The 115,343-nt window shown below is 52.1% G+C and carries 97 protein-coding genes (1 of these 97 running past the window's edge); 66 read left to right on the forward strand and 31 right to left on the reverse strand.

The genetic code is table 11. From position 1 onward, the window contains the following. The 3 genes from ELY25_RS00010 to ELY25_RS00020 all read right to left on the reverse strand — a co-directional run. Positions 1–1,520 (reverse strand): methyl-accepting chemotaxis protein (locus ELY25_RS00010; protein WP_126949263.1); only part of this gene is annotated, 1,520 nt, incomplete at its 3' end. A 174-nt stretch (positions 1,521–1,694) separates the two neighbouring features. After that, entirely contained in the window at positions 1,695–2,477 is a 783-nt protein-coding gene (dsbG, locus tag ELY25_RS00015; protein WP_126949264.1) for a thiol:disulfide interchange protein DsbG, read from the reverse strand. 131 nt (positions 2,478–2,608) lie between these two features. Further along, the gene (locus tag ELY25_RS00020; protein WP_126949265.1) at positions 2,609–4,372 is read right to left on the reverse strand and encodes a sugar phosphorylase; all 1,764 of its coding nucleotides are present in this window, start codon (positions 4,370–4,372) and stop codon (positions 2,609–2,611) included. Between the two features lie 228 nt (positions 4,373–4,600). Here ELY25_RS00020 and nrdR point away from each other — a divergent pair, with 228 nt between their 5' ends. From nrdR to ELY25_RS00080, 12 genes are all read left to right on the forward strand, one after another. Further along, on the forward strand, positions 4,601–5,101 hold the full coding sequence (nrdR, locus tag ELY25_RS00025) for a transcriptional regulator NrdR (protein WP_126949266.1): 501 nt from the start codon (positions 4,601–4,603) through the stop codon (positions 5,099–5,101). Continuing rightward, on the forward strand, positions 5,091–6,251 hold the full coding sequence (ribD, locus tag ELY25_RS00030; RefSeq protein WP_126949267.1) for a bifunctional diaminohydroxyphosphoribosylaminopyrimidine deaminase/5-amino-6-(5-phosphoribosylamino)uracil reductase RibD: 1,161 nt from the start codon (positions 5,091–5,093) through the stop codon (positions 6,249–6,251). Before nrdR ends, ribD begins: the two co-directional genes overlap by 11 nt. A 167-nt stretch (positions 6,252–6,418) precedes the next feature. Continuing rightward, entirely contained in the window at positions 6,419–7,585 is a 1,167-nt protein-coding gene (gene ribBA, locus ELY25_RS00035) for a bifunctional 3,4-dihydroxy-2-butanone-4-phosphate synthase/GTP cyclohydrolase II (RefSeq protein ID WP_126949268.1), read from the forward strand. A gap of 4 nt (positions 7,586–7,589) precedes the next feature. Beyond that, complete coding sequence (ribH, locus tag ELY25_RS00040) at positions 7,590–8,078, forward strand: 6,7-dimethyl-8-ribityllumazine synthase (protein ID WP_126949269.1); 489 nt, start codon at positions 7,590–7,592, stop codon at positions 8,076–8,078. Next, on the forward strand, positions 8,075–8,578 hold the full coding sequence (gene nusB / locus ELY25_RS00045; RefSeq protein WP_126949270.1) for a transcription antitermination factor NusB: 504 nt from the start codon (positions 8,075–8,077) through the stop codon (positions 8,576–8,578). The genes ribH and nusB overlap by 4 nt, the downstream gene beginning before the upstream one ends. Before the next feature lie 34 nt (positions 8,579–8,612). Continuing rightward, positions 8,613–9,590, forward strand: a complete 978-nt coding sequence (gene thiL, locus ELY25_RS00050; protein WP_126949271.1) for a thiamine-phosphate kinase — start codon at positions 8,613–8,615, stop codon at positions 9,588–9,590. Next, positions 9,587–10,060: a phosphatidylglycerophosphatase A family protein gene (locus tag ELY25_RS00055; protein WP_126949272.1), complete on the forward strand. Its 474-nt coding sequence runs from the start codon at positions 9,587–9,589 to the stop codon at positions 10,058–10,060. The genes thiL and ELY25_RS00055 overlap by 4 nt, the downstream gene beginning before the upstream one ends. A gap of 164 nt (positions 10,061–10,224) precedes the next feature. Continuing rightward, on the forward strand, positions 10,225–11,481 hold the full coding sequence (locus ELY25_RS00060) for a DUF945 family protein (protein WP_126949273.1): 1,257 nt from the start codon (positions 10,225–10,227) through the stop codon (positions 11,479–11,481). Positions 11,482–11,574: 93 nt separating this feature from the next. Then, positions 11,575–14,037, forward strand: a complete 2,463-nt coding sequence (lon, locus tag ELY25_RS00065; RefSeq protein WP_126949274.1) for an endopeptidase La — start codon at positions 11,575–11,577, stop codon at positions 14,035–14,037. A 152-nt stretch (positions 14,038–14,189) separates the two neighbouring features. Beyond that, the gene (locus tag ELY25_RS00070) at positions 14,190–16,352 is read left to right on the forward strand and encodes a methyl-accepting chemotaxis protein (RefSeq protein ID WP_126949275.1); all 2,163 of its coding nucleotides are present in this window, start codon (positions 14,190–14,192) and stop codon (positions 16,350–16,352) included. Between the two features lie 141 nt (positions 16,353–16,493). Continuing rightward, positions 16,494–18,338 carry a dihydroxy-acid dehydratase gene (gene ilvD / locus ELY25_RS00075; RefSeq protein ID WP_126949558.1) on the forward strand — a complete coding sequence of 615 codons (1,845 nt, stop codon included), beginning with the start codon at positions 16,494–16,496 and terminating at the stop codon, positions 18,336–18,338. Positions 18,339–18,356: 18 nt separating this feature from the next. Continuing rightward, on the forward strand, positions 18,357–19,412 hold the full coding sequence (locus ELY25_RS00080; protein WP_126949276.1) for an oxidoreductase: 1,056 nt from the start codon (positions 18,357–18,359) through the stop codon (positions 19,410–19,412). A 463-nt stretch (positions 19,413–19,875) separates the two neighbouring features. On the opposite strand, the gene nudE is transcribed toward ELY25_RS00080, so the two are convergent. Further along, positions 19,876–20,475: an ADP compounds hydrolase NudE gene (gene nudE, locus ELY25_RS00085; RefSeq protein ID WP_126949277.1), complete on the reverse strand. Its 600-nt coding sequence runs from the start codon at positions 20,473–20,475 to the stop codon at positions 19,876–19,878. 72 nt (positions 20,476–20,547) lie between these two features. Between nudE and yrfG the strand changes: the two genes are divergently transcribed. The 8 genes from yrfG (at position 20,548) to ELY25_RS00125 (ending at position 30,182) form a co-directional block, all read left to right on the forward strand. Further along, positions 20,548–21,225, forward strand: a complete 678-nt coding sequence (gene yrfG / locus ELY25_RS00090) for a GMP/IMP nucleotidase (RefSeq protein WP_126949278.1) — start codon at positions 20,548–20,550, stop codon at positions 21,223–21,225. Next, the gene (gene hslR / locus ELY25_RS00095; protein ID WP_126949279.1) at positions 21,225–21,614 is read left to right on the forward strand and encodes a ribosome-associated heat shock protein Hsp15; all 390 of its coding nucleotides are present in this window, start codon (positions 21,225–21,227) and stop codon (positions 21,612–21,614) included. Before yrfG ends, hslR begins: the two co-directional genes overlap by 1 nt. Before the next feature lie 85 nt (positions 21,615–21,699). After that, entirely contained in the window at positions 21,700–22,575 is an 876-nt protein-coding gene (gene hslO / locus ELY25_RS00100; RefSeq protein ID WP_126949280.1) for an Hsp33 family molecular chaperone HslO, read from the forward strand. A gap of 311 nt (positions 22,576–22,886) precedes the next feature. Further along, positions 22,887–24,443 (forward strand): phosphoenolpyruvate carboxykinase, encoded by a 1,557-nt coding sequence (locus tag ELY25_RS00105; RefSeq protein ID WP_126949281.1) that lies wholly within the window; start codon positions 22,887–22,889, stop codon positions 24,441–24,443. Between the two features lie 166 nt (positions 24,444–24,609). Further along, positions 24,610–26,949 (forward strand): Tex family protein, encoded by a 2,340-nt coding sequence (locus ELY25_RS00110; protein ID WP_126949282.1) that lies wholly within the window; start codon positions 24,610–24,612, stop codon positions 26,947–26,949. Between the two features lie 197 nt (positions 26,950–27,146). Continuing rightward, the gene (gene gshA / locus ELY25_RS00115; protein WP_126949283.1) at positions 27,147–28,787 is read left to right on the forward strand and encodes a glutamate--cysteine ligase; all 1,641 of its coding nucleotides are present in this window, start codon (positions 27,147–27,149) and stop codon (positions 28,785–28,787) included. Further along, positions 28,784–29,284 carry a disulfide bond formation protein B gene (locus ELY25_RS00120; protein ID WP_126949284.1) on the forward strand — a complete coding sequence of 167 codons (501 nt, stop codon included), beginning with the start codon at positions 28,784–28,786 and terminating at the stop codon, positions 29,282–29,284. The genes gshA and ELY25_RS00120 overlap by 4 nt, the downstream gene beginning before the upstream one ends. A gap of 46 nt (positions 29,285–29,330) precedes the next feature. Then, complete coding sequence (locus ELY25_RS00125) at positions 29,331–30,182, forward strand: alpha/beta hydrolase (protein ID WP_126949285.1); 852 nt, start codon at positions 29,331–29,333, stop codon at positions 30,180–30,182. Positions 30,183–30,222: 40 nt separating this feature from the next. Here the strand turns inward: ELY25_RS00125 and ELY25_RS00130 are convergent, their stop codons facing one another. The 13 genes from ELY25_RS00130 to ELY25_RS00190 all read right to left on the reverse strand — a co-directional run bounded on the left by ELY25_RS00130 (position 30,223) and on the right by ELY25_RS00190 (position 43,008). Next, positions 30,223–30,636, reverse strand: a complete 414-nt coding sequence (locus ELY25_RS00130) for a RidA family protein (RefSeq protein ID WP_126949286.1) — start codon at positions 30,634–30,636, stop codon at positions 30,223–30,225. Between the two features lie 11 nt (positions 30,637–30,647). Continuing rightward, on the reverse strand, positions 30,648–31,055 hold the full coding sequence (locus ELY25_RS00135) for an acyl-CoA thioesterase (protein ID WP_126949287.1): 408 nt from the start codon (positions 31,053–31,055) through the stop codon (positions 30,648–30,650). Between the two features lie 9 nt (positions 31,056–31,064). Beyond that, positions 31,065–31,745: an ABC transporter ATP-binding protein gene (locus tag ELY25_RS00140; protein ID WP_126949288.1), complete on the reverse strand. Its 681-nt coding sequence runs from the start codon at positions 31,743–31,745 to the stop codon at positions 31,065–31,067. Next, positions 31,738–32,490: an ABC transporter ATP-binding protein gene (locus ELY25_RS00145; RefSeq protein ID WP_126949289.1), complete on the reverse strand. Its 753-nt coding sequence runs from the start codon at positions 32,488–32,490 to the stop codon at positions 31,738–31,740. Before ELY25_RS00145 ends, ELY25_RS00140 begins: the two co-directional genes overlap by 8 nt. Next, a complete protein-coding gene (locus ELY25_RS00150; RefSeq protein WP_185856208.1) occupies positions 32,483–33,526 on the reverse strand; it encodes a branched-chain amino acid ABC transporter permease in 1,044 nt (347 codons plus the stop codon). The genes ELY25_RS00145 and ELY25_RS00150 overlap by 8 nt, the downstream gene beginning before the upstream one ends. Next, positions 33,519–34,439 carry a branched-chain amino acid ABC transporter permease gene (locus ELY25_RS00155; protein WP_126949290.1) on the reverse strand — a complete coding sequence of 307 codons (921 nt, stop codon included), beginning with the start codon at positions 34,437–34,439 and terminating at the stop codon, positions 33,519–33,521. The genes ELY25_RS00150 and ELY25_RS00155 overlap by 8 nt, the downstream gene beginning before the upstream one ends. Positions 34,440–34,499: 60 nt before the next feature. After that, positions 34,500–35,642: an ABC transporter substrate-binding protein gene (locus ELY25_RS00160; RefSeq protein ID WP_126949291.1), complete on the reverse strand. Its 1,143-nt coding sequence runs from the start codon at positions 35,640–35,642 to the stop codon at positions 34,500–34,502. Between the two features lie 33 nt (positions 35,643–35,675). After that, positions 35,676–37,355 (reverse strand): benzoate-CoA ligase family protein, encoded by a 1,680-nt coding sequence (locus ELY25_RS00165; RefSeq protein ID WP_126949292.1) that lies wholly within the window; start codon positions 37,353–37,355, stop codon positions 35,676–35,678. Between the two features lie 170 nt (positions 37,356–37,525). After that, entirely contained in the window at positions 37,526–38,662 is a 1,137-nt protein-coding gene (locus ELY25_RS00170) for an acyl-CoA dehydrogenase family protein (protein ID WP_126949293.1), read from the reverse strand. Beyond that, positions 38,662–39,465, reverse strand: a complete 804-nt coding sequence (locus tag ELY25_RS00175) for an enoyl-CoA hydratase family protein (protein WP_422822359.1) — start codon at positions 39,463–39,465, stop codon at positions 38,662–38,664. The genes ELY25_RS00170 and ELY25_RS00175 overlap by 1 nt, the downstream gene beginning before the upstream one ends. Positions 39,466–39,521: 56 nt before the next feature. Beyond that, positions 39,522–39,974 (reverse strand): MarR family winged helix-turn-helix transcriptional regulator, encoded by a 453-nt coding sequence (locus ELY25_RS00180; protein ID WP_126949295.1) that lies wholly within the window; start codon positions 39,972–39,974, stop codon positions 39,522–39,524. Further along, positions 39,971–40,726 (reverse strand): SDR family NAD(P)-dependent oxidoreductase, encoded by a 756-nt coding sequence (locus ELY25_RS00185; RefSeq protein ID WP_126949296.1) that lies wholly within the window; start codon positions 40,724–40,726, stop codon positions 39,971–39,973. Before ELY25_RS00185 ends, ELY25_RS00180 begins: the two co-directional genes overlap by 4 nt. Next, positions 40,723–43,008, reverse strand: a complete 2,286-nt coding sequence (locus ELY25_RS00190; protein WP_126949297.1) for a bifunctional salicylyl-CoA 5-hydroxylase/oxidoreductase — start codon at positions 43,006–43,008, stop codon at positions 40,723–40,725. The genes ELY25_RS00185 and ELY25_RS00190 overlap by 4 nt, the downstream gene beginning before the upstream one ends. 328 nt (positions 43,009–43,336) lie before the next feature. On the opposite strand from ELY25_RS00190, the gene rsd reads away from it, so the two are divergent. Next, positions 43,337–43,825 carry a sigma D regulator gene (gene rsd, locus ELY25_RS00195; protein ID WP_126949298.1) on the forward strand — a complete coding sequence of 163 codons (489 nt, stop codon included), beginning with the start codon at positions 43,337–43,339 and terminating at the stop codon, positions 43,823–43,825. Between the two features lie 401 nt (positions 43,826–44,226). Here rsd and ELY25_RS00200 read toward each other — a convergent pair whose 3' ends face one another. Next, positions 44,227–47,304 (reverse strand): efflux RND transporter permease subunit, encoded by a 3,078-nt coding sequence (locus tag ELY25_RS00200; RefSeq protein ID WP_126949299.1) that lies wholly within the window; start codon positions 47,302–47,304, stop codon positions 44,227–44,229. Continuing rightward, positions 47,304–48,389: an efflux RND transporter periplasmic adaptor subunit gene (locus ELY25_RS00205; RefSeq protein WP_126949300.1), complete on the reverse strand. Its 1,086-nt coding sequence runs from the start codon at positions 48,387–48,389 to the stop codon at positions 47,304–47,306. The genes ELY25_RS00200 and ELY25_RS00205 overlap by 1 nt, the downstream gene beginning before the upstream one ends. A 223-nt stretch (positions 48,390–48,612) precedes the next feature. On the opposite strand from ELY25_RS00205, the gene ELY25_RS00210 reads away from it, so the two are divergent. Beyond that, a complete protein-coding gene (locus tag ELY25_RS00210) occupies positions 48,613–49,587 on the forward strand; it encodes a malate dehydrogenase (RefSeq protein WP_126949301.1) in 975 nt (324 codons plus the stop codon). Between the two features lie 57 nt (positions 49,588–49,644). Here the strand turns inward: ELY25_RS00210 and ELY25_RS17740 are convergent, their stop codons facing one another. From ELY25_RS17740 to ELY25_RS00220, 3 genes are all read right to left on the reverse strand, one after another. Continuing rightward, a complete protein-coding gene (locus tag ELY25_RS17740) occupies positions 49,645–49,818 on the reverse strand; it encodes a hypothetical protein (protein ID WP_185856204.1) in 174 nt (57 codons plus the stop codon). A 296-nt stretch (positions 49,819–50,114) separates the two neighbouring features. After that, positions 50,115–51,263: a GGDEF domain-containing protein gene (locus ELY25_RS00215; protein WP_126949302.1), complete on the reverse strand. Its 1,149-nt coding sequence runs from the start codon at positions 51,261–51,263 to the stop codon at positions 50,115–50,117. Positions 51,264–51,315: 52 nt separating this feature from the next. Then, entirely contained in the window at positions 51,316–51,975 is a 660-nt protein-coding gene (locus ELY25_RS00220; RefSeq protein WP_126949303.1) for a histidinol-phosphatase, read from the reverse strand. A gap of 223 nt (positions 51,976–52,198) precedes the next feature. On the opposite strand from ELY25_RS00220, the gene ELY25_RS00225 reads away from it, so the two are divergent. Next, positions 52,199–52,693, forward strand: a complete 495-nt coding sequence (locus ELY25_RS00225; RefSeq protein ID WP_126949304.1) for an RNA pyrophosphohydrolase — start codon at positions 52,199–52,201, stop codon at positions 52,691–52,693. Between the two features lie 86 nt (positions 52,694–52,779). Further along, positions 52,780–55,041, forward strand: coding sequence for a phosphoenolpyruvate--protein phosphotransferase (gene ptsP, locus ELY25_RS00230; RefSeq protein WP_126949560.1), 2,262 nt, complete (start codon positions 52,780–52,782; stop codon positions 55,039–55,041). Positions 55,042–55,059: 18 nt separating this feature from the next. Here the strand turns inward: ptsP and ELY25_RS00235 are convergent, their stop codons facing one another. Continuing rightward, on the reverse strand, positions 55,060–55,818 hold the full coding sequence (locus ELY25_RS00235; protein ID WP_126949305.1) for an NRDE family protein: 759 nt from the start codon (positions 55,816–55,818) through the stop codon (positions 55,060–55,062). 160 nt (positions 55,819–55,978) lie between these two features. Here ELY25_RS00235 and ELY25_RS00240 point away from each other — a divergent pair, with 160 nt between their 5' ends. From ELY25_RS00240 to lgt, 3 genes are read left to right on the forward strand one after another with little or no spacing between them, the layout of a single operon-like run. After that, positions 55,979–57,157, forward strand: coding sequence for a response regulator (locus tag ELY25_RS00240; RefSeq protein ID WP_126949306.1), 1,179 nt, complete (start codon positions 55,979–55,981; stop codon positions 57,155–57,157). After that, positions 57,154–57,951 (forward strand): sulfite exporter TauE/SafE family protein, encoded by a 798-nt coding sequence (locus tag ELY25_RS00245; protein ID WP_126949307.1) that lies wholly within the window; start codon positions 57,154–57,156, stop codon positions 57,949–57,951. Before ELY25_RS00240 ends, ELY25_RS00245 begins: the two co-directional genes overlap by 4 nt. A gap of 43 nt (positions 57,952–57,994) precedes the next feature. Beyond that, on the forward strand, positions 57,995–58,783 hold the full coding sequence (gene lgt / locus ELY25_RS00250; protein WP_126949308.1) for a prolipoprotein diacylglyceryl transferase: 789 nt from the start codon (positions 57,995–57,997) through the stop codon (positions 58,781–58,783). Positions 58,784–58,807: 24 nt separating this feature from the next. Here the strand turns inward: lgt and ELY25_RS17745 are convergent, their stop codons facing one another. Next, complete coding sequence (locus ELY25_RS17745) at positions 58,808–58,945, reverse strand: hypothetical protein (protein WP_185859137.1); 138 nt, start codon at positions 58,943–58,945, stop codon at positions 58,808–58,810. Between the two features lie 198 nt (positions 58,946–59,143). On the opposite strand from ELY25_RS17745, the gene ELY25_RS00255 reads away from it, so the two are divergent. The 7 genes from ELY25_RS00255 to ELY25_RS00285 all read left to right on the forward strand — a co-directional run bounded on the left by ELY25_RS00255 (position 59,144) and on the right by ELY25_RS00285 (position 67,323). After that, complete coding sequence (locus ELY25_RS00255; RefSeq protein ID WP_126949561.1) at positions 59,144–59,971, forward strand: thymidylate synthase; 828 nt, start codon at positions 59,144–59,146, stop codon at positions 59,969–59,971. After that, positions 59,968–60,504 carry a dihydrofolate reductase gene (locus ELY25_RS00260; protein ID WP_126949309.1) on the forward strand — a complete coding sequence of 179 codons (537 nt, stop codon included), beginning with the start codon at positions 59,968–59,970 and terminating at the stop codon, positions 60,502–60,504. Before ELY25_RS00255 ends, ELY25_RS00260 begins: the two co-directional genes overlap by 4 nt. A 19-nt stretch (positions 60,505–60,523) precedes the next feature. Beyond that, positions 60,524–61,381, forward strand: coding sequence for a ProQ/FINO family protein (locus tag ELY25_RS00265; RefSeq protein WP_126949310.1), 858 nt, complete (start codon positions 60,524–60,526; stop codon positions 61,379–61,381). A gap of 266 nt (positions 61,382–61,647) precedes the next feature. After that, the gene (locus ELY25_RS00270) at positions 61,648–62,706 is read left to right on the forward strand and encodes a porin (protein ID WP_126949311.1); all 1,059 of its coding nucleotides are present in this window, start codon (positions 61,648–61,650) and stop codon (positions 62,704–62,706) included. 305 nt (positions 62,707–63,011) lie between these two features. Further along, complete coding sequence (locus tag ELY25_RS00275; RefSeq protein ID WP_126949312.1) at positions 63,012–64,043, forward strand: porin; 1,032 nt, start codon at positions 63,012–63,014, stop codon at positions 64,041–64,043. 554 nt (positions 64,044–64,597) lie between these two features. Then, positions 64,598–66,025: an undecaprenyl-phosphate glucose phosphotransferase gene (locus ELY25_RS00280; protein WP_236995601.1), complete on the forward strand. Its 1,428-nt coding sequence runs from the start codon at positions 64,598–64,600 to the stop codon at positions 66,023–66,025. 26 nt (positions 66,026–66,051) lie between these two features. Then, positions 66,052–67,323 carry an O-antigen ligase family protein gene (locus tag ELY25_RS00285; RefSeq protein WP_126949314.1) on the forward strand — a complete coding sequence of 424 codons (1,272 nt, stop codon included), beginning with the start codon at positions 66,052–66,054 and terminating at the stop codon, positions 67,321–67,323. Here ELY25_RS00285 and ELY25_RS00290 read toward each other — a convergent pair. Further along, a complete protein-coding gene (locus ELY25_RS00290) occupies positions 67,320–68,228 on the reverse strand; it encodes a glycosyltransferase family 2 protein (protein ID WP_126949315.1) in 909 nt (302 codons plus the stop codon). The genes ELY25_RS00285 and ELY25_RS00290 overlap by 4 nt on opposite strands. Before the next feature lie 525 nt (positions 68,229–68,753). On the opposite strand from ELY25_RS00290, the gene ELY25_RS00295 reads away from it, so the two are divergent. The 4 genes from ELY25_RS00295 (at position 68,754) to ELY25_RS00310 (ending at position 75,441) form a co-directional block, all read left to right on the forward strand. Further along, positions 68,754–69,503 (forward strand): ABC transporter permease, encoded by a 750-nt coding sequence (locus tag ELY25_RS00295; RefSeq protein ID WP_236995602.1) that lies wholly within the window; start codon positions 68,754–68,756, stop codon positions 69,501–69,503. Further along, the gene (locus tag ELY25_RS00300) at positions 69,493–70,869 is read left to right on the forward strand and encodes an ABC transporter ATP-binding protein (protein WP_126949317.1); all 1,377 of its coding nucleotides are present in this window, start codon (positions 69,493–69,495) and stop codon (positions 70,867–70,869) included. The genes ELY25_RS00295 and ELY25_RS00300 overlap by 11 nt, the downstream gene beginning before the upstream one ends. A gap of 98 nt (positions 70,870–70,967) precedes the next feature. Further along, on the forward strand, positions 70,968–74,549 hold the full coding sequence (locus ELY25_RS00305; protein ID WP_221885486.1) for a class I SAM-dependent methyltransferase: 3,582 nt from the start codon (positions 70,968–70,970) through the stop codon (positions 74,547–74,549). Continuing rightward, a complete protein-coding gene (locus tag ELY25_RS00310) occupies positions 74,533–75,441 on the forward strand; it encodes a glycosyltransferase family 2 protein (RefSeq protein ID WP_221885403.1) in 909 nt (302 codons plus the stop codon). Before ELY25_RS00305 ends, ELY25_RS00310 begins: the two co-directional genes overlap by 17 nt. 153 nt (positions 75,442–75,594) lie before the next feature. Here the strand turns inward: ELY25_RS00310 and ELY25_RS00315 are convergent, their stop codons facing one another. From ELY25_RS00315 to ELY25_RS00325, 3 genes are read right to left on the reverse strand one after another with little or no spacing between them, the layout of a single operon-like run. After that, positions 75,595–76,917: a glucosyl transferase gene (locus tag ELY25_RS00315; RefSeq protein ID WP_126949319.1), complete on the reverse strand. Its 1,323-nt coding sequence runs from the start codon at positions 76,915–76,917 to the stop codon at positions 75,595–75,597. A 5-nt stretch (positions 76,918–76,922) separates the two neighbouring features. Beyond that, entirely contained in the window at positions 76,923–77,882 is a 960-nt protein-coding gene (locus ELY25_RS00320; RefSeq protein ID WP_126949320.1) for a glycosyltransferase family 2 protein, read from the reverse strand. A gap of 5 nt (positions 77,883–77,887) precedes the next feature. Continuing rightward, positions 77,888–78,286, reverse strand: coding sequence for a GtrA family protein (locus tag ELY25_RS00325; protein WP_126949321.1), 399 nt, complete (start codon positions 78,284–78,286; stop codon positions 77,888–77,890). A gap of 896 nt (positions 78,287–79,182) precedes the next feature. Between ELY25_RS00325 and rfbB the strand changes: the two genes are divergently transcribed. The 20 genes from rfbB (at position 79,183) to galE (ending at position 101,548) form a co-directional block, all read left to right on the forward strand. After that, positions 79,183–80,241, forward strand: coding sequence for a dTDP-glucose 4,6-dehydratase (rfbB, locus tag ELY25_RS00330; RefSeq protein ID WP_126949322.1), 1,059 nt, complete (start codon positions 79,183–79,185; stop codon positions 80,239–80,241). 47 nt (positions 80,242–80,288) lie between these two features. Beyond that, entirely contained in the window at positions 80,289–81,182 is an 894-nt protein-coding gene (gene rfbD, locus ELY25_RS00335) for a dTDP-4-dehydrorhamnose reductase (protein ID WP_126949323.1), read from the forward strand. A gap of 30 nt (positions 81,183–81,212) precedes the next feature. After that, complete coding sequence (rfbA, locus tag ELY25_RS00340; RefSeq protein WP_126949324.1) at positions 81,213–82,097, forward strand: glucose-1-phosphate thymidylyltransferase RfbA; 885 nt, start codon at positions 81,213–81,215, stop codon at positions 82,095–82,097. Continuing rightward, positions 82,097–82,651, forward strand: a complete 555-nt coding sequence (gene rfbC / locus ELY25_RS00345) for a dTDP-4-dehydrorhamnose 3,5-epimerase (protein WP_126949325.1) — start codon at positions 82,097–82,099, stop codon at positions 82,649–82,651. Before rfbA ends, rfbC begins: the two co-directional genes overlap by 1 nt. A gap of 367 nt (positions 82,652–83,018) precedes the next feature. Continuing rightward, the gene (locus ELY25_RS00350) at positions 83,019–83,432 is read left to right on the forward strand and encodes a DVU3141 family protein (RefSeq protein WP_126949326.1); all 414 of its coding nucleotides are present in this window, start codon (positions 83,019–83,021) and stop codon (positions 83,430–83,432) included. Then, positions 83,432–85,153: a polysaccharide biosynthesis/export family protein gene (locus tag ELY25_RS00355; protein WP_126949327.1), complete on the forward strand. Its 1,722-nt coding sequence runs from the start codon at positions 83,432–83,434 to the stop codon at positions 85,151–85,153. The genes ELY25_RS00350 and ELY25_RS00355 overlap by 1 nt, the downstream gene beginning before the upstream one ends. A 123-nt stretch (positions 85,154–85,276) precedes the next feature. Further along, entirely contained in the window at positions 85,277–86,086 is an 810-nt protein-coding gene (locus tag ELY25_RS00360) for an ABC transporter permease (protein ID WP_126949563.1), read from the forward strand. A gap of 3 nt (positions 86,087–86,089) precedes the next feature. After that, complete coding sequence (locus ELY25_RS00365) at positions 86,090–87,187, forward strand: KpsE/RkpR family capsule polysaccharide export protein (RefSeq protein ID WP_126949328.1); 1,098 nt, start codon at positions 86,090–86,092, stop codon at positions 87,185–87,187. Positions 87,188–87,817: 630 nt separating this feature from the next. Next, positions 87,818–89,212 (forward strand): MBL fold metallo-hydrolase RNA specificity domain-containing protein, encoded by a 1,395-nt coding sequence (locus tag ELY25_RS00370; RefSeq protein ID WP_126949329.1) that lies wholly within the window; start codon positions 87,818–87,820, stop codon positions 89,210–89,212. Between the two features lie 140 nt (positions 89,213–89,352). Then, the gene (locus tag ELY25_RS17925) at positions 89,353–90,462 is read left to right on the forward strand and encodes an ABC transporter ATP-binding protein (protein ID WP_236995603.1); all 1,110 of its coding nucleotides are present in this window, start codon (positions 89,353–89,355) and stop codon (positions 90,460–90,462) included. Positions 90,463–90,503: 41 nt separating this feature from the next. Continuing rightward, complete coding sequence (locus tag ELY25_RS00380) at positions 90,504–91,433, forward strand: glycosyltransferase (protein ID WP_126949330.1); 930 nt, start codon at positions 90,504–90,506, stop codon at positions 91,431–91,433. After that, positions 91,426–92,229, forward strand: coding sequence for a beta-1,6-N-acetylglucosaminyltransferase (locus ELY25_RS00385; RefSeq protein WP_126949331.1), 804 nt, complete (start codon positions 91,426–91,428; stop codon positions 92,227–92,229). Before ELY25_RS00380 ends, ELY25_RS00385 begins: the two co-directional genes overlap by 8 nt. A gap of 34 nt (positions 92,230–92,263) precedes the next feature. After that, a complete protein-coding gene (locus ELY25_RS00390) occupies positions 92,264–92,827 on the forward strand; it encodes an acyltransferase (RefSeq protein WP_126949332.1) in 564 nt (187 codons plus the stop codon). Beyond that, complete coding sequence (gene rffA, locus ELY25_RS00395; protein WP_126949333.1) at positions 92,827–93,963, forward strand: dTDP-4-amino-4,6-dideoxygalactose transaminase; 1,137 nt, start codon at positions 92,827–92,829, stop codon at positions 93,961–93,963. The genes ELY25_RS00390 and rffA overlap by 1 nt, the downstream gene beginning before the upstream one ends. Positions 93,964–93,996: 33 nt before the next feature. Continuing rightward, positions 93,997–95,709 carry a hypothetical protein gene (locus tag ELY25_RS00400; RefSeq protein WP_126949334.1) on the forward strand — a complete coding sequence of 571 codons (1,713 nt, stop codon included), beginning with the start codon at positions 93,997–93,999 and terminating at the stop codon, positions 95,707–95,709. Positions 95,710–95,747: 38 nt separating this feature from the next. Beyond that, complete coding sequence (locus ELY25_RS00405; protein WP_126949335.1) at positions 95,748–96,566, forward strand: sulfotransferase family protein; 819 nt, start codon at positions 95,748–95,750, stop codon at positions 96,564–96,566. Next, complete coding sequence (locus ELY25_RS00410) at positions 96,567–97,382, forward strand: hypothetical protein (protein ID WP_126949336.1); 816 nt, start codon at positions 96,567–96,569, stop codon at positions 97,380–97,382. 17 nt (positions 97,383–97,399) lie between these two features. Next, positions 97,400–98,407, forward strand: coding sequence for a glycosyltransferase family 2 protein (locus ELY25_RS00415; protein ID WP_185859140.1), 1,008 nt, complete (start codon positions 97,400–97,402; stop codon positions 98,405–98,407). Positions 98,408–98,409: 2 nt separating this feature from the next. Then, positions 98,410–100,518, forward strand: a complete 2,109-nt coding sequence (locus ELY25_RS00420) for a beta-1,6-N-acetylglucosaminyltransferase (RefSeq protein WP_185859143.1) — start codon at positions 98,410–98,412, stop codon at positions 100,516–100,518. A gap of 34 nt (positions 100,519–100,552) precedes the next feature. Then, the gene (gene galE / locus ELY25_RS00425) at positions 100,553–101,548 is read left to right on the forward strand and encodes a UDP-glucose 4-epimerase GalE (protein ID WP_126949339.1); all 996 of its coding nucleotides are present in this window, start codon (positions 100,553–100,555) and stop codon (positions 101,546–101,548) included. 24 nt (positions 101,549–101,572) lie between these two features. Here the strand turns inward: galE and ELY25_RS00430 are convergent, their stop codons facing one another. Next, a complete protein-coding gene (locus ELY25_RS00430; protein ID WP_126949340.1) occupies positions 101,573–103,300 on the reverse strand; it encodes an SLC13 family permease in 1,728 nt (575 codons plus the stop codon). 185 nt (positions 103,301–103,485) lie between these two features. Here ELY25_RS00430 and ELY25_RS00435 point away from each other — a divergent pair, with 185 nt between their 5' ends. From ELY25_RS00435 to cysQ (ELY25_RS00470), 8 genes are all read left to right on the forward strand, one after another. Next, positions 103,486–104,211 (forward strand): helix-turn-helix domain-containing protein, encoded by a 726-nt coding sequence (locus ELY25_RS00435; RefSeq protein WP_126949341.1) that lies wholly within the window; start codon positions 103,486–103,488, stop codon positions 104,209–104,211. Between the two features lie 36 nt (positions 104,212–104,247). Then, complete coding sequence (gene cysD / locus ELY25_RS00440; protein ID WP_126949342.1) at positions 104,248–105,150, forward strand: sulfate adenylyltransferase subunit CysD; 903 nt, start codon at positions 104,248–104,250, stop codon at positions 105,148–105,150. Continuing rightward, entirely contained in the window at positions 105,150–107,054 is a 1,905-nt protein-coding gene (gene cysN, locus ELY25_RS00445; RefSeq protein ID WP_126949343.1) for a sulfate adenylyltransferase subunit CysN, read from the forward strand. The genes cysD and cysN overlap by 1 nt, the downstream gene beginning before the upstream one ends. Before the next feature lie 107 nt (positions 107,055–107,161). Continuing rightward, a complete protein-coding gene (gene cysQ, locus ELY25_RS00450) occupies positions 107,162–107,935 on the forward strand; it encodes a 3'(2'),5'-bisphosphate nucleotidase CysQ (protein WP_126949344.1) in 774 nt (257 codons plus the stop codon). Positions 107,936–108,304: 369 nt separating this feature from the next. Continuing rightward, the gene (gene pgm, locus ELY25_RS00455; RefSeq protein ID WP_126949345.1) at positions 108,305–109,882 is read left to right on the forward strand and encodes a phosphoglucomutase (alpha-D-glucose-1,6-bisphosphate-dependent); all 1,578 of its coding nucleotides are present in this window, start codon (positions 108,305–108,307) and stop codon (positions 109,880–109,882) included. A 390-nt stretch (positions 109,883–110,272) separates the two neighbouring features. Further along, positions 110,273–111,946 carry a glucose-6-phosphate isomerase gene (gene pgi / locus ELY25_RS00460; RefSeq protein ID WP_126949346.1) on the forward strand — a complete coding sequence of 558 codons (1,674 nt, stop codon included), beginning with the start codon at positions 110,273–110,275 and terminating at the stop codon, positions 111,944–111,946. Between the two features lie 24 nt (positions 111,947–111,970). Continuing rightward, positions 111,971–112,825 (forward strand): UTP--glucose-1-phosphate uridylyltransferase, encoded by an 855-nt coding sequence (locus ELY25_RS00465; protein ID WP_126949347.1) that lies wholly within the window; start codon positions 111,971–111,973, stop codon positions 112,823–112,825. An 84-nt stretch (positions 112,826–112,909) separates the two neighbouring features. Beyond that, positions 112,910–113,668: a 3'(2'),5'-bisphosphate nucleotidase CysQ gene (gene cysQ, locus ELY25_RS00470; protein WP_126949348.1), complete on the forward strand. Its 759-nt coding sequence runs from the start codon at positions 112,910–112,912 to the stop codon at positions 113,666–113,668. A 765-nt stretch (positions 113,669–114,433) separates the two neighbouring features. Here cysQ (ELY25_RS00470) and ELY25_RS00475 read toward each other — a convergent pair. Both ELY25_RS00475 and rnk read right to left on the reverse strand, forming a co-directional pair. Continuing rightward, entirely contained in the window at positions 114,434–114,943 is a 510-nt protein-coding gene (locus ELY25_RS00475; protein WP_126949349.1) for an REP-associated tyrosine transposase, read from the reverse strand. 169 nt (positions 114,944–115,112) lie between these two features. Next, positions 115,113–115,343 carry the 3' portion of a nucleoside diphosphate kinase regulator gene (rnk, locus tag ELY25_RS00480; protein WP_126949350.1) on the reverse strand. The gene runs 183 nt beyond the window's last position, so only the last 231 of its 414 coding nucleotides appear in the window; its start codon lies beyond the right edge, outside the window — the gene reads right to left on this strand; it ends in the stop codon at positions 115,113–115,115.

A 115,343-nucleotide genomic window follows, 5' to 3' on the forward strand; every position in this document is an offset into this window, starting at 1 on the left:
GCCACGCGCTGGCGAAGCTGCGTGCTCAGCTGTGCCAGCGATTGTGTTGCGTGATTACTTTCCTGTACCAGGCTCGCATTTTGCTGGGTCATCTGATCCATCTGCGTGACCGCCAAGTTAACCTGTTCGATACCGCTACTCTGCTCACTAGTGGCTGCAGAGATTTCCTGTACCAGTGTGCTGAGTTGCTGTATATCGGTCACGACGCTATTGATTATCTCGCCGGTATTACGCACTTGCTGACTGCCATTGGCAACCTTGGCGCCTGAGTTCTCAATCAGCTTTTTGATTTCTTGGGCGGCAGCAGCAGAGCGGCTGGCAAGTTGGCGTACTTCGTTGGCCACGACAGCAAACCCCCGGCCCTGATCGCCTGCCCGCGCGGCTTCCACGGACGCATTGAGCGCCAGGATATTGGTCTGGAAGGCAATGGCATCAATGGTGTTAACGATACTGCTCATTTGCGCCGAGCTCTCATTGATGTTCGTCATGGTATCAACCACGGCGGTCATGGCGTCGCTGCCGCGCCGGGCATTATCGGCAGTGGTGGTGGCCAGCTTGCGGGCATGATCAGCATGTTCGGCATTCTGCTTCACCGTTGCCGTAAGCTCCTCCATGCTGGAAGCGGTTTCAGCAAGAGACGCGGCCTGCTGCTCGGTACGCGTTGAAAGCTCTTCATTAACGCCCACAATTTGCTCAACGCCATTGTTGACCTGGTCAGCACCGTGATGGATATCACCGATAGTGCCAGCCAGTGATTCACGCATGCGGTTAATGTCATAAAGCAGGCTCTCTTGATCGGAGTTTGAAAGCGTAGTGCTTCGGGTAAGGTCGCCGTCGGCAATATGGCGCACTACTGTTGCAGCGTAGCGTGGGTCTCCGCCCAGGCGGCGTGCCACATCACGAATGACCCAGCCCATTAACAAGGTAACGGGGATTCCAATGATCAAAAAAGCAATCAGCGAGCGAATCAGATTACTGATAAAGGCTTCGTTAATATCATCAACATAGATGCCAGCACCAAAGGCCCAGCCCCATTCCGGCAAATAGGCAAAGTAGCTGATTTTAGGAAACTGTTCGTCACCTGATAAGCGGCGTGAGAAATAGTCAACATGCCCGCCACCTGAGCGCGCAGCATCAAGAAACGCGCTATACAGATCCATGCCACTAGCATCTTTATAGTGGCTCATGTCCTCGCCAAGAGGGCGGTTTGGGTGCGACACGATACGCATGCGGTCATCAAAGGCGAAAATATATTCACCTTCGGCAAAATTAGCATTTGCAATGCTATCAATAGCGCGCTGTTGCGCTTCTTCGACCGTAATCTCTCCACGACTTGCCTGCGTTTGAAGTGCCTTTAACTGTGAGTTAAGGCTTTCCACGACGTATTGGATACTGGTGCGGCGCTCTTCTTCAATGGTTTGGCGAGTTTCCCAGGTTAGCCAGCCCACCAGCGTTAACATGGCAAGGCAGATGATTCCCAATATGCCCCAGAGTCGTTGATTCATGGTCAATCGTGTCATGGTTTTCTGTTACAGCCTTTCAAGATATGAATGAAGCTTATATATCGGCCGGACTGGCTATGTGTTTAAGGGAACAGCTGCTTATTTTCTGCAGGAATGGCGCACATAAAAAACGCTTGATTTAAATACGTTAAAAAACAATTGCTTGAGTAAATTTTTAATAAAATTGCTATTTTATTTTGTATCCGGTGCTGGCCCACCCATCATCTCGATCAACTGCACTTCGTCTGGCATACCTTGGGTGCGATCAATACGCATATCTCCGTTAGGCGTTTCGCGCTGAAAGGCACTGGTAGGGGTTGCGTAGAGCCCCAAGCCTTCGAACAGTTGGTTATTGGCATACACCTGATCTTCAATATCGCGTGGCTGTGCACTTACCGTAATGGCTTCGCCCTTCTTATGGCGTTCAAACGCAGCGCTCGGGTCAGGAGCGCCCAGCAGCACGGCTGCCTTGGCGGGGCTGTCAGGGGCTAGTATGCCGACCATGATGTGGCGCAACTGCACTTCGCCAGTCTCTACCCAGGGACGCGTTTGTTCCCAAAACTGCTGGCAGTATGAGCAGTTGGCATCCGTAAAGGTATAGATCAGCCGTGGGGCGTCAGGATTGCCATCCTGAATCCAATGGCTCTCCTCAAGAAGCTGCCAGGTTTCGGCTTCCAAGGCGGCGCGGACGTGTTGATCAAGCTGTACCTCTGTCAGATTATTGCCTTGGCTATCCATCATTGTGCCGATAATGGCGTGCTCTCCGTCTGGCGTCAGGTAGATAGCTATTTCCTGACCTTGGGTACTGGCACCAAAGCCACGCAAGCCGCCCGGGGCGTCAAACTGTCCATGAATATCCCACCCCTGGTTGGCCAAGGCTTGAACAGGGGCGGGCAGCTCGTCTGCCTGGCTGGTCGTGCTAAGGCTGGTTATTAAAAGCAAGCTGCTAATAATGGCGTAAGGGCTAAAGGGCATCACATCATCCTTGTTTGATGCGCAAGCGCGCGAAGAGAACTATAAATTCGACATAATCTATCAGGCCTGGTGAGTAGCGCATATAAAAACACCCCTGGCGGGGTGTTTTGCAGGTCGTTACCATTTTCAGACTACGCCAGGGTGATTAACCAACGTACTGCGTAGGGGGGCAGGGTATCTTCCAGTTTTGGATTATCACTTTCAATGGCTTGCCAATCATGCTGTTCAAGCGCCTGGGTAACGGCATCGCCAGCGTCCGGAAGCGGCAGAGGCTTATCTGTCACGTTATAAAGTGCCAGTAGCCTGCGGCCATCGCGTAGTGGGCCGCGTTCAATGGCAAGCAGCTCGGGCGGTGATACAAGAACACGCTGTGCAGCGCTGGGGTGAAAGCATGGTTCCTGCTGGCGGCTTTCGAGCAAGTTACAAAGCGACTGGAAAATATAATGAGTCGGGTTTGCCGTGTTATCGAGCAAAAGATCAAGTTCACTGCGCTGCCAGCGGCGGCGGTTAATGGAGCGCAAACGGCCGCTACGTTCAACCCCTTCAACATCGTTAAGTGTGCTGGTCAGCGTGTGGATATATAAAGCGGGAATACCTTGTAGGCTCAGCATGATGGCCTGGCTGCATAAAAAACGCGCGACCTGCCAAGGGTCAGGGCCGCGGCGAGTGCCGCGCATTGCCTCAAACCAGGTAATATTGATTTCGTAAGGTGTATCGCTGCCATCGGGGTTGCTGCGCATGCTGACAAAACCGCCAAAGCGATGCATCAGCTCCAAAAGCGCGTCGCGTTCATGGTTGGGTAGCAAGCCTTCTAAAGGGCGTACGCCAATACCATCGTGGCTTGCCGTAAAGTTGAGGTACGTACAATGGTTAGGCAGTACCGGCAGGCTCGATAACCAGGTTTGCAGGGTTTCTGATTCACCTCGCGTCAAGGTGTGAAGCAATAACGGTGGCAGCGCGAACTGATAAACCATATGCGCTTCGTCGGGTGCACCCTCGGGTAACCGTTCCAAGCCGAAGTAGCTGATATTTTCCTCATGTGGCACGTTGGTTTCGGTAACCAGTAGGGTGCCTGGGGCAACATGGTCAACAATCGCCCGTAACAGGCGTACAACGGTGTGAGTTTCAGGTAAATGGATGCAGGAAGTCCCCAACCGCTTCCACAGAAACGCTACCGCATCCAGGCGAATGATTCGCGTACCTTGCTGCAGGTAAAACAGCAAAATGCCCACAAACTCAAGCAGTACGTCTGGGTTTTCAAAGTTCAGGTCGAGTTGGTCTTCAGAAAAGGTCGCCCATAGATGGCGTGTCCCGCGGCGTGTCGCTACCGGTACAAGGAGCGGGCTGCTACGTGGGCGAGTAACCTGGGAAACATCCGTTTCAGGATCCACTTCAATAAAATAATCGCGGCCAGGCGAACTGCCGCTCAAGTAATCGACAAACCACAGTGACTCTCTGGATACATGGTTAAGTACAAGGTCGGCCATTAAATCATAATGACGGGCCAGCGTTTGGATATGGGACCAGTCGCCTAGCTCAGGATTGACCTCGCGATAGTGAATTACCGAAAAGCCGTCATCGCTACTCCAAGGAAAGAAGGGCAGAACATGGACGCCGCTAATGCGATCACCTAAACGCGCCTGCAAGAAGTCATCCAGTACTGCCAGTGGAGGCGAATCCGTATCAATAATGGAGTCGCCGTAACAGATCAGCCACTGGTCCTTTTCGCTCCATGTTGGTGCTGATTGAGAATAAGGCGCACCGCGGCGTGCAGTTGGCGTTAGCATTGGGCGAAAGTGATCGATGTGCTGTAGTAAACGGCGCTGGACTTCGTCTGCGCGTGGGCCATAAAGATGCGTTAAATAGCCGTAAAGCGTCTTTTCGAACTCAGGCATGCAGGTCTCCTTATACGCATCTGATTCCTGAATTAATCGATCAGATGTATTGAACCAATGCAGCTTGTGTGCCAAATCGTTACAATACAAGGTTAATACTGCGTTTAAACCATTAGAGCATCTAAACTTGTAGCTGATGGGTGGTTGGATGCGTTAGTGAGTGATAACAGGTTATAACATGCTTATTCGTGCGGCTTATAGCACGGGCTGACAACAGGGTTGACCGCTATGCATTGCCCTTTTTGTGGTGCAAACGATACTCGAGTAACCGATTCGCGGCTGGTGGCAGAAGGCGATCAGGTACGTCGGCGTCGCCAGTGCGCCAATTGCCATGAGCGCTTTACTACCTATGAAACGGCTGAGCTGCTGATGCCCCGCGTGGTCAAGGCAGACGGTTCCCGGGAAAGTTTCAACGAAGCGAAATTACGCGATGGCATGGTGCGAGCATTGGAAAAGCGCCCGGTAAGTGCTGAAGCGATTGAAGCCGCTGTCGAACGGATCCGCCAAACGCTGCGTGCCCGAGGGGATCGTGAGATCAACGCACGGGATATTGGCGAATCGGTGATGCAGGCACTGAAAAGTCTGGATCAGGTTGCCTATATTCGGTTTGCATCGGTGTATCGCAAGTTTCAGGACATAGACGAGTTCCGTGCTGAAATAGATCGGCTTTCTCAGGAGCCTTCTTACCTGCCATCAGGTGTAAAAAGTGAGCCGTCCAATGAGCAATAAGGTGCTTTTTAGCGAAGCTGACCACCACTATATGGCGCGCGCTTTGCAATTGGCAGGACAGGGACTTTATACCACTGACCCGAACCCACGAGTGGGCTGTGTCATTGTTCAGCAGCCACCCGGCCAACCTGAATGTATCGTAGGTGAAGGGTTTCACTTGCGAGCAGGTGAGCCCCATGCAGAAATTCATGCGCTTGATGCCGCCGGCGAGCATGCCAAAGGCGCTACGGCGTACGTTACGCTGGAGCCCTGCTCGCACACTGGGCGAACGGGGCCGTGTGCAGTCGCACTCGCCAATGCTCAGGTAGCGCGAGTAGTGGTGGCCATGGTGGATCCTAACCCACAAGTAAGCGGGCGTGGGATCGAGCTGCTCAAGGCGGCCGGCATTGAAGTTGACGTTGGTCTTTTGGAGCCAGACGCCCGAGCCCTGAACCCGGGTTTTATCACCCGTATGCAGCACAAACGGCCCTTTGTGCGCCTCAAAATGGCCATGAGCCTGGATGGGCGTACCGCCATGGGGTCTGGCGAATCTCAGTGGATAACCGGGCCGGAGGCGCGCTGCCACGTACAGCGCTTGCGGGCACGCTCCAGCGCCATTTTAAGCGGCGTCGAGTCGATCATCATGGATGACTCGCGCCTGACCCTGCGCGCTGAGCAGTTGCAGTTGGATAACGCCGAAAGCGTTGTCCAGCGCCAACCGCTGCGGGTGATTTTGGATACCCGTTTACGGCTGCCGCTAGCGGCTGCCTGTTTGAGCGAGCCTGGCCGCACGTTGGTGATGACAACGCCTGCTCACTCGCCTGAAAAACGCGCCAAGTTAACGGCTGCGGGTGCCGAGGTGCACGTATTTGAGGCTGGCAGCGACGGGCGGCTTCCGCTGAATGAGCTGCTTGACTGGCTGGCGGAACACGAGCAGGTCAATGAGCTGCTGGTTGAAACCGGTGCCACGCTCGCGGGAGCGCTGCTGGATGCGAAGCTGGTAGACGAGCTGCAGCTTTTTGTTGCCCCTACGTTATTGGGCGGCGAAGCCAAGCCGCTTTTCGCGCTGCCAGGGCTTTCGCGCATGGCCGATCAGCGGCGGTTAAAGATTCACGATATACGCGCAGTGGGCAGTGATTGGCGTATTATAGCCACCCCGCAACCTGACTAGCGCATGCGGCGATAGCAAGGTACTCTGTCGTCCAAATGCAGGTCGTCTAAATGCAGTAATGACCAACGTCAGTGTTGGCCAAATGCGATGTCGATCAAATTTGGTACCGTGCAATAACGACACTGCGCAAAATCGCATACCGTGTGAACACATATCAGGGAGATTTCATGGCGCACTCCTCCTCTGGGGGCTTAGCCTCTATTGCCGAGCTGGTGGATGATATCCGTCAAGGCAAAATGGTGATTCTCATGGACGATGAGGATCGCGAAAATGAAGGCGATATCATCATGGCGGCCGAAAAGGTTGAGGCCGAGCATATCAATTTCATGGCGCGTTTTGCCCGTGGTCTTATTTGCATGCCAATGACGAGAGAACGCTGTGAGCAGCTTAATCTACCTCTGATGGTGCGTAATAACGGCTCGGGTTTTGGTACCAAGTTCACGCTTTCCATTGAAGCAACGCAGGGCGTAACCACCGGTATTTCAGCCGCCGACCGGGCGCGTACCGTTCAGGCAGCCTGCGCGCCTCACGCCAAGCCAACCGATATTGTTCAGCCTGGGCATATTTTTCCGCTAATGGCGGAGCCCGGCGGCGTATTGCGACGCGCCGGTCATACAGAAGCGGCCTGCGACCTGGCAGCACTGGCAGGCTGTGACCCTAGCGGCGTTATCTGTGAGATCATGAACGATGATGGCAGCATGGCGCGCAGGCCGGAGCTTGAGGCTTTTGCCCGCGAGCATGATATCAAGATCGGCACCATTGCCGACCTGATCCATTACCGGATCATCAACGAGCAGACCGTAGATCACGTGGAAACCACCCAAGTTTCGACCTCCCACGGCGAGCTTGATCTGCATGTGTTCCGTGACCGCATTCAGGGGGCGCACCACTTGGCGCTGGTCAAGGGCCAGCCCGCCCCCGAGCAGGTGACCACCGTGCGCGTTCATCTGGCCGATACGCTGCGCGATGTATTGGGCCTGAACAAGGGTGAACAGTGCCGCTGGAATGCCCAGCAGGCCTTGGAAGAAATCGCAGGCTCGCCTGCCGGTGTATTGGTGCTGATAGATGACGGGCGGCCGCATCAGGATTTCAAAAATCAGCTGGACGTGTTTCTGGATCGCGTGCATCAACCGCGCACCAGCGACTCAGATGGCACAGGTAACTATTTAACGATTGGCACTGGCTCGCAGATTCTACGCCATTTGGGCGTAGGTAAAATGCGGCTACTAAGCTCTCCATGGAAGTTTTCAGCGCTTTCAGGCTTTGATCTCGAAGTCGTCGAGCTGGTAGGGCCTAATGACACGGCGTATGAGCCAAATTCTCAGCAGGAATAAATTGATGCAATCCCTCTCTCAAGTTGAAGGTACGTTTGTCGACGTAGACGGTCGTTATGTGATCGTAGTTGGCCGTTTCAATCACCACGTGGTGGATAGCCTGGTAGAAGGCGCTATCGACAGCTTGACGCGTCACGGTGTCGACGCTGAAAACATTCATATTGTTCACGTACCGGGTGCCTGGGAACTGCCACTGGCCGTGAAGCGCGTACTTAAAGTGATGAAGCCTGACGCCGTTATCGCCTTGGGCGCGGTTATCCGTGGTGGCACGCCACACTTTGAGTACGTGGCGGGCGGCTGTAACACGGCCATTAACCATCTGCAGCTGGAGTTCGATACGCCGATCGCCAACGGCGTGCTTACCGTCGAATCCATCGAGCAGGCCATCGAACGCGCCGGTACCAAGGCTGGTAATAAAGGTACTGAAGCCGCCATGGCAGCCATGGAAATGGTGTCGCTGCTTCGCGCGTTGCCCCTAGGAGAGTCACAATGAGCGAGCGCCGTGAGCGTAAGCCCTCTGCCGCACAGCAGAGTCGTCATGCCGCCCGTGAGCTGGCCGTCCAGGGACTTTATCAGTGGCAGATGACCGGTAAGTCGATTACCAGCGTTGAAGCTGAGTTTCGCAGTCAGGTCGCTGATGATGATCTTGAAGATCATGAAAACTGGGTCAAGGTGATGGAAATCGCCGATAAGGCGCTTTTTCATGAGCTTTTACACAATACGGTGCGCTTTAAAACCGAACTTGACCGTGAAATCTCTCCGCTACTGGACCGCCGCCTGGAAGATCTGGACGCGGTGGAACTGGCGATCCTGCGCCTGGGGGCTTACGAGCTTTCTCGCCGCCTGGAAGTACCCTACCGGGTAGTGATTAATGAAGGCGTTGAGCTGGCCAAGTCGTTTGGTGCAACCGACGGCCATAAATACGTAAACGGCATTCTCGACAAGTTGGCTAATCGCTTGAGAAGTGCTGAAGTCAGCGCCCGCCGCTTATAACGGCGCCGTCTGATGCTGCGTTTAAGGGGCCTGTGTGCTTGCTGAATTTGATCTGATTCGCCGTTATCTGATGCCATCGCAAAAGCGACTCGCAACAGATGGGGTCGCACTGGGCAGCGGCGATGACGCTGCCCTGTTAATACCTCAAGCGGGTCATCAGCTAGCGGTTAGCGTGGATACCTCTGTCGTTAACGTTCATTTTCCCCACGATGCCCCCTCCTTTGCGATAGGGCATCGGGCGCTTGCCGTTGCATTAAGCGATCTGGCAGCCATGGGAGCTGATGCACGCTGGTGCTTTATGGCGCTAACGCTTGACCAGCGAACTTTTAGCAATGACACCGCCATCCATTCATGGATGGCGGGCTTTGGCCAAGGGTTTCATGGGCTATGTCAGCGCCATGCAGCCATACTCGCTGGTGGCGATGTTACCTCAGGGGAGCTTGCTGTCGGCGTTACGGTGATGGGGGAGCTGCCCGCTGGGCGTGCCTTGACCCGAGCCGGGGCCAGGCCAGGTGACGTCATTGCGGTCACCGGCGAGCTGGGTGGGGGCGGCGGCGGGCTGGCGCTCTGGAAGCGCGGCGAGCGTGATCTAGAGCATCCGCTGCTACGCCGCTATTTGCTACCCGAGCCTCGGCTGGCCGCCGGCGTGGCGCTTCGAGGTCTTGCCAGCGCCGCGATGGATATTTCGGATGGTTTGTTGGCGGATCTTGGTCATCTGCGTGAGGCATCTGGCGTAGGCGCGATACTTGATAAAGAAGCGTTACCGCTTGCCGAGGGGCTTGAGGGCGCGCTTGGGCGTGAGGATGCCCAACAAGCGGCGCTTTCAGGCGGCGATGACTACGAACTTCTGGTGACACTGGCACCAGGTGATGTGGCGCATGCTCAGCACCAGCTGAGTGAGCAGGGGCTGGCCTTAACGGTGATTGGCCAATGCACTGAAGCGCTGGGTGTGCAAGGTATTGCACCGGCACATCACGCTGGTTGGCAGCATTTTAACGAGGGAACGCCATGAACCGTGCACCATCAAGTGTGTGGCGTCGCCCAACGCATTTTTTTGCGTTTGGTTTAGGCAGCGGTACCGTGCCCTGGGCGCCCGGTACCTTCGGAACGCTTGCCGCCATTCCATTTTATTGGATGATGGCCGATTTACCGCTAGGGTGGTATCTAGGCATTGTGCTCGCGGCATTTATCGTGGGCGTCTGGCTGTGCGATAAAACCTCTCATGATCTGGGCGTACACGATCACTCGGGTATTGTCTGGGATGAGTTCGTGGGCTACTGGATTACCATGGCCGCTGTGCCGTTCTCGTGGGAGGCCGCCCTGTGGGGTTTTATTGTGTTTCGTATTTTCGATGTGTTTAAACCCTGGCCCATTCGCTGGGCAGACCGGCGGGTCGCCGGTGGCTTTGGCATCATGATTGATGATGTAATGGCCGGGGTCTACGCCTGGAGCACGATGCACTTGTGGTATTGGCTGCACTGATAATTTGGTGCAAAGTGCTTAGTTCAGTACTAAATACTTGGTTAAGCAAAAGCGCTTAGCTCAGCCCAAAGTACTTAGATTAGTCCAAAGTACCGCTGCACAGACGCAACCGATAATGCCGACGAAAATCACTCCCTATTGGTGCGGTTGCTCAAGGAGAAGGCATGCGCAAGGAACGTTTAATCGTCCCTATTCTAGTGGCGATAGCCGTTATCTGGATGGCAGGCCAACTGCTGTCCAGTGTGCTATTTGAGCGCAGCCTTCGTCAGGCGCTTGAAGATCTGGAAGCGCGGGGGGAGTGGCGCGTAACGCGCCCCGAGAGTAGCCGGGGGTGGTTAAGCTCTCAGGGACGCTTATTGCTTTCGCCGTTATTGGGTCGCCCATGGCGATTGGAGCTTACCTATAGCGCACGCCACGGCATTTTAAGCACCGATGTCGAAGGCGCTTTCCTGCCCCGTCTGGATACCGCCTTGCAGCGCGCCGTTGGCGAGGTAACGGCGGCTTCCGCACCGCGCTGGAAGGGCCGCTACCACACGTTGAGTGGGCGCAGCGAACTTCAACTGGCCCTGGCGCCGTTTATTATCCAGCAAAGCGGGCGTGAGCTTGAGGTGCGCGGCGCAAGGCTGCGTCTTGAGGGCGTGTTTGGTGACTGGCGCCTACGAGTTCGCCTCGACCAGCTTTCCTTGATAGATGGCATGGCACAGCTGACCCTGGGGCCTGCTTCTCTGGAAAGTCGCTACACCTATATTGACGATGCCTACCATTTTGCCCAGCGCGATCATCTGCAAATCGATGCGCTGGCACTACGCTACCCCTCTTATGAGATACAGCTGGCACCGTTGAATCTGCACAGCCATATGGTGCTGGATGAAACGGAGCTGCGTCTTAAAGGCGAGCTGGTCATGGGGGATATGATGGTGCCCACGGAGGCGCCGGATACGCCGCTACTCAGTGGTCGTATCGAAATGGAGCTTTCGCGGTTAAATGCCGACGCCATACGCCAGGCCATTAGTCGGCTGCGTCAAGAGGCCGCCTGGGGAGATACCAGTCTGCCCATGGCAGAAGGCTTGTTGTCCCGCCTTGAGCCTGACCTGTTGCAGATATTGAGCGACTCACCCCGCCTGGATGTTTCTACCGTGGCGCTGAATAGCCCGCTACTGGGGATTCAGCTAGACGCCGACGGCGCGCTGTTCTTTGATGCTCGCAAGCTCGATCAACTTAACGTGACCACGCTGAATAAACCTGAAGAGCGCGCCCGCTGGCTTGAGCGCCTGGATGGCGACTTTGTCTGGCATGACGCACCGACTGTCGCGGCGCTGTGGCTGGGATTACCGCTGGGTACCCGCGAGCTGCAGTTCGATGTTATCCGTGGCGATTGGCGCGTCAATGGCCGACCCATGCCGGACCTCTGGTCGCAATAGCACGCCACAAGGGTTGAAGTTTTAGCGCTGTGCCCGCATTCCATAAGCAATCACAGGCGGTGTAGCCGCCAATATCTGTTTATGGGAGGGCGCATGAGCGACCAGGATTACGACCGCGATCACGATAATCTCGACTGGCTAGCTGAAGATGAACACTCGTCCAATGCGTCAAGCGATCCAGGTGAAGAGGGGCATCGCTCAGACGGCGAGCGGGTAAACTCGCTGGTGCCTGCCAGCGATATGCTGCCTGAACGCATCTATCTGCTGCCTATTCATAACCGTCCCTTTTTCCCCGCCCAGGTACAGCCGCTGGTCATCAATCGCGAGCGCTGGGAAGAAACCATGCGTCGTGTAGGCAATACGCCGCATAAGACTCTCGGCGTTGCCTTTGTAGGCGAGGGCGGTGTCGAATCGCTTGATCACGAAGATTTCCCGGCTATCGGTACCGCCGTCAAAGTGCATAAGCTGAAAGGCGAAGACCAGCAGATTCAGTTTATTGCCCAAGGGGTTCAGCGTTTTCAGATCAAGCGCTGGCTTTCCAAAGAGCCACCGTACCTGGTCGAGGTGACTTATCCCAAAGAGCCTGTTGATGCGGAAAATGAAGAAACCCGCGCTTACGCCATGGCGATTATCAACGGCATTAAGGAGCTGTTGCCGATCAATCCGCTGTATGGCGAAGAATTAAAGCACTACCTGAACCGCTTCAGCCCCCACCAGCCCGGCCCCTTGACCGATTTTGCCGCCGCGATTACCTCCGCTAAAGGTCCTGTACTTCAGGATGTACTGGCCACGCTGCCGGTGGCTGAGCGTATGCACAAGGTGCTGCCGCTGTTGCGCAAGGAAATCGACGTTGCCCAGCTGCAAAGCGAGATCAGTGAGCAGGTCAATGCACAAATGCAGGACCGCCAGCGCGAGTTTTTCCTGCGTGAGCAGTTAAAGGTTATTCAGCGCGAGCTGGGCATCTCCAAGGATGATCGCGAAAATGATGTTGATACCTTTAGAAACCGTCTTGAGTCTCTGGTAGTACCTGAGCGTGTTCAAAGCCGTATTGATGACGAACTCAACAAGCTAAGCGTGCTAGAAACCGGCTCCCCCGAGTACGGCACTACGCGCAATTATCTGGATTGGCTGACGTCACTGCCCTGGGGTGTTACCAGTCAGGACAAGTTGGATTTGAGCCATGCTCGCGATGTCCTGAACCGCGATCACGACGGCTTGCAGGATGTAAAAGAAAGGATTGTTGAGTTTCTCGCCGAAGGCACGTTTAAAGGCGATGTGGGTGGCTCGATTGTTCTGCTGGTTGGCCCGCCAGGGGTGGGTAAAACGTCCATCGGTCGTTCCATTGCTGAAGCCCTAGGGCGCGAATTCTATCGCTTTTCTGTCGGCGGGATGCGTGACGAGGCGGAAATAAAAGGCCACCGGCGTACCTATGTCGGCGCCATGCCCGGCAAACTGGTGCAGGCGTTTAAAGAGGTTGAAGTCGAAAACCCGGTTATCATGCTGGATGAGATCGATAAGCTCGGGCAGTCGTTCCAGGGCGATCCAGCTTCGGCACTGCTTGAAGTGCTCGACCCCGAGCAGAACGTGGATTTTCTTGACCACTACCTTGATGTGCGGATGGATCTTTCCAAAGTGCTGTTCATCTGCACCGCCAACACGTTGGACTCAATCCCGGGCCCATTGCTGGACCGCATGGAGCAGATTCGACTCTCGGGCTATATCGCTGAGGAAAAGCTCGCGATCGCCAAGAATCACTTATGGCCGAAGCTACTTAAACGTAACAACCTGTCGAAAAAGCGCATCAACTTATCCGATGCGGCGTTAAAACAGGTGATTGAAGGCTACGCCCGGGAAGCCGGGGTACGTCAGCTTGAAAAGCAGCTGCATCGTATCGTGCGCAAGGCGGCCGTAAAGCTTCTTGAAGAGGAGCCTGAAACCGTCAAGATTTCGGTCAAGAACCTGGAAGAGTTTTTGGGCGCGCCAATTTTCCGCAAGGAAAAAGTACTCAAGGGTGAAGGCGTGGTGACAGGACTTGCCTGGACCTCCATGGGCGGGGCGACGCTACCCATTGAAGCAGGAAAGGTGCACTCACTGGATCGTGGGTTCAAGCTAACCGGCAAACTTGGCGATGTAATGAAAGAGTCGGCCAATATTGCTTACAGCTATACCCTGGGTCATTTACAGGAGTACGGAGCGGATACTGACTTCTTTGATTCCGCGTTTGTTCACCTTCACGTGCCTGAAGGCGCGACACCCAAAGATGGTCCGTCTGCTGGCGTAACCATGACCACAGCGCTACTTTCCCTTGCCAAGCATCAGGCGATTAATCGCCCCCTGGCAATGACCGGCGAGCTAACGCTGACCGGGCAGGTGCTGCCAGTAGGGGGGATTCGTGAAAAGGTCATTGCTGCCCGCCGTAGCGATATCTTTGAAGTGATCTTGCCCGAAGCGAACCGTCGCGATTATGAAGAGCTGCCGGATTACCTGAAAGAAGGCATGACGGTACATTTTGCCAATCGCTATAAAGACGTGGCCAAGGTGGTCTTCAAGGATTAATGGCCTGCTAGTTTTGAAACCGTTTCATCAAACTGTAATGCAACGCCGTATGGAAGTACGGCGTTTTTTTATGGCTATTCCCTAATTTAATTTGAAGGTAGAAGGCGAGAATGAAGCTAGTAAAGAAGTATTAAAATTATCCCGGAGCCCCTATGCGCAATAATCAGCCTGTTACCCAGCGCGAATATGTAGTGAACGACGAAGCTGTGTTGATTTCGCGCTCAGATTTAAAAGGGCGAGTAACGTTTGCCAATTCGACCTTTGTTGAGGTAAGCGGTTATACCCGTGACGAGCTGCTGGGAGCGGGACACAACCTATTGCGGCATCCTGACATGCCTGAAGCTGCTTACGCGGATTTCTGGAAGACCATTCAGTCGGGCGCCACCTGGCAGGGAATCGTCAAGAATCGACGTAAAAATGGGGATTACTACTGGGTCAGTGCCACGGTTGCGCCACTTAAAGATGGCGACCGGGTGGTGGGTTACACGTCGGTGCGCCGCAAGGTTTCCCCCGAGGCTGTTGCTCAGGCGGCACCTGTTTATGCAGAAATGCGTGAAAAAGGCAGCTCGCGACGCTTTAGGCTTGCCCAAGGCGCTTTAAAGCGTAAAGGGCTAGCTGGCCTCTGGTCACGATTTAACCTAACCAGCTTGCGGGCCAAACTGGTCACGATGGCCGCTGTTGCCTTGACACTGCTGTGCCTAGCTGGGGGCCTGGGTATTTATGGCCTGATTGAGTCAGGGGAGCGCTTGAACACCCTCAATCATTCAGGCCTTGAATCGATTGCTAATCTGCAGCGTATTGAGCGCCATCTGGGGCAGACGTTTGAAGCCCTTGAGCCTGCAGTGCGCAATCCCCGTCGTGCAGATATGGACGTACTGAACGTTGAGGTAGAGCAGCATCTCTCATCAATGAACGCGCTATGGCAGACCTTCAAAGCAGGGAAGTCAAGTAGCGAACGGTTGATGGCCTTTGATACAACGCTTGGTGAGTGGAGGGCAAGTGTTGGGGTAACGCTGGAAGCACTTCAAGCGGGAAATGGTTTTGCCGCCTTTGAAGCGTTCAATGACATTATCCAACCCAATACAGAAGCGCTACGCGAAATGAGTGGCCAATTGGTCGCCAATGAGCGACTGGAAGCCCAGGCATTGATTGAGGCCGCGCATAACAGTCGTCAGCAGATGCTGCTCGCCCAGCTGGTGCTGATAGGTATTGGCCTCCTGGTACTTATCGGGTTAAGCACGGTTATTTTACGCAGCGTATTTCGCAGCTTGGCGGGTGCGCGACATCTCACTTTTCAGATTGCCGCCGGCAACCTCGCCGCCAACGAGCGTCAAACGGCCAATGATGAACTGGGTGAGCTGCTCTATTCACTGGATACCATGCGCTTCAGCCTAGCCAGCATCGTGAATGACTTGGATGGTCGTGTTTCCGTGGTAACGCCGGCGATCCGGGAGATTGCCGCTGAAAACGAAGAGCTCGCTTCGCGCACCGAGCAGCAGGCGTCATCGCTTCAGCAAACGGCCGCCAGCATGGAAGAGATGACATCAACCGTGCAGCAAAATACGGAAAACGCTCGTCAGGCGACCGATCTTGCCATGCAAAATGCAACCAGCACGCGAGATACCGGCAAGCAGATGGAAGCGCTGGTTGAGCGTATGCAGCGGATTGCGCAAAGTGCCGAGAAAATGACTGAAATGATCAGCGTCATCGACGGAATCGCCTTTCAGACCAATATCCTGGCGCTGAATGCCTCGGTCGAAGCTGCACGCGCCGGTGAGCACGGCCGCGGCTTTGCCGTTGTAGCAAGTGAAGTGCGCAATCTGGCCGGGCGTAGTGCCGATGCCGCTCAGGAAATTCGCCGGATGATCGACAGTACCACCCAGGAAGTAAGCGGCGGGCGTAGCGCGGTAGAGCAGGCCGAACGGGCCATTGAAAATGTCATGCAGCAGGTAAGCCGTGTGAGTACGCTGATGGAATCCATCAGTACCGCATCCAGCGAGCAGAACAGCGGCATCGGGCAGATAAACGCCGCCGTGGCCGAGATGGACCATGTTACCCAGCAGAATGCATCCAAGGTGCAATCCATTGCGGCATCGGCCGATAACCTGGCGCTGGAAGCCTTTGAACTGGCTAATGTGGTAGATGCCTTCCGTCTTAAAGGCGCGCATGAAGAAAACATCCAGGCTGCGCGTGAAAAGCTGCAGCATATCCAACATATTCAGCAGAAAACGGTTAAGGCTCCGCCCCCCGTTAACCTGCCGTCGCACAAAAGTCTGATCACGCGCCCTCACCAGGAAGAGTGGGAAGCATTTTGAGTAGCCCATAAGGCTTAATGCCTTCCTCGTGCCCTACATCTGGTCTGATGAAGGCGCTCATGCCACAATCATGGGCGCTGGATTCACTTACCCATCGTTGAGCAGGCGATGGGCCAAAAAAAAGATGTAGTAGAGGACACCATGCCCGAGTATCGCTCCCGTACGACCACTGCTGGCCGCAATATGGCTGGCGCCCGCGCTTTATGGCGCGCAACCGGCATGAAGGACGACGATTTTCATAAGCCGATTATCGCGGTCGCCAACTCATTCACCCAGTTTGTGCCGGGCCATGTTCATCTGAAAGACATGGGACAGCTGGTCGCGCGTGAAATTGAAAAAGCCGGTGGTGTGGCCAAAGAGTTCAACACCATCGCCGTCGATGACGGTATCGCCATGGGCCACGATGGCATGCTCTATTCGCTGCCCAGCCGCGATATCATCGCCGATAGCGTCGAGTACATGTGTAACGCCCACTGCGCCGATGCGCTGGTGTGTATTTCCAACTGCGACAAGATCACTCCTGGCATGCTGATGGCTGCCATGCGCCTTAACATTCCGGTTATTTTTGTATCCGGTGGCCCCATGGAAGCGGGTAAGACCAAGCTTCTGGATCACGGGCTGGATCTGGTCGACGCCATGGTCATGGCTGCCGACGACAGCGTGGATGATGAGCTGCTGGCCGAAGTGGAACGCAGCGCTTGCCCCACCTGCGGCAGCTGTTCAGGCATGTTCACCGCCAACTCCATGAATTGCCTGACGGAAGCACTAGGTCTGGCGCTGCCGGGTAACGGCACGGTATTGGCAACCCATTCTGATCGCCGCCGCCTGTTTGAAAACGCGGGTCACAAGATTGTCGAACTGGCCAAGCGCTACTATGAAGGCGATGAAGCGCATCTTCTGCCCCGTGCGATTGGTTCGAAAGCCGCGTTCAGAAACGCCATGACGCTGGATATCGCCATGGGCGGTTCCACCAATACCATTTTGCACCTGCTGGCGGCAGCACAGGAAGCCGAAGTCGATTTCACCATGTCGGATATCGACCGCCTCTCTCGCGAGGTGCCCCAGCTTTGTAAGGTGGCGCCCAATACGCAGAAGTACCATATCGAAGACGTGCACCGTGCCGGCGGTATTATGGCGATTCTGGGCGAGCTTGACCGAGCGGGTGTGCTGAATACCTCAGTGCCCACCGTGTATGGCGATACCCTCAAGGACGCGTTGAAAGAGTGGGACATCATGCGCTCGCCCAGTGCTGAAGTGGTCGAGTTCTTCAAAGCAGGTCCCGGCGGTGTCCCCACCCAAACGGCCTTTTCACAAAGTGCTCGTTGGCCAAGCCTGGATGGCGACCGTGCGACCGGCTGTATCCGTGATCTTGAGCACGCGTTCTCGACCGAAGGCGGCCTGGCTGTGCTTTATGGCAACATCGCGCTGGATGGCTGCGTGGTCAAAACTGCAGGCGTTGATGACTCCATTCTGCTGTTTGAAGGCACGGCTCACGTGGTGGAGTCTCAGGATCAGGCAGTCGCCAACGTGCTGGATGGCAAGGTAAAAGAAGGCGATGTCGTGGTGATTCGCTACGAAGGCCCCAAAGGCGGCCCCGGTATGCAGGAAATGCTGTACCCGACTTCGTACCTGAAATCGAAAGGGCTGGGCAAAGCATGTGCATTGCTCACCGACGGGCGTTTCTCAGGCGGCACCTCAGGGCTCTCCATTGGTCATGTTTCACCGGAAGCGGCAGCGGGCGGCGCGATCGGTCTGGTAGAGCAGGATGATACCATCATTATCGATATCCCTAACCGCACAATTAACGTGAAACTTTCTGACGCTGAGCTGGCTGCCCGCCGCGAAGCGATGGACGCCAAGGGCAAAGACGCCTGGAAGCCTGTTGAGCAGCGGCCGCGCAAGGTAACGCCTGCGCTCAAAGCCTATGCACTATTGGCTACTTCCGCTGATAAAGGGGCGGTGCGCGATCTTTCAAAACTCGATTAAACTTTCGCAAGGAGCATTATGAAAGCAACGATCAATGTAGCCCTGGTAGGCTACGGATTCGCGAGCAAAACGTTTCATGTACCGCTCATTCAGGCCACGGAAGGCCTGAATCTGGTGGCTGTATCTTCAAGTGATGTAGCCAAAGTACGGGCAGACCTGCCTGAAGTAGAAGTTGAGAGCGAAGCGCGGGCATTATGTCAGCGTTACGATATTGACCTTATTGTAATTCCCACCCCCAACGATACCCACTTCCCGCTTGCTAAAATGGCACTTTCTGCGGGCAAGCATGTGGTGGTGGATAAGCCGTTTACCGTGACGCTGTCAGAAGCCAAGCAGTTGAAATCGCTGGCCGTGGTGAAGGAGCGTTTGATCTCGGTGTTTCATAATCGCCGTTGGGATAGCGACTTTTTAACCGTTAAGGCTTTGCTGGATGCAGGCACGCTAGGGCGTGTGACCGGTTTCGAATCGCGTTTTGATAGATTTAAACCAGAAGTACGCGACCGCTGGCGCGAGAAAGCCGCGGCGGGTGGCGGCCTTTGGTTTGATTTGGGTCCGCATCTGCTTGACCAAGCATGCGAACTGTTCGGGACGCCCAACGCCATTTTACTGGAGTTGGGTACGCGCCGCGATGGCGCCCAAGCCGATGATGATTTTCTCGCACTGCTCGCCTACGATGACCGTCGTGTTCAGTTGAGCGCCAGTGCGCTAGTGGCCGAAGCGACGCCACGTTTTCGGATACATGGCACGCAAGGCAGCTATGTAAAATACGGCCTGGATCCTCAAGAAGACCGCCTGAAGGCAGGAGAAGTGCCCGCTGTTAACTGGGGAGAAGATACCCCAGGGACGTTAACACTGCAGGATGGGCAGGGTGAAGAGGCATCACTGACAAGCCGTGAACATCCTACTCAGCCGGGTAACTACCTGGCCTATTACCAAGGAATCGTTGAGGCTATTCAAGGTCACGCCGCGCTCCCGGTAGATATTGATGCGGCGCTGCGCTCCATGACGCTTTTGGAAGCAGGGCAGGATAGCCATCGCCAACGTCGCTGGATAGCACTAAAGCCCAATTTCTAAGGCTGATATAGGAATGTGTTGCGGGTTTTCCGAAGTAGGTGGCGCAAAAGCATGCGTTGGGTGGCAAAGCTGAGGCGGCTAGGCGCCGCCCATTCGCGGGTGCCTCATTTGCTCGTGCCTCGCAGATTCGTTACCACACGCTACGAATTTATCGCCGAAGCTTGATATGGCGCATACCCGTAGCGTGTGGTAAGCCGGTAGGCGCACCCGCGGAAGCAGCGCGGTGAGCGCTGCCGGGATTGGGGCATACCTTTGGTGACACAGCCAGGGCGGCTTGCAGCCGCCTCCCGCGGGTGCCTTATTTGCTCGTATCCTCGCAAAACGTTACCACGCGCTACGGGTTTATCACCGATATTTGATGTGGTGCATACCCGTAGCGCGTGGTAAGCCTCTAGGCGCAACCCCGGCAGCGCGTCCAGCGCTGCCGGGGTTGATTGAAACGGTGCAAAAGCCTGAGACTAGCTCACAACAAATCCGCGCTGTTCTGCCGCTTCTCGTCACGCAGCCTGTCGCGGGCAATATACAGAGCGGCAATGGCACGGGCTTCGTGAAAATCGTCGCGCAGCAGCAGGGCGGGCAGGTCTTCGATCGGGTGGGTTTCCACAATCAGCGGTTCTGGCTCATCGCCGGGGAGGCGCTTGGGGTACAGGTCAGTCGCTATCAGCACCTGCATGCGGTGGCGCATATAGTTCGGCGCCAGCGAAAGCTCAACCAGCGGCTCGATGCGGTGGGCGCCAAAGCCGCACTCTTCCATCAACTCGCGGTTAGCAGCGGTCACGATATCCTCACCTGGATCCACCAGGCCCTTGGGTAGCGTTAACACATAATCTTCAAAGCCTGCGGCGTACTCTCGAATCAGCAATACGTGATCAGGGTCGGGCATGGCCACAATCATTACCGCGCCGCGGTCGGCACCGGTCAGGCGCTCAAACTGGCGCTCCTCGCCGTTGGAGAAACGCAGATCCAGCGACTCCACATGAAACAGGCGGCTTTTTGCCACGCTCTCCCGGGCCAGAATCTGTGGCTTGCGCGGGTAGCTGGATGAAGTGTCTGCTGTTGACATAGAGCGCCTCCATGGCTGCTAAAAAAGGGTTAAGCTACAATAGCACGCTTACTCTTTCAGACTGGAGCGGCAATGATCGACTGGCGCGAAATTGATACCGTCCTGCTGGACATGGACGGCACGCTTTTGGACCTGCACTTTGATAGCCACTTCTGGCTGGAGCACCTTCCCCGGCGCTATAGAGAGCTGCATCAGCTGGATGAAGCATCGCAGGATGCATTGCGTGATCGGATCATGGGGGAGCAGGGGACGCTTAACTGGTACAGCCTTGCGTACTGGAGTCGAGAGCTTGACGTGGATGTCGTGGCGCTAAAGCGTGAAGTGCAGCACCTGATTGGTCTACGTGGCGATGCGCTGGATTTTCTGACATGGCTCAAGCAGGCGCATCCACGTATCGTATTGGCCACTAACGCCGATAGAGCCAGTCTATCGCTTAAATTACCGCTAACGGGGTTGGAAAAATACCTGGATGCCATCATCTCATCAGAAGATGTGGGGGCGGCAAAAGAGGAGCAGGCGTTCTGGTTCGCACTGCAGGACATAGAGCCCTTTGACCCGGCCCGCACCCTGTTCATTGACGATAATGTCCGCGTGCTGGAAAGCGCCCGTGAATTTGGTATTCGCCATCTGCTCGGCATTAAACAGCCCGATAGTCAGCGCCCTGAAAAAGAGCTACAGGAATTTATCGCCTTGGATCGATTTGCCCAACTGCTGCCAGAAAACTTACCTGGGCAGCAAGGAGAGCGTTAATGAGCGACAGCGTTCGCTTGGATAAGTGGTTATGGGCCGCACGGTTTTTCAAAACCCGGGCGCTCGCCAAAAAAGCTATTGAAGGTGGCAAGGTGCACTACGACGGTGCGCGTGTCAAAACCAGTAAAAACGTCGAGCTGGGGGCGCTGATTCGTGTGCCTCAAGGTTGGGATATTTATGAAGTCGAAGTGATCGAGCTTTCTGACCAGCGTCGTGGTGCGCCTGAAGCACGCAAACTCTACGCAGAAACGACAGAGAGTGCCGAGCGCCGTGCCCGAGAGACCGAAGCACGCAGGCTTACCAATGAAGCCATGCAGCACCCCCTCAAGCGGCCTGATAAAAAGCAGCGCCGCGATATACAGCGCTTTCAGCGTCAGCCAGGCGAGTAGCCGATAAACCCAACGCCTGACGGGGTGCCAATGGCCCCTGATAGGTGAATCCGCCAGGTACACTTTTCATCTTAAGGCCTTAGTTATGTCTGATCAGATTCAGCGGTTCATGTTTGACCAAACCAATGTACGTGGCGAAATCGTAACGTTGGCCACAGCCTACCACGAAGTGCTCACGCGCCATGCTTACCCGCCAGCGGTCAATGAGCTGCTGGGCGAACTGCTGGCCGCCGTTGCGCTGCTGACCGATACCATCAAGCTTGACGGCACGTTAAGCATCGAAGTGCGTGGCCAAGGCGTGCTGTCGCTATTGATGGCAGAATCCAATCCTGGCGGCGAGCTACGCGCGATTGCCCGTATTGCCGAAGACAGCCACTTACCCAGCGAGCGGACGAGCTTTCGCGAATTGGTCGGAGAAGGGCAAATTGTCATCACGCTCGACCCGCGCGAAGGCAACCGCTATCAAGGGATCGTCGCACTGGACCATGAAACGCTTAGCGGCTGTCTGGAAGCCTACTTTGGCCAATCCGAGCAGTTGCCTACCCGGTTGTGGTTAGCCGCTAACGGTGAGCGCGCCGGAGGCCTATTGCTGCAGCGCCTGCCTGATGCCTCGCAAAATCAGGATACTGATGCCTGGGAGCGCAGCGTAGCTCTGGCCGAGACGATCAAAACCGAGGAGCTCCTAGGGTTGGAACAACGCGAAGTGCTTTACCGTCTCTACCATGAGGAAACCGTTCGGGTCTTTGAGCCCAAGGCACTACGCTTTGGCTGTACCTGTTCGCGGGAGCGGATGGCGAACGCATTGGTCACTTTAGGAGCCGATGAGCTGCGCGATATTTTGCGTGAACAGGGTGCTATTGATACACAATGTCACTTTTGCCACACGAAATATCACTACACAGCAGCCGATATTGAAGCTTTATTGGAAAACCCCGACGCACCATCTCCCGTTATTCACTAAATCTGTAGTCAGGGTTGTCAGCGTGGTGAAAAGACTTAATGAGGCTAAGAGCCAGTAGCTACAACGCATCCGGCTCATCCATTAAACAATTGTTTGAAACTTTACTGCGCTGCAACACAAAATATTGTGTCCTTGTAGTAGTTTAACTACAAGATGTTTGATTAAAGCCCCCGTTTCCCGGGGGCTTTCTTTTTGCAATAATGCGCCTGACTTCAACACACCCAGCGAATTTTTTATCGCTGGGATGACTTTTTTGGTGGCGTCAGTGACGCCCGGTAACGAGAGAATGGCCGCAAGGCCCAGGAATCGACATGACCACGACTCAAGCCGCTCCCCAAGCTCACGTTAATCTCAGCAGCGCCGAACTGATCGAGCGCGCCGTGGCCGGTGGTGAAGGCCGCTTGTCGGCTGATGGTGCTCTGGTAGTCAATACCGGCGTACGCACAGGGCGTTCACCGAAAGACCGTTTTATCGTCGATGAGCCTTCCACCAGCGAAAGCATCGACTGGGGCAGTGTCAACCGTCCGTTTGAAGCCGCCAAGTTCGATGCCCTATGGGCGCGGGTGGAAGACTACCTGGGTAGCCGTGAGTATTTCGTGTCCGAGCTGCACGTGGGCAGCGATTCCACCCATTATCTACCGGTGCGCGTCAATACCGAAACTGCTTGGCAAAACCTCTTTGGCCGCACCATGTTTGTGCGTCCGACGGCTTACAACCCGGCGGCCAAGGATGAGTGGATCATCCTTAACGCGGCGAATTTTGAGTGCGACCCGAGCCGCGACGGTACCAACTCTGACGGCTGTGTCATCATCAACTTTGCCGAGAAGAAGGTGCTGATTGCCGGCATGCGCTATGCGGGCGAAATGAAAAAAGCCATGTTCTCCGTGCAGAACTTCCTGTTGCCGGCTTCTGATGTGCTGCCCATGCACTGCTCGGCCAACGTGGGAGAAGATGGCGAAACCTGCCTGTTCTTTGGTCTTTCCGGCACCGGTAAAACCACACTGTCCGCTGACCAGGCCCGCTACCTGATTGGCGATGACGAGCACGCCTGGGGTGACGGTATCGTCTTCAACATGGAAGGTGGCTGCTACGCCAAGTGTATCGACCTTTCCGAGAAGAACGAGCCGGTTATTTGGAACGCCATCAAGTTTGGCACCGTGCTTGAAAACGTGGTGTTGAACGACCGCCGCGAACCCGATTACGCCGACGACAGCCTGACGCAAAACTCCCGCGCTGCGTACCCCCTTGAGCACGTTGAAAAGCGTGTGCCGGAAAACCTAGCCGGTGAACCGAACGCCATCGTTTTCTTGACCTGCGACATGTCAGGCGTACTGCCGCCGGTCTCCGTGCTTTCCAAGGAAGCCGCCGCGTACCACTTCCTGTCAGGCTACACCGCCAAAGTGGGTTCGACCGAAATGGGCTCGTCTGAAGGCCTGGCTGCGACGTTCTCTACCTGCTTTGGTGCGCCGTTCTTCCCGCGCCCGGCACGTGAATACGCCGATCTTTTGATCAAGCGTGTGGACAAGAAGGACGCCCAGGTTTACCTGGTGAACACCGGCTGGACGGGCGGCGCGTTTGGAGAAGGCGGCTCGCGCTTCTCTATCCCGACCACCCGCGCCATCATCAGCGCAATTCAGTCAGGCGTGCTGCGCGATGTGGAAACCAAGCACATTGAAGGCTTGAATTTGAAAGTGCCGGTTGCCGTACCGGGCGTTGATTCAAGCCTGCTCGACCCGCGCGACACTTGGGAAGATCGCGACGCTTATGATCGTCACCTGAAAGAGCTGGCCACCAAATTCGTGGACAACTTCAAGAAATTTGAAGGTGTTAACGAGGCGATCATCAAGGCGGGTCCGCAGCTGACCTAATGACGTATTGCTAGGAACGCACGTTATGCCAGAAGGCCGCCTACGGGCGGTCTTCTGCTATGTGGATGTTTGAACGGCTTTTGCGTCGCGTCCAGATAAAGCGGTAATAGATCGATTGTGATACCTTGTGAGCACTTAAAAATGCTGCATGAGTTAGTTGCAATTTATGGATGTCAATCAGCGAATTATTTCCCGTTTAGCCGATGAGCTAGGCGTGCGTATACAGCAAGTGGCGGCCACGGTAGAGTTACTGGATGGTGGCGCTACAGTGCCTTTTATCGCCCGTTACCGTAAAGAGATCACCGGAGCGCTGGACGATACGCAACTGCGCCAGTTGGATGAACGGCTGCGCTACCTGCGCGAGCTTGAAGAGCGCCGTGAAGCCGTGCTGCTCGCGATCGATGAGCAGGGTAAGCTGGATGCGCCGCTGAAGGCTGCTATCCAGTCAGCCGAAACCAAGCAGCGTCTGGAAGACCTGTACCTGCCGTTCAAGAAAAAGCGCCGCACCAAGGCGCAGATTGCCCGTGAAGCCGGCCTCGAGCCCCTGGCTGACGCGCTGCTTGCCAACCCTACACTTGACCCCGAAGCCGAAGCGGCCAGCTACCTGCGCCCGGCCGAGGGTGACATTCCCGCGATTGAAGACGCCAAGGCGGCGCTGGATGGTGCCAAGCAGATCCTCATGGAGCGCTTTGCCGAAGATCCGGAGCTGATCGGTCGGCTGCGCGAGCGCCTGTGGCAAGAAGGCGAGCTGAGCGCCCGCGTGCTTGAAGGCAAGCAGCAGGAGGGCGCCAAGTTCTCCGACTATTTCGAGCACGATGAAAAGCTGGCCAAGGTGCCTTCACACCGTGCCCTTGCTATGTTCCGCGGGCGTAACGAGGGCGTGTTGGGCCTCTCCATTCGCCTGCCAGGTGAAGATGAGGCCCCCGTTCACCCGGCCCAGGTCGCCATTGCCCGCCAGGTAGGCATTAGCGATGAAGGCCGCGCCGCCGATAAGTGGTTAGGCGAGGTTGTCCGCTGGACCTGGCGGGTAAAACTGTATACGGCGCTTGAAACTGAACTGCTGGGTCGCCTGCGTGAACAGGCGGAGCTAACGGCTATTGAGGTTTTCGCCGCCAACCTGAAAGATCTTCTACTGGCTGCACCTGCGGGGCAGAAGGTAACGCTCGCTCTCGACCCTGGGCTGCGTACCGGCTGCAAAGTGGCGGTCGTGGATGCTACCGGACAGTTTGTCGATCAGGCCACCATCTACCCCCACGCACCGCAAAACCGCTGGGATGAGTCGCTGGCAGTGCTTGCCAAGCTTGTTAAGCAGTACGGTGTCGAGCTCATCGCGGTGGGCAACGGTACCGCGAGCCGGGAAACCGACAAACTTGCAGGCGAGCTGCTTAAAGCGCTGGCGCCTGGATACCGGTTAAGCAAGGTGATGGTATCTGAAGCGGGCGCTTCGGTGTACTCCGCCTCAGAGTATGCCTCTCGCGAGTTGCCGGATCTGGATGTCACGATTCGCGGCGCGGTATCTATCGCTCGTCGCCTGCAGGACCCGCTGGCCGAGCTGGTCAAAATTGAACCCAAATCCATTGGTGTGGGCCAGTATCAGCACGATGTCTCTCAGGTTCAGCTTTCTCGCAGTCTGGAAGCGGTTATCGAGGATTGCGTAAACGCCGTGGGCGTTGACCTCAACACCGCGTCAAGCGCGCTGCTTTCTCGGGTAGCGGGTTTGAGTACTGCCCTGGCGGACAACATCGTAGCCCAGCGCAACGTTCACGGTGCATTTAAAAGCCGCAAGGCCCTGCTGGAAGTCAGCCGCTTGGGCCCCAAGACCTTTGAGCAGTGCGCGGGCTTCTTGCGTATTCACAATGCCGATAACCCCTTGGATGCCAGCGCCGTCCACCCCGAGGCCTATACCCTGGTTGAGCGTATCGCCAAGCAGAGCGGGCGTGAAGTGAAAGGTCTGATTGGTGATAGCGCCGCGCTGAAAGCCTTAAAGCCAGCTGATTTCGCCGACGAGCGCTTCGGGATCCCCACGGTCAGCGACATACTCAGCGAGCTTGATAAGCCCGGCCGTGACCCGCGCCCGGAGTTCAAGGCGGCAGAGTTTCGTGAAGGCGTGGAAACCCTCAAGGATCTCAAGCTCGGGATGGTGTTGGAAGGCACGGTAACCAACGTGACCCCCTTTGGCGCTTTTGTGGATATTGGGGTGCACCAGGATGGCCTGGTGCATATTTCAGCGCTGTCCGATCGCTTTATCGATGACCCGCGCACCGTGGTGAAAGCCGGGGATATCGTGTCGGTAAAAGTCATGAGTGTAGATATTGCCCGTAAGCGGGTAGGGCTTTCCATGCGTCTGGATGACGAGCCGCAGCGAGAAGAAAGTACTCCCGCGCCGGCAGGTCAAGGGGCACAAAAGCCACCACGTAGTAAACGCGCTACCCAAAAGTCTGCTGAAACGGCGGCGCCCATGGGGGCGCTCGGTGCGGCATTGCTCAAGGCGCGCAAGAGTAAATAGTTGCCCGATGCGAAGACTTAAGTGCTCGGATGGGCCGACTGTTCTCAATGCCTGGATATCCTGAAGACCTGGATGTCTTGAATATTTAATGGTTGCCGCCATATCCTGTCTTCTATTTTCGAGACAGCGACGATGGCGATGCCACCGGATTTCACCAAGGCCTGCATGGCGGGCCTTACTGACAAGGAGTGTTCACCTTGCCTGAACCACTCACTGTACCTGCCCAACTAACCGCCCAAATCGAGCGGCTACTGCCCAGTGCCCGTCTGGGGCGCCTGGGACGCTTGCGGCGAGGGCTGGAAAAAGAGGGGCTGCGGGTAGATGCAAAGGGGCATATTGCACAAACGCCGCATCCCGCCGCCCTAGGCTCCAAGCTCACGCATCCGCATATCACCACCGATTATTCAGAAGCGCTGGTCGAGTATATTACCCCGGTCTATTCGCAGCCTCGCGAAGCGTTAGAGTTTTTGTCCGACCTGCATACGTTTACCTACCACCACCTTGACCAGGAGTGGATCTGGCCGGGTAGCATGCCGTCACGGCTTTCGGGTAACGATAGCGTGCCTATCGCCGACTACGGCACGTCTAACGTGGGTACCATGAAGCATGTCTACCGCAAAGGACTGGATGTGCGCTACGGGCGTATTATGCAAGCGATTGCCGGCGTGCATTACAACGTCTCGCTACCGGAAGACATGTGGCATGCCCTGCGCGAGCTGGAAGGGGCGGTCAATATTCCGTTCAATGACTATCGCTCCACCCGCTATTTCGGCCTTATCCGTAATTTCCGCCGTCATAGCTGGCTGCTGCTGTACCTGTTTGGCGCATCACCCGCGATAGATAAAAGCTTTCTGCCCGAAGGCAACGTGCCGGAAAAGTTGAAGCCGCTTAACGACGACACCTTTTATGCACCGTTCGCCACAACGCTTCGCATGTCGGATCTGGGCTATCAGAACAAGGTTCAGTCGCAGCTCAAGATCTGCTTCAATTCGTTGTCGAACTACGTCAACACGTTGCGTCATGCCATCTCAACGCCCTGGCCCGACTATGAAAAGCTCGGCGTTAATGTAGAGGGTAACTGGCAGCAGCTAAATGCCAATATCCTGCAGATCGAAAACGAGTACTACAGCGATATACGCCCCAAGCGAGTGGCCAAGCACAACGAAACGCCCAGCCAGGCGCTTGAAGCACGTGGCGTTGAATATATCGAAGTGCGCTGCTTGGACCTGAACCCGTTTGACCCACTAGGCGTTACCGAAACCCAGATGCGCTTTGTAGATACCTTTTTGATGTGGTGTCTGCTCAGCGAAAGCCCGTGGATCTCGGATGACGAGTGTGACCGCCTAGACGACAATCGTCGCTGGGTCGTCGAGCGGGGGCGTGACCCTGAGCTTAAGCTGATTCGTAACGGTCAGGCCACCTCGGTGCACGAGTGGGGCGAACAGATCTTTGCCGAGCTCAAAGAAGTCGCCCGTCTTCTCGATGCCGTGGAAGACAACGCTCCTCACGTTGCTGCATTGGATGAACTGGCGCCGCGGCTGAAAGATCCATCGCTCACTCCGTCAGCACAGCTACTGGCGCGTATCCAGGAAGGCAACGGCTCGCTTAGTGATACGCTTTTGGTACTTGCCAAAGAACAAGGTGAAAAGCTTAAGCAAACCCCCATGCTGCGCTCGCGCGAAGCGTTGCTGGCCCAGCTGATCGAAACATCACACCAGCAACAGCGGGATATTGAAGCGGCCGATCAGGAAAGCTTCGCTGCCTTTCTGGAAACCTACTTTACCAAGGCGCGTGAGTCCCGCGCTCTGTCGGCGTTACTTCCTGAGGATAGGCAATGAACCAGGCAGCACTTCGTCCAGTAGCGCTCGCAGGCCTGGCATTTTGTGTGTTGATGATGGCGGTAGCGCTCGGTCTTGAACATATTGGCGGGTTTGAACCTTGTCCGTTATGTGTTTTTCAGCGCGTAGCGGTGATCGCCGCAGGGGTAATCTTTGCCGTTGCGGCCATCCATAACCCAGGTGGCAAGGTAGGTGCAGGTATTTACGGTGTGCTAGGGCTCGCGGCGGTGGGAACAGGTGCCTTTATTGCCGGGCGCCATGTCTGGCTACAAAGCCTGCCCGCCGATCAAGTACCTTCCTGCGGCCCTGGCCTGGATTACATGATGGATGTGCTGCCCATGAGGGATGTCATTTCCATGGTGCTGAATAGCTCAGGTGAGTGTGCGGAGATTGATTTCACGCTTCTGGGCTTCTCACTGCCCGCCTGGACACTGCTTGGTTTCGCGATACTGGCACTCGTGCCGCTGCGTATGGTGTGGTTAGCTATCAAACGGTAGAACTTTAAGCTGTCGGTCATTATCCAAGAATAACAAGGAGAGCGGCGTGCTTTATCGACACTTCGCCACACAAGAAGAGATCGACCGGGCCTACAATCCAATGCTCGGTCGAGACCCTCAGGTATTAGTGAAGGATTGGCAACAGCGTAGTGAAGCGTCACGTGCCCGGCACCGCGTGACGCTGGATCTTGCCTATGGTCCTTCCACTGCCGAGCGCATGGATATCTTCCATGCGCAAAGTTCAGATGCTCCCGTGCATGTCTTCTATCATGGCGGTTATTGGCGCTCATTAAGTCATCGTGAGTTCAGCTTTATTGTCGATGGTCTCGTCAAGGCAGGTATTACGGTAGCAGTAGTCAATTACGCCTTGTGCCCCCAGGTGCGCTTTAGCGAGCTGGTTCGGCAAAGCCAGGCAGCAGTTGCTTATGTCTATCGGCATGCAAAGGCGTTAGGTGTCGATCCTGAACAACTGAGCATTTCAGGCCATTCAGCGGGCGGACATTTATCGGCCATGCTCGTTTCGACCGACTGGGAAGGCAGCTTTGGCTTGCCCAACCAGCTGATTCGTGGTGCTCTTTGTATTAGTGGCCTATACGATCTGCGGCCTTTCCCCTGGTCGTGGCTGCAGCCCAAGCTGCAGTTAAGCGGGCGAGATGTTCAGGAATTCAGCCCGCTATGGCTGCCGTGCCGGGTGACGGCGCCCATGCAGTTAGCCGTGGGTGGCCAAGAGCCTGAAGAGTTTGAACGGCAAATGACGACTTACGGCGAGCAATTGCAGCAGAACGGCCAGCAGGTAGAGCAGCATTTATTCAAGGAAGCCGACCACTTTTCAATTCTTGAGCACTACCTTGAAGGGGGCTGTTTTGTTGAGTGGATCAAGGCGTTTCACAAGGTTTAGCAGCGCCCCGCCCGGGGCGCTGTCATTTTTCAGATAGGGCCTAGGCTTCGGGGATCACCGCTGTCGCTTCAATCTCCACCTTGGCCTGGTCTTCGACAAGGCCTGCCACCTGCACCATGGTCATCGCCGGGAAGTGTTTGCCCAGCACTTCGCGATAGGCCGCACCTACCTCTTTAAGCCTTGCCAGATACTCCCGTTTGTCCGTCACATACCAGGTCAAACGCACAAGATGCTCAGGGCCTGCGTTAGCCTCTTTTAAGACGGTTACGATATTCTGCAGCGCCTGGTTCACTTGAACGACAAAATCATCGCTTTCAAACAATTGATCGGCATTCCAGCCAATCTGCCCGCCTACAAAAACAGTCTGGCCGGAAGCCAATACGCCGTTAGCGTAGCCTGCTGCGGCTTTCCAGTGAGCAGGATGAAGAAGCTGGTGAAAGGTGGCGTCACTCATGAGGGCTATCCTTATAGGTTATCGACGATAAAATGTTGGCGCATTGTATCGGTCCATGGCATTGACTTACCGCTATGCAAATTCATAAATACCAAAGTCAAACGACTTGTTAGACGTTTCTGATCAGCGCAATACGCATTTATCTGCAGTGTTAGACTGCTGTGCCCAACGGCTTGAACAGCCAGTTCGAAGGTTAATATTTCCCCTAACCGGCTCGGCGCACAAAACTGGGTGTTTATTGAAACCGTGGGTACTCCCGCCCCGCTTTCAACATGCAGATAGTTGAAATCCTGCTGCACAATTTCCTCAAACCAGTCTTCAACCACGGAATTGATCATCTCGAAATAACGCGGGTAAAAAACAATGCCTGCCGGGTCACAATGCTGAAAACGCACCTTTCGCTGTGTCGTAAACGTCATGATTTGCTCCTAAACGCCCAGGTACCGGTCACGAATGGTGTTATCCAGCGCGGCCGGTTTGCCATTCCATACGGTACAACCCTTTTCCAGAATGGTGCAGCGATCAGCAATGGGAAGAATCTCGCTTAATGACTTATCCACTAGCAGCGTGGCCTGCCCCTGCTTCTTGAGAAGTCGAATAGCCTGCCATATCTCCTGGCGAATAACCGGGGCTAAGCCTTCCGTGGCTTCGTCCAGTACCAGTAGCCTTGGGTTCGTCATCAAGGCGCGTCCAATGGCCAGCATCTGCTGCTCTCCACCAGAAAGCGTTTTGGCCATTTGCGAGCGACGTTCCTCCAGGCGGGGAAATAAGGCTTCCACTTTGCCCAAGGTCCATTCACCTGGACGCGCCGTTACCATGAGGTTTTCACGAACGGACAGGTTAGGAAAGCAGCGGCGCCCCTCAGGCACCAAGCCCAGCCCGGCTTTGGCAATACGGTATGAGGGGAGGCGAATAAGACTCTGGGAGTCAAATTCAATGGCACCGCGCCGGGGCGGCGTAAGCCCGAATATGGAGCGAATGGTGGTGGTTTTACCCATGCCGTTGCGTCCCATCAATGCGACCATTTCACCGGCGTTGACTTCCAGGTTGACGCCAAAGAGCGCCTGGGAAGGCCCGTAGAATGTTTCAATATCCGCAACTTTAAGCATCATCATTCCCCAGGTAAGCTTCCCGAACGCGCGGATCCTGTTTGATCGCGTGACTATCTCCCTGCGCTATAACGCTACCCGATACCAGCACTGAAATACGGTCAGCCAGCCGGAAGACAGCTTCCATGTCGTGCTCAATCAACAAGATGGGGACTTCGGCTTTCAGGGCTTCAAGCAGCTCGGTAAGCTTGGCTGAACCTTCCGGCCCCAGGCCCGCCATGGGCTCATCGAGCAGTAGGGCGCGCGGTTTGAGTGCCAGAGCGCAGGCGACCTCCACTTGGCGTCGTTCACCATGAGAAAGCTCCGATACAGGCGTCCAGGCACGGTGGCTAAGCTGCATGCGTTCCAACGCCTCATAGGCTGGTTCAAGCAGCTCCTTATCGCGGGCGACGGGTTTCCAGAAGCGAAAGCTATGGCTTTGCAATGCCTGAACACCCATCATCACGTTGCGCATTACTGATAACGGTTCGGCAAGGGATGAAACCTGAAAGCTGCGCCCGAGGCCTAGCCGGGCGCGCTGAGCAATGCTCATGCGGGTGATGTCGGTGCCTGCCAGGAAAACACTGCCTTCATCAGGGCGTATGTTGCCGGCAATCTGCCCGATAAGGGTGGATTTACCTGCACCATTAGGGCCGATCAAGGCATGAATTTCGCCTTGGTGCAGTTCCAGAGATACGTCATTGGTTGCCTGTAAGGCACCAAAGCGCTTGTGCAGTTGGTGCAGCGAAAGGACGACATCACTCATTGCGCTCTCTCCCGGCAAGCCAGCCCATGACGCCGTGCTTGGCAAACAGAACCACGCCCAGCAGTACCAACCCAAGGAAGAGCTGCCAGTATTGGGTAATGCCCCCAAGTAGTGTTTCCATCATGACAAACAGAATGGCACCAGCAAGCGGACCATAAAGACGTCCAACGCCACCCAAAATGACAATCACCATCAGCTCGCCGGAAAAGTGCCAGCTAAGCATCGTAGGGCTGACAAAGCCGTTCAGATCAGCATACAGCGCACCTGCAAGCCCGGTAATAACGGCAGAGATAACAAACGCAATCAGGCGAATGGGGTAGGGGCTGATGCCCGCTGTTGCAAGTCGCACGTCGTTGAGGCGTGCCATCGTTAGTGCAGCGCCAAAGCGCGATTTCATCAGACGTGACGTAATCGCCATGGCCAGCACAAGGCCCGCGAAACAAATCAGAAAATAGCTGAGTGTGTTGGTGGTATCGACAAGCGGAAGGCCGTTGCGCAGGTAGATAGGCAGGCCATCCTCGCCGCCGTATGTGGGCCAGGAGTTGGCAAAGTAGTAAATCATCTGGGCAAAGGCGAGGGTGATCATAATGAAATACACCCCGGTGGTGCGCAGCGAAATAGCCCCGATAGCCAGCGCCAGCAGCCCGCATAGTACGGCCGCGGCCAGCCATACGACCAGCAGGTTATCGCTGCCTGGCACACTAAAGGGCCAGGTCATGAACGGCGTAAAATCAAAGGCGTGATAGGCGCTAATGCCTGCTACATAACCGCCTAGGCCAAAATAGGCCGCGTGACCGAAACTCACCATGCCGCCGTAACCAATCGCCAAGTTCAAGCCCACAGCGGCCATGGCAATAATCGTGATACGTGATGCCAGGTTTACATAATAGATGTGACCCAGAAAGTAAGCCGTTACAGGCAATAGGAGCAGCAGGCCGAGCAGAGTGAGCTGTACAAGCCCTTTACGGCTAAAATGGCTGTCAGCGCTAGGTGCCAGAGAAGCTTCGGCAACCCCTGAGGAAGTAGGATTAGTCATGAGCGGCAAACAGTCCCTTAGGCTTGAACGCGAGGATAACGGCCATGAGGATATAGATGAGCATCGCGGCTAATGCCGCGCCGACGCCCGTTGCCTCAGAGGGTGGCATGAAGGCACGAAAGAAAATCGGTAGGTAAACACGGCCAAGCGTGTCCACGATACCCACCAGCAAAGCACCGAAGAGCGCGCCCTTGATTGAGCCAATGCCGCCGATCACGATCACGACAAAGGCGAGTATCAAGACCGGCTCGCCCATACCCACCTGTACCGACTGCAGCGCGCCCACAAGCGCACCGGCAAGTCCCGCCAAGCCGGCACCTAGCGCAAATACCAAGGTGTAGAGCTTTGAAATATTCACCCCTAGCGCGCCAATCATTTCCCGGTCGCTTTCCCCTGCTCGAATACGCATGCCTAGCCGCGTTCGAGAAATAAGCAGGTAAAGCCCAATGGAAATGGCAACTCCCACGCCAATCAGTACCAAGCGATAAATGGGATAGCGGGTATCGCCCGGCAGCGTGACAAAACCGGTTAGCCAGGAGGGTGGGCTTAGCCGTAAAGGAGACGAACCGAAGATCAAGCGCGTCCCTTCTGAGAAAATCAATATAAGCGCAAAGGTTGCCAGTACCTGATCAAGGTGAGGGCGATGATACAGGCGGCGAATAACAATCAGCTCAACCAGCGCGCCGGCCAGAGCGGCCGCTACGATGCCTGCGCCCAGCCCAATTAAAAAGGAACCTGTCGAGGCGGTAATCGCCGCCGTCGCGTAGGCGCCCACCATATAAAAGGAGCCGTGAGCGAGATTGATAAGTCCCATCACCCCAAATATTAGCGTAAGGCCGCTGGCCATCAGAAACAGCATGGTGCCAAGCTGTACGCCGTTGAGTAATTGTTCAATGAGTAGAGTAACGGACACGTTGGGTATCCCTTAAAGAAATGGAGATAGGCTGGGTGATAGCACCCAGCCACGCTGATCTCACATCTGGCACTGTTCGTAATAAATGTCTTGAATATCTTCGATAGCGATACCCAGCAGGCGGTTGGTCGGCTGGCCGTCATCACCTTCTACCACTTCACGGACGTAGATATCCTGAATGGGGTGATGATTGGGGCCGAAACGGAACTCGCCACGTACGCTATCAAAGTCGGCAGCACGTAGCGCTTCACGGAAGGCGTCTTGATCATCAGGGTGGGCCACTTCAAGGGCGCTTAAGATTAGGTTGGCGGTGTCGAACCCTTGTGCGGCATACAGCGTCGGTGTGCGTCCGTACGCTTCCCGGAAGCTCTCTACAAAGCGGTGGTTGGTTTCATTATCCAGATCATAAGCCCAGAGTGACGTATTTCGAGCGCCAATGGCTGCGCTGCCCACTGCTTTGATCAGAATCTCATCAAACGAGAAAGCAGCCCCGAAAATGGGAATATCCACCCCCGAGCTTTCCCACTGCTTCATAAACGAGATACCCATACCGCCGGGTAAGAAGAAGAACAGGCTATCGGCATCACTGGCCCGAATCTGGGCAATTTCAGCGGCGTAGTCGGTTTGCCCCATCTGGGTATAAAGCTCGTCGATCACGTCCCCTTCATAAAGGTGCTTGAAGCCTGCTAGCGCATCAGTACCCGCTGGGTAGTTCGGGGCCAAGATAATGGGCTTCTCATAGCCTTCCTCCCGCATGTAGGCACCCATGGCCCCGTGCAGGTTGTCATTCTGGTACGCTACGTTGAAGTAGTTCTCGTGGCACATACGCCCGGCCAGGTCAGAAGGACCTGCATTAGGAGACAGGTAAAAGGTCCCCTGACGAACCACAGCAGGTACGACCGCCATGGCAAGGTTGGACCAGATAATACCGGTAAGGATGTCAACGTCATCACGCTGCATAAACTCATTGGCCAGGCTGCGGGCCAGGTCAGGTCGGTTGGCATCATCCTGAATGAGTACGTCAATATCATCCTTTCCCGACTGCTCCATCGCCAGCATAAAGCCATCGCGCACATCGACACCCAGGTGAGAGCCGCCCCCTGAAAGTGTCGTGATCATGCCGATTTTAACGTCCTCAGCATGGGCCATCGCGACGCTTGAAGAGAGCAGAAGGCCAAGGCCTAAGCGAGTCATGTTTTTCATAATCATTCCCTCAATGTATTTATGGCGTTGTTATCACTTAGAGGTAGGTAAGTTAGTGACAGGTACGTTAGTGCCAGGAAGGCCGTTATCTGCGTAATACGCCTGATTCAATCGAAAACGTTGGACCTTACCGGTGGTGGTTTTGGGCAGCGTATCGATAAAGCGTATTGAACGAGGATATTTATACGGCGCAATCGTTTGCTTAACAAAATCTTGCAGCATTTGTCGGCAAACATCATCTTCCTCAAATCCATCGTTTAAAACCACAAATGCCTCAACAATTTGGCCCCGCTCCTGGTGCGGCGCGCCAATCACGGCACACTCCTTGACGGCGGGATGGGCAAGCAATGCCGACTCCACCTCAGGTCCGGCAATGTTGTAGCCCGCTGAGATAATCATGTCGTCATTGCGGGCGGCGAAATGAAAGTAGCCTTCATCATCCTGATAAAAGGCATCGCCGGTAATGTTCCAACCATCGGCGACGTAATTGCGTTGGCGCTTATCGGCTAAATAACGGCAGCCAGTAGGACCGCGCACCGCGAGCCGGCCGACCGTACCACACGGCACATCGCCCATGGCGTTATCCACAATACGCGCTTGATAGCCAGCCACTGGTTTGCCCGTACAGTTAGGGCGGTGATCATCCAGACGGTTAGTGATAAAAATGTGCAGCATTTCAGTAGCCCCGATACCGTCGAGTATCGGGACTCCCGTTTGTTTGATCCAGTCGTGATAGATAGGTGCTGGCAGCGTTTCGCCTGCGGAAACTGCAATGCGCAAGCTGCTCAGGTCAGTACGGCTAGTGGGTGCGGACAGCATAGCGCGATAGGCGGTAGGCGCAGTAAACACCACCGTTGCCTGATATTCGCGAATGATTTCCATCATGTTGGGCGGGGAGGCGTGCTCAAGCAGTACCGCTGTTGCGCCAAAACGTAAAGGAAAGATGGCAAGCCCACCCAAGCCAAAGGTAAACGCCAGCGGAGGGGAGCCGACAAAGACATCGTCCGGTGTTACCTGCAGCACTTCCTGGGCATAACCATCGGCAATGATCAGTAAGTCACGATGAAAATGCATGGTCGCTTTAGGTAAACCGGTGGTGCCGGAAGTAAAACCCAGCAGTGCCACGTCATCGGCCGCGGTATCAACAGGGTCAAAGGTGGCAGGCTTGCCTAGTGCCAGGCGGTCCAGCTCCGCATCATGGTTCGCTGTGCCATCAAAGCCAACCACTCGCTTGAGAAATTGGCTTTGGGCTTGGCTATCCATGAGTTCTTCAAGCAGGCGGGTATCGCATAAGGCTAAACTGATTTCCGCCTTATCAATTACCTGATTCAATTCCTTGCTGCGCAGCATGGGCATGGTGTTCACCACCACCGCACCCGCCTTGGTCGCCGCTATCCAGCAGGCCACCATTGCAGGGTTGTTGGCGGAGCGAATCAGCACCCGCTGGCCAGGAATCACGCCTAAATCGTCTACCAAGACATTGGCAAGGCGATTGGTCCACTCGGTGAGCTCGCGGTAAGTGCGGCGACGTCCGTTGCCTGCCAGGGCAATGCGCTCGCCGAAGCCGTTGGCGACCAAACGGTCACAGAGTTCCACACCCGCGTTTAGCCGCTCGGGGTAATCGTAGTCTGAAAGCAGAAATTCTGGCTGTCCATCAGTGGGTGGCAGGTTATCCCGCGCAAACGTGTCCACATGGGCCGACTGAAAGTACATACCAACCTCCGTATTTAGTGTCGTTGTTTATTCCTGACGACGTCTCAACGAAGGCGCTGTCAGGGATACGGTGTCTGGCGTTATGGGTTATTTTTATTCTTGGCAATGTAGCGTTTAGCAATGTCGTATTGAGCAAAATCGTGTTGAGCAATGTACGGCGTTTACCTGTGTCAGCTCACCTCGGAAAGCAGGCTGCGGGCGATCACCACCTTTTGTACATCTGATGCGCCTTCATAAATACGTAGCGCGCGGATTTCACGATAAAGGCTTTCAATAATATGGCCTTTGCGCACCCCGTCGCCGCCGTGTAGCTGCACGGCCTGATCAATGACCTCTTGCGCCTTGTCTGTGGCAAATAGCTTGGCCATGGCCGCTTCCCGGGTAACGCGCGCAGCACCCTGATCCTTGGTCCAGGCCGCGCGGTAAACCAATAAAGCGGCGGCATCCACATTCAGCGCCATATCGGCCAGGTGGCCCTGAACCATTTGTAGATCAGAAAGCGAAGCGCCAAATAGCTCGCGAGAGCGGCTGCGGGATAATGATTCATCCAGCGCCCGGCGAGCGAAACCCAGTGCCGCCGCCCCGACGGTTGAACGAAAGACATCCAGTACCGCCATGGCAATACGAAACCCCTGGCCTGGCTTGCCGATTAGCGCGCTTTCGGGTAACCACATATCGTTGAAGCCCAGGCGAGCCAGCGGGTGAGGGGCAACCGTTTCCAGGCGTTCTAAAATCTCCAGCCCAGGCGTTGTGGCAGGCACTAAAAAAGCAGACAACCCTTTGGCGCCCGGACCTTCGCCGGTGCGGGCGAAAACCGTATAGATATCGGCAATACCGCCGTTAGAGATCCATGTTTTTTCGCCATTCAAACGGTAGCCGTCGCCCTCGCGCTTGGCCGTGGTATCCAGCTGTGCCACATCAGAGCCTGAGCGTGGCTCGCTAAGCGCAAACGCCGAAAGCGCTTCACCGCGGCGGGTTTTATCCAGCCACTGCTTTTGTTCATCGCTGCCAAACAGGCTGATCGCACCGGTACCCAGCCCCTGCATGGCAAACGCAAAATCCGCCAGGCCATCATGACGGGCGAGAGTCTCGCGGATCAGGCACAAACTGCGTACATCGATATGTTCGCCAGCCGTGCCTTTTAAGAAACCCGCCTTACCCAGGTCGCGGACGAGCTGAACGCAGGTCGCATCCACATCGGCGTGCTCGCGAGGCAGTTCTGCGTTGCACCACGCTTCCAGGCGCGCTGAAAGATCACGATGCTGGTCCTCAAAGAAGGGCCACTCAAGAAATTGCTGGTCGCTCATCAGTCCCCCTTGAACTCGGGTTTTTGTTTGGCTACGAAGGCGTGGTAGGCACGTGCAAAGTCGTTGGTCTGCATGCAGATGGCTTGCGCCTGGGCTTCTGATTCAATGGCCTGCTCAAGGCTCATCGACCACTCCTGGTTCAGCTGTGTCTTGGTAATGCTGTGCGCAAAGGTGGGGCCCTGAGCCAGCCGGGTAGCGTAGGCGATAGCGTCTTCTTCAAGGGATTCAGGTTCGACCACACGGTTATAAAAGCCCCATTGCAGGCCTTCTTCGGCGCTCATGCTGCGGCCGCTGTAGAGCAGGTCTGCCGCACGCCCCTGGCCAATGATGCGCGGTAACATCGCACAGGCGCCCATATCGCAACCGGCTAGCCCCACGCGGGTAAACAGAAACGCCGTGCTGGTGCGAGGCGTGGCAAAGCGAATATCCGAGGACATGGCGATAATCGCTCCCGCGCCTACGCAAATACCGTCGATGGCGGTAATAATCGGTTTGCCACAGTTCAGCATGGCTTTTACCAGATCCCCCGTCATGCGGGTGAATTCCAGTAAGCCCTTCATGTCGCGGCCTACCAGCGGGCCGATAATTTCATGCACGTCACCGCCGGAGCAGAAGTTTTCGCCGTTGGACGTAAATACCACCGCGCTTACATCGGTGGCGTACACCAAATCGCGAAAGGTATTGCGCAGTTCGGCATAGCTTTCAAAGGTCAGCGGGTTTTTGCGTTCCGGGCGATTCAACCGAATAACGGCGACAGTGCCTCTCATTTCCCAGATAAAATGTTCAGGGGCTAATTCAGCCATGCTTGTCATCTTATTGTTCTCGTCGGTCGGTGGTTAATTGGAGGCAAATGGCGTGGTTAGGTCACGTCGCTAAGCGGCGTGGGGAGCCGGTGGAGCAGCTCACCGATATGGTGGGCATCCTCTTCAGCCACCCCTTCAAACAGCGCGTTGATCCAGCGCTCATGTTCAGAAGCCATTTTGCTAAAGCTTGCGCGGCCCGCGTCTGTCAGGCATACCCGGGTGGCACGCCGGTCACCCTCAATGGCGATACGCTCAACGCAGCCATCCTCTACCAGGCGATCAATAATGCCGGTAACGTTGCCATTGGATACCCGCAGGCGACGGGATAGCTCATTCATCTTCAGGCCATCCCTATCGGCATACAGCGCCGCCATGACGTCAAAACGCGGTAGCGTGGTGTCATGCTCTGTCCGCAGGCGCTCGCGCAGCGTGGACTCCACTTGGCGAGTAACCCGCAACATGCGCAGCCATAGCCGCAGGCGTTCTTTGCTCAAGCGCTCTGCCGTCATACTTCGCCTCCTGAAATCGAGATCGCCTGACCATTGATGGCGCCGCTATGCGAGCCGCATAACCACATGGCGGTCGCGGTTACTTCTGAAGGCGTTATCAGGCGGCCTGTTGGGTTCGTGGATTTAAAGTGTGTGCTTGCCTGCTCGGCAGACTGTCCTGTCTTGGTCACAATGGTCTCAATGCTGGCCGCTAAGAGTGGCGTGTCGGTAAAACCAGGGCATAGCGCATTAACGGTAATATTGCGGGTGGCCGTCTCGGCTGCGAGTGAACGCACTAGCCCGACCACCCCATGTTTTGCCGCGCAGTAAGCGCCTACGTAGGCGTAGCCTTTAAGGCCCGCAGTTGATGCAACGGCAATCAATCGACCGCCGTCATTTAACTGCTTTAAGCCCTCGCGCAGGGTCAAAAACACCCCGCTCAGGTTCACGTTCAGCATGCGCTGCCACTGATCAAACGACGTTTTAGCGAACGGCGCGCTTTCGGCAGCACCGGCATTGGCAATCACAATATCAACGCTACCCAGCTGCTCGAACAGCGCCACCATAGCGGCTTCGTCGGTGACGTCGACTACCGCGCAATGGATGCTTGCATGCTGCTCGGCGATGGCTTGAAGCGCGGCTTCTCGGCGCCCGGTAATCGTCACTTCTGCACCAGCTTTCGCAAAGGCCAAGGCCATATCCGCACCGATACCGCTGCCACCGCCGGTAATCACTACCCGCTTGCCTGCCATGTTTTTGTCTACCAGGCTCATACCCAGCCCTCACCACGTTCTGCCAGGCGCTGTAGCTGATCGGCGCCTGCCCGATAGGGCACCGGCCATTCAACGTCGCGATCGCCAAGCTTAGCCGCAACATGCAACAACCAGTAAGGGTCGGCGAGGTGAGGGCGGGCAATACATACCAGATCAGCGCGGCCAGCGATTAAAATTGAGTTCACATGGTCGGCTTGATAGATATTGCCCACCGCCATGGTGGCGATAGGCGTCTCATTACGGATGCGGTCAGAAAAAGGTGTTTGGAACATGCGCCCATACACCGGTTTGGCCTGTGTCGAGGTTTGCCCGGCAGATACATCAATGATATCCACGTCTGCTGCGCGAAGACGCTTGGCGATTTCCACCGCATCATCGGGCGTGATGCCTTCATCACCGCGCCAGTCATTGGCTGATATGCGCACCGCCAGCGGTTTGTGAGCAGGCCAAACGCTGCGCACGGCACGAATAACCTCAAGCGGGTAGCGCAGGCGGTTATCTAAAGAGCCGCCATACTCGTCGTCACGGTGGTTGGTCAGTGGGGTAATAAAGGATGAGAGCAAATAGCCATGGGCGGCATGAATCTCGATCATGTCAAAACCGGCACGGTCAGCCATTTGTGCGGCGCTGACAAATTCATCGCGTACGCGGTTCATATCGTCTTGAGTCATGGCTTTAGGCACTTGATTGGGCTCAGACCAGGATACGGCAGAGGCTGCCATGATGGGCCAGTTGCCATCGACAAGGGGAGCGTCCATCTCCTGCCAGCCAAGTTGAGTTGAGCCTTTAGGGCCTGAATGCCCAAGCTGGGCGCATAGCTTGGCGGAGGTTTCTGCATGCACGAAATCGCATAGGCGCTTCCAGGCGGCTTCATGCTCGGGGGCATACAATCCTGGGCATCCCGGCGTGATACGCCCGGTTGGGCTGACACAGGTCATCTCGGTGTACACCAAACCGGCGCCACCTTTGGCACGCTCCGCGTAGTGGGTAAAGTGCCAATCGGTGGGGCAGCCATCCACTGCCTTGTATTGCGCCATGGGGGATACCACCACCCGGTTAGCCAAGCGCATATCGCGGAGCTGATAGGGCGCAAACATCGGCGCACGGGAACTATCAGGGCTGCCCGCCTGAGCCTGAAACCAACGCTCAGCACTTTGCAGCCACTGTGGATCACGCATCCGCAGATTTTCATGACTAATGCGTTGGGACCGGGTCAATAACGAGTAGTTGAACTGAACCGGGTCCAGGTCCAGGTAGCGTTCTACCTGCTCGAACCATTCGGTCGAGTTGCGCGCGGCTGATTGCAAACGCAGCACTTCAAAACGGCGCTCCTCTTCATAGCGAGCAAATGCATCGCTCATGCTGCTTTCGCTATGTAAATACTCAGCGAGGGCAATGGCACTTTCCAGAGCAAGCTTTGAACCCGAACCAATCGAGAAGTGGGCGGTGGCGGCTGCATCACCCATCAGGACTACATTCTCAAAACTCCACTTCTCGCAGAGTACCCGTGGGAAGTTGATCCAGGCTGAGCCACGCACGTGGTTGGCATTGGTCATCAATGAGTGGCCGCCAAGATGTTTGGCAAAGATCCGCTCGCAGATCGCAATCGATTCCTGTTGGCTAAGCTCTCCAAAACCAAACGCCTGCCAGGTGGCTTCGCTACACTCAACAATAAAGGTCGCGGTGTCGTTATCGAACTGATACGCATGCGCCCACACCCAGCCATGCTCGGTCTTTTCGAAAATAAACGTGAAGGCGTCGTTGAAGGTTTGATGTGTACCCAGCCAGACAAATTTGCAGGCACGCACGTCAATGTCGGGTTTGAAATGCTCGGCATAAATTTGGCGGGTGCGGGAATTGAGGCCGTCGGCGGCGAGTACCATGTCAAATTCGCGCCGGTACTCATCGATGCTGGTTTCGGTTATATCGGTCTCAAAGCGCATCTCTACGTCCAGCTCACGAGCACGCTCTTGCAGCAAGAGAAGTAATTGGCGGCGGCCAATGCCACAAAACCCATGGCCGGTTGAAACGGTTTTAACACCTTTATGGATAACCGCAACGTCATCCCAATACGCGAAATGTTCACGAATACGCGTGGCACTTACCGGGTCATTAGCCGCCAGATTGTCCAGGGTTTCGTCGGATAAAACGACGCCCCAGCCAAAGGTATCGTCTGCACGGTTACGCTCGATAACCACAATTTCATGGGCGGGATCGCGTAGTTTCATACTGATAGCAAAATAAAGACCAGCAGGCCCTCCACCCATGCAGGCGATTTTCATTATTGTTCTCCCCGTAGATGCTCGTTCTTTTTGAAGATAGGGAAATGACTTTAAAAATTCAAGATTAAAATTTTTAAGCTTAAAGTATTTTTTGAGAATCCGATTTATCAGTTGCTTATCGCACTCGTAATTACGCCCATAAGGTGAGAGCATGAAAGAACGGCACTGCACCAAGGTAGAGATGATATTTATGATCATTCCGCTGAGAAGGGTGCGGCTATTGATGGGCGTTTAGTACTAAGGAAACCGCCCCTGATGGGATTGACAGAGCAAGATGAAAAGGTGAGTCTAGCTTTGTTATCGGTGGCTATTAGCAAGGAGAAGCTCCATGCTCGAAGATTGCAAAAATGCCCAGGAGCGCTGGGGAGGCGTTCACAATCTGATTGATCGATGGCTTGAGCAGCGCCGCTCGCTGTTGATCAGTTTTATTGAGCTGAAGGAAGCGTGCGATAGCGAGCTTGAGGCTGTCAGTAAAGCGCGCATTGATACTTTCAGCGAAACGCTGATGGATTATATCAGCGCCGGTCACTTTGAGATTTACCCCCAGTTGGCCGAAGAGGCACGGGCATTCAATGATGAAAGTGCCCTGCAGATTGCCTCTCAGCTTCTAGAGCGGCTGGAAATGTCTACCCAGATGGTGCTCGAGTTCGATACTGACTACGCATCGCCAGTTCGCTGCCAGCAGCACTTGGTAAGGCTGCCCGCCTGGATTGACCGCCTTGCAAAAGGCTTGACCGAACGCTTCGCGTTAGAAGATCAACTGATTGCCCGCATGCATGCGGCGCATACGCCTCTGCATACTAAAACCTCCGCATAATATTGCCCCTACAGAAGCATCGTTAAGCGGTGCTCCCGTTTGTTTAGCCCTGCCCATTTCCATGCCTAGCTATCGCGGGAAAGCAGATATGTACCACGGCATATTGTAGCGCGTGGTAACGTTTTGCGAGGCAACGAGCAAATAAGGCACCCGCGGGTGGCGGCTGCCAAGCCGCCCAGGCCGTGCCACCTATGACATGCACTTGTGCCGCATTACCCAACCCCGGCAGCGCTTGGCGCGCTGCTCCCGCGGGTGCGCTGGCGCTTACCACGCGCTACAAGTCTGCCAGCAACCGTAGCGCGTGGTAACGTTTTGCGAGGCACGAGCAAATAAGGCACCCGCGGGTGGCGGCGTTAAGCCGCCTTGGTTGTTCCATATAGGTCAGTCATTGCTCTCACTGTTCACTGCTTGATACGATGAAGCTTTCCACCCAGTACCAGCATGCAGGGGGTGAGCAGTAGGGTAAGGGCGGTAGCGAACGTTAAGCCGCCGGCGATAGCGCTGGACATCTGGGTCCACCACTGCGCTGAAGGCGCGTTGAAACCCAGCGACGGCGCGAACAAATTGACGTTCATGCCCAGCACCATCGGCATCAGGCCGAGAACCGTCGTGATAGCCGTCAACAGTACCGGGCGCAGGCGCAAGCAGCCGGCTTCCAACGCGGCTTCGCCGGGTGCCAATCCATCGCGGCGCAGCTCGTTGTAAGTATCGATCAATACGATGTTGTTGTTCACCACGATACCTGCCAGGGCGATGACCCCCATGCCCACCATCACGATGCCAAATGCCTGGCCCGTTATCAGCAGGCCTATCAGAATGCCCGCGGTTGAGAAAACGATGGCCGACAGCACCAACATGGCTTGATAGAAGCTGTTGAATTGGGTGACCAGGATCAGCGACATCAACCCAATGGCCACAAAGAACGCGCTGATCAAGAACTGCATCGCTTCCAGCTGGTCTTCCTGCTCGCCGGCAACGTTAACCATCAAACCATCCGGCAAACGGTCTTGTGCTGCCTGAAACAGCGCGCTCAAACGTTCATCCGCCAGGTATCCAGGCGCCAGATCGGCGTCAATGGTAATCGCCCGGCGCCCGTCAATGCGGTTAAGCGTGCCCACTTTGGGCGCCGGGGTAATCTCCACGAAATGTGAAATCGGCACCTGCCCACGGGGGGTGTTAATCGTCATGCGGCCCAGCTGGTCAAGCGAGCGCCAACCTTCGGGTAAACGGACGCGAATATCCACCTCATCGCTGACTTCAGGAGGACGGTAGCTAGCCACCTGCAGGCCGGTTGTGAGCAGTTGCACGGCGCTACCGATGGTGGTGATATCGGTACCCATGCGCGCAGCCGCCTCACGATCCACATTGATGCGCCACTCCACCCCAGGCAGGCTGCGGTTATCCTGAATGGCCACGAACCCTCCCAGCTCACGCATGATGGCCTGCAGCTGATCAACTCCTGCGTCGGCAACGCTCGGATTCAGGGCGCTCACTTCCAGAACAATTGGCTTGCCGCCCCCGGGGCCCATTTCCTGCTCCTGAAAATCCAGGCGAATACCTGGAATGTCGCTTGCGCGTTCGGCCATGTCCGCCAATATTTCCCGTGAGGGCCGACGCTCATACCACTCGATAAACTGGAACTGGAGCATACCGATCACATCGTTACCCATCTGCTCGTTGGGCGAAGCAAATGAACGGGCGTAGAGCGCCTGTACTTCGCTCATGCCAGACAGCCGCGCTTCAACGCGCTGCACGATGGCGTCTGTTTCCTGGGCGGAGAAGTCGCCCCGAGCACGCACCAACACCTGGGCGCTGTCCGGCTCAACATTGGGGAAGAAATCCACGCCGTGGTTGAAGCGTCCGTAAGCCGTGTAAATTAACGCCAGAAGCAGCACGGCAATCACCAATACCCAGCCTGGGCGGGCCAACAAGCGGGAAAGCAGGCGCCGATAGCCGCGGCCCATTCGGGTGGTTTGGTCGGGGCGGGCGTCTTCTTGGGTCGGCACCGCTGCCGTGCGGGTAAACAGTCGGCCAAGCGTGGGCAAGAAAATCAGCGCCATGGCGAGCGATGCCAATAAGCAAAGAATCACTGTCGCCGGCAGGTATTTCATGAACTGGCCGACCATACCGGGCCAGAACAGCAGGGGCAAAAACACCGCAAGGGTGGTGGCGGTGGAAGCGATCACCGGCCAGCTCATGCGAGAGGCCGCATTCAGCCACGCCTGGTGGGGCGATTGACCCTCACGCAGATGGCGATCCGCCAGCTCGCTGACCACAATCGCGCCATCCACCAGCATGCCCGCCACCAAAATCAGGGCGAATAGCACCACGATATTGAGTGTGAACCCAAATGCCCAAACCAGCAGAATGCCGGTCAAAAAAGCACCGGGGATAGTCAGGCCTACCAGCAGTGCCATGCGTAGGCCCATTACGGCTACCACCACGATCAACACCAGGACTACCGCGGTCAGCACGTTATTAAGAAGCTCTGAAAGCATATCCTCGACAGTGACCGACTGGTCGAGAATCGTGGTGACGTTCAACTGTTCGGGCAGAAGGTCGCTTGCCTGATCCAAGGTTTCACGTACGGCGGCAATGGTGGCAATGATGTTGGCACCTGCGCGTTTGGAAATTTCCAATACCACGGCCGGCTGATCATCGATGCGTGCAAAGCCTTCGGGGTCTTTAAAGGTAGGATGAATCCAGGCGACATCGCCAAACGTCACGACGCGATCCTCGTCCACCTTGACCGGCATGCTCATAACGTCTTCAAGCGATTCGATAACGCCGGGCACCTTCAAGGCCATTCGACCCGCACCGGTATCCAGGCTGCCTGCGGCCACCAGCCGGTTGTTGTTGGAGACCATGTTGAACAGTTCATTGAAATCAATGCCGTAGCTGTTCAGTACCAGCGGGTCGACCACAATCTCCAGAAGATCCTCCTGCTCGCCACCGATATCGACTTCCAGCACGTCAGCAATGCCTTCAATCTCTTCTTTCAACCGGCGCGCCACGGTAATCCGTTCGCGGGTGTCCAGCTGCCCGGAAAGGCCAATACTGAGTACCGGAAACTCCGAAACATTGACCTCCATGACACGTGGCTCATCCGCCTCCGAAGGCAACTCGTTACGCGCGATATCGACCCGGTCGCGAACGTCGGAAAGCGCCATGTCAGGATCGAAGCCAGGGTCGAACTCCAATGAGATGGAGGCGTGGCCTTCACTTGATTGGGCCGTGAACTTGCGCAGCCCTTCAATACCCCGCAGCTCCTGCTCCATGGGGCGAATCAACAAACGCTCGCCATCTTCCGGGCTAACGCCTTCCAATGTCAGCGACACATAGATCAGCGGGATCGTGACATCGGGGTTGGCTTCCTTGGGAATGACCTGCCAAGCAACAACTCCGGCGAGTAACAGGCTGACCAACAGAAACAGCGTAGTGCGCGTATGGTGAAGCGCGGCATCGATCAACTGGCGCATCAGCGGGCCTCGGATGCAGCGTCAACAGTGACCGGGTCGACGACCTCGCCCGGGTTAACCAGACCAGCACCCAGCGTGATCAGACGCACCTGGTCGGGCAGGCCGCTGACGTAGGCGCTTTCAATCGTCGCGCTGACCAGCTCTACAGGTGTCTGAACCACTTCATTGTCGGTGTTGATATGCTTGATGGTTAACTGGTTTTCATGGTCAAGCGACAGCAACGCAGGGGAGAGCCGATGTACCGAACGAGGTGGCAGCGTGATGGTAAGCTCCGCACTGCCGCCCGCCATGGGCAATTGGAGGGGATTATTCAGCGTGGCTTCGATATAGAACGTACGCGTCGCCTCATCCGCGCGACGACTGATGAAGCTCAGTTCGCCCTCCAGACGCGCACCGTTGAGCAAGCGTGCGGTGACGGGTAGGCCAACGCTAAGCTCGCCCACTTGCTGCTGAGCTACCCAGGCCGCACCGGTCAAACGGCTATCATCTACCAGGCGGCCCCACTCCTCACCGGGCTGTACAAGGTCACCCAGTTCTACTTGCACCCGGTCAAGTGTTCCGCTAAACGGCGCTCGCGGGCGTGAATCGGCAAGCTGCTTTTCAAGCTGGGCCACTTGCGCCACACTCGCACTCAACGAGGCTTGCAAGCGCAGGAGCTCCGGCTGGGAGATCAGCTGGCGCTGGCGCAAGCTCTGGGCGCCAGAATATTCGGCCTGAGCAAGAGATAGCTCATCGCGAGCCTGCTGCAAACGCTCAGGTAACGTATCGTTATCCAGCACCAGCAACGTATCGCCCGCCTCAACGGGGCTGCCTTGGGCAATGGGTTTTTCCACCACAAATCCGCCTACGTTGGCGCGTAGTGTTACTTCACGATCGGCAGTTAACTGGCCTTGAATCAACTGCTGAGGAATGAACAGCGTACTGGTGAGCGGGGTGATTTCGACGCGAGGGCCGCTTACCTGCCCGGAGCTATCCGCTTCGGGCGGGGCCGGCTGAAAACGCTGAAAGTCGCCCAGCACTAACCAGACAACCAGGCCGAGTACCAGCAGGCTGGCCAAGGCGTAAGAAGAGGGGAGCTTGCGCATATAAGGAGGCCTGTATCCCTGGCAACGGTGTTGCACAACACATGAACGAGAAAAAAAGCGCTGCGATACAATAGCGCAACTAATGGCTAGCAGCGAGTACCTGGCGGGCAGGCGAAAGGGAAGTCGCCGTATGTATGATTGAGTTTTTACATGACTGAGCATACCATCTTGGCATCTTGAGTTCTGTCGACCCACCCTAAGGCGAACCAACCAAGGAGCAATGATGAAAGATCCCGTACGTATTGCGATTACCGGCGGTGCCGGCCAGATCAGCTACTCTCTTATTTTCCGCATCGCCGCTGGCGACATGCTGGGCGCGGATCAGCCGGTTATTCTTCAACTGCTCGAAATTCCTCAGGCAATGGATGCGCTGAACGGCGTGGTGATGGAAGTCAACGACTGTGCCTTCCCGCTGGTGCAGGACATTGTTGCCACAGACGATCCGAACGTCGCGTTCAAAGACGCTGATTTCGCTCTGCTGGTAGGTGCGCGTCCGCGCGGTCCGGGTATGGAGCGTAAAGATCTGCTGGAAGCCAACGCCGCGATCTTCTCTGTACAAGGCAAGGCGCTGAACGATCACGCCAGCCGCGATGTAAAAGTACTGGTTGTCGGCAACCCGGCCAACACCAACGCGCTGATTGCTTCCTGCAACGCGCCGGATCTCGACAAAGGTCAGTTCACCGCGATGACGCGTCTGGACCACAACCGTGCGTTGACTCAGCTGGCACAAAAAACCGGCAAGCATGTTAACGACGTTGAGAACATGATCATCTGGGGTAACCACAGCGCCACTCAGTACCCGGATATTGCGCAGTGCAAGGTTGACGGTAAAGCCGCATCTGACCTAGTTGAGCGTGACTGGTACGAAAACGACTTTATCCCCACTGTTCAACAGCGCGGTGCGGCCATCATCAAAGCACGCGGAGCCTCTTCCGCAGCATCCGCGGCGTCTTCTGCCATTGATCACATGCGTGATTGGGCGCTGGGCACTGACGGCATCGTCAGCATGGCGATTCCTTCTGACGGCAGCTACGGCATCGAAGAAGGCATCATCTACTCCTACCCGGTTCGTTGCCAGGGCGGCAAGTACGAAATCGTTCAAGGCTTTGAGCTTGACGAATTCAGCCAAGAGAAGATGAAAGCCACCGAGAAAGAACTGCGTGAAGAGCGCGCAGCGGTTGAGCATCTGCTCGGCTAAACGCGCCGCTGGCCCTGCCAGTAACGTAAAACCCCGCAAGCAAGCTTGCGGGGTTTTTTATTGCCAGCACCGAATGTAGCGCCATACCCAATGGGTGATTGCCGTAACGCCATACCCGTAGCGCGTGGTAAGCGCCAGCGCACCCGCGGGAGCGGCGCGCCAAGCGCTGCCGGGGTTGGGTTTAGTAGCACGGCCAAGGCGGCTTGATGCCGCCACCCGCGGGTGCCTCATTTGCTCGTATCCTCGCAAAACGTTACCACGCGCTACGGGTGTTCAAACCCTTGTGCCAAGCGCTGCCGGCGTTGGGTGGCACGGCCGGGGCGGCTTGGCGCCGCCATTCGCGGGTGCCTTATTTGCTCGTTCCTCGCAAAACGTTACCACGCGCTACGGGTGTTCGAACCCTTGTGTCATGTGCTGACATGTAGCGCGTGGTAAGCGCCAGCGCACCCGCGGGAGCAGCGCGGCGAGCGCTGCCGGGGTTGGGTGATGGCGTGTAAGAAGCGAGATATGGTAGCGCTGCCGGGCTTTCATCCGTTCATTCGCACTTCAAGCCGGTCGCGGCCATTGCGTTTTGCTTCATAGAGGGCGCGGTCACTCTGCTCCAACAAGGCGTTGAGATCCTTAGGAGGCTGGTTAAACAAGGTGGCACCGAGACTTAAAGTGACTGGATAGGGCGTATTGAAGGTTTTCGCCGCTGTTTCATAAAAGCGTACGCGTAGTTCTTCACCGAAATGTTCAATCTGCTGGGCGGACGTATCGCTAAGGAGAAAGGCGAACTCATCGCCGCCCAGGCGCGCTTTCAATGCTTCTTCGGGTAAAATTTGGCGGGTGAGATCGCTTAGGGTTACCAGCAGGAAATCACCCGCCGCGTGGCCGTGAAGATCATTGGCAAGTTTGAAATGATCGATATCGATCAACAAAAGCGCCCCTGGATGCGCCGCAGACACATTCGCCAGATTGCGGCGAGTCCGCGCTTCGAAACCGCGACGGTTATAGAGTGACGTCAGCGGGTCACGTTCTGCCAAACGCTTGATCATGCTTTCACGCCGGTAGCGTACCGTGCCGGTCATTGAAAGGGCGATCAACATGATGGCCATGACGCCTTCAACCAACGAAACGCGAATGATGGTCCCACGGAAAACCGTTAGATCAATCAGCGTGCCGGGCAGTAGGGTAACGGTGGCCTTGGCGATATAAAACACGCCATGAACGAGCAGCACGTAGTGCAGCTGCCGAGTGCCGACGGTAGCAGTATCAGGCGCAAGCCTTAACAAGGCACTGGCTCTGAGCGATATGAACCCCACCAGCAGCGAATTGACAATCAAATAAAACTTTGAGCTTTCAGGGCCATCTGGCAGCAGTAGAAGTAAGCTCCACGCGGCGGGCAACAACGCCCATGAGCGGGACGGGCGCCCACCCACAAAGCGGATAACGCCAAACAGGAACATCCAATGGGCGAAAATCAATAAACCGTTGGCCAACCAGACGCCCACGAAAAAGTAGCCGTCAACACGCAACAGGGAAAGGCTGGAACCAACGGTAATCGTGGCAAAGCCTGCCGACCAGCAGAGAAGGGAACCATCACGAGCGCTGCGCCACTCTAGAAGTAAATAGACCGCAGCGGCGGCCGCGATCGCAATGGTCAGAGTCAGCATGGTGGCTGGATCGAAGGCCATGTCGGATCAATTCGCCTCGCTAACGGTTAAAGCGAACATTGCTCATGGCTGTTCATGCGTCGCGCAAGCTCATAATCCGCCATTGGCGCTCTTCGGCTATCTGACGAAGGGTGGCGTCAGGGTCAACGGCTACCGGGTGGTCAACTTCTTCAAGCAGCGGCAGGTCGTTATGCGAATCGCTGTAGAACCAGGCGCCGTCCAGAGTGAAGTCTTTATCCTCAAGCCAGGCATGCAGACGAGTCACCTTGCCTTCACGATAACTGGGAATGCCGGATACGCGCCCGGTATAGCGGCCGCTCTCTACTTCCGGATTGACGGCGATCAAGTAGTCAACGCCCAGGCGTTCCGCTATCGGCGCGGTGATAAAGCGATTCGTTGCGGTAATAATCAGCAGCGTATCGCCCCGGGTGCGGTGACGGGCCAGAAGGTCTTCGGCCTTAGGCAGAATATGCGGCTCAATTTTGCTGGCCATAAACTGCTGGTGCCAGGCGGCCAGCTGTTCGGGCGTGTTTTCTGCCAGCGGTTTCAGCGCCATTTCCAGAAAGGCTGCCATATCCAGCGTGCCTGCATTGTAGTCGGCCATAAAGCGCTCATTGGCTTCGCGGTAGGCAACCGGGTCCACCGCTCCCTGTTCGAGCAGGAACTCACCCCATGCGTGATCGCTGTCGGTGGATATCAGCGTATTATCCAGGTCGAAAATGGCCAGACTCACGGCGCTCCCCTTATGGTCAGTCTTTGTATGTGATGTATTGGTATAAATCGCTAGGTATAAATGCAAAACAAAGGGGCGGATTATCGCAGAGTCATCAGTTCTTGCCCAACCTCTTTCCTACCCGATAAGGCAGCCATTAGTCAGTTAGCGTTATATTGTATTGATACGCTTGTCGCCCTTGTGGAAAAATGGGGACAACTGAAAATTTATTAAGGTGACGTCCGTGATCGACGCTGACGGCTTTCGTCCCAATGTTGGTATTATCATTACCAACAGCCAGGGGCAGCTGCTATGGGCGCGTCGTGTAGGGCAAAATGCGTGGCAATTTCCTCAGGGAGGCATTAAAGCAAGCGAGACACCACAACAAGCCCTCTTCCGTGAGCTTTTTGAGGAGATCGGCCTGACCGCCGACGATGTCGATATTATCGCCTGCACCCGGGGTTGGCTACGCTACCGTCTGCCACGACGCATGATTCGCACAAACTCACGGCCAGTGTGTATTGGCCAGAAGCAAAAATGGTACCTGCTGAAAATTCGCTGTCAGGAAAATCGTATCAGCATGACGGCAACGCCCAAACCTGAGTTCGATGGATGGCGGTGGGTAAGCTATTGGTATCCGCTAGGGCAAGTGGTACCGTTCAAACGAGAGGTGTATCGGCGTGCGCTAAGAGAGCTTTCTCCCCGCGTTCAGCGTCTGGCACAAAATGACGAAGGATAACGCGTGCTCCACAGCTCTGGATGAGCGGTGAAAGTCTGTCGGAAAGATCCTCAGCGAGGCAAATAACAGTGAAAAGTAAAACGTCCATGCTTGAGGTACTGCGTCGTGTGATTCAGGAGGTCAACGGCGCGCGCAACCTAGACGCTGCGCTTTCGACGATGGTGCGCCGCATCCGCAAAGCGATGCAAACCGACGTCTGCTCGTTCTATCTTTATGATAAAACCCTAGAATCACTGGTGCTGATGGAAACCATCGGGTTGCGCACTCAGGCGGTCGGGCGTGTGGTGCTGCCGCTGGGTGAAGGGTTGGTGGGGATGGTCGCCAAGCGCAGTGAGCCCTTGAATCTGGAAGATGCCCGGTCGCATCCGCACTTTCGCTATTTTGAAGCCACCGGGGAGGAGCGCTACTCCAGTTTCCTCGGTGTGCCGATTATTCACCAACGCCACATGTTGGGCGTGCTGGTGGTTCAGCAGGCGGAAAAGCGTAGCTACGACGACGAAGATGAAGCCTTCCTGGTGACCATGGCGGCCCAGTTGGCGGGCGTGTTGGCCCACGCGCTGGCAACCGGTAACCTGACTCGCCCGGCGTTGCCCGGCGGGCAGGCCATGTTCAAGGGGGTAGCGGCATCGCCAGGCGTTGCCATGGGGGAGGCCGTGGTAATTACGCCACCCGCCGATCTCAACAGTGTGCCGGATCTGATTCCCAGCAACGAAGCCTATGAAATTGCGCGTCTGAAAGAGGCGATTGGCAAAACCCGCGATGAGATTCGTGCAGCGGGCGAGCGTCTGGCAAGCCGCATATCTTCCCAGGAACTGGCGCTTTTTGATGTCTACCAGCAAATGCTGGGGGAGGCCGCGCTCTCGGAAGAGGTTGAAAAACGTATTCGTGAAGGGCAGTGGGCGCCCGGCGCGTTGGCCGATGTAGTAAGGCGCCACGTTCAATACCTGGAGCGGGTAGATGATGACTACCTGCGCGAGCGCGCAGCCGATATCCGCGACCTTGGGCGCCGCGTGCTTGGCCATCTGCAAGAAGGTACACCCTCAACGCCGGAAACTTACCCGGACAATGCCATTCTGGTAGGCGATGAAATTAGTGTGGCCATGCTTGGCGAGGTGCCTCGGGATAAGCTCAAGGGGCTTGTGTCGGTGCGAGGGTCAAGCACCTCGCACGTTGCCATCGTCGCCCGCGCCATGGGCATACCGACCGTGTTGGGGATGATGGATTTACCCTTGCCACGCCTGAATGGCGCGCCCCTTGTGCTGGATGGCCATCGGGGGCGACTGTTTGTTCGCCCAACCGCCGACCTGACACTGCGTTATGAAAGCCTGATCGCTGAGGAGAAGGTGCTTAGCGAACTGCTGGAACACGAGCAGGATCTTCCCAGTACTACCCAGGACGGCCATGAAATGCCGTTGATGGTGAATACGGGACTGGCCGTTGATGCAACGGCGCTGCTGAAAAGCCGTATTGCCGGGGTAGGCCTCTATCGTACCGAAGTGCCGTTTATGATTACCGAGCGCTTTCCGGGCGAAAAAGAGCAGATGCGCATGTACCGCGAGCAGCTTGAAGGATTCGCGCCGCTGCCGGTAGTCATGCGCACCCTGGATATTGGTGGCGATAAAGACCTGCCGTACTTCCCGATTGAAGAAGCCAACCCTTTTCTGGGCTGGCGCGGCATGCGGGTAACGCTTGACCACCCGGAAGTGCTGATGGTGCAGCTGCGCGCCATGTTGAAGGCCTCCCATGGGCTGAATAACCTTTACGTTCTTTTCCCGATGATTACCAATGTCGAGGAAGTCGATGAAGCGTTAAGGCTACTGGATCGCGCGATCATCGAGCTGGGTGAGGAAGGCATTACTATAGAGCGCCCCAAAGTGGGCGTGATGATCGAAGTCCCGGCGACCATTTATCAGATGGATGCGTTGGCAAAACGGGTCGACTTCTTCTCGGTCGGTAGTAACGACCTGACCCAATACCTGCTTGCAGTTGACCGTAATAATCCTCGGGTATCCAGCCTTTATGATGCGCTTCACCCGGCGTTGTTAGGAGCGCTTCAGGAGCTCGCCCAGGATGCCAAGCGCCTGAATAAACCGATCTCGCTGTGCGGAGAACTGGCGGGCGACCCGGCCGGTGCGTTACTACTGATGGCCATGGGCTTTACCGCACTTTCCATGAATGCGCCCAGCCTACCCAAGGTGCGTGCCGCCATTCGCCGGGTAACGCTACATGATGCCAAGGCGCTGCTGGCAGAAATCATGCGCCTGGATACGCCGGCTCAGGTACACGAGCACCTGAATAAACGCCTGGACGAGTGGCAACTTTCTCACCTGTTACCCCCGCGAGATTAACCTTGCAACAGAAGCTCATTAAATGCTCAGCGTCGTTTCACCTTCGAAACGGCCTAGCGGGCCAAAGCGCTGTTCGGTTATTTCCGCATGGCCTTGGCTATCGAGCGTAAGCCACGTTGTTGCGCGCGTGCCGTAGGTTTCGCCCATGATAAACGCAGCCGAGAGCTGACGCTCAAGCGCTAACCCCACGCCTGTGTTGGGCAGCTGTGTGTCAGGCGCTTGATGAGAATCATGCAATGCCTGGCCTGCGGCGTGGCGCCAGTTACCCATCGCGTTTTGTTGAAGAGCATCGCGTACCGCGCAGAGTTTGGGCCAGGGCGTATTCAAATCAGCGTTGGAAAGTCCGTGCACACCGGGTGCCACGTTAGTCAGTGTTACCTCATGCTGGCCGCGGTGCAGGTGCCAAAGGCGCTCTGGCGTAGCCACCAGTAAATTGAAGCCCGCGTAGCCGTAAGCCTTATGCTCGGTAAGCTGTGCTAACCATTCATCAATATCGTTACATTGCAGCGCCTGCGCAACAAGCTCCCCACGGCTAGGTGCATCGGCGGGTGTCAGGATAGCCAAGTCGCGTACATTGGTAAGCGCGGCGACTCTTCCCCTACGCGCTGCCGCAAGCCAAGAACCGCCCGCTTCAAGGTCACGCCCACCCAACAAGGCAGGGTTATCCTCCCAGTAGTGCAAGGGGGCGGTCGGCCGGTCGTGGCGCTCATCGCGGTTACCCGCTAGACGTAGTGGCACAGCCGAACCGGGCTGCCAGGCAAATGCCATCAAGCACATTGTTATTCCTCAAAGTTATCTTTAAAACGGCCAACCATCTTTATAAACGCTAAGCACAGCATGACAGCTTCAGAGCATAGTCGTACACTTGTGCAGGTAACGTTACCGACATCACCTGACCGGTGAAATTGATTCAAGCCAATTGGGAAGGCGCGAACTCATGCAACGCGATCGCGAAGAGCATATCTGGCATGCCATCATTTGGCCGATTCTGTGGCCAATGTTACTTATCCAAGCAACATTAATCGTGCTATGCCTTTTAGTCGGCCTCGCCGTCTGGTGGATGTCGCCAAGCCAGGTGTCATGGAGCACCACCTTGTGGCTGTCGTTGGCGCTGCTGTTAGGTAGCTCCATGAATATGTGTGCCTTCCTGATGCTGGTTAAAACGCGTGCCCGGCAAAAAGACTCGCACTTTATGCAGGAACTTGCCGAGCTGGAACGCAACAGCGAGTCCCTGCGCTTTGCAGCAATACAACTATTACCGGATAAAACATTTTCATCACCTGCGATAAGCCAAACGCCCGCCCGGCCACTCAAGCGTCTGGCACGGGTAAATGAAAAGCTTTCAGGCCTTGAGCACTATATTAGGACCGCCCAACAGCTGAACCCTGCGCCAGATCACTCGAAAGAGGGGCAGGAGCAGGCGTTGTTGGATGACCTTCATCATCAACAGCAACAACTTAAACACCTGATGGCCGGACGCGACCGTGCCCGGGAAGAGTCGCGTTTGAAGACAGGCTATTTATCGCTACTGCAGCGGGAAACGGATGATTTGAACAACCATCTGGGCCGCATCCTGGAAAGCGATGAGTGTCGACACTGCCGTCAGCAGATCGTGGATACTCGTGAGCGCCTGGCCGATGCGCGTGCACTGTTGGCCAACCTGGTCTACCAAAGTGTGAATGATGACGCGGCGCCTACTAACATGGCGCCGAACCCGGCACTACGTGTACTGGTCGTTGACGATGGCCCAGTTAATCTTATGTTGGCGCGTCAGATGCTGGAAGCTCAAGGGTTACATGTTGAAGGGGTCAGCAGCGGCGAGCAGGCGCTCGAACGACAGCAGTCCATTCAGTTTGATTTAGTCTTCATGGATATCTTTATGCCCACTCTGGATGGCCTGGAAACTACCCGGCGCTGGCGCGCCTTTGAACAGGCCAGTGGCAAGCACCGCAGTATCCTCATCGCCTTGACGGCCAATGCCGACAACGCCGGTATTACCGAATGCAAGGAAGCGGGAATGGATGACCTGCTCACCAAGCCGTACCAACCTGAAAAACTGCTGGGTATGATCAGCAAGTGGCTACCCAATACTGAAGGAAAGGCATCAACATCATGAGCGTACTGGTAACTCTGCTTGGCTATCTCGGGTTGGGCGCTGCCGCAGGCACCATGGCAGGGCTTTTTGGAGTCGGCGGCGGATTAATTATCGTGCCTGTGCTGGTATTTGCCTTTGGACTACAGAACGTTCCCTCTGAAATCACCATGCACCTTGCCGTTGGTACATCACTTGCCACTATTGTGGTAACTGGTGCATCGTCCGCGTTAGGGCATTTCCGTAAAGGCAGTATCCATCGCCCCTGGTTTCTGGCCCTGTTACCGGGGCTGATGCTGGGTGCCATCGGTGGCGTGTTCATTGCAGGCAACCTTTCCGGCACCGTGCTGGGCACACTGTTTGGCATTTTTGTTTTGCTGCTGGCAGCTAAAATGGTGTTTGGCCTTTCTCCCAGGCCGGGGGCCATGGTGCCGGGCAAATTCGCCATGCTGGTAGCCGGCGGAGTGGTGGGCGCCATTTCAGCGCTGTTTGGGATTGGCGGCGGCGCCATGACCGTGCCCTGGCTCTCCCGCTGCGGTGCCACCATGACTCAAGCCGTGGGTACGTCTGCTGCCTGTGGGTTACCTATTGCCGCTGTTGGCGCCATCACCTTCATCATCATGGGGTGGGGTAACCCGCTTCTACCGGCCTGGGCTACGGGGTTTGTCATGTGGCCCGCGTTTTTCGCTATCGTGCTTACCAGCGTTCCCTTTGCTCGCGTGGGCGTAAGGCTGGCTCACGTTTTATCTGCCCGCGTCCTCAGGCTATGCTTTGCGCTTCTGTTGACAGTGGTAGGTTTGCGCTTCGTTTTGGCCTAATCCGCAGCATCGCGTTTTCTTCTTCAGCAATTAGAGTATTTTCATGATCAATTATCCGGTAATCGACCCTGTGGTGTTTTCCCTCGGGCCACTGCAAGTGCATTGGTATGGCCTTATGTATGTCATAGGGTTTGTCGCCGCCTGGTGGTTGGGTTGTAAGCGCGCCCACCAGGTAGGGCTTACCAAGGATGATATTAGCGACCTTTTATTTTACTGCGCGATAGGGGTCGTGGCGGGCGGCCGCCTGGGCTATGCACTTTTTTACGGTCTGGGGCAATGGTCCGCCGATCCGCTCTGGGTATTCAAAGTGTGGGACGGCGGTATGAGCTTCCACGGTGGCTTGCTGGGCGTCTTGCTGGCCGCTTGGTGGTTTGCACGCCGCAAGCAGCTGGCCTTCTTCACCCTTACCGATTTTATTGCCCCGCTAGTACCTATTGGCCTGGGCGCCGGGCGCATTGGTAACTTCATCAATCACGAACTGCCGGGGCGTGTTACCTCACTACCCTGGGGCATGCCTTTTCCCGGCATGGGGCCGGAACCTCGCCATCCTTCCGCACTTTATGAAGCTGTGCTTGAAGGTTTGGTGCTGTTTGTCATTCTTTGGTGGGTATCTTCCAAGCCGCGCGCCCGTGGCTTCATCTCCGGCCTTTTCCTGCTCTTCTACGGCATCTTCCGCTTCATGGTCGAATTTGTACGTATGCCGGATGCACATATCGGCTTTATCGCATTTGGCTGGGTCACCATGGGTATGTTGCTCACGCTCCCCATGATCGCGCTAGGCCTACTGCTCATGGCATGGTCACGCTCCCAGCCGGTAGATGCTAAACAGTAAGATTTTTAATACCCAAACCCCGATTTAACGCGAGGTCATGTAGCGCGTGGTAAGCGCCAGCGCACCCGCGGGAGCAGCGCGGCGAGCGCTGCCGGGGGTTGGGTGGCACAGCCAAGGCGGCTCGACGCCGCCATCCGCGGGTGCCGTATTCGTTCGTCCCACACAAATGCGTTACCACGCGCTACGGGGTGAGGGTGCATCAACTACCCGCAGGTATTCGTTACCACATACCATAGAGTATGAAGCTCGTAAGCCATTGCCCCCTTACGCTAGACCCTCGCTGCATGGAGGCCTAGAATACAGCCCTATATCGCCTGAAATTTTGGAAACCTTGTGACCGTTACAACGCCTACGTCAAACATGACGATGAACGTCGACGCCCAGCCCGCGCTTGAACAGCCGTATTTGGACCTAATGCGCAACGTCCTGGAACATGGCGTTGACCGCAACGACCGCACCGGGGTGGGCACGCGGTCTGTGTTTGGTCACCAAATGCGTTTTGACCTATCGCGCGGTTTCCCACTCCTGACCACCAAAAAACTGCATTTGCGCTCGATTATTCATGAGCTTTTGTGGTTTCTGAAAGGTGATACCAATATTGCCTATTTGAAGGAAAATGGCGTGCGCATTTGGGATGAGTGGGCTGACGAAAGTGGCAACTTGGGCCCGGTGTATGGCTACCAATGGCGCAGCTGGCCGGACCCCAAAGGCGGAAGTGTCGATCAGATCACCAAGGTGCTGGAGCAGATACGTACAAGTCCCCAATCTCGTCGTCTGATAGTGTCAGCCTGGAACCCGGCTCAGGTCGATGAAATGCAGCTACCGCCTTGCCACTGCTTGTTCCAGTTCTATGTAGCGAATGGCCGGCTTTCCTGCCAGCTTTATCAGCGCAGCGCCGATATTTTTCTCGGTGTGCCGTTCAATATCGCAAGTTATGCCTTGCTATTACATATGGTGGCCCAGGTAACGGGGCTTGAGCCAGGCGAATTTATTCATACGCTGGGCGATGCGCACCTTTATAGCAACCACTTTGAGCAAGCGCAGGAACAGCTCTTGCGCGAGCCAAAGGCCCCGCCCAAGCTAGTGCTTAACCCGCAGGTAAGTGATTTATTCGATTTTAGCTTCGACGATATCCAGATCGAAGGATATGAAGCTCACCCCCATATCAAAGCCAAGGTAGCGGTATGAGTAATAGCAACGAGATTGAACCCCTGGTACCCGTTGCCATGATCGTGGCCATGTCGAAAAACCGTATTATCGGCGTAGAGGGCAATCTGCCCTGGCATTTGCCTGAAGACCTTAAGTTCTTCAAGCGCATGACCCAGGCCAAACCGCTGGTCATGGGGCGTAAAACATATACCTCTATTGGCAAACCCTTGCCTAATCGGCTTAATATTGTGGTAACGCACAATAAAGAATTTGCACCTGAAGGTGTTAGAGTCTGTCATGACTTGCCTGCCGCTCTGACGTTGGCAGACCAGCAGGCCACTATTGATGCGGCCGAAGAAATCATGGTGATGGGTGGGGGAGAGATCTATCGCCAAGCGCTGCCGTATGCGCAACGGCTTTATATCACCGAAGTCGATATTGAAGTAGAGGGCGATGCTGCCTTCCCAGAATTGGCGGTAGATGAATGGCGGGAAGTACAGCGTGTGGCTGGAACACCCACCGAAGGCAAGCCATCGTATGACTTTGTGGTTTATGAGCGCGCTGCTGACTGAAGAGGTCTAAGGAGAGGGTATGACCGCTAGTGTAATGCATCTATTAGATAGCCTAGAGTCACGCCTAGAGCAGGCTCAAGCGGAGTTACATGCCCTGCGTAAGGAAAACACGCAGTTAAAACAACAGTTGGTAGAGCAGGCCGTATCGCTGCACGAAACGCTCAATCAGCCCAGTGCAAGCGCTCAGCAAGTATCTGATACAGAAAGACATGATACAAAAGAGCATAGAACAGAAGTGCCTAAGACAGCAGCACACGAGCCAGAAGCATCAGAAACCGAAATGCCTAAGGCCGCGGCAGCTGGGCAGGAGGCGGAGGCGGAGGTGCAGCATGCCACTGAGTCGGAACGTACGCCTAGGCCTGAAAATGTCGCATCAGCCGAGAAACAGTCACCTCCATCACCGCATAGCCTTTTAAAAGAGTGGTATCAGCGCTACCCTCAGGCCTTTTTTAAAGGTCATACCAAGCCCTTGAAAGTAGGCATTCACCAGGATCTGGCAGCACGCGAACCATGGTCGGGGAAGCTGATTCGCCGCGCTTTGGCCAACTACGTTAACCTGCCGAGGTATTTGAAGTCAGTGCATGAAGGGGTGGACCGCGTTGATTTGGACGGCCAGCCTGCCGGAAAGGTTGATAAAGAAGCCTCTCTGCATGCCAATAAAAAACGCAACGAAAAACAAGGTGAGGTGCCCCCAAAAGGGGCAAAGAAAGTGGTTAAGAAAGAACCACCAAAAGAAAAGGCTCGTTTAGCCAAACCGCCTGAAAAACCCGAGCCCGCTGAGTCAGAGCGCAAAGCAATTAAAAAAACTGAACAGGAAAAGTCGCTTAGCCTGGAAGATAAATTAAAAGGGTTGCAGCAAAAATTTAAAAGCCGCTGAGACCTAACTGACTACAATGGGTTCCATAAAAAAGCTGAAATTGTAAAAAAACACTGTTTTTTTTATTGCGTTCCCTAGAATCCCAGTATAGAGTTTGACGTGCGAGCATTGGACTATAACAAGGTTTGACTGAGGACGTGCCACATACTGTTGGGAAAAACCAATAGATGGAAAAAAGAGCATGGCCCGCAAGCCAACTGCTGAAGGTTTTTTAAAAAGCCCGGCAGCAACGATCGAAACAGTAAGCTAGTAAAGGAACCTACATCATGAAAAAGACACTTTTAGCGACTGCTATCATTGGTGCCCTTGGCGCCTCTGCTGCCGCTCAAGCAGCCACTGTATATGACCAGGACGGCACCAAGCTGGACGTCTATGGCCGTATCGCCATGGGTATCGCCGGTGGTGGCCCTGAGTACAACAGTGATGGCGAAGAAATTGATGATGGCGTTGAATTCGTAGACGTTTTCTCTCGTCTTGGCCTGCGCATGAGCCAGGAAGTAACTAGCGACCTGACCGCTTTCGGTCGTCTTGAGTGGCGCTTCCGTGCTGACGAGCGTCGTTCTGGCGAAGCGTTCCGTGAAACGCGTCAGAGCTACATCGGTCTGCAAAGCAACCAGTTCGGTACTTTCCAAGCGGGTAACTTCGACAGCTTCTACAACCAGTTCGTTTCTCTGCCGTTCGATGTTTACATCGACCAAGGCCTGGAGTTCGCTGGTCATCCGAAACAGTCGCGTGGCGACTCTATCGGTTACTACACTCCCGATCTTGAAGGTTTCACTGCCTTCCTACAGCTGAAACACTACAGCGAGCGCGGCCTGACAGAAGGCGAGCAATCGTCTGAAGGTTCCGTAGTTGCACCGCAAGGTGGTGTTCGTTACGCACAGGGCCCGGTTACTGTAGGTCTGGGTTTTGTTGAAGACGTACAGCGTGGCGGTGGTAACGGCGAAATGCTGTACGGCCTAATCGGTCAGTACCAGTTCACCGACCAGTTCTCTGCACGTCTGGGTTACGAATTCCGTGGCAACGACAGCGGCTACGATCTGCGTGGCGCTAATGACGAAAACGGCTATGACAAAGTTGGTCTGGGTGCTACCTATACCACTGGTCCTTGGGCGTTCACCGGTGATTTCTACAACATCGAGCGTGATGATGCAGAAACTAGCCGTTCTTGGGCACTGGGTAGCTACTACAAAGTTTCCAGCGCATTCGACGTATTCGTAGAAGTTGCTGATGCTGACGCAGTTAGCCGCATCGACAGCGACACTCGTCTGGGCGACCTGACTGACGACGTATACTGGCTGACAGGCGCTCGTTACCACTTCTAAGCCTGGCTTAACTGTCACGCTTTAAAGGTAACCTGCCTAGCAGACCTAATAGAACCGGCCTCTTTTTGAGGCCGGTTTTTTTGTGGTTTTTTATTATCTTTCTCAATGAAGTAGCACTTAATAGAAGGTATTTCCCAATAATTATGTCAACTTGATGACATATTTCTTTTCATTCTTATTGTTATTTTATAACATTCTTGGCGCTTATGTTGCTTAACCGATTTTCGTTAACGGGTTGGTGTAAGCAAACTATACAGCGTAGCGCTTTCCAGTTGCTGCGCCATTAAAGTACTTAAGGGACCAAGATGAAAAAAACGCTACTCGCAACTGCCGTCACAAGCGCTTTATGGGCAGGCGCTGCCCAGGCAACCACCGTGTATGACCAGGAAGGTACAAAGCTGGATATCTATGGGCGTATCTCCATGGGCATTACAGGCGGTGGCGCCGACTTTGATAGCAATGGCGATAAAGTAGATGACGGCGTTGAGTTCGTAGATGTGTATTCACGCCTGGGCTTTCGTATGAGCCAAGAGGTGTCCTCTGACTTAACTGCATTCGGCCGGTTGGAATGGCGCTTTTCCGGAGATGAGCGGCGTACAGATCGCGGCTTTAACGAGCTTCGCCAAAGCTATATAGGGCTTGCCAGCCAGCAGTACGGAACATTCCAGGCAGGCAATTTTGATAGCTTCTATGCCCAGTTCGTATCCTTGCCGTTTGACGTCTACCTGGACCGTGGGCTGCTGTTTAAATCCTCGGGCATACAGTCGCGTGGCGACTCTATTGGTTACTACACGCCAGAACTCAACGGCTTCACAACGTTTGTGCAGCTAAAGCACTACAGCGAGCGTGGTTTAACAGCTGAAGAGCAAAGCCGCGAAGGCAGCATAGTTGCCGCCCAGGGCGGCGTACGCTATCAGCAAGGCCCGCTAAGCATAGGGCTAGGTGCAGTTGAAGACGTTGTGCGCGGCGGCGGCAATGGCGAAATGCTGTATGGCCTAATAGGCAATTACGAGATCACAGATCAGTTGTCGACGCGTTTGGGGTATGAAACCCAAGATGAAAGCGATGTTTATGGTGGAGGTTTTGACACCGTAGGGCTAGGGGGTACTTACTCCACCGGGCCGTGGACCTTTACCGCAGACTATTACAATGTTGAACGCGACAGCCAGGATAATAGCAACGCCTGGGCAGCCGGCACTTACTACAAGGTGTCATCCGCGTTTGATGTGTTTGTAGAGGTGGCCGATGGTGATGCGCCTAGCGTTAACCGTGATGCTCATCTGGGTGAGCTGACTGACAATGTGTATTGGCTGACTGGGGCAAGGTATCTGTTTTAACAGCTCCCTGGATATCGCTGAAAGTTAGAAAGTCTGTACAAATGAGTCGGTCTTGCAATTGACTGGTTTGTGGTGAGCTTCGAGGTCTGCATTCTGCCACATATAGGGTGCAGGCCTTTTGGGTTTGGTAGCAGCTGTGATTATTTATCTGGACGCTGTTTAGCCTTTACCATGCCTTAGCTCACGCCTCGCTTGCAGAGAGCATCTAGCGTATGTCTGTACGTAAAGTAAAATTTAAAGATGAGCAATGAGCGTTTGGTTTTAAGTCGAATCTTCAGTTAAGGTACTGAATTTTATTAGTTTTTAAAATATAAAACGCGTATGAGCTTTTTTCAAAGCTACAATGTGCTTCTTTCGTGATGATTTTCTTCCTTAGGATAGGGTGCCTTGTATTTTGCTCTGGTATAATAAATTGATTGAAAGAGTTTTATGCATACAAAGCTATTTAAAAAATATTCTAGCTATGTAATGAATAAGTTTTAAAAGTAACGCGGTTTCTAAAGTTGTGGATGGTAGTTTAAATAAAGATCAGTTTTTAAATAATCAATTTTTGAATGCGCTATTTTAATAGTTCACCAAATATAACGTTGCCGTGGCTCATGGATAGAAGATCAGTAGGTATAGTTGAACGTTACCCCGCACAGATAATAGTCCCAATAGTGGATGTAGTTGCGTTGCTAATAGCTGGAACGATTGCATACTTTATCCGGTTTCAAACGGTTCATTTGCATGACAGGTATTGGCTGGCGTTAGTCGTAATGGCTTTGCTTATATTGCTTATTAATACCACTCAGGGCAGGTATATACGCTGGCGCATTATTAAAGTGTCAACGCTGGTGCTTAATTTAGGCATGGTATGGCTTGCGGTTGCGATATTGGTTTCCTCGATAATTTATTTTGCACATGCTTCAGAAGAGTATTCACGGTTATGGATTAGTTATACTCTGTTTATTTCTTTCATAATAGCTGTAGCACTTAGAGTTTTTGCTCAGCTGTTACTTAAGTATGCGAGAAAAATAGGTAAAGCTAAACGACCCGTTTTTTTAATAGGACCTTCATTACAGATTGTTCATGTTGGTAAAGGTATGCGTGATGCACCCTTTGAGGGGTATTATATTGCCGGTATTGAGCGGCTGCGTGATAAGCCTGACAGTTTATTTTATGAGCGTTTGATAAGGCGCGTTGTTCAATCAGGGGCGCGTGAAGTCTGGATATGTGTGCCACTAGAGATGGGAGGGCTAGTAAGTTCAATTTTCTATGAACTTCGTTACCAGACTGCAGAGGTGCGTTTTATACCCGATTTTGAAGGAATGCAGCTGCTAAATCACCGTATGAGTGAGGTAGCTGGCCACTTGGCGGTTGATCTTAGCGTGTCCCCTCTGGATGGGATAAATCGAATCGTAAAGCGCATGGAAGACCTTGTGCTTGGATCACTTATTAGTATTTTAATATTACCTGTATGCGTGGTAATAGCGATTGCTATCAAGGTCACTTCTTCAGGGCCCGTGCTCTTTAAACAATATCGCACTGGTGCAAATGGAAAGTTTTTCAAAGTTTATAAGTTTCGAACAATGTATGTGCACCAGGAGCCTGAAGGATGGGTGATCCAGGCAAGCCCTGGCGACGAAAGAGTAACACCTTTAGGAGCTTTTCTTCGTAAAAGTTCTTTAGACGAACTACCTCAGTTTTACAATGTTTTACAAGGTCGTATGTCTATTGTCGGCCCGCGCCCACATGCTTTAGCCCATAATGATTATTATAAAGATATTGTGGAGTCCTATATGAAACGCCACAAAGTAAAGCCAGGTATAACCGGATGGGCACAAGTAAATGGTCATAGGGGAAGTACGGATACCATTGAAAAAATGGAAAAACGAGTTGCGCATGATTTATGGTATATCGATAACTGGACGCTTAGTTTAGACTTACGAATTATATTTCTAACTATTATTAAAGGGTTTTTTAACAAGAATGCTTATTAATTCATCATTGCAGAGTGTTGATGTAAATGTCAATTAGCGCCGGTTTAAAAAAGCGTGAAGATGATTTTTTTAATAAATCAATAAGAGTTTATATTGCTTTATCCGTATTTTTTATGGGAAGTGTTGCTCTTGTTGTACCATCAGGTTACTCAGTTGGGCCACTCCTTCTGCTATTAGGGAGCGCCTCCCTTCTTCTTTTAAAACCTAACTTTACATTAAGCAATCGGGATTACTGGATAGTAGGGGTTTTAGGGGGTTATGCGCTTATCGTGGGTGGGATGTCGTTTGTAGAAGATGGAGCACGCGGGCTGGATCGGCCCGTTCGTTTTTTGCTCGCAATTCCCGTTCTATTACTCATCATCCGTTTCCCACCCAGACTTGCGTCGGTGTGGAGCGGTTTAGCTGTAGGTACCTGTCTGGCGGGAGGATGGGCTATTTGGCAGAAAATTGTAGAAGGGGTGGAGCGCGCAGAAGGTTATACCCATGTTATTCAATTTGGGAACCTGAGCATGCTTATGGGGGTTATATGCTTTGCAGGCGTTGGGTGGGCATTCGCACAACCACATCGCTATGCATGGGGCACGTTACTCATTGCTGGCGGAGCGATGGGAATGCTGGGATCATTACTTTCTGGTAGTCGAGGCGGTTGGATAGGTCTTCCAGTGGTTGCTTTCATTCTTTATCAGGGCTATGGGAAAAAACTTCCTAACGCTCTGAAGGTGATTATCATTAGTGGTGTGATTGCAGCCGGTGTGGCCGTTTACTCTATTCCCCAAACTGGCGTTCAAGAACGTGTTCATGCAGCTTTTAATGATCTTTCCCATTATTACTCTGATGAGAATAGAGATACCTCTCTAGGGTTGCGTTTTGAGATGTGGCGCGGTGCCAGCCAGTTGATTCTACAACGGCCTCTGTATGGTTGGGGTGAGTCAGGATACCGCGAGGCCATGGCCCAGTTAGGTGAGCAGGGGCAGATTACCCACCAAGCATCTCAGTTTGGGCACGCCCACAACGAATATATAGATGCCTTGGCTAAACGTGGGTTAATCGGCCTGGCAGCGCTTTTAGCACTCTATTTTATTCCCTTGCGGCTATTTGCTTCCGGGCTTCAACACCCAAATCTTGAAATACGCTCAGTAGCCATGGCAGGAACACTTTTGGCAGTTGGCTACATAGATTTTGGATTATCACAGACCTTTCTAGCACACAACAGTGGGGTCATGTTTTACCCATTCTGGCTTAGCCTGCTGTGGGGGTGCTATAGCGTGCTAATCAGAAAGCATGAGCATAGCGCTTAGCCCCAAAACTGGGGATACATGGAAAGCTTCTTTTTAAGTCGAGTAGGTAGCTGCTTTTCATAACGCCCTAATCGATATCCCAAGTACTTTACAAACGTACGCAGTAGAGCACTTGGAAGCGTAAGAGGTGCATGTCTCAATAAGTAGCTAGCCTCTGAGCGAATAAAACGCATACCTTCGCCTTCAGCACTGCCCATCCACTTGGTGAGCCATGCCTCCTGTGCGTGAAAAACCCCGATATCAAAATATCGCTTAAATTCTGCGCGAATTGAATAGTTATGCGAATGATAAACGCAGGCTTCGGCGTTATAGGCAAGCTTCCAACCGTGTTCAAGCAATCTGGCGCCGGCCATCATGTCTTCAGAAAGAATGACATTGTCAGGGAATCCGCCAGCGTCTATTAGTGCTTGCCTACGGTATGCAGCAAAGGAATTGGAAAGAAATGCTGTCTTGATGCCTAGTCTGGGAATGTCAGCCTGACTTACAACGCGAGAAGTAGAGGGATAGTTGAACAGCCGGGCATGGGTTGCAATAGCTGTGGCATCTTGGTGTGGCAGCTGCCTGCCAAACGCAGCGCCTACTACTGGGTCTTCAAAAACCGATATCAGTTCCGCTAGTGAATCCGGGGTGGCCACTAACGCATCCTGTGTTAAAAATAACACGATGTCGCAATCGCTTAAGTAATGCAGCGCTAGTTGGCGAGTACCCCCATGGTTAAACTCTTGACGGCTGATATGCAGTATTTCAAACCCAGCCTGTTGTGCTATTGCGACTGTCTCATCATCAGAGGATGAGTCCAAGATTAATACACGAAAACCTGTAGCCGCAGGGGTTGCGCGTGCAATCCACTCATGCCAAAAGGCACCAGCATTTAAAGTTGGTACACATAGGCCTACGCTATTCACTACGATCTCTCTACAATCAGTGTGTATTTAATTGTTAATTGTAATGCTATTGAATAAAATATCATAATTTTAATGGGTTACAGCCGTAGTTTGCTAAAATAGAATAATATTCATTTGCTTTTGAGAAAATAGGATGGGCTGAAAAATATTTTAGCTCAGGTTTTAGTGAACCAAAGATACCAAAAATTCTCAAAAAACCTCTGCTGCTGTATAGTAGCGAGTTGCTAGCTATTAGCTCAAGCCTGAGGTTTATTAATTCCACCATGGATGGCGTATGAAAACTTTCCTACTCAACTGTTTTGCTATGAAAGAAAAGCACAAAATGAATATTAATATACATATTTTTCCAATTAACGTTGGAAAGGCTAATAAATCAAATATTGATTTACTTTAGTTTTATATAGCCACTTAAAAAAGCACCTGAAGCAATAAGTCGAGGAATTAATGAATCCCCACTCTAGCCAGCCAATATCATTTAGATCGTTGCTAAAGAGTTTATGGCAACACCGGGATCTTATTATAACGATGACCAAGCGTGATGTCGCTGGTCGTTATAGAGGTTCAGTTTTAGGACTTTTTTGGTCGTTTTTAAACCCCGTTTTTATGCTTCTAGTATACACGTTTGTATTTTCAGTTGTGTTTAATGCACGCTGGGGAGTCACCGAAGAGGAGACAAGCACTCAGTTTGCAGTTGTACTTTTTGCGGGGCTTGTCGTGCATAGTTTTTTTGCCGAGGTGTTAAGCAAAGCGCCTGGTCTGATCCTAGGAAGTTCTAACTATGTTAAAAAAGTGGTGTTTCCGTTAGAGATTCTACCCGCCATTGCATTAGGAGGAGCCATATTCCATACGGCCATAAGTCTGCTCGTGCTGCAGGTCGCGTACCTCTTTTTTACTGGCATCCCACCTTGGACAATCGTATTAACACCTTTCGTATTTTTTCCGTTAGCAATTCTGTCACTGGGTGTTGCCTGGATGCTAGCCGCTTTAGGTGTATTCTTGCGTGATATCGGTCAGTTTATTGGTGTCATTATAACGGTACTGTTATTTCTTTCACCTATTTTTTTTCCTATTGATAGATTGCCGGAAGAGTATCAGATATTGATTCTTCTGAATCCTCTAACCTTTATTATTGAGCAAGCTAGAGAAGTGCTGATTTGGGGGCGTTTACCCGATTGGAAAGGGTTGGTTGTTTATACTTTATTTTCTACTGCCTTTGCTTGGTTGGGGTATGCATGGTTTCAGAAGACCAGAAAAGGATTTGCAGATGTCCTCTAATGAAACAATAATCAGGGTTGATAATATTCATAAATATTATCAGGTTTATGATAAGCCCAATGACCGCTTGAAACAGTTTATTGTACCAAGGTTTAAAAAACTTATAGGTCAAGAAGGGGCTAAATACTTTAAAGAGTTTAAAGCGCTCAATAACGTTTCATTTGAAGTCAAAAAGGGTGAAACGGTTGGAATCATCGGTCGTAATGGCTCAGGTAAATCGACGCTGCTGCAGATGATATGCGGAACGCTGACACCTACACAGGGTGAAATTGAAACTCGTGGTCGTATTGCAGCACTACTGGAGCTAGGATCGGGCTTTAATCCAGAGTTCACTGGTCGCGAAAACGTCTATATGAACGCGACTGTGCTTGGTCTCACTACCGAGGAAGTTAATGATCGGTTCGACAGTATCGTTGAGTTTGCCGATATTGGAGACTTCATTGATCAGCCTATTAAAACGTATTCAAGCGGCATGGCTGTACGGCTTGCCTTCGCTGTAATAGCCCACGTAGATGCCGATATATTGGTTATTGATGAAGCTCTTTCGGTCGGTGATGCGTTTTTTGTTCAGAAGTGTATGCGTTTCTTACGCAAATTCATGGAGAACGGTACTGTCCTGTTTGTAAGCCACGATACTGGCGCCATAATTAACCTTTGTCAGCGAGTTGTATGGCTCGATAAGGGCGAGATCAAAATGATAGGCGAACCAAAGGACATCTCAAAAGAGTATTTAGCGGCGATGTACATCTCTCAGCAGGATGGTACGGCGCCCATGTCCGCTACTAATAAAAATAGAAGCACTGTTGGCTTGGAGCAAAATAGTGAGCCGGAAGATGCAAAAGATATGCGGTTGGATTTTATTAATACCACTCAGTATCGCAATGACATTGAAATAATAAAGTTCGATGAAAATTCTGAGGGTTTTGGTAGTGGTGGAGCCGTTATCAATTCGGCGCACCTTTTGGATGAGAATGGCGAGCGTCTGGCTTGGGTGGTAGGCGGTGAAAACGTTACGGTAAGAATCGAATGCACCTCCAATACATATATGACCAGTCCGATTGTCGGCTTCCTTGTCAAGGACAGGTTGGGTCAGCATCTCTTTGGCGACAACACCTATCTGACTTATTTGGAAGAGCCGGTGCACATAGCTGAAGGCGAAGTATTTGTTGCTAACTTCCAATTCAGAATGCCTGTGTTGCCCATGGGCGACTACTCCATGACGGTCGCCATCGCTGAGGGCAGCCAGCAGGGGCATGTGCAGCATCACTGGATGCATGACGCTATTGTTTTGAAATCACACAGCAGCAGTGTCAGTACTGGACTAGTCGGCGTACCTATGAAAAAGATTGAGATGACCAGTTTATGAATATTTATCAGCAAATGTTGAAGTCTTCATTTGTCTCGAAAGAGCCGTCGAAGTTTCCTAGTGCATGGCTTGGCCACATCCCGTTTGGGGCGTGGCTTGTGGAAACCGTAAAGCCAGACTGCCTGGTCGAGCTAGGAACCCACTACGGGCACTCCTATTTTTCTTTTTGTGAAAGCGTCGACAGAAACAGGCTACCCACTCGTTGCTACGCGGTAGATACCTGGGAAGGGGACGAGCACGCCGGCTTATACTCTGAACACGTATTCGATGTGGTCAGAAAGCACCATGATGAAAACTACACAGGCTTTTCCAAACTGCTGAAAATGACCTTCGACGAAGCAGTAGATAACTTTGCTGATGGCGATATCGATTTTCTGCATATTGATGGTTTACACAGCTATGAAGCCGTTAAACACGACTTTGAAACTTGGTTGCCAAAGCTCTCTGATCGAGCCGTGGTGCTGTTTCATGACACCAACGTGCGCGAGCGAGATTTTGGCGTCTGGAAGCTGTGGAGTGAATTAAAAGAGCACTATCCGCACATCATCTTTGAGCACTCGTTTGGCCTAGGTGTGCTGTTTGTCGGTAAAGAGCAGCCCGAAGCCGTTCTAGAGCTAGTAAAAGAGTGGGCCCAGCCGGAAGGCCATGCGTTCATACGTAAATATTTCGCAAAGCTTGGCGAAGTGATCGAGCAGCAATGGGTTATTACTCAACTGCATGAGGCCGTAGCAAATGCCAACCAGGAAATAGCCAAGCGCGATGATCTGGTTAATGAACTTAACATGGATATTCACGAGCGAGACCGCGTTATACAAGAGCACGTAAGTGCTGTTCAGGAACGAGACAGGGTTATACAAGAGCACGTAAGCGCTGTTCATGAGCGCGATAGTGTCATTCATGCGACGCAAAAAGCGTTGGCTGAAAGAGACAGTGAGTTTGAGCTGTTAAGTACGGATATTGACGAGCGCAATACCTTCCTTCTGGAACGTACCCAGCACCTGGTCGATAAGGAGCTCCAGCTAACGGAAGTGTTGAATTCCAAAAGCTGGAAGCTAACCAAGCCCCTTCGTGATGGCAATGTTCTCATCAAGCAGTGCCTGCGGGCAGCAGGGCTGATCAAGCCTGCGATACAGCGCGGCGGCGGAGTAAAAAGCACAGTACGCAAAGCCGTTGCAATCTATCGCCGCGAAGGCTTCGCAGGCCTCAAGCGAGGGTTTCGGTTGGTAGAAGCAACATCAGCCGTTGCTATGCCGCATGTCACCGACCCTGTTTATTTGGCAGCAATGAGTCACTCTTCAACGGAGTATCTAGCGCCCCGGGTGCTGATTGTTGCTGAATTCAGCATTCCGCAGTGTAAGAAGTATCGTGTCACTCAAAAACAGAAAATGTTCGAACACCTGGGTGTTGAGTGCACTGCTATTGACTGGAACGAGTCTGAACAAGCGATCAAAGCGCTACAGACCCACTCTATGGTGATTTTTTACCGCGTCCCTGGGTTTCCAAACGCAATAAGCATTATTGAAGAAGCCAAGCGTCTGAATATCCCAACGTATTGGGAAGTCGATGACCTGATCTTCGATCGCGAAATACTCCTTAATAGTAAAACGCTCGCGGGACTTGATAAAGATACTTTCCAGGGTCTGCTGACAGGGGCAGAGCTCTATTTAAAAGCCATGCTCAGCTGTGATTACGGCATCGCGTCTACTACGGGCCTTGCAGAAGCCATGCGACAAGCTGGTATGAATAGCGTCCAGGTGATTGAAAATGCGCTGGATGCACAGACAATGGTCGTGGCTGAAAAGGTAAACGATAAGCGCAAAACAGCGATTAAAGACGACGTGATTCGTATCGTGTACGGCTCGGGCACCAACACCCATAATGTCGATTTCCAAGAGGCCGTGCCTGCGCTGCTCGAAATTCTTGCTACCCATGACAATGTGCATTTCCGACTGATCGGCCTGCTGGATCTCCCTGCTGAGTTTGATCAGTTTGAGGCCCGTATTGAGCGCATTCCTGTCTGCTCCTATGAAGAGTATCTGGAGAGTCTGGCCGAGTGTGATATCAGCATCGCGCCCCTTGAACATTATGTGTTCAATGACTCCAAAAGCAATATCAAGTTTCTGGAAGCTGCCGCTGTGCAGGTACCCTCTGTCTGTTCGCCAAGGGCCGCTTTTACCAGCGCTATTACCCACGGTGTTGATGGTTTCCTTTGTGAAACGGACGAAGAGTGGACAGATGCATTTTCGCAATTGGTAAACAACGCTGAGCTGCGCGAAGAAATGGCGGCGAGTGCCCATGCGTTCGTGCTGCAAGCCTACTCACCTGAAAATATTGCCACACAGCAATTACAGCCACTGTTGCATGATTTCTCCGAGCTTGAAGTCAGCGAGACAGAGCCTAAAAAGCTCAGAGTGCTGGGGGTTAATTGTTACTACAAGCCACGTGCCTTCGGCGGGGCCACCGTGGTAGCGGCAGAGATGAACACGCGTCTGAACCAGCGCGATGATTTCGACATGCACATGTTTACCGCAGTGCCTACCAATGTAGCCGAGGCCTATCAGGTCCGGCGCTACGAAGCAGATGGTATCAATGTTTATGGCATGGGTTTGCCTGACGGCCTGGATGACAGAGCGCAATTCGATAACCCGAATGTTGTGCAAGCGTTAAGCGATGTGCTGGATGTGGTCAAGCCAGACATTGTGCATCTACACAGCATTCAAGGGATCGGCCTGCCGATTGTCGACCTCTGCAAAGAAAGAAACATCAAGTACGTAATTACCCTGCACGATGCGTGGTGGCTGTGCGGTCGCCAGTTCATGATTGATCGGCATGGAAAATTCTGCGGGCAGTACGTTATTGATAGAAAGATATGTGCCGTCTGCGTGAACAATGCAAGCCTTAACAATGAGCGTTTAAACAAGATGGACGACGCGCTCAGAGGCGCATCAGCATTGCTTGCACCTAGCCGTTTCTTTGCCGATTTCTTTATTGCCAACGGCTATTCAGAGAAAAAGGTACTGGTAAACAAAAATGGCGTTCGTAAGCCAAGTCCCATGCCCAAAATTCGCCACAACGGCCCCGTGCGGTTTGGCTATGTAGGCGGCAATACCGAAATCAAAGGCGTGCATCTTGTCAGAAAAGTCTTTACTGAGCTGAACGGGGCAGATGCAGAGCTCGTTATCGTTGATAATGCCATGAATCTCGGGTTTTCGACCTACGATTCCGGCACATTCAAGAACATTGAAAAGGTGGAAATCGTACCGGCCTATACCCAGGATACGATCGATAGCTTCTTTTCCAGTATTGATGTACTTCTATTCCCGACACAATGGAAAGAGAGCTTCGGCCTTACCGTCAGAGAGGCACTTGCCCGAGATGTCTGGGTCATCGCAACGGATGCCGGTGGCGTAGTCGAAGACATCATTCCCGGTGAAAATGGTATTATCATACCCTTCACCGACGAAGGGAAAGATTTGAAGGAAGCGGTTCTGGAGTCAATTCGCGTATTCAAGAATTACCAGCCTGGCGATGAAATCCAGCTGGAAAAAGGCCACCTTACGTATTTTGAAGACCAGGCAGAAGAGCTTGCGGATATGCTTGTCAATGTAGACAGCGGTCTTTACTCATCGGACGTTAATATCATCGAAACCAGTGAGTATCGGCATGCCAACCCAAGCTAATATGGCTAACCCAGAAACCACTGCCGTCATTGTTACGTATCACCCGGCACTTGACGTGCTGGGTGAGCTGGTTAACCGGCTTAGAAACCAGGTGAAGACTATACTCATCGTCGATAACGGTTCGGATGAAAATATTGCTGCCTGGAATGCAGCTCAGCAACATGCTGCTGACCATATTATCGCCTTGAAAGAAAATGCGGGCATTGCTGCGGCTCAAAACGCAGGTATTGCCTGGGCGAAGCAGCAAGGCGCAAGCCATGTGCTATTGATGGATCAGGATAGTTTGCCCGCCCATGATATGGTGGCTGAGTTGCACGCCGCCTTGACCGATAAACCGTCAGCTGCCGCTGCCGGGCCACGGTATATGGATAGGCGCCAGAAAAATCCACCTCCGTTTCTGCAAATTCGTAACTGGCGATTGTTTCGCCATAGTTGTGAAACAAGCTGCGATGTTTTACCCGTTGATTACCTGATTGCTTCGGGATGCCTTATTCCGATGCCGGTGTTTGATAAGGTAGGTGATATGCGCGATGATCTATTCATCGACTATGTGGATATAGAGTGGGGACTACGGGCAGGTCACCATGGGTTCCAAAGCTATGGCGTATGCAGCGCACATATGGAACATAGCCTGGGCGAAGCGCCGATTAAGTTTCGCGGGCGAAAGATTCCTCTGCACAGCCCGCTACGCCATTATTATCACTTCCGCAACGCTGTGCTGCTTTATCGCACGGGTTGGGTGCCATTACAGTGGAAGTGCGTAGATGCGTGGCGTCTTCTGTTAAAGTATGGTTTCTACACGCTATATGCCAAGCCTCGCCGACAGCATTTCATGAAAATGACTAGTGGCTTATTACACGGTCTTATCGGGCGCGCTGGTAAATATAAATAGCTAATAGATATAAGTGCGGCTAAGTGATGGTATTTAAGCACAGGATCTTTTTGCTTAGCGATATGCCAAATGCGTATTGTGTCTTATAACTGCCGTTTGCGGTATGGCGAGATGATGAAAAAAGCCTCGGAGATAATCGAGGCTTGTACAATATTATTCCTTTTTCTTTATGAGTGTTGCCGACCATCCACCGCCAGGATTGAGTGGAATATCGATAGTTTCTCCTTCAGGCAGTTCATAATATTGCTTTACATATTTCTGATATTCAAAATCTTGGAGGTTGTCAACGCTAAAGGAATGGTAGGATGACACAGCTATTACACAAAGTAGCAAGCTATAAAAAATATTCTTCAACAAAACTCTTTGTCTGGAAATAATGAAAACTAAGCAGGCTACCCAGACAATATTGGTAACGATGAAATATCGTCCACCAACATTACCATTAATTAATATTGGAAGCTGTGCTTGATCAAGGCTAATCATAGGCTTGGCTAATGCAAAGCCAATCATTAGGGCTGAAAAGCCAATAAATATAGCCATTCGCCATCCGCCTTTTAGAAGAACATAACTCAGGAGGCCACACGAAATAAGAGTGACAAATAAGTTAAGCCAAGCCATTTGCCAAACATGGTGTATAGCTTCGGGGGGCAGAAATGAGCCAAGGAATACTCTAGCAGAGAGAATATTAAAGAGAACCTCGGGGGTTAATCCAAGTGGTGCAGGCGACCTTCCTGATGAAAAAAGAAATATGCTAGCTATTTGTATTAAACAAATAGCTATAAAAAATATATTGAAGAGTTTTCTGTAAAAATTGCATGTAAATAAAAACTCTTTCATGGCTTTAATTAGATTGTAATTATTCTCTGCCAAATATTTTAGCCCATAGAGTGGCGCTATAAATACAATAAAAGGACCGCTCAACCCGGCAATGACAAGTACTATTATATCATGTGCTTTTGCTAATAAATTATTCGGCAAGTTCGCAGCTATAATCATGCATAAATATAGAGAGAGATACCAGTGCGCATTGGTTATATTAGGGTGTACCTCCCATATTCCAGGCATTAAGAGATAGTACACTGATATTACAACTTTCTCTTTAGGGCCAACCCACCCCATCCGTGGTGTGAACAGGAAACAAACTGGCAAGCAACGTATAATAAGGCCAATAAGATTGGATACAAACGGAGCCATCTCTAGAGGGAAAAGTGATGCGATTCCCATCGTGAGCCTAGAAATAGTTTGAAAATATCCGTCTTGTGGAGAAAACAAGGGCGAGAAAAACCCTTGATTAAAAGCTTGTGAAAACCAAATTGCCCCATCTTCGGCCCAAAACTGAGCATTCAACAAGGCTTCGGGACGACGAAGGAAAAGTATCAGAAATGCTACAGTGAAGGCTATTGCGGGAGCAGTGTAATTGTTACTTGAGATAGCGCGTGCTGTACCTAACTTATCCAAGTTTAGCAGATGTTGCATAATGGTCAGCTCTTATCCATATTTATGTTTGAATCCCTTTCGACTAGGTATAGAGGCCTATTCTTCGACTCGATATAAAGCCTACCAATATACTCACCAAGTACGCCTATTGAGATAAGCTGTACTGAGCCAAAAAAAAGTATTGCAGACATGATTGATGCATAACCTGGCCAATCAACTCCAAAAATAATAGTGCGTATAATAATATACGACATATAAATAAGGCTTAACATGGCTACGCTTAATCCAATATATGTCCATACCCTTAATGGCCATGTGGAAAAGCTTGTCAGGCCATCAATGGCAAAATTCCATAGCTTCCAAGCATTCCACTTTGTCTGTCCTGCATGTCGGGCTGGACGACTGTACTCTACGCCAATGGAGCTGAAGCCTGGCCATGCGAACATGCCTTTCATGAAACGGTTGCGCTCGGGCAATTTCTTCAGGGCCTCGACCACCTTGCGATCCATTAAGCGGTAGTCGCCTGTGTTGGCCGGTATCTCAGTATGTGAAAGCCAATTAAAGACCCGATAGAACATATTGGCTGATGCCCGTTTTCCTCGAGTGTCCTCGTTACGATCCCGACGCAAGCCATAGACCGTATCGTAGCCCTCTTGCCAGAGCCTAAAGAACTCATTGATTAACTTGGGAGGATCTTGCAGGTCTACATCCATCGGAATTACAGCGTCACCGGTTGCATGATCTAGCCCTGCGGTCATGGCGGCTTCTTTGCCAAAATTACGAGACAACTTGATATATCGTACTCGTCCATCATCTTCTTGGGCGCGTTCGATCTCTGCAATTGTGTTGTCGGAAGAACCATCGTCTACAAATAAAATTTCCAACTCAGCGGGAAGCGTAGTCAGATGTTCGTTGATAGCTGCCAAGAATGTGCCGATCGATTCTTCTTCATCTAGAACTGGCACGATGAGGGAGAGTGTCGGTTTTTTCGCGTCGTGAGTCATCAATATCAATCTTCTTTGATCTTAAAGGCCCAAAGGGATGAGGCAAGATACGTTAGAATGGGTACACACACGGTAGCTATTGCCACGGAAACGAAGTCTCCTAGGGAAAGCGCAAGACATAGCGTCAGAATCACATTATTTGCGAGGAATCCGCCGATGGCTACGAGCAGGAAGCGACGCATCGACCCTCGCGTACGAAATGTTATATAACGGTGACCGTAGAAAGAAACGAGAAAAGCACCCAAAAAGGCGATAATGTTAGCGGAATAGGGGGAGATGCTTGCGTGGAAGGCGAAAACGAGCGCAACTATAAATAGGTGTGTGGCTGTTGCCGCGCCACCCACGATGAGAAATCGAAACGGACGGAGTGCGTCATTGTTGAATAAGTTTTCGAGTCGTTGCATCCAGCACCCCTTGAAATAGGGCAATATGATACTAAGTTTGGTCTTGTCTGCCTACGTCTCTTGCTACTGGCCTGTGCTTTTCATGGCTATCGCATAGTAAATCTCCGCTATCCGAGTATTGCTTCTACTACCCTTCAGACGCCATTCACGCGATGAATAGAAAAGCTTGTTTGTGTATTTATACAATGCTTAGCGAGCGCCTATTTTATGTTTTTTTTCATCATTGAAGCTTTAACTTAGAACGCTAGCGCTAGTTGTACAGAGATAAAAATTTGAATGTAGAAAATTGTCTACATTGTATAAGAGGTAGCCTACAACTACGTCTTTTTGTCGTGATGGAAAACTCGCAACAATTCAAGTCTCTCACAACAGTCTACACATAAGAAATTTCCCATCTTAGCAAAGCAACAAAACAAATGGTAAGCAGAGGTAGCTCGGAACCTTTGATAGCGCGACCATGTATGGCATGGCTGCTGCGACTCTGATGTATCCGTTGGGCATAACATAAACCAACGGGCAGGCTGATACCCATTCGGACAGCGAATGCCGTTCAGCCATTGCTGATTGCGTCAGGGCATTAGTCACGAGAGGCACGCCCGACCGCCGTCGCTAAGTAGGGTTTGGCGTACTGTCCTATCTCGCGCTGCTCTGAGCATTAGGGTAGAGTTGCTGCTCATTATTCACCAAACTGTGCACTATTAAAGCGTGCACAATTGGCTTTATCTCTACTTCTGTTACGTTTGAATGGTAACTATAAGCTACCAAAGCGTTTTCCAGGCTATCCAAACATGAGTGCCGTTAATATACCATTGCATTAATTATGGTAGGTGAGCGTTGTATGGGTAATGCTTGTGTTTTTGGTTAATGAACTTTTGACAGTAAGCGGTGGGGTTGAAATGAATATTTTAGTAACAGGTGGGGCAGGGTTCATCGGTTCAGCAGTGATTCGCTACCTAATCGAGCAGACTGAACACTCAGTGGTAAATGTAGATGCTCTGACCTACGCCGGTAACCTTGAATCACTGACGGCGGTTGAAGAAAATGAGCGTTACGCGTTTGAGCAGGCCGATATTGGTGACGCGGGCAGCATGGCAGCCATTTTTGATCGCTACCAGCCCGATGCGGTAATGCACTTGGCGGCAGAATCTCACGTAGACCGCTCCATTGATGGCCCTGCAGCTTTTATCCAGACCAATATTGTGGGCACTTACACACTGCTGGAAGCGGCTCGCCATTACTGGAAAAGCCTACAGGCAAGCGCGCCGGAAAAAGCCGCAGCCTTCCGTTTCCACCATATTTCTACCGACGAAGTGTATGGCGACCTGGAAGGGCCGGAAGACCTGTTTACTGAAGAAACCCCATACGCCCCCAGCTCGCCTTACTCAGCCAGCAAGGCAAGTTCTGATCACCTGGTACGTGCGTGGCACCGTACCTACGGTTTACCGGTGCTGGTCACCAACTGTTCCAATAACTACGGGCCTTACCACTTCCCGGAAAAACTCATCCCGCTGATGATTCTGAATGCTCTGGCGGGTAAGCCACTGCCGGTTTACGGCAATGGCCAGCAGGTGCGCGATTGGCTGTATGTAGAAGACCACGCCCGTGCGCTGGTGAAAGTAGTGACCGAAGGTGTAGTAGGTGAAACCTATAACATTGGCGGGCATAACGAGAAAGCCAATCTGGAAGTGGTTGAAACGCTATGCGATCTGCTGCAAGAGCTGGTACCCGCCGAGCACAGCTACCGCGATCTGATTACGTTCGTACAGGATCGCCCGGGCCACGACCTGCGTTACGCCATTGATGCAAGCAAGATCGAACGCGAGCTGGGCTGGAGCCCGGAAGAGACGTTTGAAACCGGGCTGCGCAAAACCGTTCAATGGTATCTGGAAAACCGCAGCTGGTGGCAGCGCGTGCAGGATGGTAGTTACCAGGGTGAGCGTTTGGGTAGTCTGTAATATTAGGCTGAACGGCCACGCTTCATTTTGACCTAAAGGAATCGGTTATGAAGGTTTTAATTACCGGCGGCAGCGGTCAGGTAGGTTTTGAGTTACAGCGCCAGCTCGCCACGCTGGGGGACGTGTTGGCGCCCGGCAGAGCTGAGCTGGATCTTTCAGACGCCAATGCCGTCAATGCCTATTTGGCAAAGCAACAGCCCGATGTGATTGTGAATGCGGCGGCCTACACGGCGGTAGATAACGCCGAATCAGACCGAGCCATGGCTGAACGACTGAACGCTGAACTGCCAGCCCAATTGGCCGAATACTGCCAACAAAATTCCAATTGGTTGATACATTACTCCTCAGATTATGTATACACCGGGGAAGGCAGTACTCCTTGGCAAGAGGGCGATGCCACCGGGCCGTGCAACGCCTATGGGGCAACCAAGTTAGCGGGTGATGAAGCGGTGGCCAACAGTGGCTGCCAACATCTGATTTTTCGTACCAGCTGGGTGTACAGCGCCTTTGGCAAAAGCTTTTTGGCTACCATGCTGCGGCTGGGCGCTGAGCGTTCGGCATTAAGCATTATCAATGATCAGATTGGTGCGCCAACCCCTGCGCGCTTGATTGCGCTGGTGACGCAGCAGGCGTTAACTAGACTACAAAGTGAGGGCGCAGCCCTGACTAGCGGGGTGTATCATCTGGCCCCCCGCGGGGAAACCAGCTGGCACGGTTTCGCCTGCGAAATTTTTCAGGTGGCGAAGAAAGCTGGGATATCGCTTGCGATTGCTCCCGAGGGCGTTTCAGCAATCCCGACCACTGAGTACCCTACACCGGCTGCGCGCCCGCTGAATTCCCGGCTAGCAGTAGATAAGATAGAGAAAGCGTTGGCTATTCAAATGCCTACTTGGCAGAGCCAGCTGGCGCTTACCGTGGAAGAAATTGCAAGCTCGCGTTAGCACCCGAGCAATAAGCAAGGAGCAACAACGATGCAACGTAAAGGCATAATTCTGGCGGGAGGCAGCGGTACCCGCTTGCACCCCATTACCCGTGGTGTTTCCAAGCAGCTGCTGCCCATTTACGACAAGCCGATGATTTATTATCCCATCTCGGTACTCATGTTGGCGGGCATTCGCGAAATTCTGATTATCTCAACGCCAGAAGATCTTCCTCAATACGAAAATCTACTAGGCGATGGCAGCACTTTCGGCGTGCGTTTTGAATATGCGGTTCAGCCAAGCCCAGACGGCCTGGCTCAAGCGTTCCTGATTGGTGAAGAGTTCATTGGGGATGCGCCGGTATGTCTCGTATTGGGCGACAACATCTTCCACGGTCAGCACTTCTCTGAGCAACTGAAGCGCGCCTCTGACCAGGCAAGTGGGGCTACCGTATTTGGGTATCTGGTAAAAGACCCTGAGCGCTTTGGCGTAGTGGAGTTTGATGAAGATGGCAAGGCGGTTTCCATTGAAGAGAAGCCTAAAAAGCCTAAGTCACCCTATGCGGTAACCGGCCTTTACTTCTACGACAATGATGTAGTGGAAATTGCCCGCCAGGTGAAACCTTCAGAGCGTGGTGAGCTGGAAATTACCAGCATCAACAACGCCTACCTGGAGCGTGGCGATTTACGTGTTGAGCGGCTTGGCCGCGGCTTTGCGTGGTTGGATACCGGTACCCACGACAGCCTGCTGGAAGCCAGCCAGTACGTACAAACCATTGAGCATCGCCAAGGCCTGAAAGTAGCTTGCCTGGAAGAAATAGCTTGGCAGCACGGTTGGCTTAGCAATGAAGCGCTGCACGAAAGTGCCTCGGCACTGGCCAAAACTGGCTACGGTCAATACCTGTTACATCTTTTAGATGCAAAAGGGGATCAGTAATGCAAGTCGAAAAAACCTCCCTTTCTGAGGTGGTGATTTTAACCCCCAAGGTATTCGGTGACGAACGCGGCTTTTTCATGGAAAGCTTTAACCAGCAGGCATTTGAAGAGGCTACCGGCAGCAAGCGCAGCTTTGTGCAAGACAACCACTCGCGTTCCCGGCAAGGGGTGCTGCGTGGCATTCACTACCAGCTAGAACAGCCTCAGGGGAAACTGGTACGCGTAGTTCAGGGCAGCGTATGGGATGTAGCTGTCGATTTACGCCGTGATTCAGAACAGTTTGGCCAATGGGTAGGGGTCGAGCTTTCTGCCGAAAATAATCGCCAGCTTTGGGTGCCTGAAGGTTTTGGGCACGCCTTTGTGGTGCTGTCTGAAACGGCTGACTTCCTATACAAGACAACCGATTTCTACCATCCTGAATCCGAGCGCTGCATTCGTTTTGACGACCCTGATTTGGGTATTACATGGCCAGAGCTGCCGGTACCATTTGCACTATCGGAAAAGGACCAAGCAGGTAGCGCGTTCAAATCAGCGGACGTATATAACAAGTTGTAACCGTAAGCTTCCTCAAGCGGTAATGTACTTTAGATTCATGCATTGCCGCCTTTCGTACCTATCTTTTATGCCACGCTGGTTAACCAGTGTGGCATTTTTTATCGATAGGGCATTGCGTGCTTCATAGCTATGTTCAGCCCATGCCCAGCGGAAACACAATACGATGAAAGTTAATCTTTCAGCCGCATAAGAAAATGATCAAGCTGACAAAAGGTCACCAATGTAGAGCCTTACCCGTTAATCCCTTACAATGGCGCGTGCTTTTTTGGTAGTAAAGGTTTAGGAAATTCATCCGCACAGCGTAGGGCAAGGGAATATGCCCGTAACAATCCTTGGGCGGTAGCGTGCCTTTTTTCTGGAAATTACCATGTCGAATACTTCTATTTCTATTGCACGTCCAGCGCGCATGCTACTGGCCGTGTTAGGCGTCGCCTTGATAAGTGGCTGTACCACTTACCCAAAGAGCAACGCGCAGCCCGCGCAATATGTATTAAACAACGACCCCGCCACGCTACTACAGGATGAGAGCCTCAATGACTTTCTCTCCAACTCGCCAGCAGGCGCGGTGCTAAACGTAGGCCGCAGCCCTTGGGGCCATAACGTTGAGATTGTTGCCGACGCACCTTACCTGGCGGCCAGCGGGCGTGAGTGTCGTAAGCTTCGGGTAGTAGAGATGGGCAGCACCGCACGCAACGCTTTGGTATGCGAAACACCTAACGGCTGGGTGAATCAGCGCGTGGTTACCCAAATGGATTCAACTGCAACGCAAGGGCGCTATTAATGAACGTTTTACGCTTACTCAAACGCCCGCTTGCAGTTGTTGCCCTGGTCGTGGTCGGTAGCAGTGCTGCAAGTTCAGTATGGGCACAAAGCATTAGCCTGCCTAACAGTATCGTGCCCTCCCAGCAGCAAGGCCAACTGCAAGACCAATCCCAAGGTGAAGTGAACGACACCCCCCGGGCAGATTGGCGCAGTGGCACGTACGGCCCAATCGCCACGCCTCCGCGCGACCCCGATATGCTGCCCCCCTTTGGCGCCAATCTGTTTACCGGTGGCTTTCGCGGCGCCATGGGCGATGGCTTGAATTCAGATTACCAGGTAAAACCCGGTGATCAGGTGACCGTCCGCGCCTGGGGCGCGTTTGAGTTTGATCGCGTACTACCGGTAGATGCCCAAGGCAATATTTTCATCCCTGGTTCAGGTCCGCTCAACATTGAAGGCCAGAACAGCCAGCAGGTAGATAACAGCGTACGCCGGGCGATTACCTCGGTTTACCCGGATAACGTAGAGGTCTACACCAACCTGCAGGGCGTTCAGCCCGTGGCCGTCTTCGTAACCGGCTATGTCGAAAACCCCGGCCGCTACGCAGGCACACCCAATGACTCCCTGCTGTACTTCCTTGACCAGGCAGGCGGCATTGATCAGGACTTGGGCAGCTACCGTCAAATTCGCGTACTGCGTAATAGCCAGACCGTCGCCACGGTGGATCTATACGATTTCCTGATCGACGGCAGCATTGCGCGCCCGCAGTTTCAGGATGGCGATACCATCGTGGTGGAAGAGCGCGGCCCGGCGATTGCCGTAGGCGGCGATGTACACCGCGAACACCGCTACGAGCTAGTAGGTAACCAGCTAAGCGGCGCCGAACTTGTGAACCTGGCGCGTTTAAAGAGTGGCGTTTCCCATGTGCTGCTGCGCGGCAGCCGAGAAGAGGGCCCAATCGCCCAGTATTACCCCCTCGACATGTTCTACGGCCAAACCATCCGCAGCGGTGATGAAGTACTGTTTAGTGCTGACAAGCGCAGCGAAACCATTGTGGTAGAAGTGGAGGGCAGCTACTACGGGCCTTCGCGTTATGCGCTACCTCGCGATGCTCGCCTGAGCGAACTGCTGGATGCCATTGCCGTGCCTGAACGCATGACCGCCGTTGAAAGCATTTCACTCCAGCGTGAAAGCGTTAAAGAGCAGCAGCGCCAATCTATGGAAGACAGTTTACGCCGCCTGGAAACCACCTATCTAAGTGCGCCTTCAAGCACCAATGAGGAAGCTCAGGTACGCGCCCAGGAAGCCCAACTGATCCAGGATTTCGTAGCACGTGCCCGCGAGCTTGAACCCAGTGGCCGCATGGTCGTGGCCTATGATGGACGCATTTCCGATATACGCCTGCAAGATGGCGATATCATCACTATTCCAGAAATCAGCGATTCCATGCTGATCAGCGGTGAAGTGCTAGTGCCCCAAGCTGCCGTTTACCGCCCCGGCATGAACGTGATCGACTACATCGAAAGCGCCGGCGGCTTTACCCAGCGTGCGGATGACGACCATATCCTGATCGTTCGCCAGAACGGCGCGGTAGAAAACGCCCGTAAGGTAAACCTGCGCCCCGGCGACGAAATCCTCGTGATGCCCGCCGCGCCCACTCACAACCTTCAGCTAGCCGCCACGCTCACGCAGATCCTCTACCAGGTAGCCGTCGCCACCCGCGTAGCGGTTGATCTGTGATCGTTGGTAAATGGTAAGCGCGGTGCCCCGTAGCGCGTGGTAACGAGCGCAGCGAGGCACCCGCGTATGGGCGGCGCCAGCCGCCCTAAGCCTGCAACAGCAAAAAATCGTAGGATAACCCCAATGGCCGATAACCCAACGGCACCCCGTGGCGCTCGTACGCCCTGGCAGGTAACCCGCAGCGTGTGGTACGCCATGTTCATGCGCGAAGCCATTTCGCGCACCATGAGCGATCGCATGGGTTGGTTCTGGATGATTTTTGAGCCGGTGGCTTTTATTGGCATTATGGTAGGCATACGCAGTTTCGTAAGTGGCGATCGCCTTATCGTTAACGCACCTTTTATTCCCTGGATGATTGCCGGGTTGATGGGATTCTCATTAGCCCGAGAAGGGATGTTACGCGGAATGGGGGCAATAGAAGCCAATGGAGCTCTGTTTGCCTATCGTCAAGTACAACCAGTTGACCCCGTATTAGTTAGAAATTTTTTGGAAGGCATGTTACGTAGCCTCGTGTTTTTAATTTTTATTGGGGGAGGAGTGTTACTTGGGTTGGAAATCTACCCTGATAACGCGTTGCGTGCGCTATATGCTTGGTTTTCCTTATGGTGTTTAGGGTTAGGTGCTGGCTTAGTGACGTCAGTGGGTGCCACTTTGATACCTGAACTAGGCAGATTGGTTCGTATGCTTTCATTACCCCTGTTAATTATTTCCGGCGTAATTTTTCCTCTTAATCAAATGCCACACTGGTTGCTTGAATACCTAATGCTTAATCCTATTCCACATGGGTTGGAAACTCTACGGCTAGGCTTTTTTGAAAACTATAAAACCATTCACGGCACCAGCATGCTGTACTTCTGGATGGTAACGCTTACGTTGAATGCGCTAGGACTATTAATGCACCTACGCTTTGTTGATCGGTTAAAGGCCAAATAACCCATGCAAGTATCGTTAACACGTTTTGTTAAACAATCGCCCCACTGGGCGCTGGCTTTAATCGCTATTGTACTGGTGAGTTTTTACTGGTTTGTATGGGCAGAAGATCGCTATGTTTCCCGTGCAACGGTTGTGCTGGAAAGTCCTCAGGTAGCCACACCGGAATTTAACCTTTCATCGCTAATGGGCGGAGGGGCAGGCAATACAGCTGACTTGCTTCTGCTTCGTGAACATCTGCTTTCCGTGGATATGCTGCGCTTGCTGGATAGACAGTTGGGTATTCGCCAGCACTATAGCGAGCACGGTGACTTTTTCGCCCAATTGCGTAATCCTGATGTGCCCATTGAAGAACTGCACAAATACTACCTGCGCCGTGTAGAAGTAGAGCTGGACGAATACGCAGGTGTGTTGAATATTCGCGTTCAAGGTTATACGCCTGAATTTGCCCACGATATGGCATCGCTACTTCTGGAGGCGGGCGAAAACCACATGAATGAAATGGGCCACCGCCTAGCCGATGAACAGGTGCATTTTCTAGAAAGGCAAATGGTTCGCCTAGATGAACGTTTTACTGAAACTCGCCAAGCGCTATTGGATTATCAAAATGAATATGGGTTGGTATCGCCTACCGATACAGTAGCAAGTATCAACCAAGTGGTTGCAACGCTTGAGGCGGATTTAGCCCGCCTGCAAGCGCAGCGCAATGCATTAGCCAGCTATCAAAGTACGCAGTCCGCTGAGCTACGCCAAGTGGAACGCAATATTACTGCGCTACGCGATCAAATAGTTGAACAGCGGGATCGTATTGCCCAAGCATCGGGAGATTCCTTAAACAGCGTTTCAGCGCAATATGAAACGTTAGAGCTACAAGCGCAGTTTGCCCAGGAAACCTACTCCAGTGCCCTTGCTGCGTTAGAAAACACCCGTTTAGAAGCCGCCCGCCAACTCAAACAGGTAAGCGTGCTGCAAAGCCCGCTATTCCCCGAATACCCCACAGAACCCAACCGCCTTTACAACAGCAGCGTCTTCGCCATCATCACTATATTCCTGGCCTTCATCTTCAGCATGTTAATGATGATTATCAAAGACCACCGTGATTGATTGAGCGTGAATGCTAGGACACGTAGCGCGTGGTAACGAATCTCGCGAGGCACGAGCGAATGAGGCACCCGCAGCGGCAGCCCGGCACGGATGGCGGCTGCCAAGCCGCCCCGGCCGTGCCACCGAGCCCATACTTCGGTGCCATATCGACAAACCCCGGCAGCGCTAATGGCGCTGCTTCCGCGGGTGCGCCTGGCGGCTTACCACGCGCTACAGTAAGTGCTTTTTTTCGGGTGGTGGGGAAAACATCACTTGTGGCATCTCAAACGTTTGGTAACCCGTAGCGCGTGGTAACGAATCTCGCGAGGTACGAGCGAATGAGGCGCCCGCGGGAGGCGGCTGCTAAGCCGCCCCGGATGGGCCACCGAAATCTTGCTTTTACGCCGCACGACCTAACCCCGGCAGCGCTACGCGCGCTGCTCCCGCGGGTGCGCCTAACGGCTTACCACGCGCTACGGTTGCATTACCCAGCGTTTGCGCCATACCCGTAGCGCGTGGTAACGAATCTCGCGAGGCACGAGCGAATGAGGCACCCGCGGGAGGCGTCTGCCAAGCCGCCCGAATAAGCCACCACAGCCAATTCGCCACTCGGCTCAAAGCAAGCCAAATGAACTAAAACCGGAGAGCTGGATGCTCGATATCATTCACCACGGCGGCGCCACCGGGGTTACAGGAAGCTGCCACCAACTGATACTCAACAGCGAACATTCACTACTTATCGATTGCGGCCTCTTCCAAGGCGAAGACGCCGAGGCAGACACCTTCGAGCAGCTGCAAATTGAATTCGATATCAGCACCGTTCAGGCGCTCATCATCACCCACGTGCATATTGACCACATAGGGCGGCTACCTTACCTGCTGGCAGCAGGGTTTAAAGGCCCAATCATCTGCTCAGAGCCCTCTGCCAAACTACTGCCGCTGGTAATTGAAGACGCGCTCAAAATTGGCTTTACCCGCAATGCTGATCTCATCAACCGCTTTCAGGCTCAGCTTAAATCACAAATTATTAGCGTGCCCTACGGCAAGTGGCACAGTGTTGCTACTAACACTATCGGTACCGCACGCATAAAGCTTAAGCGGGCAGGGCACATTTTAGGTTCCTGTTACGTAGAGGTAGCCTACCAAGCCACCAACACCGGTGATAAAGAGCGCATCGTGTTTTCAGGAGATTTAGGCGCACCCCACGCGCCACTTTTGCCAGCCCCAAAATCACCCAATGGCTGCAACCAGCTAGTACTCGAAAGCACCTACGGCAACCGTACCCATCCAGACCGCCGCCAGCGGCGCGCCGTACTAAAACGCGCCATCGAAAAGGCGCTTACCAATGGCGGTACGGTCATGGTGCCGGCCTTCAGTATTGGCCGTACCCAGGAACTACTCTATGAACTGGAAGGCATCATTCATGACGCCAAAAACAGCCAGTGGAAAAAGCTGGAAATCATTGTCGATTCGCCCCTGGCTGCCCGCTTCACCAAGGTGTACCGCGAGCTAAAACCTTATTGGGACGATGAAGCTCAAAAGCGGCTAAAAGGCGGCCGCCACCCGCTTAACTTTGCCAGCCTATACACGGTAGAAAGCCATATAGAGCACGAACAAACGGTTGAGTATTTAGCCAAAACCGGCAGGCCCGCTGTTGTAATTGCCGCCAGCGGTATGTGCACCGGCGGGCGCATCATGAACTACCTGAAAGCCATGTTAGGGGATGCCCGCCACCAAGTACTGTTTGTAGGCTACCAAGGCGCAGGCACCCCAGGGCGGGCAATACAGCAATACGGCCCCCAAGGTGGCTGGGTAGAGCTAGATGGCGAGCGTATTGATATAAAAGCAGGCGTCACCTCCATCAGCGGCTACTCCGCCCATGCAGATCAGCGTGACTTGCTCAACTTCGTAAAACGCATGCGCCGCTGGCCCACCACCATCCGCCTAGTACACGGCGACCAAGGCGCCCGCACCGCGCTCAGAAGTGAACTGGAAGCGATGTATATACGTAATGGAAAGAAAGTGAGCGTAATCAACGCCCCGTAGCGCTTGGTAACGAAGAAGCGAGGGACGAGTGACTGAGGCACCCGCGAAGGGCGGCATCAGCCGCCCCGATCAGGCCGCTGCCCTAGCCAGGGCCACCCAAAGCACCTTGAATTAAATCACCACCGGTTTCCGACACCAAAATGATTGAAATCAAAAACCTCTACAAACGCTACCACAACCATCACGGTAGTGACTGGGTGCTCAAAGATATCAACCTGACTATCCCCAAAGGTGTGAGTGTTGGGTTAATTGGCGCCAATGGAGCCGGTAAATCGACCTTGCTTCGCCTGATTGCAGGAATGGATACGCCAGAGCGAGGTGAGGTAATTCGACACAGCCGTGTTTCCTGGCCAGTAGGGCTTTCCGGCGGCATGCAGGGCAATATGACGGGGCGTCAGAACACAAAATTTGTGGCACGTACCCAGGGGCGTGGAAAAGACATCAAAGAAATCATCAAATTTGTAGAAGACTTCGCTGAAATAGGTGAAGCCTTTGATGAACCGATACGCACTTACTCATCAGGTATGAAATCGCGACTATCCTTCGGGCTATCCCTTGCATTTGATTTTGATATTTATATCTCAGATGAAGCTACTGCAGTTGGTGATCGTGCGTTTAAAGCAAAGGCACAGGAACTGTTTAAAGAGCGGGTAGGTAAAGCCTCACTGATAATGGTATCGCATGGTGAGGGCATTCTACGTGACTTATGCAAAGCAGGTATTTATCTAAAGAAGGGAAGTGCAACCTGGTACGACGACATCAGTGAGGCCATCGCAGATTATCATCAGGACACCGACGACAAGTCGGTGCTACATGAATTGAATGAGCAATCGTTTGATGTAGACCCTGCCACATTGAGCAAAGTGCAGATTAATGCGATTCAGCAGGAGCTGCGAAATGTCAGGCCCAAGGTTAATGGTTTACATGTACTCATCCAGCAAGCTAGAGAACAAAAGTGGGCAAAAGAAGAGCTGGATGTATTACGTAAAGCCCATCAACATGCGAAAGCACGGGTTGATGAATTAACAGGCATTATGGATGCAACACCTGATGGCGTTCGCAAAGCGGCTATAGGTGAGGTGGCTAAGTTTGACCGCGCTGTGTTAGGCATTGAGTATGGGATTAATGTAGCGCTGCAAGAACAATGGCCAGAAACAGAGCAAGCCATACTTGAGAAAGCAAAAAAATTGGCTTATCACCGCAAAAGTGAAAAAGAAGCGGCCCTTGAAGTTATCGATGGTGATGATTGATAGCTAACTCATTTCAACGATGGTTAGTCGGAAATAACGTTATGCAGCAACAAGCTTCTATTATTATCCCTATTCGTGCAAATGCTGTTGGTTCGCGTGAATTAGCTCGATTGGAAACCTTGATAGCTTGCATTCCTAACGGGTATGAAGCAGTTATCGTTGATGATGGCAGCCCAAGTGCAGTGGGCCAATGGATAGATGGGTTGGTGGTGCTGCATCATCGGGCCTCACGCCCTATAAAAAGCCTGCATTTACGCACCCGTTTTAAAAAATTCTCGCTAGCGCGTGCACGCAATCGTGGGGCTGAAGCAGCCAATACGCCAGTAGTGCTATTTCATGATGTTGACTTTCTCGCAGCAACAACCGTGTACCAGCGGTTACTGGCGTATATTGCCCAGCAGGAGCTGGCTATAAAACCAGAAAATTTTTTCTGTGTACCCGTAGCGTTTTTGACTGAACCTGCAACACAGCACTTTATGCACGCATTTAACCAGGGAAATGAAGCGTGGTGCTTCCGTAACCGCCAGCAATTGCCTGAAGAAAGCCTGCATTTTCTAGTGCAAGGTAGTTCCTGCATTGTAATGAACAGAGAAGACCTGCTAAGCATAGGCGGCCATGATGAGGGCTTTAAAGGCCACGGGGCAGAGGATTTTGAACTGTTGCACCGGCTTTCCTGCCGTTTTCCTATTGCAGAAAAACCACCTGAATACGAGCGCAATATGGGCAGTGGTACGGCTAACGAATACCGTGGTTTCAGAGCCTACTTTGCCCTTTACGGTGAACAATGCCGTCAGGCAGGTTGTACGCTTGCCCATCTTTGGCACCCTAAGCGCAAAGGCTTTGGCTACTACCGGCATAAACAAAATTTCAAGCGATTACAGCAAGTAATGGTCACTCATCCACCCGTAGAGCGCCTGCCCTCTACTCAAGTTGCACCTACCGTTTTATTGGTTGATAGCGAACATGGCTGACCTTTCCATTACCTACTTGGTGTTAGCTCATAAAAGCACTTCACGCGTTACTCGCTTGGTGGATAAGCTGCTGCTAGAAGATGCTAATGGTCAAGTTATTATTCATTTTGATAAAAAATCCGGTAAGGCACCTTATAAATGGCTAAGTGATTACTATGCAAAAGCGCCACGCTGCCATGTGCTTCTAAGCAGAGTGAACTGTGGCTGGGGGCAGTGGAGTTTGGTGGAAGCAACCTTACGAATGCTGCGCTATGCTCAAGACTCCCACAAAACCGATTATTATTATTTGCTTAGCGAATATTGCTACCCCACGCAACGGCTAAGCGCACTAAAAGAGCACTTGGAAAAGCATCGCGGTACTAATTTCATCGAGTGTGAGGATAGCAGCTGGATTAAAGGTGGTATCCGCGAAGATAGATATCTTTACCGACACTTCCTCGATAAACGTAAATACCCACGTTTGCACCGTTGGACGTACAAATGGCAAAAATGGTTGGGTTTCAAGCTTGAAGTTCCAAAAGGGCTTACTATACGCTTCGGTAGCCAGTGGTGGTGTCTTACACAAGAAGCTATTGATTACGTTTTATTAGTAGAACCAACATACCGTTATTTCTTTCGTTGGACATGGATACCTGATGAAATGGTCTTTCAAACTATATTTTTTTCTTTCTTAAAGGAATCCCTCTTTAACAATATTCTTACATATTCGTACTTCGATAAAAATGGAAAAGCTGGCTCTATCAATGATAAAAAAAACATTCCTGATAAATTCTTTTTTGCTAGAAAATGGCTATAAAAATTAATTGATAATTTAATACGGTGAAGTGCTAATGGCTTATTTAACAGAAATGGAATTGTTGGAAATGGGCTTCTTGTCAATAGGAAAAGGGGTTAAAATAAGTGATAAGGCAAGCATCTACAATGCCGATCAGATAGAAATCGGCGATAATTCAAGGATTGATGACTTTTGTGTTATATCAGGTAAAGTTAAAATAGGAAGGTTTGTGCATTTAGCCCCTTTCTGTTTGCTTGCCGGAGGCGAAAAAGGCATAGAAATGCAAGATTTCTCTGGCCTTGCTTATAATGTTCAAGTTTTTAGCCAGTCGGATGATTATTCTGGGCGTAGCCTAACTAATCCAACAGTTTATGATAAATTCAAATGCGAAATAAAAGAAAAAGTTACATTAGAACGACATGTCATAATAGGAGCTAGCTCAATAATATTCCCTGGCGTTTCGGTGGCTGAAGGGTGTTCTGTTGGTGCTATGACCCTGGTTAATAAAAGCACACATCCTTGGGGTATTTACGTGGGTAATCCAGCTCGCAGGGTTAAGGAACGCAAAAAAGAGTTATTAAAGTTAGAAAAACAATTCTTAACAGAGGTGAATTTATAATGATACCATTTAATAAACCGCCTTATACAGGTAATGAAGAGCAATACGTTCTTGATGCAATGCAAAGTAACAAAATTTCAGGAGATGGCTTCTACGGTAAAAAATGTCAACAGTGGTTTGAAGAAACTCTACCATGTAAAAAAGCACTGTTGACGCCTTCATGCACTGCAGCATTAGAAATGGCTGCTTTACTAATCGATATTCAGCCGGGTGATGAAGTCATCATGCCCAGCTATACTTTTGTTAGTACCGCCAATGCGTTTGTGCTACGAGGCGCTAAACTTGTGTTCGTTGACATTCGTCAAGACACTATGAATATCGATGAAAATTTAATTGAAGCTGCTATTTCACCAAAAACTAAAGCCATAGTTCCAGTGCATTACGCAGGTGTTGCATGCGAAATGGATAAAATAATGGCTCTGTCGGAAAAATACGGATTATTTGTTATAGAAGATGCAGCTCAAGGAATGATGAGTCACTATAAAGGAAAAGCGTTAGGTACAATTGGACATTTGGGTACCTACAGCTTTCATGAAACCAAAAATTATAGTAGTGGAGGCGAGGGTGGCTTATTGATCATTAATGATGACCGTTTTAGTCAGAGAGCTGAGGTTATCCGTGAGAAAGGAACCAATCGAAGCCAGTTTTTTCGTGGTCAAGTTGATAAATATACATGGGTTGAAGTTGGAAGTAGTTATTTACCTAGCGAACTACAAGCTGCTTATCTTTGGGGACAATTAGAAAAAGCAGAAGAAATAAAACAAAATCGATTGAAAATTTGGCAATCCTATTATGATGGACTTAAGTTTTTAGCAGACAAAGGGATGATTGAGCTACCCATTGTGCCGAACAGTTGTACCCATAATGCACACATGTTTTATATTAAATTAAAAAATATAGAAGTACGATCGTCTTTGATTGAGCATTTAAAAGCAAATGATATTATGGCTGTTTTTCATTATATACCACTTCATTCATCGCCTGCTGGATACAAAAATTCTTGTTTCCATGGAGATAGAGGATTTACACAAATCGAAAGCGAAAGACTTTTAAGATTGCCTATTTTCTTTGGAATGACCGATAAAGAAGTAAGTAAAGTTATTTTTCATATAGTTAAGCAAGGTGATTTGCTATAACTTCAAAAGTATAGAATATGAGAATATATCAATATGAATGAAATGCCAAAAAACATTCTTTTCTTTAAATTTATTTGCGTTACTGCCTCATCTTTAGGTATTGATTATAATGAGGTGATATATAAAAAAAGAAAAGGTGCACTAATTGTAGATACTATAACTAAATTTTTGGAGGTTAATAATAGAGAGTCTTTCTTACTATTTTTAAATATAATTAGACAAATGATGTTTGAAAGTAGAGAAATAAGGAAATGGATAAATAACAATCTACAAAGAATAGAAAATAATAACTTAAATGAAATAGACGTTCTTTCCCTTTATGTTGAATTAGATGCATCTCTTGATGAGCCTTTGTTTTATTCTTTGTATCTTAAAAAAATAAAAGAAATGGCGGAAAAAGGAGATATTCAGCGACTATCAGATATTTATAATTTTCTCTGGGGTGTGTCACGTTATGAAAATTCTCATAAAAGCGAAATAACGATTTTTGGAAAAGATAGGAAATTTTTTTATTTGAAAAAAATTTCTTTGTTTGCGTTGGAAGAAATAGAAAATTATTTATTGAATAATAATTTAATGACTAATAAAGATGGCTTTAAAAATAAAGATGCAAATGATTGCACTATAGTTATAGGAATAGGATTTATTCCAGGACATATAGAAGCAACCCACCTAAATTATATATATAATATAAGTATGTCAATTAAGCAGGCTTTTGCTAATAGTAAAATATATTTAGCTATTACAGGTGAGCCAGTTGTTAATAGCGTATACACGGGCCTTGCTTATAATGAAAAGGTAATATTAGATTTTAAAAACTTGTGGTCAGAAGTTAATGGTGATGAGAGCTTTATTTATATAAATAGAAAATCTAGAATAAACGATTTTTCAGAATGGATAAGCACTATCTCACCTGATTTATTCTTTTCTGTTGGAGGGGTTTTTAAAACAGAGGTATGTTCAAGGATTGTTTATAGTGTACATAATATACCAGTGATTTTTTTACCAGCTAGTAACTCAAATAAATTATCATTTCCTGTAAATGGCGTTCTAGCAGCAAATGAAGAAATTTATCAAGAATTATCAAATCAAAACAAAATAAGAAATTGTTTTTTATTAAGGCCCTATAATAGAACTTTATTAAACGACGAACCTTTCTCTGATTTCAACATAAGAACTAGTATCAAAGAATTTGTAGCTGTAACTGTCTTGAACTCAAATAGAATAGCAAAGTGGTTTGAAAGTCTTAATGTACAAGAAATCCAATCCCTTGTTGAATTTCTCGATAGTCATAAAGAAATAAAATTGTTGTTTGTTGGGGAAACTAATCCTGAAAGAATTCACTGCATAGACGAAAGAATAAAATCGTTAATTTTACAAGAAAGAATAATTATTGTAGGACAAGTTAAAAATCTAAGAGGTTTATATAAAAATGTTGATGTAGTTTTTAGCTTACCAGGTGTAACTGGCGGAGGGGGAGCTATTAAAGCAGCATTATATGATGAAATTCCTTGCATATGTTGGTATAGGAATGACGCATGTTTACATATTCCTAAAGTTTATCAATATAATGATTTTGAGAGTCTATTAAGTAATATTGTACAAGCAAATGCAGATCCGCTGTATCGAGAAAACAATGTAAGAAACTGTAACGAATTAAAAGAAAAAGTAAAAAATGAAGAAAGTATTAGTGCGTGGCAAAATGCTATTTCGGTCTGGGTTCAATCTAATAGTAGTTTCTTATAAATTTTACTAATCATCTAAATAAGCGAGGTTTATCTAATATGCTACCTAATTTTCTCTGTATTGGCTCGCAAAAAGCTGGCACGAGCTGGTTATACCAAATGTTAAAGCAGCATCCGGACATATGGCTTCCTCCAATAAAAGAGGTACATTATTACGATTACCATTATGGAGAAGACACAGGTACAAAAAAATGGGGGCCAAGTCACATAAAGAAAGCCATGAAGAGAATAGAGTCTGGTACATACAGCAGACCTGAAGATGCTACCTATGTGAAAAATTTAGGCTTTCAAAAAATTCTGACTCCTGAATGGTATGAATCTATTTTTAATCATGTAGATTCTTATAACGCTACTGTTAGGGGAGAGGTTACGCCTGAATACTGTAGTATAAGTCCAGTTGGCATAGAAAAAATAAAAGAAGATCTAAATACTCCTAAAATAATATGGTTGATAAGAGATCCAATAGAAAGAGCTGTGAGTCAAATAAAAATGGTCAGTAATCGTTCAGATTTGACATCTAAATACGATGATTGGTCAGATGTTTTAGCTAATGTAAGGTACTTAAATAGAGCAAACTATAAGAAGTACATGCCCATTTGGGATAAGTTTTTTGGAAGTAATATTCTGTATTTACCTTATGGATTAATCAGTAAAAATCCTGTTTCTATGATTAACGAAATAGAACGTTTTTTAGAAGTTAGTATGTTTAAATATGATGGGTTAGATAAGATTGTTCATAAAACAAAATCATTAAATATACCATCTGATGTATTGATTAGACTTGAAGATGAAATGTCTGAACAGTATGCTTTTTTGAGTGAAAGATTCAGTGAACAGTTTTTAAAAGATATTAAATAAATGAAAAAAATTATCTTACATTTGGGAGTTCATAAAACAGCCACAACTCATTTTCAGTCTCGTTTGTATAATTCAGTTAATCAGTTAAAAGATGCTGGTGTAGGCTATTTAGGCCTAAATGAGACAAGAAAACATATTACTTCAAAGATAAATGGAGATTTTAAGATTGGAGGTGATTTAGAAAAACTCTTTACTGACAACAATACTGTAATCATTTCAGATGAAAATATTATTGGTGGTACTGAAAAGATATCTAGCGAGCTAATTTACCCAGAGGTAGAGCAAAGGCTTTCTTTTTTACTCGGTAAATTACCTATAAGTATTGGTGAAGTGCATATCACTATCCGCGACCCAGAAGCTTATTTGATTTCAAGGTACTGTGAGTACTTACGCCACTATAAATTTCTTAGCTCTTCGGAATATTTTGATAGCTTCAATTTGAAGGCCTTTTCCTGGCTACCGCTGATTCGACAAATTGAAAAGATAACTGATAGAAAGGTTATCGTTACACCTTTTGAGAATTTATTCAATGATGAGCAGAAGTATCTTGAGACGCTTTGTGGGGTAGAGGTTGATTTTCAACAAGCTGAAGAGGGGGCCGCTATTCGACGGTCTAAGATAACCCAAGAAACTTACCGAATATTGGAGCACCTGGCTGACCACTATCCGCGTCATATGACCAAAAAATTAATTAATATGATGGATAATAATAAACAACTTTCTAAAGGTTCTGCTTTTAGGCCTTTTAGTGATGAGTTGGTAAAAGTTCTAAAGGATAATTATCAGGTCGATAAAGAGGTGCTTGGCTTGAACTAATTATGGGTGAGGAAAGGATGCTGAAATTTTTTGAACAAAAGTATGGTTGGGTATCTGAGCTTGTTCCTTTTTTCTATAAAGCATTAAAAAAAGGTCAAGAATTAACTTTAAAGCTAGATAATCGATCTTCAATAAAAAAAGACGATATTTTATTGTTTGCCACGATGAAAAATGAAGGTCATCGATTAGCATTTTTTTTAGATTATTATCGCAAGCTTGGTGTTAATCATTTTTTTATTGTTGATAACGGGTCTACGGATAACACTGAAAACTTGCTGGCTGGCCAACCAGATGTAACACACTACTACACAGAAGGAAGCTATAAGGATTCAAGCTTTGGAATGCATTGGGTAAATTACCTTCTTTTCAAATATGGGCGTGGTCACTGGTGTTTTACATGTGATCCTGATGAGTTTTTCGTATATCCGCACATGGAAAGTCGAGACTTACGAGATTTAACGCAATATATGGAATCAATCAAGCAAGACTCTTTTTTTACGCTAATGATTGATATGTATAGCGAAAAGCCCGTAGCTGAAACCTACTATGAAGAAGGAACCAATCCTTTAGATGCTTGCCCATATTTTGATGGATACGGGTATACAAAACAATACAATCCAAACTATCGAAATCTTTATGTTCAAGGGGGCGTTCGCCGTCGCGTTTTCTCGAAGGATAAGCCAGGCCATGCGCCTGCATTAAATAAAGTGCCTTTAGTTAAGTGGAAGTGGAACTATATGTATATCTCATCTATGCATATGATGCTTCCGCGGCGCTTAAACCGTTGTATTGATGAACGCAAAGTAACGGGTGCGCTGCTTCACTATAAATTTATTAGCCAGCTTGACGAAAAGGTTAAGCAAGAAATGCTTGCTAAGCAACACTACAATGATTCAGCAGAATATAAGCAGTACGGTTCCATTATTGATAAAAAAGGTGTGCTTTATAACGAGCAAATTTCAGTTCTCTTCAAAGGATGGAAAGATCTGGCGAAGCGTGGGTTAATAAATCTTGGAGGTTGGTAATAGTGAAAGTGTCGTTTGTTTTGCTCGCCCACGAGAAGCCGGAACAATTAAAGGATTTGCTTGGCTCATTATTAAATGCAGGTAGCAACGTTTATGTACATCACGATGCCACCACATCAGGTGATTTACCTGCCGCGGTAGCCCGCTGGGGGTATGATCAACTGCCCGGCAAGATTTACTTCGCCAAGCGTGTAAAAGTAGTGTGGGGAGAGTGGTCGATCGTTCAGGCGACTCTTAACTGCATGGAAGCAATACAGCAGCATGACACTGATAGCGATTACTTCATGCTAATTTCTGGCTCCTGTATGCCGGTAAAGCCCATACATTTGCTGGAACAGTACCTAGCGGAAAGTGGGAAAGACCATATTGAAGCCGTTAATGCGGAAAAATATACTTGGGTAACGGCAGGCTTGCAAAAACAACGCTGGTCCAAATATCACTTTTTTAACTGGCGTTATCAGACATTTCTTTTTGATACCTCTTTAAAAATTCAGCGTAAACTGAAAATCAAGCGTGTATTACCCTTAAAGCATACCGCACATATGGGCTCGCAGTGGTGGTGTTTGCGTCGTAGTACGTTGGATAAGGTATGGTCACTTTATCTTAATAAACCGATACTAAAACGGTTTTATCGTCGTACATGGGTGCCGGATGAGCTTTTTTTCCAGACCATAGTGGCTAATCTAGTGCCTGAAACCGAGCGAAGCTCTGAGCTAATAACCCGCTACACTTTCAATAGCTGGGGGGTTCCGCGTGTTTACTACAATAATGATTATGCGGAGTTGCTGGGTGAGGATCGCTTTTTTGTGCGCAAAGTAAGCCACCGGGCGGTTAAGCTGCGGGAGCGACTGTCAGCAATTGCGCCTATGCAAGTTGATGAGTTTGCCTCGCTGCTTGAAGCGGCCGAGCCCGAGCGTCAACAGCTGCAGGCTGATGCAATGTTGGCCAAGCATATTGAGCTTAACCGTTGGCATAGTTTAGCCGCGAGTATTGAAAACCCTTACGACTACATTAAAAGCATCCCTAACCCTATGCTGGTGTTAATCGGCTCTGATCGCGAAGCAAAGGCTCAGGCACTTGCTGAGCTAGACCGTTTAGACCAAACCATAGTGTACGGCGACCTTTTCGATAAATATGAAGTTGGGGCCGGCTACGCTAATCGCCAGGGTTTGATTGCTGAGAAAGGCGATGTAGCGCTGATGCGTCACAGATGGTACCTGCAACTGGGTGATATTGCGTATAACAACCCTGGGAAAACGCTCGTGTTTTCATTAGGTGCCAATGCACTTGAATATCTTCAAGTACTGCGTTGGAATAGCGATTGCCATATTGTTATGGTTGACCGTAACGCTGGAAGCGTTATCAATGTTGACCTGATGTCTGATCTCTACCTTAAAAGCAAGGTATTACACTTGCTGCTCGATCGCCATTGCGAACTCAGCAGGGTATCAACACTTTTGGTTGCAGAGTTGACCAGCATCTTACAAGAGCAGCAGTGGGGTATACGCTCATTTAACCGGATGCTAAGTAATTATCAAGCTCGTGTGCGCTGGCCAAGCCTTCTTACGAACAATCATAACCATTTAGATTTTTTGGAATCTGTTTATTCAAAGGTTATCGTGTTCGTTTACGAAGATAAAAGCGCGCTAGAGGGGATTGAATACTACCTTAACAATGCGCTGTCTACGCCCCTTTACTATGATCTATTCTCTGTCATTCCAGGCAATGATGACACGTTGGATTGGCATTATTATCTTGCTGATTTAGCTCATTTAAATGCTCGTTTGTATACGGGTGTTTTAGCTATAGCGATTGACATATCTTCCATTAAACATTTGGGTACCTTGCGATGGATGAGAAATCTTTTAGTCATTTCTTTAGAAGATGAAAATGCACAGCTTCCAATTAAGAGTGATCTGTCATTCAGTGTTTATGGCAAAAAAGATAAGTTTTCGGCGTCTGCTAGGTTGGTATTCCGCGAGCTTGATAGCTTGATGAAAGGTAGGGCGTGTGACTATATAGCATTGCCGCCTTTGGAACAGCGTTGGGTTGAGAAGGAAATTAACGAGTTCCTTCAGTTTATGCCTTTCAGGGTCGCTCAAGCGCGTTAGATCCTATTTAAAGTCTATTAATGGTTGGTATGGTATGAAGTTACTAGTAGTAGGCGGAGCCGGATATATTGGCTCACATATGGTGAAACAGCTTAATCGCCAAGGGCATGAGATTATCGTGCTGGATAATCTGAGCACCGGCTTTCGAGAGTTAGCACGCTATGGCGAGCTGGTCGTTGGAGATCTGGCTGATACGGCACTTGTCGAAGATCTATTTGCCTTACACCGCTTCGAAGGCGTTATGCATTTTGCAGCTTGTAGTTTGGTGGGCGAATCCGTCAATAAGCCGGGCAAATACTATCGTAACAACGTTGCCAATACGTTAAACCTGCTGGACGTTATGGTTCGCCACAACGTCAACCATTTCATTTTTTCCTCTACTGCGGCGACATTTGGTGAGCCGGAGTACGTACCTATTGATGAGGCGCACCCCCAGCAACCGATTAACCCATACGGCGCCAGTAAGTTGATGATTGAGCGGATATTGAAGGATTACGCCAGCGCTCACGGTCTTAATTCAGTTTGTTTACACTATTTCAATGCCTGTGGAGCTGACCCGGAAGGGGAGATTGGGGAGTGCCATGACCCTGAAACGCACCTGATTCCTTTAATTTTGCAAGCGGCATCTGGACGTCGCAAGTCAATTACTGTGTTTGGGCGAGATTACGCGACTGAAGATGGCACCTGTATTCGCGATTACATCCATATCGAAGATCTCTGTTCAGCGCATGCTTTAGCTTTACAAGCGCTTGTGAACGGAGATCAGTCCGGTGCTTTGGGCTTTAATCTTGGCAACGGTTTAGGTTATTCGGTGCAGCAGGTTATAGATGCTGTTCAACGAGTGGTAGCAGAGGATGGCTATAGCTTGAAGGTAGAAGAGGGCGAACGACGCGCCGGAGACCCGGCACGGCTGGTAGCCGACGCGACATTGGCCAAGCGTGAGCTGGGTTGGCAGCCCCAATATGCAGACCTGCCCACTATTATTCGTCATGCCTGGGCGTGGGAAAAGAAATTAGCTCGTATTGGCTAAAATTACATTGTGCTTTGTCATTGTTTAAAACGGAAATACCCACGGCGTGATGATTAATACCGCCGCGGAATAGACTGTACTGACAGGTAAGCCAATTCTTAAAAAGTCAGTGATGCGGTAACGGCCGGGCGAGTAGACCATCAAATGAGTTTGATAGCCAAACGGAATGAAAAAGCACGCACTGGCGCCATACGCTACGGCCATGACAAAGGGCAGTGGGTCGGCGCCAAACGCATTGGCGGTGCTCCACGCGACTGGAAATGCCAGGGCAGCCGCAGCGTTGTTGGTCACCGTTTCCGTGAGTACAAGCGTTAACAGGTAGCAGCCGATAAAGGCGGCATAAATACCATAACCGCTGAACAAGTATTGCATACCACTGGCCAAAAGGCCCGCTGCCCCTGAGTTTTCCAGCGCTTGGGCAATGGCTAACGCTGAACCAATAATTAGCCATAGCTCAAACGGAAAACGGCGGCGTAGCTCCGCCAGGCTGAGCACTTTCAACAGCAGCAGCCCGCCCATCAGTATCAACAGCCCGTGAAATAGCGGCAGCACATTAGCAGTGGCCAGGCCGATCACTGCTGAAAACCCGCCCACGGTGAAGAGGCTTTCCTTGGTGCTCAACGGTGGCCTGGTAAAACTGCCGCTTAGCAAATGGAAGTTGCGGTCCAGGTTGCGATGCTGACGGAAGTCAGCGCTTACCGCTAGCAGCAAGCAGTCCCCCACGCGAAGCGGTATTTTTCCTAATTGCCCCTCCAAACGTTTTTCCCCCCGCCGTATACCCACTACCCCCGCACTGAACATGCTTCGAAAATCCACGTCCTGCAAGGTTTTACCTGAAAGCTCGGATTCGTGGGAAATCACCACTTCTACCAAGTTGGTTGCCAGCAGGTTATCGGCCTGATGGCCAAAAAGCTGTAACCCCGGAAAGCGTTGCAGGGCTTGCACCTTGCCCACCTCTCCTGTGAATACCAGCGTGTCATTAGCCAGCAGTTGCTCACCGGGTGCCACGGGGCTAATCAGCCGCCCTTGGCGCTCTATTTCCAGTAAATAGAGTCCATCCAGGCTGCGCAGGCCGTTTTCTTCAATAGTTTTGCCGATCATGGGCGAGTCTGCTTCCAAATCGGCGGCCAAGAAGTACGAAAGTTTTTCTTTAGTGTCTTCCAGCCGGTGGTGCGGCAGGGCGTTAGCGCGCCACATCAGTACGCACAGGGTTATCAGCGCTACCGGCACGCCCACCAGGCTGAACTGGAACATACCTAGCTCACTGCCACTGGCGCTTAAATTAAACGAATTCACCACGAGATTGGTGGACGTGCCGACCAGTGTGGTAATGCCGCCCAGAATGGATGCATAAGAAAGCGGGATTAACAGCCGAGAGGGGGCGATGCGCTGCTGGCGTGAAATAGCCCCTAAAAAGGCAGCGACCACCGCCGTGTTATTTAAAAACGCGGAGAGCACTGCGGTGCTGCCCATTAAGCGTGCCGTGGCAAGCCGCGGGTGGCCTTTTAATAAGTGGCGCGATAGCCAGTCCAGCAGGGGAGAGCGTTCAAGGGCTAATGACACCAGCAGCAGCAGTAACAACGTGGCGAGCGCGGGGTTGGTGTATTGCGTCAGCAAGGTGGTGGTATCGACAAAACCGAGCAGCAAAAAAATCCCGGCCAACGTGACAAAGGCGATGGCGGGCTTAACGCGCCCACTAATTAGCAACGCTAACAATATGACGATGGAAGATAAAACGGCCCAAGGGATCATGTTGGTCCTTACAAGTGTTAAAATATGTAACTCACTATCTGGATTTTACGCAAGCTTTTATGATAGTGTCTAATGATTGTTTTTTTAAGCATCATTTATTCTTTTATAATTCCTTAAATTTCAGGTAATTAACTTTAATTTTGAGTATTAAACATTTATCGCCTGAAAAGCTTAATGAGCGTCGTATGCTCGCCGTGAAATTGCGTTTGGATGGATTGACGGTGGCAGCTGTAAGTCAGCGAACTGGGCTTTCCGCCCCTACGGTATCGGCGGCTTGGAAGGCGTTTCGTGAGGGTGGCTGGGCGGCGGTGCCAGTGCGGCCTCGCGGTCGGTTGAAGGGGCAGGCAAACGTACTGGATGCAACCGTTCAGCAGCTGCTTTGGGATGCGCTTTATGCCGGTCCTGCCGCTGATCAGCCGGGTTGGAGCAGCGCCAGCCTGGCTGCTTACTTGGGCGATGAGCACGGCATTGAGTTAACCCAGCGTGCTATTGAGCACTGGTGGGAAAGTGAAGGGTTAAAGCACGAGCCATGGCCACTGGATGCGTTGGCGAAACAACGTTCGCAGCGGGGGCGGTGGTATGGGCAATCGGTTGCTCCCCTGTTTGCCAAGCTGAAGCAAGCCGAGCAACGTTGGCAGGGCGGTGTACGCAAAGTGGTACATCCACATCGGTTGGTTTACCAACTCTATTTGCATGGCCCACGTGGCCGGTTGTGGATGCGTTGTTATCAGCATCCGCCCATGGCGAGTGATTATTTAACCGCTATGCGGGCACTGAGTAGTAAAGGGCCTGTCGCCTTGGTATTCCATGGCGCTTGGTTTTCAGCCAGTCCGGAAGTCACGGCTTGGTTGGCGCAACAGACGATGTTTTGGTTAGTGCAAGTGCCTGCCGATAGTGGCGTGGCTTCCTAGCACTTACTTACTTTTCACCTTACGTTGGGACAGATGATGACATCACTCACCCATTTGCAACGACTGGAAGCGGAAAGCATTCAGATCATGCGCGAAGTGGTCGCCGAGGCTGAAAACCCGGTAATGCTCTATTCCGTCGGTAAAGATTCGGCGGTTATGCTGCACTTGGCACGCAAAGCATTTGCGCCTTCACCTCCGCCGTTTCCGCTACTGCATGTTGATACACGCTGGAAGTTCCGCGCCATGTATGACTTCCGCGACAAGATGGCGGAAGAGATTGGTATGGATTTGCTGGTCCATATCAACCCGGAAGGCATTGAGAAAGATATCAACCCGTTTACCCACGGTTCGGCCATTCATACGGATGTGATGAAAACCGAGGGCCTGAAGCAGGCGTTGGACAAGTACGGCTTTGATGCGGCCTTTGGCGGCGCCCGCCGGGATGAGGAGAAATCCCGCGCCAAAGAGCGTATTTTTTCGTTCCGTACAGCGCAGCACCGCTGGGACCCGAAAAACCAGCGGCCCGAACTCTGGAAGCTTTACAACACGCGTAAGCATCCCAAAGAGTCGATCCGCGTCTTCCCGATATCCAACTGGACCGAGTTGGATATATGGCAGTACATCCATCTGCAAAATATTCCCATTGTGCCGCTTTACTACTCGGCCGAGCGTCCTGTCGTCGAGCGCGATGGCGCGCTGATCATGGTGGATGACGAGCGTATGCCGTTAGAGCCAGGTGAAGTGCCCATGATGCGTAAAGTGCGTTTTCGGACGTTGGGATGCTATCCGCTTACGGGGGCTGTCGAGTCTGAAGCCGATACGCTACCGGCGATTATTCAAGAAATGCTGCTGACCAAAACATCGGAACGCCAGGGTCGAGTGATCGATAACGACAGTGCGGCTTCCATGGAGAAGAAAAAGCAAGAGGGGTATTTTTAATGACTCACTCATCTGACCTGATTGCTGACGATATCGAAGGTTACCTGAAAGCTCACGAGCATAAAGGCTTGTTGCGCTTTATTACCTGCGGAAGCGTGGATGACGGTAAAAGTACGCTGATTGGCCGCTTGCTGTTTGAATCGAAGCTGCTGTTCGAAGACCAGCTGGCGGCGATTGAAGCCGACTCGAAAAAGTACGGCACCCAAGGCGGCGAAATGGATTTTGCGCTACTGGTGGATGGCCTGGCCGCCGAGCGCGAGCAGGGCATTACCATTGATGTAGCGTACCGGTTCTTCTCGACCGAGAAGCGTAAGTTTATCGTGGCGGATACCCCAGGGCATGAGCAGTACACCCGTAACATGGTCACGGGGGCTTCTACTGCCGATGCCGCTATTTTGATGGTTGATGCGCGTTACGGTATTTTGACCCAAACCCGCCGCCATAGCTTTTTGATGTCGTTAATGGGCATGCGCCATTTGGTGGTGGCCATTAACAAGATGGATCTGGTCGATTACTCCAAAGCGCGTTTTGATGAGATCGTTGAAGAGTACCGTGCCTTTGCCAAACAGCTCGGTTTGGAAAATATCACTTTCATTCCCATGTCGGCGCTGAAGGGCGATAACGTCATTGAGCATAGCGCCAAAATGCCGTGGTACCACGGCACTACGCTGCTGGGCTATCTGGAAACGGTCGAGCTTGATGCAGAGCACCTTCAGCGTTCACCTTTCCGTATGCCGGTGCAGTGGGTGAATCGTCCCAACCTGGATTTCCGCGGCTTTACCGGCATGATTGCCAGCGGCGTAATTCGTCCAGGCGACCAGATTCGCGTGCAGCCTTCGGGTAACACCAGCACTGTTTCACGTATTTACACCTATGATGGTGATTTGGATGAAGCGGTGGCAGGGCAATCGATTACGCTGCTGCTGGAAGACGAAATTGATATTTCCCGTGGCGACGTGATTTCCGGCGTGGAACAGCCCGCTCACACGGCTGATCAATTTGAAACAACGTTAGTGTGGATGCATGAGGCGCCGTTGTTACCGGGTCGGCCTTATTTGATGAAAATAGGCACCCAGACAGTTTCGGCGACCGTGACCGATATCAAGTACCAGGTGAACGTGAATACCCTGGAACATATGGCCGGTAAACAGCTGGATTTGAACGGCATCGGGGTATGTACCATCAGCCTTAACCGTGCCGTTGCCTTTGATGCTTATAAAGACAACCATGATACCGGCGGCTTCATTCTGATCGACCGTATGACCAATAATACGGTAGGGGCGGGAATGCTCCACTTTGCGCTTCGTCGTAGCCAAAATATTCATATGCAGCATGTGGATATTGATAAGCAGGCGCGTGCGTTAGCGAAAGGGCAAAAACCCGCTGTGCTTTGGTTCACGGGCCTTTCTGGCGCGGGTAAGTCGACTATTGCGAATTTGGTTGAGAAAAAGCTGTTTAGTAGCGGGCAGCATACCTATTTGCTGGATGGCGATAATGTGCGCCATGGCCTAAATCGCGATTTGGGCTTCACGGATGCCGACCGCGTAGAAAACGTCCGCCGTGTCGCGGAAACCGCGAAGCTGATGGTCGATGCCGGGCTAATTGTGATGTCGGCATTCATTTCACCCTTCCGTAGCGAGCGGCAGTTAGCGCGTGATCTACTTGAAGACGGCGAATTTATCGAAATATTTGTCGATGCACCGCTGGATGTCGTTGAGGCGCGTGACCCTAAGGGGCTGTACAAAAAGGCCCGTCGTGGGGAGCTTAAAAACTTCACGGGTATTGATTCTGCCTACGAAGCCCCGCAAGCGCCGGATGTTCATTTGAAAACATCTGAAATGAATGCGGAAGAGGCAGCTGATACCGTTATTGCCGCACTGCGTGAGCGCGGAATGATCAGTTAAATTGAAGGCTTGAGCTGTCAGACAAGGGCTACATTGGCTCCTGCCTGGCAGCTTTTTTTATGCAAGGGCTAGGCCTTCGGGGCTGGGTCTTATGGAAGGGTTAGAATATGGCACTTATTGATCAAGCACTACTGGATGCCGTTGAACGTATTGCCCGTGAAGCGGGTGATGCCATTATGAGCGTTTATGCCCGCGAGTTTAGCGTTGAAGAAAAGGAAGATAAAAGCCCGCTGACCGAGGCCGATAAAGCCGCTCATGATGTGATTATGCGTGGTTTACAGTCGCTTCCCGTCACGCTTCCTATTCTTTCGGAAGAAGACGCAGATGGCTTTACGGGTGTGGATAGCGATGGCCGCTATTGGTTAGTAGATCCATTGGATGGTACTAAAGAATTCATCAAGCGCAATGGTGAGTTCACCGTTAATATAGCTTTGATTGAACAGGGTAAACCGGTGCTGGGGGTTGTTACCGCGCCGGCGCTGGATGTGGCGTACGTGGCTGCCGAAGGCTTGGGCGCGTTCAAGGTTGAAGCGGACGGCCAGCGCCATGCGATTGAAGTGGCAGGTAAACCAGGCGCAGATGCTACATGGCGCGTTGTTGGCAGCCGCTCTCACCCAAGCCCCGATTTGGCCGCGTGGTTAGAAAAGTTGGGTAAGCATGAGATGCTGCCTATGGGTAGTTCACTAAAGCTATGCTTGATAGCAGAAGGCAAGGCTGATGCTTACCCTCGTTTAGGCCCCACTTGTTTATGGGATACGGGTGCCGCGCATGCGGTGATACTCCAGGCTGGGGGGAAAGTAGAAACGCTGGAAGGCGCGCCACTCAGTTATGCGACACCTGGTGAAAAGCTGAATCCTTACTTTATTGTATGGGGATATTAAAGGCTCAAACACCTTGGTGCATTCGTCGCTAGATGCGGCGAGGCAGGTGTGGCGGTGCTTTTAGAAATCCCATTTAATCAGGGTAAGTCGTTTATTAGACTTTTTTGATATGCTGCAGTGGGGCGTGGGTATTTATTCAAACCGCTATCCTTGTAGATAGCGGTTCGTACGGTGAGAGTGGCTTGCTGGTGGAAGATTTTCCCGCCGCGTGGCAGGCTGCTTTAAGGTAGTTATTGAACAATCTACAAATAATCGCCCATATGGCTTGGCAGGCTGCGATAGATGCTCGACGTATCGGTGACTTGTAATTGCAGCATGTTTTGGCAGGCTCGGCAGGGCGGTGATTAAGTTTACAAGGGAGCGATCTGTATGGAAGCTAGTGTGAAAGCCTTTTTTGATGAAAAGCCGAACGCCAACGTGGTTAAAGAGCGCGTGACGTTTGGCACCTCCGGCCACCGTGGCCGCGCCACCGAGCGCACTTTTAACGCATCCCATATCTACGCGATCACTCAGGCCGTGGTGGATTACCGTGCTGAAGCCGGCTATCAAGGCCCGCTTTTCCTCGGCTTTGATACCCATGCGCTTTCCAGGCCTGCCTGGGAGTGTGCGCTTCAAGTACTGGCTGCCAATAATGTACCGGTGCTGATCGAAAAAGATCACGGCTATACCGCGACCCCCTTGGTGAGCCACGCCATTTTGCAGCACAACGCTTCAAGCTCAGCGTTAGCTGATGGGTTGATTATTACACCTTCGCACAACCCGCCTGAAGATGGGGGCATCAAATACAACCCTTCCCACGGGGGGCCGGCGGATACGGATGCCACTTCCTGGATAGAGCTGCGCGCTAATGCGTATCTGCTGCGCGAGCTTAACGATGTGTCGCTTGTCTCCAACGAAGAAGCGCTTGCCCACGCACAAGAATACGATTTTACCGCTCACTATGTCGCTGACCTTAATAACGTAGTGGATATGCAGGTTATTCAGCGCGCAGGTTTAACCTTGGGGGCTGACCCCATGGGCGGTACGGCGCTGCCGGTATGGCAGGCGATTGCGAAGCACTATGAGCTTGCCCTTGAAGTGGTCAACATTGAGGTTGATGGGGCATTTGCATTTATGCCGCCGGATCACGATGGCAAAATCCGTATGGATTGCTCAAGCTCGGCGGCAATGGCGAATCTGTTAAACATCAAGGACCGCTTCGATGTAGCGTTTGGCAACGACCCAGACGCCGACCGCCACGGCATAGTGGATGCCAACGGCTTGATGAACCCCAACCACTTTTTAGCCGTGTGTATTGATTATCTAATGAGCCATCGGCCTGAGTGGGCGGCGTCGCTTAAAATTGGTAAGACGCTTGTATCCTCTTCCATGATCGATCGGGTAGTGGCTTCCCACGAGCGCGAGCTTTATGAAGTGCCCGTAGGCTTTAAGTGGTTTGTAGAGGGGCTTCATGAAGGTTGGCTGGCGTTTGGTGGCGAGGAGAGTGCGGGCGCCAGCCTTCTGACTCGTGATGGGAAGGCGTGGTCGACCGATAAAGATGGCATTGTGCTTTGCCTGCTCGCAGCCGAAATTCTGGCGGTAACGGGGAAAACACCCAGCACGTATTACCGCGAGTTAACGCAGCGCTTTGGTGAGCCTTTCTATAAGCGCGTGGATACCGCCTGCACGCCCGAAGAGAAGGCAGCGTTCAAAAAGCTTGATAGCGAAAGTGTTACTGCCCAGGAATTGGCTGGCGATGCCATTACTGCCGTACTGGTCGCAGCACCCGGTAATGGAGCAAGCATTGGGGGGATTAAAGTGACCACAGAAAACGGCTGGTTTGCTGCCCGCCCCAGCGGTACGGAATCGCTTTATAAAGTGTATGCCGAAAGCTTCAAGGGCCCTGAACATTTAGATGCGTTGATTGAAAGCGCTGGCGCACTGCTTTCAAGCGTATTGAAAGAATAATGTATTAATAATCCTTGTGTCGCTGTACACGCGAGGCCGCCCACGGGGGCTTCGCGTTGCTAGGGTCTGCGGTGTCATTAAAAGGAAGTAATGCGCGCGTATATTGTAATATTTGGTAATTAAAAGATACATATGTAACAGTGGTTCGGTTCCAAAGCATCGTGCAGTATTGGGCATTTGCAGAGCGGTTCATGGTGTTATCTCCGGTTTTATGGAGGGGGACACCGGCTTGCTAATTACGATGCGCTATGTATCTTTAACATTTGTGCCTACGCAGAACTTACTGTTTCGATATATTGTAAAGCTATGTAAACAGTGTTAGAAAGTGGCGTAAAGATTGCTTTAACCTAATGGTTGAGTCAGTTGGCCTTTGCTTTCAGGGATGAAATTATGAACTCATCAACGCTCTCTCGGTCTCCCCGCACTTATACGCCGGTTAATGCATTATATGCTCACGCAGAGCAGCTCCAGGCGCACTCTCTGAGCGATTTGCTGGGGTGCGATTCATCATCCGCCCAGCAGCGCGCGAGCGCATTAGCGTTCACGTTTGGCTCACTGCATGTGGATATCAGCAAACAGCGGATTACCCCCCACACGCTTAAGTTATTGATTGATTGGGCACATAGTTGCGGGCTGCAAGAAAAGCGTCAGGCACTTTTTTCAGGGCAGAAGGTAAATACCTCTGAACGTCGCGAAGCGCTTCATATGGCTGCCCGCTGGCCTAAACATAAAACGCCGCCGAAAGGCATGGAAGCAGCGGCCGCGTTTTGCCAGCAGCAACAGTTACGCTTAGCCGACATGGTCTCGCGTGTCCACGAAGGGCGCTGGTTTGGGGCAACAGGGCAGGCCATTACCGATGTGGTGCATATTGGTGTGGGTGGCTCTGATTTAGGGCCAAAACTGATCAGTGAAGCGCTGGCTGATCGCCCAAGTCATCAAAAACTCAGTGTCCATTACGTTTCTACCATGGACGGCGCCCAGCTCTTGCCGTTGATGGAGTGCTTAAACCCGGCCACTACACTTCTGGTATTAGCCTCCAAGTCCTTTACCACCGCTGATACCCAATTTAACGTGCGAACGGCGCTTGCTTGGCTAAGCGAAGCGTTGGAAATAGATATATCCACTATCTGCCATCACCAGCTGGTTGGCGTGTCCTCCAAGCCTGAAAAAATGACCGAATTCGGCATTCCTAAAGCTCATCAGTTGGTATTCAAGGACTGGATTGGCGGGCGTTTCTCGCTTTGGACGCCCATTGGGGTAAGCGTGGCCATGCAACTGGGCATGGAGCAGTTCAACGCCCTGTTAGCGGGTGCCCATGACATGGATCAGCACTTCCTGGATGCCCCGCTTGAGGAGAATCTACCTACCTTGCTGGCACTGGTGGGTGCCTGGAACTGCCAATTTTTGAATATTCCGACCCATGCGGTACTTCCCTATGATGGTCGATTGAAGAGTTTGGCTGCGTATTTGCAGCAGCTGGAGATGGAATCCAACGGTAAAAGTGTGGGTCTGGACGGGCGCTCCGTTAACCATGCCACGTGCCCTATTATGTGGGGAGATGTGGGGCCCAACGCGCAGCATGCGTTCTATCAGCTGCTGCACCAGGGTGGGCATACAGTAAGCGCTGACTTCGTGGCCGTTGCCAAGCGTGACGTTGTGGCGACCGATGAAGTAAGTAGTGCGCTATGTGCTCAAGAGCAGTTGACGCTTGCCAACTGCCTGGCGCAATCGCAGCTTTTCGCGCTGGGCGATGATGCCATTCCTGCCTCTCTTCGTGGTCATATGGCACAAGGGTATCGTGGTAACCATCCCAATTCGCTACTGTTGCTTAAAGAGCTGGACGCGTGGGGCATCGGGGCGTTGTTGGCGCTTTATGAGCACAAGGTGTTCGTACAATCGGTGCTTTGGAACCTTAACCCTTTTGATCAACCAGGGGTGGAACTTGGCAAGCAATTGGCCACCAGCCTCTATGAAATGCTTGCAGGCGAAACGCTTGGCCATAACAATGTAAAAGATCCCAGTACAGAACAGCTGCTGTGTAAGATTAACGAGTGGCGCCAGTAACGTAACGAAATAAGGAAGCAAGGAATGACCCAAGTACGCAAAGCGATTATTCCAGTCGCCGGTTTTGGTACGCGGTTATTGCCGATCAGTAAGGCAATTCCCAAGGAAATGGTGCCTGTCGTTGACCGCCCGCTTATTCAGCATGTGGTAGAAGAGGCATTGGCAGCTGGTATTAATGAAATTGTGCTGGTGACTCGTACAGGGAAATCGGCAATTGAAGATCATTTTGATGCCCATGCCGAGCTTGAAGATTCACTGGCCAGTAAAGGCAAAGACGCCTTGCTGGCAACGCTTGCAGCTATTGCCCCGCCAGAGCTCAAAATTACCAGTGTTCGTCAGCCTAATGCCCAGGGCCTGGGTCATGCCGTTTTCTGTGCCGCGCATTTGCTGGGTAAAGACGAGCCCTTTGCGGTAATTCTGCCGGATGTACTGGTGAAGCCTCAGGCTAACGGTAATACGTGTGACCTAGGCCGTATGGTGGAGCTTTGGAACGCCAGCAATGCCGCGCAAATTATGGTGGAAGCGGTGCCTCAAGAAGAGGTTTACCGGTATGGCATTGTGGATTGCGACGAGCCCAGCGCAGGCGAAAGTGCCGATATGCGCGGCGTCGTTGAAAAACCCAAGCCCGAAGAAGCGCCTTCGCGGTTGTCGGTCATTGGCCGCTACATTCTACCGTACCGGATTATGGAGCTTCTGCGTGACCAGCCCCCCGGTGCCGGCAATGAAATTCAGCTGACCGATGCGATTGACCGCTTGATGCAGGAAGGCCAGCAGGTTCAGGCCTTCCGTATGCAAGGGCGCACCTTTGACTGCGGCCATATTGAAGGCTGGCTGCAGGCGAATAATACCCTGGCGCGTGAGGCTGGGTATAATCTCTAAGAGCTGCCCGGTAGTGTGACCAAGAAGCCGCCTGCGTAGGCGGCTTCTTGCTTTTTTAAACATCGCTTTGACGTTAGGGATTTTATGGATTACTTGCTGGCCCAGGTGCTGGATATTGCTCGCGAGGCGGGTGAGGCAATCCTGCGTATCTATGCCCAGGACTTCGAGGTTGATATCAAGGCTGATAACAGCCCGGTAACCACTGCGGATAATGCAGCAAATCAAGTTATTCTAGATGGGCTCAAAGCGCTTCCAGAGTCGATTCCTATTCTTTCTGAAGAAGGGGGTGAGAGTTTTGCAGGCCCTGACGCTCAAGGGCGTTACTGGCTGGTTGACCCGCTCGATGGCACGAAAGAGTTCGTGAAGCGTAACGATGAATTCACCGTAAATATCGCACTTATTGAGAACGGTAAACCGATACTGGGCGTCGTGCTGGCGCCGGTATTCAACGTGGCGTATATCGCAGCCAACGGGATAGGAGCTTTCAGGGTTGATGAGTACGGACGACAGGCTATTCATGTTGCCGGTAAACCAGATAAGGGAAATCACTGGCGTGTGATGGGTAGCCGTTACCATGCCAACGCCTATCTGGAGAGCTGGTTAAAGCAATTAGGCCCGCATGAGACGCGACTCGTGGGCAGCTCGTTGAAGTTTGGCCTCATCGCCGAAGGAAGTGCCGATGTGTATCCACGTTTAGGCCCCACCAGCCTGTGGGATACCGCCGCCGCCCAAGCAGTGGTTGAGCAAGCGGGCGGGAGAGTGGTGACCATGGCCGGCACGCCATTAAGCTATGCTAACCCTGCTAAAACCCTTAACCCTAATTTTGTTGCATGGGGGCATTAACACCGCAAATGTCCCTCGGAGTGATATTCACGTAGCGCGTGGTAAGCCGCCAGGCGCACCCGAGGGAGCAGTGCGCCAGCGCTGCCGGGTTTGATGGTGAAGCGCAAAAGCCCAGTTTCGGTGGCGCGGCCAGGGCGGCTTAACAGCCGCCTTCCGTGGGTGCCTTATTTGCTCGTACCTCGCAAAACGTTACCACGCGCTACAGGTTCTTCGCCGGATTCCAGCCTGGTGATACATATGTAGCGCGTGGTAAGCGCCAGCGCACCCGCGGGGGCAGCGCATAGCGGTGCTGGGGTTAGGTGGAGCGGCACAAAAGCATGCATTGGGTGGCTCGGCCAGGGCGGCTTGCCGCCGCCTCCCGCGGGTGCCTCATGCGCTCGTGCCTCGCGATTCGTTACCACGCGCTACGGGTATTCGAGTCAGGTGCCATACCCGTAGCGCGTGGTAAGCCGCTAGGCGCACCCGCGGGAGCAGCGCACAGCGGTGCTGGGGTTAGGTGGAGCGGCACAAAAGCATGCGCTGGGTGGCACGGCCAGGGCGGCTTGGCGCCGCCTCCCGCGGGTGCCTCATGCGCTCGTGCCTCGCGATTCGTTACCGCGCGCTACGTGTGTTTGAATCAGGTGCCATACCCGTAGCGCGTGGTAAGCCGCCAGGCGCACCCGCGGGAGCAGCGCGCCAGCGCTGCCGGGGTTAGGTGATGTGGTGCATAAGCATGCATGGCACGGCCGGGTGCTCCAACGTAATACGATTCACCCTAACGTGATGCTATTCCCAATCCATCTGGGCAACGTCTGGCGCGTTCTGTTGACCCCATTCCTTGTCATACCATCCTTTCTCCACGCACTGATGAAAGCTTGACCACTTCCATTCGCCTGGCGCTTTGGCCCAGCCATGTTTTACCGGGTTGTAGTGAATGTAATCAACATGCTGCTGCCAGTCGTTTTCATCGCGAATGACATGCTCCCAGAACCCGCGTTGCCAGATGCTTTGGCTACCTGGGGGAAGGAGAAACTCTTTCGATGCGTATTTTTTGATATCTCTCCAACGCGATGAATAATCCGTATCGCTTTCTGGCAGGGTCCAAATGCAATGAAGATGATCGGGAAGCAGTACAAACGCGTCCATAGTGAAGGGCTGCTCGTCGCGTACTCGGCGAAAGGCGCGACCAAGGGTGTTGACGTTTAAGGGGTCAGCAAGCAGTGGTTGGCGGGCATAGGTAACAACGGTAAAGAAGTAGGTACCTCCGGGAATATGTGCTCTTCGATACGTCGCCATCGCTGCCTCTTTTCATAAATATCAGGTATGTTGAGGCTTCAGGATAATGGTTTACGAAGGATACTTCATCTTTACGGGCATGCGCAGTGGGCTGGATAGTGGGGCTGGGCGGCTTAACGCCGCCACTCGCGGAAACAGCACGCATAGCGCTGCTCGGGTTAGATAACGCTTAACGATGAAACTGCTTTTCGCGTTCGGGTTGCCAAAGTATGGCGTCAACGCGTAGCTGTACGACCGCGTTATTGGGGATAGGCCAGTGAATGACATCGCCGATCTTGAGGCCAATCAAGCCTGCGCCAATCGGCGCCATGACAGAGATGGCATCTTCGACAGAGTCCATCGCATGCGGGTACACCAGCGTACGAATCATCTGACGCCCGCGTGTCAGGTCGGTAAAGCG

This window comes from Vreelandella populi (assembly GCF_003989825.1).
In the GTDB taxonomy this organism is placed as follows: Bacteria; Pseudomonadota; Gammaproteobacteria; order Pseudomonadales; family Halomonadaceae; genus Vreelandella; species Vreelandella populi.

Coding starts and splice junctions, on each gene's coding strand:
- ELY25_RS00255 (WP_126949561.1), top strand. CDS start 59,144: ATGACGATGAACGTCGACGCCCAGCCCGCGCTTGAACAGCCGTATTTG.
- ELY25_RS00260 (WP_126949309.1), top strand. CDS start 59,968: ATGAGTAATAGCAACGAGATTGAACCCCTGGTACCCGTTGCCATGATC.
- ELY25_RS00080 (WP_126949276.1), top strand. CDS start 18,357: ATGAAAGCAACGATCAATGTAGCCCTGGTAGGCTACGGATTCGCGAGC.
- ELY25_RS00270 (WP_126949311.1), top strand. CDS start 61,648: ATGAAAAAGACACTTTTAGCGACTGCTATCATTGGTGCCCTTGGCGCC.
- ELY25_RS00280 (WP_236995601.1), top strand. CDS start 64,598: ATGCGCTATTTTAATAGTTCACCAAATATAACGTTGCCGTGGCTCATG.
- ELY25_RS00240 (WP_126949306.1), top strand. CDS start 55,979: ATGCAACGCGATCGCGAAGAGCATATCTGGCATGCCATCATTTGGCCG.
- ELY25_RS17740 (WP_185856204.1), bottom strand. CDS start 49,818: ATGAGGCACCCGCGGGTGGCGGCATCAAGCCGCCTTGGCCGTGCTACT.
- ELY25_RS00200 (WP_126949299.1), bottom strand. CDS start 47,304: ATGCGCCAGTTGATCGATGCCGCGCTTCACCATACGCGCACTACGCTG.
- ELY25_RS00350 (WP_126949326.1), top strand. CDS start 83,019: ATGTCGAATACTTCTATTTCTATTGCACGTCCAGCGCGCATGCTACTG.
- ELY25_RS00185 (WP_126949296.1), bottom strand. CDS start 40,726: ATGAGCCTGGTAGACAAAAACATGGCAGGCAAGCGGGTAGTGATTACC.
- rfbD (WP_126949323.1), top strand. CDS start 80,289: ATGAAGGTTTTAATTACCGGCGGCAGCGGTCAGGTAGGTTTTGAGTTA.
- ELY25_RS00380 (WP_126949330.1), top strand. CDS start 90,504: ATGCAGCAACAAGCTTCTATTATTATCCCTATTCGTGCAAATGCTGTT.
- ELY25_RS00385 (WP_126949331.1), top strand. CDS start 91,426: ATGGCTGACCTTTCCATTACCTACTTGGTGTTAGCTCATAAAAGCACT.
- ELY25_RS00390 (WP_126949332.1), top strand. CDS start 92,264: ATGGCTTATTTAACAGAAATGGAATTGTTGGAAATGGGCTTCTTGTCA.
- ilvD (WP_126949558.1), top strand. CDS start 16,494: ATGCCCGAGTATCGCTCCCGTACGACCACTGCTGGCCGCAATATGGCT.
- ELY25_RS00355 (WP_126949327.1), top strand. CDS start 83,432: ATGAACGTTTTACGCTTACTCAAACGCCCGCTTGCAGTTGTTGCCCTG.
- ELY25_RS00175 (WP_422822359.1), bottom strand. CDS start 39,465: ATGGCTGAATTAGCCCCTGAACATTTTATCTGGGAAATGAGAGGCACT.
- nusB (WP_126949270.1), top strand. CDS start 8,075: ATGAGCGAGCGCCGTGAGCGTAAGCCCTCTGCCGCACAGCAGAGTCGT.
- lgt (WP_126949308.1), top strand. CDS start 57,995: ATGATCAATTATCCGGTAATCGACCCTGTGGTGTTTTCCCTCGGGCCA.
- rffA (WP_126949333.1), top strand. CDS start 92,827: ATGATACCATTTAATAAACCGCCTTATACAGGTAATGAAGAGCAATAC.
- ELY25_RS00405 (WP_126949335.1), top strand. CDS start 95,748: ATGCTACCTAATTTTCTCTGTATTGGCTCGCAAAAAGCTGGCACGAGC.
- ELY25_RS00300 (WP_126949317.1), top strand. CDS start 69,493: ATGTCCTCTAATGAAACAATAATCAGGGTTGATAATATTCATAAATAT.
- ELY25_RS00120 (WP_126949284.1), top strand. CDS start 28,784: ATGAACCAGGCAGCACTTCGTCCAGTAGCGCTCGCAGGCCTGGCATTT.
- ELY25_RS00145 (WP_126949289.1), bottom strand. CDS start 32,490: ATGAGTGATGTCGTCCTTTCGCTGCACCAACTGCACAAGCGCTTTGGT.
- cysQ (WP_126949344.1), top strand. CDS start 107,162: ATGGCACTTATTGATCAAGCACTACTGGATGCCGTTGAACGTATTGCC.
- pgi (WP_126949346.1), top strand. CDS start 110,273: ATGAACTCATCAACGCTCTCTCGGTCTCCCCGCACTTATACGCCGGTT.
- hslR (WP_126949279.1), top strand. CDS start 21,225: ATGAGCGACAGCGTTCGCTTGGATAAGTGGTTATGGGCCGCACGGTTT.
- ELY25_RS00435 (WP_126949341.1), top strand. CDS start 103,486: ATGCTCGCCGTGAAATTGCGTTTGGATGGATTGACGGTGGCAGCTGTA.
- cysD (WP_126949342.1), top strand. CDS start 104,248: ATGACATCACTCACCCATTTGCAACGACTGGAAGCGGAAAGCATTCAG.
- pgm (WP_126949345.1), top strand. CDS start 108,305: ATGGAAGCTAGTGTGAAAGCCTTTTTTGATGAAAAGCCGAACGCCAAC.
- ELY25_RS00320 (WP_126949320.1), bottom strand. CDS start 77,882: ATGACTCACGACGCGAAAAAACCGACACTCTCCCTCATCGTGCCAGTT.
- ELY25_RS00165 (WP_126949292.1), bottom strand. CDS start 37,355: ATGTACTTTCAGTCGGCCCATGTGGACACGTTTGCGCGGGATAACCTG.
- ELY25_RS00365 (WP_126949328.1), top strand. CDS start 86,090: ATGCAAGTATCGTTAACACGTTTTGTTAAACAATCGCCCCACTGGGCG.
- ELY25_RS17925 (WP_236995603.1), top strand. CDS start 89,353: ATGATTGAAATCAAAAACCTCTACAAACGCTACCACAACCATCACGGT.
- ELY25_RS00210 (WP_126949301.1), top strand. CDS start 48,613: ATGAAAGATCCCGTACGTATTGCGATTACCGGCGGTGCCGGCCAGATC.
- ELY25_RS00245 (WP_126949307.1), top strand. CDS start 57,154: ATGAGCGTACTGGTAACTCTGCTTGGCTATCTCGGGTTGGGCGCTGCC.
- ribD (WP_126949267.1), top strand. CDS start 5,091: ATGAGCAATAAGGTGCTTTTTAGCGAAGCTGACCACCACTATATGGCG.
- ELY25_RS00150 (WP_185856208.1), bottom strand. CDS start 33,526: ATGACTAATCCTACTTCCTCAGGGGTTGCCGAAGCTTCTCTGGCACCT.
- ELY25_RS00135 (WP_126949287.1), bottom strand. CDS start 31,055: ATGACGTTTACGACACAGCGAAAGGTGCGTTTTCAGCATTGTGACCCG.
- ELY25_RS00295 (WP_236995602.1), top strand. CDS start 68,754: ATGACCAAGCGTGATGTCGCTGGTCGTTATAGAGGTTCAGTTTTAGGA.
- rfbB (WP_126949322.1), top strand. CDS start 79,183: ATGAATATTTTAGTAACAGGTGGGGCAGGGTTCATCGGTTCAGCAGTG.
- ELY25_RS00465 (WP_126949347.1), top strand. CDS start 111,971: ATGACCCAAGTACGCAAAGCGATTATTCCAGTCGCCGGTTTTGGTACG.
- hslO (WP_126949280.1), top strand. CDS start 21,700: ATGTCTGATCAGATTCAGCGGTTCATGTTTGACCAAACCAATGTACGT.
- ELY25_RS00415 (WP_185859140.1), top strand. CDS start 97,400: ATGCTGAAATTTTTTGAACAAAAGTATGGTTGGGTATCTGAGCTTGTT.
- ELY25_RS00370 (WP_126949329.1), top strand. CDS start 87,818: ATGCTCGATATCATTCACCACGGCGGCGCCACCGGGGTTACAGGAAGC.
- ELY25_RS00310 (WP_221885403.1), top strand. CDS start 74,533: ATGCCAACCCAAGCTAATATGGCTAACCCAGAAACCACTGCCGTCATT.
- ELY25_RS00265 (WP_126949310.1), top strand. CDS start 60,524: ATGACCGCTAGTGTAATGCATCTATTAGATAGCCTAGAGTCACGCCTA.
- ELY25_RS00190 (WP_126949297.1), bottom strand. CDS start 43,008: ATGAAAATCGCCTGCATGGGTGGAGGGCCTGCTGGTCTTTATTTTGCT.
- ELY25_RS00105 (WP_126949281.1), top strand. CDS start 22,887: ATGACCACGACTCAAGCCGCTCCCCAAGCTCACGTTAATCTCAGCAGC.
- rsd (WP_126949298.1), top strand. CDS start 43,337: ATGCTCGAAGATTGCAAAAATGCCCAGGAGCGCTGGGGAGGCGTTCAC.
- ELY25_RS00205 (WP_126949300.1), bottom strand. CDS start 48,389: ATGCGCAAGCTCCCCTCTTCTTACGCCTTGGCCAGCCTGCTGGTACTC.
- rfbA (WP_126949324.1), top strand. CDS start 81,213: ATGCAACGTAAAGGCATAATTCTGGCGGGAGGCAGCGGTACCCGCTTG.
- ELY25_RS00130 (WP_126949286.1), bottom strand. CDS start 30,636: ATGAGTGACGCCACCTTTCACCAGCTTCTTCATCCTGCTCACTGGAAA.
- ELY25_RS00180 (WP_126949295.1), bottom strand. CDS start 39,974: ATGACGGCAGAGCGCTTGAGCAAAGAACGCCTGCGGCTATGGCTGCGC.
- galE (WP_126949339.1), top strand. CDS start 100,553: ATGAAGTTACTAGTAGTAGGCGGAGCCGGATATATTGGCTCACATATG.
- ribBA (WP_126949268.1), top strand. CDS start 6,419: ATGGCGCACTCCTCCTCTGGGGGCTTAGCCTCTATTGCCGAGCTGGTG.
- ELY25_RS00410 (WP_126949336.1), top strand. CDS start 96,567: ATGAAAAAAATTATCTTACATTTGGGAGTTCATAAAACAGCCACAACT.
- ELY25_RS00285 (WP_126949314.1), top strand. CDS start 66,052: ATGTCAATTAGCGCCGGTTTAAAAAAGCGTGAAGATGATTTTTTTAAT.
- ELY25_RS00170 (WP_126949293.1), bottom strand. CDS start 38,662: ATGAGCGACCAGCAATTTCTTGAGTGGCCCTTCTTTGAGGACCAGCAT.
- ELY25_RS00235 (WP_126949305.1), bottom strand. CDS start 55,818: ATGTGCTTGATGGCATTTGCCTGGCAGCCCGGTTCGGCTGTGCCACTA.
- cysN (WP_126949343.1), top strand. CDS start 105,150: ATGACTCACTCATCTGACCTGATTGCTGACGATATCGAAGGTTACCTG.
- yrfG (WP_126949278.1), top strand. CDS start 20,548: ATGATCGACTGGCGCGAAATTGATACCGTCCTGCTGGACATGGACGGC.
- ELY25_RS00400 (WP_126949334.1), top strand. CDS start 93,997: ATGAATGAAATGCCAAAAAACATTCTTTTCTTTAAATTTATTTGCGTT.
- ELY25_RS00475 (WP_126949349.1), bottom strand. CDS start 114,943: ATGGCGACGTATCGAAGAGCACATATTCCCGGAGGTACCTACTTCTTT.
- ribH (WP_126949269.1), top strand. CDS start 7,590: ATGCAATCCCTCTCTCAAGTTGAAGGTACGTTTGTCGACGTAGACGGT.
- ELY25_RS00360 (WP_126949563.1), top strand. CDS start 85,277: ATGGCCGATAACCCAACGGCACCCCGTGGCGCTCGTACGCCCTGGCAG.
- nrdR (WP_126949266.1), top strand. CDS start 4,601: ATGCATTGCCCTTTTTGTGGTGCAAACGATACTCGAGTAACCGATTCG.
- ELY25_RS00315 (WP_126949319.1), bottom strand. CDS start 76,917: ATGCAACATCTGCTAAACTTGGATAAGTTAGGTACAGCACGCGCTATC.
- rfbC (WP_126949325.1), top strand. CDS start 82,097: ATGCAAGTCGAAAAAACCTCCCTTTCTGAGGTGGTGATTTTAACCCCC.
- ptsP (WP_126949560.1), top strand. CDS start 52,780: ATGCTTGAGGTACTGCGTCGTGTGATTCAGGAGGTCAACGGCGCGCGC.
- ELY25_RS00215 (WP_126949302.1), bottom strand. CDS start 51,263: ATGGCCTTCGATCCAGCCACCATGCTGACTCTGACCATTGCGATCGCG.
- ELY25_RS00275 (WP_126949312.1), top strand. CDS start 63,012: ATGAAAAAAACGCTACTCGCAACTGCCGTCACAAGCGCTTTATGGGCA.
- ELY25_RS00070 (WP_126949275.1), top strand. CDS start 14,190: ATGCGCAATAATCAGCCTGTTACCCAGCGCGAATATGTAGTGAACGAC.
- lon (WP_126949274.1), top strand. CDS start 11,575: ATGAGCGACCAGGATTACGACCGCGATCACGATAATCTCGACTGGCTA.
- nudE (WP_126949277.1), bottom strand. CDS start 20,475: ATGTCAACAGCAGACACTTCATCCAGCTACCCGCGCAAGCCACAGATT.
- ELY25_RS00020 (WP_126949265.1), bottom strand. CDS start 4,372: ATGCCTGAGTTCGAAAAGACGCTTTACGGCTATTTAACGCATCTTTAT.
- ELY25_RS00110 (WP_126949282.1), top strand. CDS start 24,610: ATGGATGTCAATCAGCGAATTATTTCCCGTTTAGCCGATGAGCTAGGC.
- ELY25_RS00160 (WP_126949291.1), bottom strand. CDS start 35,642: ATGAAAAACATGACTCGCTTAGGCCTTGGCCTTCTGCTCTCTTCAAGC.
- ELY25_RS00140 (WP_126949288.1), bottom strand. CDS start 31,745: ATGCTTAAAGTTGCGGATATTGAAACATTCTACGGGCCTTCCCAGGCG.
- ELY25_RS00325 (WP_126949321.1), bottom strand. CDS start 78,286: ATGCAACGACTCGAAAACTTATTCAACAATGACGCACTCCGTCCGTTT.
- ELY25_RS00430 (WP_126949340.1), bottom strand. CDS start 103,300: ATGATCCCTTGGGCCGTTTTATCTTCCATCGTCATATTGTTAGCGTTG.
- ELY25_RS00055 (WP_126949272.1), top strand. CDS start 9,587: ATGAACCGTGCACCATCAAGTGTGTGGCGTCGCCCAACGCATTTTTTT.
- dsbG (WP_126949264.1), bottom strand. CDS start 2,477: ATGCCCTTTAGCCCTTACGCCATTATTAGCAGCTTGCTTTTAATAACC.
- cysQ (WP_126949348.1), top strand. CDS start 112,910: ATGGATTACTTGCTGGCCCAGGTGCTGGATATTGCTCGCGAGGCGGGT.
- ELY25_RS00060 (WP_126949273.1), top strand. CDS start 10,225: ATGCGCAAGGAACGTTTAATCGTCCCTATTCTAGTGGCGATAGCCGTT.